Consider the following 115343-nt stretch of genomic DNA (forward strand, 5'->3'; position numbering starts at 1 on the left):
AGGTCAGATGATAAAAACCCTGATAACCATCGGTTTTTTCTGGCGTTTCATCCGGCGGCAACGACTCGTGGAAGCGAGTTGCCAGGGACAAGGCATTTACCATCACCCCTTTGGCGCTGCCAGGATGCACATTGTTGCCAACAATTTTGATTGTCGCCGACGCAGCGTTAAAGTTTTCAAACTCCAGTTCACCGACACCGCCGCCATCAACGGTGTAAGCCCACTGGGCAGCAAATGCCTTGATATCAAAACTCTGCGCACCCTTGCCAATTTCTTCATCCGGCGTAAATGCCAGACGAATTTCGCCGTGGGGAATATCACTGTTTCTTAGCCGCACCATCGCGGTAATGATTTCAGCAATGCCGGCTTTATCATCGGCACCAAGCAGCGTTTTACCGTCGGTGGTGATCAGCGTTTGACCAAGCAACTGATGTAAAACCGGAAACATCACCGGAGAAAGAATTTCTTCGCCATGACCCAGGGCAATATCTCCACCGCGATAGTTCTCAACGATCTGCGCATTAACGTGGCGGGCAGTAAAATCCGGGGCGGTATCAAGATGGGAAATAAAACCGATAACCGGCACTGGCCAGCTGGCCGTAGCCGGAATGCTGGCCATTACACAGCCTTTATTGCTGAGCGTAACCTGCTCAAATCCCAGAGCAACCAATTCATCGCGCAGTGATTGTGCAAGCTTAACCTGCCCTTCACTGCTCGGCGTAGATTTTACGTTGGCTTTTGATTGCGTATCAAAAGAGATATAGTGGAAAAAACGGTCAAGCAACTTGTCCATATTCAGGCATCCTCTGGCGACAGAGTTTTATTATGCGCAGCCTGAATATCTCAAATATTGCGTCAGGTCATTTTTACTTGGGTTACCTGTCCAGCAAAGTCATTGACCTGACCGCAATAAATTCCATTTTAATGCCAGTCGCCGTGCTTCTTGCTCAGAAAGGCATGGACAAATTCCGGCACCACTTCACTGGCTGGCCCGTAGATACGCTCGTCAAATTGACTCTCAACCTGGCTTGGTTCGAGATTCAGTTCAAAAGTATGCGCCCCCTGAACACTGGCCTCATGCACAAAACCCGCCGCCGGATAAACATGGCCCGAGGTACCAATGGCAATAAAGAAATCGGCCTTGGCCAGCGCACTATAAATTTCATCCATACGCACCGGCATTTCGCCAAACCACACCACATGCGGGCGCAACGGCGCCGGGAACTGACAGCAGTGACAACGATCGCTCGGTGACAGGTCACCGGTCCAGTCAAAAATATGCCCCGACTCGGTACAGCGAACCTTTAGCAGCTCGCCGTGCATATGCAGAACCCGCGAACTTCCCGCGCGCTCATGCAAATTATCGATATTCTGGGTAACCAGTAAAAAGTTATCCCCCAGCGCATCTTCCAGCTCGGCCAACGCCTGATGGGCGGCATTGGGTTTGATCTCGGCTTGCTGCAACTGACGGCGGCGTGCGTTGTAAAAATCCAGCACCAATTTGGGATCGCGACGGAAACCCTCTGGCGTGGCGACGTCCTCGACACGATGCTCTTCCCACAGACCGTCACCGGCACGGAAAGTACGAATACCTGACTCAGCCGAAATACCGGCACCGGTTAACACGACAACAAAAGGCTTTTTCAGTTGCGCAGCAGCCATACTGTCACGATGGAAAATATTCGACCGAAAACGCTGGTGACGTATGCGCTTGTTTTTGCGAAACCGACACACCCGATGACGTGTACGCATTATCCCCGCTCCTTATATTGATGCCTATTACAGGATAAACCGTCGCAGTGCCGACGTCCTGCCGTCAATGACTGTTAGTCAGTGCCGACAACGGCGCTCACTGTCTTGTTTTATGGTCAATCACTTGGCTATTACTGACCACCGCTCAATACGCGGGCGGGATCGATTCGACTGGCACGACGGGCGGGATACCAGCTCGCCAGCAGGCTCAGGATCAGGGCCGTGATCAGAACGCTGACAACGTCTAACCAATGGAGTTCTGATGGCAGAAAATCGATAAAATAGATATCCCCTGACAACAGTTTATGCCCGAGCACATTTTGTATTGCATTGATGATATGGGTTAATTGCAGAGAAGCCAGTACACCGATCACCACACCACAAATACTGCCCACCAGCCCGGCCATCAGACCATACCAGATAAATATTGCACGGATCAGTCCATCTTTGGCGCCCAAAGTTCGCAACACCGCGATATCACTGCTTTTATCTTTTACCGCCATCACCAGGGTAGACACAATATTGAAACAGGCGACACCGATCACCAGCACCATGGCCAGATACATAATGGCGCGGATCATCTGGATATCTCGATACATATAACCGTAAGTGCCTATCCAACTGCTAATGTAGACGTAAGATTTTGTGACTTCTCCCGCATCGCGCACCAACTTGTTGGCGGCAAAAACGTCATTCACTTTGATATCAATACCGGTAACGCTGCTGCCCATATCCTGATATTGCTGCGCATCGGCCAGCGGGATCATCGCCAGACTATGATCGAGCTGGCCGCTAAGTGCCAAAATACCGGTTACATGCAGACGAATACGTTTGGGCTGTAACAGCTTCATTTCAGGGTCGCTGTTGGGGATCATCACCGTCACCCAATCGCCCTGTTTGACGTTAAGGGCATCGGCAACCCCTTTACCCAAGATCATCTGCTGCTCACCGGCCTTGAAATTTTGCCAGGCATCACCCTGGACAAATTTCGGCACGGCGCTAATGCGCCCCTCCTGCTGCGGATCGACACCTTTAACCTGTAAAGCCCGCAGTTTGGCACCGTTCTCGACCAGACCGCTAAACTGCACATAGGGCGCGGCTGCCACAATACCCGGCACCTGTTCAACGCGCTGGATCACGGCTTGCCAGTCATTAAAGGGCTGATTAACCGGGCGGATCTCGCCGTGAGGTACTACCGCCAGTACGCGCTCTTTTAACTCGCGTTCAAAACCGTTCATCGCGCTCAGCCCGACAATCAACACCGCCACGCCCAGGGCGATACCCAGTGTCGAAATCACCGAAATCAGCGACACCATACCGCCACGACGGCGGCCACGGCTAAAACGCAGGCCGATAAGCAGGGAAAAAGGCATGGCTGACATCAACGCGCTCCCAGCAAGGTAAGATCCTGCTGTAATTGGCCGTCGCGCATTTCCAGCTGGCGGCTAAGGCGATTGGCCAATTGCAAATCATGGGTGACCACCAGAAATGCCGTGCCCTGACGCATATTCAACTCGCCAAGCAGGTCAAAAATACTATCGGCATTTTTCTGGTCAAGGTTACCGGTAGGTTCATCTGCCAGCACCAGCGATGGATTATTGACCAGTGCACGGGCAATGGCGACGCGCTGCCGCTCACCGCCAGACAACTCGGAAGGGCGATGCTTGCTACGATGTTCGAGACCGACGGCGGCCAGCATCTCTCTGGCTTTGTCCTGTACTTCGGCACTTTTGACTTTGCCAATCAACAGCGGCATGGCGACATTTTCCAGCGCGGTAAAATCTGGCAGCAAATGGTGAAACTGATAAATAAAGCCTAGCTTGCGGTTGCGCAGTTCAGCCTTGGCCGACGATGACATGCTGTTCAGGGACTTGCCCTGAAAGATCACCTCGCCGGAGGTGGGAGAATCCAGACCGCCAAGCAAGTGTAACAGCGTACTTTTGCCCGAGCCGGAACTGCCGACGATCGCCATCATTTCGCCCGGTTCAATGGCAAAGGTCACATCACGCAGCACGTCGGTGTTCAGTTTGCCTTCATGGTAGGTCTTGCAGAGGTTTTTGCACTGCAATAGCATATTTTCCGGTAAAGGAAGCGAGTTACTCATAACGTAAAGCCTCTGCGGGTTGTGCGGCGGCGGCGCGCCATGAAGGGTAGAACGTTGATAACAGCGCAATCGCCATCGCCACCAGCGCAATAATAGTTACTTGTAGTGGCTCAATGGCCACCGGCAAGGATGCGCCGTCAAGCATGACACCCACGGCCGGCATAATGGTGTTGAGCTGGGTAGCCAGCAAGACACCGAATAATGCCCCCAGCAATGCGCCGATAATGCCGGCACTGGCACCCTGAACCATAAAAATCATCATAATCTGCCGACGCGTCAGGCCCTGGGTTTTCAGGATGGCCACTTCGCCCTGTTTCTCCATCACCAGCAGACCCAGCGAGGTGATGATATTAAATGCGGCAACCGCAACGATCAGACTAAGCAACAGCCCCATCATATTCTTTTCCATGCGTACGGCCTGGAACAGCTCACCGCGGCGTTCACGCCAGTCTTTCCACTGGGTGCCCGCAGGCAGGGTCTGGGTACTCAGCGTATCCACATCCAGCGGTTTATTAAGATATAGACGCCAGCCGGTTACATTGCCCTGCGGATAGAGCATCATGCGCGAAGCATCCTGAATATTGACCAGCATCTGATAGCCATCCACCTCGCTGTTGGCCGCAAAAGTGCCTGCCACGGTAAACAGACGTTGGCTGGGAATGCGGCCCATAGGAGTGAACTGGCTGACGCTGGTGACCATCAGGCGCAGACTGTCACCGCGCTTGACCTTCAACTGTTGGGCAAGCTGATCACCAAGAATGACTTTATATTGACCCGGCTGTAACTCCTGCTGGCTGACGCCAACCAGGTATTTCGACAGCGTGTCTTTCTCTTGCGGGTCAACGCCCAACATCACGCCCACGGCAACGCTGCCTGGGCTTTGCAGCACCACGTCACCGGTAGTCAGGGGCACGGCACGCGTCACGCCCTGCAAGCTGGCAGCAGCATCGTGGGTGATTTGTTGAGGATTAAGCGATCCCTGCGCGGTGGTGATTAACGCTTGAGGCATCAGACCCAGAATATTGCTTTCGAGATCTTTCTCAAATCCGTTCATTACCGACAGCACAGTGACCAACGCCATGACCCCAAGGGTGATGCCGATGGTCGATAGCCAGGAGACAAACCGCCCAAAGCGGTCTGAGGCACGTCCGCGCATATAGCGCAGACCTATAAATAACGCGACAGGTTGATACATGAAATCCGTTAAGTGCAGTAGCTCATTGCAAAGTGATCAAGGATAATAAAGGCTACCCGCGCTTTATGGAACCATTAACGGCTGTTGTGTGTGGCTTTTATTTATAAAAAGTCCTGTACAAATCGGATTGACCTGATATTAACCTATCCGCAAGATAGGATGTGTAAATGTGGGCCACCCCCGCCGCCAAACGAGATTGCGAAACTGCTTATGCTTCAAAATATGCCTCAAGATCAGCGTTATTCACTGCCAGAACGTCCCGGCGATACCCGTCAGCTGGGGCAACTTACCGGTTCCGCCTGTGCACTGGAATGCGCGCAAATCAGCGAACGCCATGCCGGTCCCGTGATGCTTATCGCCCCCGATATGCAAAATGCTCTGCGGTTACGTGATGAGATCCAGCAGTTTACCGAACATAAAGTGATCAGCCTTTCCGACTGGGAAACGCTGCCCTATGACAGTTTCTCTCCGCATCAGGAAATTATTTCCGCCCGTCTGTCGAGCCTTTACCAACTCCCGACGCTTGAGCGTGGCATTATTATTCTGCCGGTCAACACGCTGATGCAGCGCGTTTGCCCCCATGACTTTTTGCACGGTCATGCCCTGGTGATGAAAAAAGGCCAGCGTTTGTCGCGGGATAAACTGCGCGCGCAGCTGGAACAAGCGGGTTATCGCAGCGTCGATCAGGTGATGGAGCACGGCGAGTTTGCCACCCGTGGCGCATTGCTCGATCTCTATCCAATGGGCAGCGACGAGCCTTATCGTATCGACTTTTTCGACGATGAAATCGACAGCTTGCGATTGTTTGACGTTGATACCCAGCGCACGCTCAGTGAAGTTGATTTTATCAACCTGCTGCCGGCCCATGAGTTTCCCACCGATAAAAACGCCATTGAGCTGTTTCGCAGTCAGTTTCGTGAAAAATTTGAAGTACGACGTGACGCCGAGCATATCTATCAGCAGGTCACCAAGGGTACCTTCCCTGCCGGGATTGAATACTGGCAACCGCTGTTTTTCAGCCAGCCGTTAACCAGCCTGTTTAGCTATCTGCCCAAAAATACCCTGCTGCTCAATACCGGCGATCTGCAGCAGGCGGCTGACCGTTTCTGGCTGGATGTTGCACAGCGCTACGAAAGTCGTCGCATTGACCCCATGCGCCCGCTGCTGGAACCCGAACAGCTGTGGCTAAAAGTCGACACCCTGTTTGCCGAACTGAAAGACTGGCCACGGGTGCAGTTGAAAACCGAGGTCCTGCCCGAAAAAAGCGCCAACAGCAATCTCGACTACCAGCCGTTGCCTGACTTGTCGGTGGTGCCGCAGAACAAGTCGCCAATGGACAATCTGCGCCGCTTTAACGACAGCTTTAGCGGTAGCCTGGTCTTCTCGGTCGAAAGCGAAGGCCGTCGCGAAACGCTGCAGGATCTCCTTGGACGAGTCAAACTGAACCCGACGCTGATCACCCGTATTGAGCAGGCAAGCAAGCCGGGTCGCTATATTATGATCGGCGCCTGCGAGCGCGGCTTTCTCGATAATTACCGCCAGTTGGCGCTGATTTGTGAAAGCGATATGCTTGGCGAACGCGTGGCTCGCCGTCGGCAGGATACTCGCCGGGCAATCAATACCGATACGCTGATCCGCAATCTCGCCGAGTTGCGCACAGGACAGCCAGTGGTTCACCTGGAGCATGGCGTGGGTCGTTATCTTGGGCTGACTACGCTGGAAGCGGGCGGCATCAAAGCGGAGTATCTGATCCTGACCTATGCCGGTGAAGACAAACTCTACGTACCGGTCTCGTCGCTGCATTTGATCAGCCGCTATGCGGGGGGTGCCGATGAAACCGCACCGCTGCACAAACTGGGCGGTGAAGCCTGGTCGAAAGCGCGGCAAAAAGCGGCAGAAAAAGTACGCGACGTCGCCGCTGAACTGCTGGATATTTACGCCCAGCGTGAAGCCAAAGCGGGTTATGCCTTTAAGCATAATCGCGAACAGTATCAGTTGTTCTGTCAGACTTTCCCCTTTGAAACCACGCCGGACCAGGAGCAGGCCATCAATGCGGTACTGACCGATATGACCCAGCCGCTGGCGATGGATCGTCTGGTCTGCGGCGATGTTGGTTTTGGTAAAACCGAAGTGGCCATGCGCGCCGCGTTTCTGGCCGTCTCCAATAATAAACAGGTGGCGGTGCTGGTGCCGACCACGCTGCTGGCTCAACAGCACTTTGACAACTTCCGCGACCGTTTCGCCAGTTGGCCTGTGCGCATTGAGATGATGTCACGTTTTCGCAGTGCCAAGGAACAGCAGACGGTGCTGGAGCAAGCCATCGACGGTAAGGTCGATATTATTATCGGCACCCATAAACTGCTGCAAAGTGATTTGCATTGGAAAGATCTCGGCCTGTTGATTGTGGACGAAGAGCACCGCTTTGGCGTGCGCCATAAAGAACGCATCAAGGCGATGCGCGCCGATGTCGATATTCTCACCCTGACCGCTACGCCGATCCCGCGCACCCTGAATATGGCGATGAGCGGTATGCGCGATCTGTCTATTATTGCCACGCCGCCAGCGCGTCGTTTGGCGGTCAAAACCTTTGTCCGGGAATATGACAGCCTGGTGGTGCGCGAAGCGATCCTGCGTGAGATCCTGCGCGGCGGCCAGGTCTATTATCTGTATAACGACGTTGCCAATATTGATAAGGCCGCGGAACGTCTGGCGGAACTGGTGCCGGAGGCGCGCATTGCCATCGGCCATGGCCAGATGCGTGAGCGCGATCTGGAACGGGTGATGAATGATTTCCATCATCAGCGTTTTAACGTGCTGGTCTGTACCACCATTATCGAAACCGGTATCGACATTCCCAGCGCCAATACCATTGTCATTGAGCGCGCCGATCATCTGGGTCTGGCCCAGCTCCACCAGCTACGCGGACGTGTGGGCCGTTCCCATCATCAGGCCTACGCCTATTTGCTGACGCCGAATCCCAAGGCGATGTCTACCGATGCCCAAAAACGTCTGGAAGCCATTGCCTCGTTGGAAGATCTCGGTGCCGGTTTTGCGCTGGCAACCCATGACCTGGAAATACGCGGTGCCGGGGAACTGCTTGGCGAAGACCAGAGCGGACAAATGACCACCATTGGCTTCTCACTGTATATGGAGCTGCTGGAAAACGCCGTCAATGCGCTAAAAGAGGGCCGTGAACCTTCCCTCGAGGATCTGACCACCAGCCAGACTGACGTAGAAATGCGTATGCCGGCACTGCTACCCGAGGAGTTTATTCCCGACGTCAATACCCGGCTTTCGCTCTACAAACGTATTGCCAGCGCGCGCAATCAGCAGGAAGTGGATGAACTGCGGGTAGAGTTGATCGACCGTTTCGGTTCGTTACCGGACGCGGCGCGTAATCTACTGAATATCGCCATACTGCGGCTAAAAGCCAAGGCTTTGGGCATCAAGCGTATCGAGGGCAATGAGCGTGGTGGTTATATCGAGTTCAGCGATAAAAACCGCGTGGATCCGGGTTATCTGATTGGTTTGCTACAGAAACAGCCGCAGGTTTATCGCCTCGATGGGCCAAGCAAGCTGAAGTTTATGCTCGATCTGACCGATCGGCCCAAGCGTCTGAAGTTTATCGACGAGATGCTGGAAGCATTTGCTGTTCATCTGCTGGCGGCCTGAATCGCAGATATTAAAAAGCCTGAGCGAAAATGCTCAGGCTTTGATGACTGGGCTGATGCTATGACTATCTCACCGTCGTTATTCCTCTGAACGATCACTCACTCCAACCAGTTTACGATAGCGCTCAAATTCACTTTCAAAGAAGGCGGCTTTTCTGGGAAGTTCATTGCGGTAGAACTGCGCTGGTATGTGGTCATAATCATCAACTGACTGGTTAAGCTCGGCCACCAGGTGAACCAGAATCACATACAAAGGAATGTTGTACTCAACCAGGAAGTAGCGGAATTGGCGCTGCCATATCACTTCGTAGAAATAATCCACGTAAACTCTCGCTTCGCGAAATGGGAGCCTTTGCAGTTTATCGACCAGGAAGTTATAAGCCGGGAGTGCCATTATTTTAAGCCGCTCTGATTCAGAGCGCTTATCTTTGCCCATCGGCACCGTGGCGTTTGATAAACGTGAGCGTATTGTTGCTATAGGATTTAGTACACGGACAAAATCATGACTCATCTCTGCCCCGTGTTGATCGGGCATAACCAGGAATGGTTCAGTATTGAGCAGCAATTTTTCCCCCATGAAATCACTGGCGTCAAAACCGGTGGGGCGATCAATAATGTCCACCAAGTTCGGATCATTGAAACTTTCGCCAGAGAACACCCCCTTGGCAATTTCTTTGATTTTACCCGTGTCTTTATCGATAAGCGTCAGCACTGCAATTGATGGCGGGTTAAACACCTCCTGAACTTTGCCTTCAACGTTAAATATATTGGCTATGATTTCCACATTTTCTTTTTTTGCAACGTAGTCTACATCCTGAGAAGTGATGTAGGTCATTTCAGGCCGTTCAGGGTATGAATCTATGTAGGCTGTCAGCCAGTACACCACAGCCTGACCGCCAACAGTGATAACCGGAGAAGGAAGTTGGTTAGCGTTATCAATCAGGTAGCGATTAAGGTGAATGATCTGCTCTTCAGGAAGGAGTGCATTTTTGGTCATAAAAAAAGCCCATCTGAGTTGATGAGCTTATTATATCATCACCTGTATGGGCGAGATAAGCAGCAGATACGGCTGTCAGTACAGAGAGAAACTGCGAGCATTCTTGGCTGCTACTGCACCTTCAGGACGCTTAAGCATAACCCGTCCAGGCTGCTGGCCGCTACGAACGGCGTCCACGCGCTGCTGGTACTCATGCTGTTGTCTTTTTTTCTCTTCTTGGGCTGACATGGGATTCACCAGTAATTTTTTTAGAACTAATACTTGATAGCTCAAATATACGCCGGTCGCCTGCAACTGGCAAATGATCCTGCCTTACACTGTCCGCAAGTTGCCGATTATGAACTGAATAAGCATTCTCTGGCTATACCAGAGAATGCTTATTTTATCAGGACATACAGCTTAACTGCGGGTTAACTGCAGCTGGCCGCTCTTATCCAGCGGGATTTGCGTGCCGGGATCGTGGTCCATTCTGACTTTGCCTTGCTGATCGCCAATTTTATACGTGACATCGTAGCCAAGCATTTTCTCGTCTTTATCATACACCGTGGTACAGCGTTGTTTCTGCGAGGTGTAGGTATCATTTTCCTGCATGCTGCTTTGTACGCGGTTACCGGCATAGCCACCACCCAGCGCGCCCGCTACGGTAGCCAGGTCGCGTCCGCGTCCATTGCCGAGCTGATGCCCCAGCACACCACCGGCGACGGCACCCAGCACCGAACCGGTGATCTGATGTTCATCCTGCACCGGGCGACGATGAGTCACCGTAATATTCCGGCATTCTTGTCGTGGAGTCTTGATAGTTTCTTTAATCGGTGTAGCGCTGACGACCTGGGCATACTGTGGGCCGGAAGAAAAAACATTCATACTTGCCACGGTAGCGACACCCAGTGCCGCTGCAACGCCGATCCCTACACCCGCTAACATTGACTTGTTCACAGGACATCCTCCTGAAAGTGTTACCACGCATTTTGATCCCTGCTCACCCGGTGCTACAGGATGGTCCCTCATCTCACCTGGAGGGAACGGCGTGCGTGAATCGCCTAATGTAAAGGGTTCGCTTGAACCTGTGTCAAAGTGTGCGTACTAACCGCAGCGGGAACAATAAGACAATTGGAAGGAAATCGATAAATCGACTGCTACAGAGGATGTTTAGGAGAATTCTTAGCGAATATTGCCGATCAGGAAAGATTTTATGCTGTCCAAGCCGCTGCCATCGGTCTGTAATGGGCAATGCGGTGAGTAAGAGAATCGATTCAGCCTCCGGTGAAAAAAAACCGGAGGCCAGTGCCTGGAATTAGTGCAGCTTAAGGCGAGGACGAATAACGCGGTTAATCCCACCGACCAACATCATCAATCCGGTCTTGGTATAACCATGCAATGCAATCTGATGCATACGGTATAAAGAAATATACACAATACGCGCCAGGCGACCTTCAACCATCATGGAGCCCTTGGTCAGGTTACCCATCAGGCTACCCACGGTACTAAAGCGCGAGAGCGAAACCAGCGAACCATGATCGTGATAAACGTAGGCTTTCAGACTATGCCCTTTACGCTGCGCCATAATATTGGCAAAACAGCGCGAGGCCATCTGGTGTGCCGACTGCGCACGCGGTGGCACAAAACCCCCGGCAGGCAACGGACAGGAAGCACAGTCGCCAATGGCGTAGATATTCTCGTCACGGGTAGTTTGCAAGGTCGGCTCAACCACCAACTGATTGATACGGTTGGTTTCTAATCCGGCGATCTCTTTCATAAAGTCGGGGGCTTTGATGCCCGCCGCCCAAACCATCAGATCGGCGTGGATAAACTCGCCCTCTTTGGTATTGAGACCGTTTTTCTCGGCGCTGGTCACCATGGTTTTGGTCAGCACTCGCACGCCAATTTTGGTCAGTTCCTGATGTGCCGCCGCAGAGATACGCGGTGGCAGAGCAGGAAGAATACGCTCGCCCGCCTCAACCAGGGTGACATTCAACGCCTGATTATTCAGCCCTTCAAAACCATAGCTGTGCAGCTCCTTGACGGCGTTATGCAGTTCGGCCGACAGCTCAACGCCGGTTGCGCCAGCGCCGACGATGGCAATATTTACCGTGCCCTTTTTATCCGCGTTGGCAGAATATTTCAGGAACAGGTTTAACATTTCATTATGGAAACGGTGCGCCTGCTGCGGGTTATCCAGGAAGATACAGTGGTCTTTGACCCCCGGGGTACCAAAATCATTGGAGGTGCTGCCCAGTGCCATCACCAGTTGGTCATAAGCCAGATCGCGTTCTGCCACCAACAGTTCACCGTTGGTATCGCGGATCTCGGCAAGCTTAATGGTTTTCGCATCGCGATCGATGGCCGTCAGTGATCCAATCTGAAAATTAAATCCATGATTGCGGGCGTGAGCCAGATAGCTGATGGCATCAACACCATCATCAAGGCTGCCGGTGGCCACTTCATGCAGTAGCGGCTTCCACAGATGACTGTGGTTACGGTCTACCAGAATGATCTCGGCTTTCTTGCTACGCCCCAGTTTGTGACCCAGGCTGGTTGCCAGCTCCAGTCCCCCGGCACCACCGCCGATAATTACAATTTTTTTCTTTGCTTCAGTCACCTCTGACCCCCTCAAATGTGAACCAATTGTTATCTAAGAGTAAATATTTTTATCCTTAGTAAACATAGGGTTGCTTAAGTTAATTCATTATCTGCGGTGAGGATAACATGCGAAGGTAATTTGGTTATACCAAAATTGATGTACATCAATTTTTTTTGATTGCCGTGCAAATACGAGTTTTTATAGCCCGTTGCTATTCAAACAGTTAGCGTGACAAGTGCCGTTCGACAGCGGCTCAATCAGTCAGAAAAGATGCACGGCTTTTATCTTTAGGCGCATAAAAAAACGGCAAGGCGCTAGCGCCCTGCCGTTTTTGTGCCATAAAATCGTTAACAAATGGCGGTTAATCGAGATTTTGAAAAGCTTTGATCCGTTGCAGATGTGAAGAGATACTTTTGAACTTGTGGCCCTGCTCTTCATCCCAAACAATCGGGTAGTAAGGGTCCAGTTGACTGGCCGTTTCGCTACTGTCCAGAATGCCGTCTTTACGAGAAAGGATCACCAGGCAGCGATCGCGGTTTTTCTCTCTGAAATCGTGCACACACTTGGTGGCGATATCAACATACTCTTCTGGCCGATCGATTTTACCGGCCATATTGTTCTGCGGAAACAGATTGGGGTTAAACATCACCTGCCGCAGCTGGCAAAGAAAACCAATACGCTCCGCCCAGTAGCCGCCCAGGCCCACGCCGCAAATCAGGGGACGTTTACCTTCGGCCTGTGGCAGCACCTTGTTGACCTCGTTGAGCAGATGCTGCATATCGTGTCGCGGATGAAGCGTGCTATAGCTGATAAAGCGAACATCAGAATCGATAAACTGCAGCTGCAGCACTTTTTCATAATTACCGGGACTGGTTGAGTCAAAGCCATGCAAATAAATAATCATATCTTTCCTCATAGGGCCTGGGTATCACGGCAACGGTGAAATACCCCTAAGCTTGTTTATGCGCCTGCCAGCGCAAATCCAACGCGGTTAATTCCTGGTGCGAACGTTGCCAGCGACTGGAATCCCTTAACATCTGGCGGCTCGATCTTCCCTGATAACCGCCTCCATGGTACAAGCCGGCAACCTGTTCCGCTTTGATCGGTGACAGGTTATCCAACACACTCACTGCGCCCTGGCGGTTGTTGCATACCAGGATCATATCGCATCCGGCATCGAGAGAGGCCTGGCCACGCTCGGCATAACTGCCCATTACCGCCGCACCTTCCATCGACAGATCGTCAGAGAAAATAACGCCGCCAAACCCCAGTTCCTGGCGCAAAATCTGTTTTAGCCAGTAAGGTGATCCACTGGCAGGCAGCGGATCTGCCTGAGTATAAATCACGTGGGCGGGCATTACCGCGTCCAGCATCTGCCGTTCGATTAACAAGCGGAAGATGGCCATATCATGCTGACGGATCATCTCCAGCGGACGATCGTCGCGTGGAGTCTCCTTGTGGGAATCGGCGCTGACAGCACCGTGTCCGGGAAAATGCTTGCCGGTCACTTTCATCCCGGCGCTATGCATACCGCGAATATAACGCTCGGCGATTGCCAGCGCGATATGGGGATCGGCATGGAATGAACGCTCACCAATGGCGGCGCTGATATGGCCGATATCGAGAACCGGAGCAAAACTGATATCAATATCCATGGCGATCATCTCTGACGCCATCAACCAGCCAGCTTCCTCCGCCAGTCGCCCCGCTTCATGCTCATTATTTAGAGCAGCAAATGACTGGGCGGCGGGAATGCGCGTAAAGCCTTCACGAAAACGCTGTACCCGTCCCCCTTCCTGATCAACGGCCAATACCAGACGTTGCCGCGACGCCGCACGGATCTGACGGATAAGCTCCTGTAACTGATCGACATCGTGATAGTTACGGGTAAACAGAATCAATCCGCCAACCAGGGGATGTTGCAAAATCTCGCGCTCTTCGGCATCCAGCTCATAGCTGGCAACGTCTAACATTACTGGGCCCACTAGCCAATACTCCTGTCTACTATGTCTGTCAGGTGAACCGACCCCACCCGCCTTAGCGGCGTGCGATCTCACCAAATAATTGCTCACGCAGCGGTTGCGCCCACTGCACATAACGTAATTCGCCGGTTTGCTGCCAGCGGACCTCAAACCACAGCAACATCAGATAATCCAGCCACGGTTGCCAGCGGCGGATCTGCTGCTCAAGGCGGGGAATATCGCGGTAGCCGCCGCATAAGGCATAGTATTGCAGCAATTGCCTTTGTTGCCGGGGCGCGTAGGCATTGCCGCGAAACAGGGCAGCAAACTCCAGTGCAATATCGGTGGCAGCAGCATATTCCCAATCAATCAACCTTTCCCCTCGCGGACTCGTTACCCAATTATCAGGATGGATATCCATATGGGCAATGGCCAGTTTCAGGGTCTGCGGCAGCGGACGCTTAATCAGTCGTTGATGCCAGCGCAGCCAGGCGGGGGTCAGGCGACGAACGTCAACCGCCTGCCAGTATGCCTGTAACCGCCGTTTGATATCCAGGGCATTACCAATGGGTTGGACACCATGCAATGTCGCCAGCATAGTGGCCAACTGTTGTTGCGTGGGCTGACTGAAAAACAGCGCCGGACTCTGCGTCTCGCCCTCCACCCAGTCAAGCAGCAACCAGGGTTTGGCCCATAATCGAACCGACGGTGCCAACGCAGCGGCCGACAGATGCCGCAACAGCCGTTGCTCACGCTGCCGGTCAATACCCAGCAGCCGTTTGTCGCGGCTACCCAGACGCGCCAGCGAGCGACGCTGTGGGCTATCAATCCGCCAGCTTTCGCTACTCAGTCCGGCTACGGGAATAAAACGACAACCGGCGGAATAATCCGCCGGAAGGTGTTTTTTGACCAGCGCGTCAAGACTGGCATTAATTTTGGACGGCACCGCTGCCCGACCAGACAATTTCACCGGTTTGCACCGTCATTAACTGCATATCCAACGTCGGTGATTTCACGTTCCCGCTGGCATCACTGTACAGCACATACTGGGCATTGACCTGACGCGCCAGGGCAATGGCTTTACTGCGCGATACCAGATTATCGTCCGCCGACAGTCCCATTGCCTGTTTGGCACTTTCCAGCTGTGAGGCAGGCACGATAGTAAAGGTATTATTGGACGCCAGCGCCGTATGCATTGCTGCGGTGATCTTGCCGGTTTGCAGTGAGCCGTTGGTGCTGTTTTTCACATTATCGAGCAGCAACACACTACCGACCTGCACACCGTCGGCTTTCAGCATTTTGGCCACTAACGGTTGTACCGTCGCACTCCAGTCAATCGACTGTACTTTTGGTGCCTGCGGTATCGTTGTTTCTACTGGCGGTTGGCCCGAGGTTTCCGGCGCGCCGATATTTGGCACGATATCCACCGGCGCAGATGGCTGCGGTTGGGTTTGCGGCGTCGTCGGTGTTTGTGGTTGTTGTTGCTGCTGCTGTTCCGTGGTTTGCGGAAGCATGATACATCCGCTTAGCGCCAACGTTGCCAATGCCACGATTAAATACTTTTTCATCAACCCTCTCCGTACGGGATGTTAAAGATAAAGGTGGACACGCACACTGTACGCATCGAGATTGCCATTTAGTGAAGAGATATCGATCGTTGCATTTGCCGGCACGGTAACCGTTCTCGGCTCGGCAAACGGCAGCAGGTCTAATCCCTGCTTATCATACCAATAGAAAACAAAGTTTATCTTGATTGGCTTGGGCTGATTGTTACTTAAAGACAGGGTGGCTTTTTTGCGGCCCTGATCGACAGAAAGTGCAGGTGAACCCGGAATAATGCCGGCGGTCAATACCGGCGATTCCATAATTACGGTTTGTCGGTTGTTCAGCGCAATTCCTGATTTGTTGCTGCAACCCGCAAGGCAGAGCAAGACAGCGCATGCCATCATAAATCGCATAACCTTCCCTCTATAAACAGCACGGTACCCGAAAGTTCGCGTATCGAAATGACACTATGCCCACACATGGTGGTATTGCAGCAACAGTGCTGCCACAAGGTTGCCGGTTTTTATGCCAGCAGAGGCCCCAGATGACGCCCGCCCACCAGATGCATATGAATATGATACACCACCTGGCCCGCATCTTTGTTGCAGTTGACAATTAAACGATAACCGCCCTCGGCAATCCCTTCCTGTTCGGCAATTTTGGCGGCGACGGTCATCATGCGGCCCAGCGCGGCTTCGTGCTCCGCAGTGACATCGTTCATGGTAGGGATCACTATATTGGGAATAATCAGGATATGGCTTGGTGCCTGTGGGGCGATATCGCGAAAGGCGGTAACCAACTCATCCTGATAAACCACATCTGCCGGAATTTCGCGGCGGATAATTTTACTGAAAATCGTTTCTTCGGCCATGCTAACTCTCCATTACAAAAAGCTGTGTTCGCAGTATGAGTGAGCCATTCCGCTATTTTCAAGCTTATTAGTAGCTTTCATTGTTAAATGCTGGCTTGCTGAGCGCTATCGCTGCTGAAAAAGGCAAAAAAAAAGGAGGCCGAAGCCCCCTCTGGATAACGCTGAACCATCAACAAACTCAATGGTTACGAATATAGTCGTCCATATCCGTTTTCAGGTTATCGGATTTGGTGCCGAAAATTGCCTGCACACCAGAACCTGCGACCACAACACCGGCTGCGCCTAACTTCTTCAGGCCTGCCTGGTCCACTTTGGACACATCGGCAACGCTGACACGCAAACGGGTAATACAAGCGTCGAGGTTGGTAATGTTTTCTTTACCGCCAAACGCCTGCACCAGTGATGCTGACATTTCGCTACCGCCCTGAGTGGATTGCTCAGTGGTGGTATCTTCACGGCCTGGGGTTTTCAGGTTCAATTTCACGATCAGCACACGGAAGATGGTGTAATAGATCAGACCATAAATCACGCCAACTACCGGGAACAACCAGATACGGCTGCTGTTGCCGCTCAGCACGATAAAGTCGATCAGACCGTGTGAGAAGCTGGTACCGTCACGCATGCCCAACAGAATACAGATTGGGAAAGCCAGGCCGGCAAGCAGGATATGGATGCCGTACAGCACAGGGGCAACAAACATGAAAGCAAATTCGATCGGTTCAGTAATACCGGTCAGGAATGCAGTCAACGCACCTGAAATCATGATACCGCCCACTTTGGCACGATTTTCTGGTTTGGCTGAGTGCCAAATCGCGATCGCTGCTGCTGGCAGACCATACATTTTAAACAGGAAGCCACCGGAAAGTTTACCCGCAGTCGGGTCACCTGCCATATAACGTGGGATATCACCGTGGAACACCTGACCGGCAGCGTTAACATATTCGCCAACCTGCATCTGGAAAGGTACGTTCCAGATATGGTGTAAACCAAATGGCACCAGTGAACGCTCTACCAGACCGTAGATACCAAAGGCGACAACCGGGTTCTGGTATGCTGCCCACTGGGAGAAAGTCTGAATTGCGCTGCCGATTGGAGGCCAGATAAAGGACAGAACGACGCCCAGGAAAATCGCTGCCAGGCCTGAAATGATCGGCACAAAGCGTTTACCGGCAAAAAAGCCCAGATACTCAGGCAGTTTGATGCGATAGAAGCGATTAAACATATAGGCAGCGACGGAGCCGGAGATAATCCCGCCCAATACGCCAGTATCCGCCAGGTGCTTGCTGATAATTTCTTCAGCAGGCAGATGCAAAACCATAGGGGCAACAACGGCCATGGTTTTCACCATAATGCCATACGCCACAACCGCCGCCAGCGCAGAAACGCCGTCGTTATTGGTAAAGCCTAATGCAACACCGATGGCAAAAATCAACGGCATATTAGCAAAGACTGAACCACCAGCCTCAGCCATAACTTGTGAAACAACGGCGGGAAGCCAGCTAAAGTTTGCGGAACCGACACCCAACAGGATACCTGCGATAGGGAGGACGGAAACGGGTAGCATTAGCGATTTACCGACCTTTTGAAGGTTTGCAAACGCGTTCTTAAACATATTGAGAGTGCTCCTGAGTAATGGTGCTTTATGTACTTCTCAGAGTGTTGAACCTATGCCAACAACCCTGTTGCAAGGCCTTTAAAAGCCTTTGCGGGCGAGGCATGTTTCTGCCCCTTTTAATTTTTACGAAGGGTAAAATAAATCCCTTTAATAATGTTTGATAGCAGTCACGTTTTTCTGAAAAACCCCTAATAATTAGCGTAAAAAGTTTACTGCCGTCGATTTTTTACGCGGAATATAGCAGGAGCAAACGGTAAAACCGCCGCAAAACGGGCAAGCACATTACCCGTTCGGGGGATTAATTACGAGATGGAAAATAAAAGAAAAAAGTTAACCGGTACCAGGGTCAGGACAGGAGGGAATTTTCGATGTGAAATAATCGTGAAAAGTTGGCGGTAGTGGCGGCTGCCAATGTCTCCAGGCTAACCCCTTTAAGTACCGCTAAATACTCCGCCACATCACGCACATAAGCCGGTTGATTCTCTTTGCCACGATGGGGAACCGGCGCCAGATAGGGTGAGTCGGTCTCAATCAGCAGACGGTCCAGCGGTACATAGCGCGCGGCTTCACGCAGTTGCTCGGCATTGCGGAAAGTGACTATCCCGGAAAAAGAGATATAGAACCCCAGGTCCAGCAACACTTCTGCAGCAGCTTTATCTTCAGTAAAACAGTGCAAAACTCCGCCACAGTCACCGGCCTGTTCTTCACGCAAGATATCCAGCGTATCCTGGCGCGCATCGCGGGTATGCACGATCACCGGTTTATTAAGCTCACGGCCTACGCGGATATGATGACGAAAAGAGTCCTGTTGCAGTTTAAGCTGTTCAGATTCTTTCTGATAAAAGTAATCAAGTCCGGTTTCCCCCATCGCCACCACCCGAGGGTCGGCCGCCAAACGGCGCAGCTCCTCAAAATCGTAGCCATCGTCGATATTTAACGGGTGAACACCACAAGAAAATGCCACCTGTGGGCGTGAGCCGATCAGGTCGGTCATGGCGCGATATCCTGGCAGCGTGGTGGCCACGGCGAGCATAAACTTCACATCGCGGGCCTCGGCTTTGGCCAGAACATCATCAATATCGCGGTGCAGATCCTGGTAATCAAGACCGTCGAGGTGGCAGTGAGAATCGACTAAAAACATAACGTTAACTCTTAAAGTTTGTCCCTGATGCCGGGTTGGCAAGCTAATACAATATGCCTGCGCAGCAATAAGGGGTTGGCTGGTTTACAGGGAATGTTCCCATGCAAGTAATTGTTCGGTCAGCAACAGCTCTCGGTTAACCCCTACCACACTGAGCAATTGCTGACGACACTGCATCCAGCGTTGCAGGGTTTGCTGTAACGCCGCATTGCCAAGGCTGTTGGCCAACTGGCTGAGCAAAACTGGCTGATCGAGGTTAATCACGTAGTCTGCGGCGCCCTGCTGATATTTGAGGGCGTCCAGCAACAGCGAGGATAACCAGTGCAAACGATCCACCACATCATCATGATTAAGCTGTGGCAGCAAAGACAGCAGATCGCCCTGTTGCACACTGGCCGCCAGTTGCTGACAAAGTTGTTCGCGCTGTTTCCAGCGATCCACTTGCAGTAACTCCAGGGCAGCTAGCGGCGTTCCACCGCCAAGACGCAACGCGGTCTGGATCGCCAGCGGTTGCTGCGGCAGTTGACGAGCGATCCACTGCGCCGCCAACGAGGTTTCCGGGGCGGCGAGATGCCAGTAAAAACAGCGACTGCGCAACGTAGGTAGCAATCTTGATGGTTCGCGGCAACCGAGGATAAAGTAGGTACGCGACGGTGGTTCTTCAAGGGTTTTTAACAAGGCGTTGGCGGCGGCTTCGGTAAGCAGTTCAGCCTGTGCTAACCACACCACTTTCGCCCCACCCTGCTGCGAATAGTTATACAACGTTTCAATCAACTGGCGAATAGGCTCAATGCCGAGGGCATTTTTGCCCTTTTCCGGTGCCAGCAGATGCCAGTCGGGATGATTACCGGCGATCATCAAATGACAACTGTGGCATTTGCCGCAGCTCTTGTCCCCTTGCGGATGTTGGCACAGTAACCAGCGACTCAGGCCATAGACCAGGGCGTCATCCCCCAGACCTTTGCTGGCATGCAGCAGCAAGGCATGGTGACCACGCTCCCCCTGATACTGTGACAGCAACTGCCGATAAGGGCCATTAAGCCAGGGATACCAATTCATCCCTGCGCGTCCTGCTGTTCCAGCCAGGCAATCAGTGTTTGACGAATAGACTCTGTCACCGCTTCCAGGCTTTGCGAGGCATCGATGGTTTTAATGCGCGCATCTGCCGCCGCCAGGCTGAGATAACGTTGGCGCGTGCGTTCAAAAAAGGCCATCGACTCTTGCTCAATGCGATCCAGCTCACCGCGCGCACGGGCACGCTGCAGGCCAATAACCGGTGAGAGATCGAGATACAAGGTCAAGTCAGGGCGAAAATCACCCAACACCGTATCCCGTAGCGAAGTCATCAACCGACTGTCAATACCGCGACCGCCGCCCTGATAGGCCTGAGAAGAGAGATCATGACGATCGCCCACCACCCAGGTACCACGCGCCAGCGCCGGTTTGATGACGTTTTCCACCAATTGCACCCGTGCTGCATACAGCATCAGCACTTCAGCCTTATCGGTCAGTTTTTCGCCTTCGATACCCTGTTTGATCAGATCGCGCAATTTCTCTGCCAGCGGAGTACCGCCAGGCTCGCGGGTAAACAGGATATCTTCAATCCCTCGTTCCCGCAGCGTATTGACCACCACTTCGCGTGCCGTGGTTTTCCCGGCGCCTTCCAGGCCTTCGATGACAATGAAGTTACTTTTCATTCTTGTTTTTTATCAGATCGCGATAAACGCGCACTGCCTTGTTATGGCTGTCGAGGTTAGTGGAAAAAGTATGCCCACCCTTGCCGTCGGCAACAAAATAAAGAAAATCGCTCTTCGCTGGATGCGCCGCGGCCTCAATGGAGGCTTCGCTGGGCATGGCTATCGGTGACGGCGGTAATCCTTCGATGACATAAGTATTATACGGGGTTGGCGTCTCGAGATCTTTCTTGCTGATCGTCCCTTTGTAGTTGTCACCCATGCCGTAAATCACCGTCGGATCGGTTTGCAGGCGCATGCCGATACGCAAGCGATTGATAAATACCGAAGCAACCTCTTTACGCTCATCTTTGATGGCTGTCTCTTTTTCGATAATCGAGGCCATGGTCAGCATCTCGCCCGGCGTTTTATAAGGCAGCGAGCTATCGCGGCCCTGCCAGATCTGATCGACGGTTTTCACCATGCGCTGATGTGCCCGCTTGAACAGCGACAGGTCGGTGGTTCCGGCCGTATAAGAATAGGTATCGGGATAGAGCCAGCCTTCGGCATTTTTGGCATCTTTCATTCCCAGTGCGACGGCAATTTCGTCATCACTTTTACCGACTAATTCGTGTTTGAGATAGTCGCTATTTTGCAACACTTTCATCCAGTCTTGCAGACGAAAGCCTTCCACAAAGCGCACCGTAAACTGCGCCTCTTTGCCGCTTTTTAACAGCTCAAGCATTTGCCGCACGGTCATACCTGCCGGGAAGCGATAGGTACCGGCTTTGAACTCGCTTAATTTCGGCTCAACGCGCAACAGCCAGGCGAACCAAAAGTGCGACTTGATCAGATGCTGCTCTACCAGCAGGTCTTCCAACCCCACACGCCCGGTACCGGCGGGCAAGGTAAAAATTTTCTCGGTGACAATGTTCAGTTTACGGTCGGCAAAACGCTCAACCTTGATATATCCCATGGCCAGCACCGCCAACAGGATCACAAACAGGGTACCTGTAATTTTAGTTTTTTTATAATTCATAACTTCTTCACTTTAAAAATTTTATTAAACCCTCAGTTGATGCAATGAGGGTGTAAAAAATCGAATAATTGCGATGCGTTATAATGCCAGTTCTCACTCTTTTTGACCGGAAGAATGGGCATCAGGGCATTACAAACGATGACTTCTTCCGCATCGGCCAGAGCCGCAGGGGGTAGGCTCACTATTTCCAGGCTGAATTCGCGACTATGCAGTAATTGCGCGATAATATGTTGGCGCATAATGCCGTCAACGCCGGCATAAGACAGCGCAGGGGTAAACACCTGCCGCCCTGTGCGCCAAAAAATATTGGCCGCGCAACACTCAACCAGCATACCGGCGGTATCCACCACCAGCGCTTCCTGTGCCTGGCTATTATCCAGGTGTGTGCGGATTAGCACCTGTTCGAGACGATTTAAATGCTTAAGCCCGGCCAGTAGCGGGTTTCGCGACAGCGCCACCGGACTTAATGCCAGTTCAATGCCCTGCTGTCGCCAGAGGTGATAATGCTGGGGGTAGCCACTTAACGACATCACCCGCGTAGGACCGACGGCACCCTGCGCGCTGTAGCCGCGTCCTCCCTCGCCGCGCGACAGTATCACTTTAAGCACCCCTTCAGCGCAGCCCAGAGCCGCTTCACGCATCTCGGCAGCCAGAGTGTGCCAGTTACATACCGGCATCATTAATCGCGCCACAGCGTCTTGCAGGCGAGCAATATGCGCACTTAACCGCTGCACCTCACCATTTTTGACCCAGGCGGTGGTAAAACAGCCATCGCCAAATTGTACAGCGCGATCGCCTAGGGAAATTGTCTGTTGCTGAACACCATTAACCCAAAACATGTTGTCTCTCTCCGTTCAGCGCGCAGCCTGGCCTGTTGCAATACGGCGATAGGTGCCGATATCAGTGGCGGCGATCGGCGACGACCATGCCATACCCCGCTTATGGATACCACGAGAGCATTCTGACTTTCAAGGCCTGACCGGTGGCATACAGACAGCAAAAAGGCCCGAAAATCGGGCCTTTCCTCGTTTTGCCAACCGAGCTTAGATTTTGCGGAACACCAGTGAACCATTGGTGCCGCCAAAGCCAAAGGAGTTGCACAAGCTATACTCCAAATCTTTGACCTGTCGCGCAACGTGCGGGACAAAATCAAGATCGCAACCTTCATCAGGATTATCCAGATTGATGGTTGGAGGTACCGCCTGATCGCGCAACGCCAGCAGCGTAAAGATTGACTCTACGGCGCCTGCGGCACCCAACAGGTGACCGGTCATAGATTTGGTCGAGCTGACCAGCACTTTGTGCGCATCGGCGCCAAAGACCGTTTTTACCGCCTGTGCCTCGGCTTTATCGCCTGCCGCCGTCGAAGTACCGTGGGCATTGATATAACCGATTTTCGCAGCGGTAATACCGGCATCACGCAAAGCATTTTGCATCGCCAGTGCGGCACCTGCGCCGTCTGCCGGTGGCGACGTCATATGGTAGGCATCGCTGCTCATCCCAAAACCGACAATCTCTGCATAAATTTTTGCGCCACGTTTTTTGGCATGCTCATACTCTTCGAGCACCATAATCCCGGCACCGTCACCCAGCACGAAACCATCGCGATCTCTATCCCACGGACGACTGGCGGCCTGAGGATTGTCATTACGCGTGGAAAGCGCACGGGCAGCGCCAAAACCACCAACGCCCAGCGGCGTACTGGCTTTTTCTGCGCCACCGGCCAACATCACATCGGCATCATCAAACGCGATGATACGCGCCGCATGACCGATATTATGCACACCCGACGTACAGGCAGTGGCAATGGAGATGCTTGGGCCACGTAAACCAAACATGATGCTCAAATGACCGGCGATCATGTTAACGATGGTTGACGGTACAAAGAATGGACTGATTTTACGTGGTCCACCGTTAACCAATGAACTATGGTTTTCTTCGATAAGACCCAAACCGCCAATCCCGGAGCCAATTGCAGCACCGAAACGCGGGGCATTTTCTTCAGTGACTTCCAGTCCGCTATCCTGCATGGCTTGAATACCGGCGGCAACACCATACTGAATAAAGGCATCCATCTTGCGTGCATCTTTGCGCGCGATGAAATCTTCACAGTTGAAATCTTTTACTAAGCCAGCAAAACGTGTTGCATAGGCACTAGTATCAAAATGGTCGATTAGGCTAATGCCACTCTGACCGGCAAGGAGAGCATTCCAGGTAGACTCTACTGTATTGCCGACAGGAGACAGCATGCCAAGTCCAGTCACAACAACTCGACGTTTAGACACGTGTGTCCTCCAGGGAGGGAAAAAAAATACCGTGGGACGAAAAAAACTTAGGCGGTCGAGCGACCGCCTAACTATCTAAACCTAAAACGAAAACAGGTTCGATTACACCTGATTGTTGTTGATAAAATCAATAGCTGCTTGAACAGTAGTGATTTTTTCAGCTTCTTCGTCAGGGATCTCGGTATCAAACTCTTCTTCCAGAGCCATAACCAGCTCAACGGTGTCGAGAGAATCAGCGCCAAGGTCGTCTACGAAAGAGGCGGAATTAACCACTTCTTCCTGTTTAACACCCAGCTGTTCAACGATGATTTTCTTAACGCGTTCTTCGATAGTGCTCATACTCTTAAATTTCCTATCAAAACTCGCTTTCGCGATGGTTTTCGTAGTGTATAAAATGTTGGAAAAGATGCAACTAAATCCCGGCTGATCAAACCACGAATTTGCTCTATTTTGCGGTTCTTACCGCAAAAAAGGCAAATAGTTTCGTAATTTTTAGATCATATACATGCCGCCATTGACATGTAACGTCTCACCAGTGATATAGCTGGCCTCGTCAGAGGCTAAAAATGCAACAGCGCTGGCAATTTCTTTTGCATCCCCCAACCGGTTGGCTGGAACTGATGACAAAATGCCTGCACGTTGATCATCTGTCAACGCCCTTGTCATGTCCGTCTCAATAAAGCCAGGAGCCACGACGTTGACAGTAATGCCGCGTGAAGCAACTTCCCGCGCCAAAGACTTGCTAAAACCGATTAAACCGGCTTTAGCCGCCGCGTAGTTCGCCTGTCCTGCGTTACCCATGGTACCAACAACGGAACCAATAGTAATGATCCGGCCAAACCGCTTTTTCATCATAGCCCGCATAACCGCTTTTGACAGCCGAAACACTGATGTCAAATTCGTATCCAGGATATCCTGCCACTCATCTTCTTTCATGCGCATCAGCAGGTTATCACGGGTAATGCCTGCATTATTAACTAAAATATCGATTTCGCCAAATTCAGCACGAATCGTGGTCAATACTTGCTCAATCGACGAGGAATCGATCACATTGAGCATAAAGCCTTTACCATTTTCGCCCAAATAAGCGCTGATAGCTTCAGCACCTTTTTCACTGGTCGCCGTACCAATGACGCGCGCGCCACCGGCCACCAGTTTCTCTGCTATAGCCCGGCCAATACCCCGGCTGGCGCCGGTAACCAAAGCAATTTTTCCGTCGAAGCTCATCATTTTCCTCTTCTTATTGTGCAAGCGCCGCTGACAGGCTGGCTGTATCGTTTACGGCCACCGCAGTCAGGGTGTCGACAATGCGTTTGGTCAGCCCGGTCAACACTTTGCCCGGACCTACCTCAACTAACTGCTCTACGCCTTGCTGAGCCATATATTCGACGCTTTCTGTCCAGCGTACCGGATTGTAGAGCTGGCGAATCAAGGCGCTGCGAATTTCTTGTGCCGAGGTCTCAACTTTGACATCAACATTGTTGACCACCGGATATTGCGGTTGGCTGAAGCTGACATTTTCCAGGGCCACAGCCATTTTATCAGCAGCAGGTTTCATTAATGCGCAATGTGAAGGCACGCTGACCGGCAATGGCAGTGCACGTTTGGCACCGGCGGCCTTACAGGCAGCACCGGCACGCTCTACCGCTTCTTTGTTACCGGCAATCACTACCTGACCAGGCGAGTTAAAGTTTACCGGGGCGACAACCTGACCCTCGGCAGACTCTTCACAGGCTTTGGCAATGGAAGCATTATCCAGGCCAATAATGGCATACATGGCACCAGTACCGGCAGGTACTGCTTCCTGCATCAGTTTGCCGCGCAGTTCAACCAGGCTGATCGCCTGTTTGAAATCCAGGACACCGGCACAAACCAACGCGGAGTATTCACCCAGGCTATGACCCGCCATCAGGACCGGCTCAGTGCCTTTTTCCTGCTGCCAGACGCGCCAGATAGCCACAGAGGCCGCCAGCAACGCAGGCTGTGTCTGCCAGGTCTTGTTTAACTCTTCTACCGGTCCTTGCTGGACCAGTTGCCATAAATCGTAGCCCAGTACGGAAGAAGCCTCGGCAAAAGTGGCTTCCACAACCGGATGCGTGGCCGCCAGGTCAGCAAGCATACCCAGCGCTTGCGAACCCTGCCCAGGAAAAACAACTGCAATCTTGGTCATTTTACTTATCCTGTTAAATCAAAAATGTCCGGAACAATCAAAAACGGACCAGCGCCGAGCCCCAGGTAAAGCCGCCGCCAAATGCTTCGAGCAATACCAACTGCCCGCGCTGAATGCGGCCATCGCGCACGGCCTCGTCAAAGGCTGCCGGAACGGAAGCTGCCGAGGTGTTACCGTGGCGGTCGAGGGTTACCACGACTTTATCCATTCCCATGCCCAATTTCTTGGCGGTAGCGCTGATAATGCGCAGGTTGGCCTGATGCGGAACCAGCCAGTCCAACTGTTCACGGTCCAGATTATTGGCTTGCAGGGTTTCGTCGACAATGTGGGCCAATTCGGTCACTGCTACCTTGAATACTTCATTACCTGCCATCGTCAGGTAAGTCGGTTTTTCAGGGTGCTTTTGATCCGGATAAGGCAGGGTCAACAAATTGCCGTAACGTCCGTCAGCATGCATATGGGTGGAGATAATCCCCTGCTCTTCGGAAGCCCCGAGCACAACTGCACCGGCACCGTCACCAAACAGGATAACCGTACCGCGATCTTCAGGATCGAGCTTGCGTGACAGCACGTCGGAGCCAATCACCAGGGCATAACGCACTGCGCCGCTTTTGACGTATTGATCCGCCACGCTTAGCGCGTAGGTGAAACCGGCGCAGGCAGCAGCCAGATCAAACGCTGCCGAATCCTTGATACCCAGCAGGTTTTGGATCTGACAGGCCGAGCTTGGAAACGCATGTGAAGACGAGGTTGTGGCAACAATGATCAATCCAATGTCGTTTCTATCGACGCCAGCCATTTCCAGTGCTTTTTCAGCAGCGCTCAGGCCCATTGTGGCTACAGTCTCATCCGGTGCTGCAATGCGACGCTCACGGATACCGGTACGACTGACAATCCACTCGTCAGAGGTTTCGACTATTTTTTCTAAGTCGGCATTAGTCCGAACTTGTACGGGTAAATAACTCCCCGTACCGAGAATCTTTGTATACATGTCCGATCAGTCACTCTTGGGTAATACCGCCTCAAGGCGCGCGGCGATCCGAGAAGGAACCTGCCGCTGCACCGCCTGCACAGCCTGTTCGATAGCAACAGCAAACGCCCGCTGATTTGCCCCGCCGTGACTTTTTATCACGATGCCGCGTAATCCTAACAAACTTGCGCCATTATACTGGTCGGGATTTAAATGACTGAAACGCTTTGCCAGTTTCTTTTGTACTATTTTTTGCAAAGTCGGTCCAAACCATCTCATCCACCAGGATTTTTTGCCACCTTCTCCAGAGGATTTAAGTAATGACAAAAACATCCTGATCACACCTTCCATTGTTTTCAGTGTGACATTACCGACAAAACCATCGCACACCATGACATCCGTTTTACCGGTCAATAACTCATTGCCTTCAAGATAGCCGATATAATTGATGGCGGGTGTGTTTTTTAGAATCGCCGCGGCTTCACGGATATTATCCAGCCCCTTTGACTCTTCTTCGCCGATATTAAGCAGAGCGACACGCGGGTTGGTGATCCCTACCACTTCTTCTGCCATAACAGAACCCATTACCGCAAACTGCACCAGCATGCGGCTGTCGCACTCAACGTTAGCCCCCAGATCGAGCACCACGGTTTTCGTGCGCTGCTGATTGGGTAAAACCGTCATCAGCGCCGGGCGCTCTATCCCTTCCAGCGGCTTTATTACCCGTTTCGCCAATCCCATCAACGCCCCGGTATTACCGGCGCTGACGCACGCCTGCGCGTCACCGCTTTTGATCAGTTCCAACGCCACACGCATTGAGCTTCCACGACTGGCGCGAATAGCTTGCGATACTCTGGCATCATTCGCTATCACAGACTCGGCAGGAATAATCCGAATTCGTTCCGACAGGGAAGGATCGGTATTAGCCAGGTAAGGTGTGATGGCGTCGGGATCGCCGACCAGAAGAAGATTGAGTTCAGGATTAGAGGTCAGTGCCTGCAATGAAGCAGGCACTGTGACGGAAGGACCGAAGTCCCCGCCCATAACATCTAACGCGATGGTTAGAGGTTTCAAGGTATCGCCTTGCTATTACTTAACAAGTTTGACGTTATCAAGTAAATAGTTAGCAAGTAAGAAATCAGCCGATAACCTTGCGACCGCGGTAGAAACCGTCGGCAGTGATATGGTGACGCAGGTGAGTCTCGCCAGAAGTTTTGTCCACAGACAAAGTGGCGGTGGTCAGAGCATCGTGTGAACGACGCATGCCACGTTTAGAACGGGTTGGTTTATTCTGTTGTACGGCCATGGACCTTACTCCTCAATTACTTTTCTTTAAACTCGCTAATACGGAAAACGGATTAGGTTTATCTACCTCGGGAGGCAGTTTGCCAAATACCATGTCCGCGTCGGACACTTCACAGTGTTCAGATTCATGTACCGGAACGACAGGCAGTGAAAGAATAATTTCGTCTTCAATCATAGCCAGCAGATCGACTTCGCCAAACTCGTCGACTTCGATCGGCTCGTACGCTTCCGGTAATGCCTCAGCCTGTTCAACATTGGCAACAGGACTAAAACAATATGTTGTGTGAACCTGGTGTTCAAACGTCTTGCCACATCTCTGACATTCCAGAGTAACAGCGACATCCGACTGACCTTTTATAACGGCCAGACGTTGATTGTCGATATCAAACGACAAAGAGGTTTGCACATCTGAGTCCACACTGACCACTGATGCTGCAACTCGTGTCACCTGCTCGGCATTGTAGACACCGATATAGTCTAAACGCTTCTGCGCTGTACGAACGGCATCAACAGCCAGGGGTAATTTTACTTTTTGCATAGGGCGCGCATATTAACTTTGTAACGACGTAGAGTCAAAGAAAAAGGGCATTTTACTGCGCCTTTCACCAATATTCGCTTCCTCAGCGGCGGACAGTTTAAAATGTGTGATTCAATAACGCTATGCTTTGTGAAAAAAATTATGCAAACAATGCCCAAGAAAAAGATCCTTTTAGCTTCTACCTCGGTTTACCGCCGCGCGCTGCTGGAAAAAACAGCGCTGACTTTCAGCTGTGCGGCCCCGGATATCGATGAGACCCCGCAGGTCGGGGAGTCAGCCGAAGATCTGGTCCTTCGTCTGGCCGAACAAAAAGCCCGCAATCTGGCTGACGTCTATCCCGGTCATCTGATTATTGGATCGGATCAGGTCTGCGTGATCGACCAAAGGATCCTTGGCAAACCCCACACCTTTGACAATGCCTGTCATCAGTTGCACCTGGCGCAAGGCAAACAGGTTCGCTTTTATACCGGGCTTTGCCTGCTCGACAGCGATAGCGGTCAGGCCGAGGTGTTATGCGAGCATTTTGATGTGCACTTTCGTGCGCTAAGCGACGAGGAAATCGCCGGCTACGTCACTCTGGAACAGCCTTACGATTGTGCCGGCAGTTTTAAATGCGAAGGTTTGGGTATCAGTCTGTTTGAAAAGCTTTCAGGTCGCGATCCCAATACGCTGATTGGTTTGCCGTTGATCGCCCTGCTCGCCTTGCTGCGTAAGCATGGCATTAACCCATTGCTGCAAGCATAAAAAAAGCGCCTGACGAGGGCGCTTGAGTTTGATGACCAAGTCGTCTTGATGATCGAGATACTCGGGCATAGCACACCCAGGGGCGCTTCTGGCTGGTTTTATTTTACCGCGTCACGCAATTTCTTTAAGGCGTTGCGCAGCTTTGGCTCCAGCGGGGCTTCAATACGCAGCGTTTCGCCGGTGCCCGGATGATCAAAGCGTAGCGCCGCTGCATGCAGGAACAGGCGGTTAATACCACTGCCGACCAGTTGGGCATCAAAGTCACGGTCGCCATAGCGGTCGTCAAAGGCAATGGGATGACCGGCATGCTGGGCATGCACACGGATCTGGTGCGTACGACCGGTCACCGGGCTGGCCTTAATCAAGGTGGCGAAGCCGTATTTCTCTTCGATTTTGAAACGCGTTTCTGAGGGTTTACCTTCGCTGTTAACCCGCACAATGCGCTCGCCGCTTTGCAAAATATTTTTCAACAAAGGTGCCTGCACCACTTTGCAGTGTGCCGGCCACTCGCCGCGAACCAGCGCCAGATAATCTTTTTGCATGCCTTTCAAACGCAGTTGCTCATGCAGTGAACGCAGCGCCGAGCGCTTTTTGGCAATCAGCAACACGCCCGAGGTATCGCGGTCCAAACGATGCACCAGCTCCAGGAAACGGGCATCCGGACGCAACGCGCGCAAACCTTCGATCACGCCAAAGCTCAGTCCGCTGCCGCCGTGTACCGCAGTGCCGGAAGGTTTGTTGAGGATCAGCAGATGGTCATCTTCGAACAGAATGCAATGTTCCAGCGCCGCGACCTTATCCAGCTTGGCGGACACCGGGGCATCGTCACGCTCGGCAACGCGTACCGGTGGAACGCGAACCTGATCACCGGACAGTAATTTATATTCTGGCTTGATTCGCTTTTTGTTAACGCGAACTTCGCCTTTACGCAAAATACGATAAATCATGCTTTTCGGCACACCTTTAAGGAAAGTGCGCAAAAAGTTATCAATTCGCTGACCAGCTTCGTCTTCGCTAATGGGGATTATTTGTACTACCGGATTCTCAGTTTTCATGGGCCATGATTCTAGATGATTCTAAATATTAAGTGCGGGGTTCGCGCCGCTGATTTTTCTGTGCTTAACTCTAAGTTTACCAGTAACTGTCGAGGAATACTTAAAGTAGGCGTTAATTCAGTGAATATTGGCAAGGGATTGACCTTCCTGGCGTGAGACTATCTTTAGCTAAGCGAAAAAGTCACCTTGCTATATCAGTGCCAGCAATGGAATAATGAGAACACTTCCGCGTTGATTCTCTTAAACTTTGGGAAAACGCTGGAAATTAGAGATTTGCCTGATCGCACAAAAACGCAGCAATGGCGTAAGACGTAATGTGAAATCAAGCAATTAGCGGGCTGCGGGTTGCAGCTTGGCCGGCAAACGGAATGAGATCTGTCTATCCGAATTCAGAGGCTATTCCCCTACTAAAAGTACTGCTTTCATCAAGCTGTGGTTCCTGATACGGCAAAAGCAGGCTTACCGAAATAATGCGCCCCTATGCAGGCGACAACCGGGAGGTTGACGACTATGCGAGAAGACTCGGGGCCAACGGTTTATCCGGCCATAGAGGTTATTTTGCCCGCAGTTCTGACAATAATGGAAAAATAACGAGTAAGTTACGATGAAAAGAATGTTGATTAACGCAACTCAGCAAGAAGAGTTGCGCGTTGCTCTTGTTGATGGACAGCGGCTCTACGATCTGGATATTGAAAGTCCCGGCCACGAGCAGAAAAAAGCGAATATTTACAAAGGTAAAATCACCCGCATAGAACCAAGTCTGGAAGCAGCATTTGTTGATTATGGTGCGGAACGACATGGTTTTCTCCCTCTAAAAGAAATCGCCCGCGAATACTTCCCTAATAATTACGCCTCTCATGGTCGTCCAAACATCAAAGATGTTCTGCGCGAAGGCCAGGAAGTGATTGTTCAGGTCGATAAAGAAGAACGTGGTAACAAAGGCGCAGCACTGACGACCTTTATCAGTCTGGCCGGTAGCTATTTAGTGTTAATGCCTAACAATCCGCGCGCTGGGGGTATTTCCCGCCGGATCGAAGGTGATGACCGTACCGAGTTAAAAGAAGCACTCTCCTCCTTGCAGCTTCCAGACGGCATGGGGCTTATCGTCCGCACCGCTGGCGTTGGCAAATCTGCAGAAGCTCTGCAGTGGGATTTAAGCTTCCGTTTAAAACACTGGGATGCCATCAAGAAAGCCGCAGAAGGCCGCCCGGCACCTTTCCTGATCCACCAGGAAAGCAACGTTATCGTTCGCGCCTTCCGTGATTATTTGCGTCCGGATATCGGCGAAATCCTTATCGATAACCCGAAAGTCCTCGAACTGGCCAAAGAGCACATCGCGGCTCTGGGTCGTCCTGATTTTAGCAGCAAGATCAAACCCTATATCGGTGAAATCCCGCTGTTTAGCCATTACCAGATTGAGTCGCAGATCGAATCCGCTTTCCAGCGTGAAGTTCGCCTGCCTTCTGGCGGCTCGATTGTTATCGACAGCACCGAAGCCTTGACCGCCATTGATATCAACTCGGCGCGCGCCACGCGTGGTAGTGATATCGAAGAAACCGCGTTCAATACCAACCTCGAAGCGGCAGACGAAATTGCCCGTCAATTGCGTTTGCGCGACCTCGGCGGCCTGATTGTTATCGACTATATCGATATGACGCCAGTGCGCCATCAGCGTGAAGTCGAAAACCGTCTGCGCGATGCGGTCCGCCAGGACCGTGCACGTATCCAGATTGGCCGCATTTCCCGCTTCGGCCTGCTGGAGATGTCACGCCAACGTTTGAGCCCTTCACTGGGAGAATCCACGCACCACGTCTGCCCTCGCTGCGACGGTACAGGTACCGTGCGTGATAACGAGTCGTTGTCGCTGTCGATTCTGCGTTTGATCGAAGAAGAAGCGCTGAAAGAAAACACCAAAGAAGTCCATGCTATCGTGCCGGTGCCGATTGCCTCTTACCTGCTCAATGAAAAACGCGAGTCGGTGAATGCTATCGAGAAACGTCAGGGTGGCGTTCGCGCGGTGATCGTACCAAGCGAGCAGATGCAGACCCCGCACTACCACGTTCTGCGTGTACGCAAAGGCGAAGAGTGCACGGCACTGAGCTATCTGCTGCCGCAAATCCATGAAGCGGAAATGCTGCAACCTTCTGAAGAACTGCCTGCCGAGCGCAAACGTCCTGAGCAACCCGCTCTGGCAACCTTTGCTCTGCCAGCAGAAGTTCCTCCCTCTTACGAACAGCCTGATGCCAGCGTACAGCCGGAACAAACCCGCACCACAACGGTTAATACCGCGCCTGCTGCCGAAAAATCCGGTTTTATCAGCAAGCTGTTTAGTGGCCTGAAAAGCCTTTTTGCTTCCGAACCGCAGCCAGAAGTTAAACCGGCTGTCGTCGAAGAAGAAGCCAAGGTCGAAACAGAAACCACCGAAGGCGAAAATCGTCGTAACAGTGAACGTCGCAATCAGCGTCGCCAAAATGGTCGTCGCGATCGCAACGGTGAGCGCGGAGAACGTGGCGAACGCAATAACCGTGATAACCGTGGCGAAGGCCGCAGCGAATCTCGCGAAAACACCCGTGAGCCGCGTGAAGATCAACGTCGCAACCGTCGTAATCCTGAAGTGGTCGCCGATGCTGAAGTCCTGGTTCAGGATGCCGAGAATGCGGTGGCAAGCGAAGAGCAAGTCCAGCAGCAGCCTCGCCGTGAACGTGGCGATCGCTCACGCCGTCGTCAGGGTCAGGAAGACAAACGTAAAGCGCCGCAGGAAGACAAGGTTGCTGAAGCTCCATTAGTGGAAGAAGTTGTCGCTGCCCCGGTAATCAGTGAAGATCTCGACGATCGTCCACAGGTACCAAGCCAACGTCGCCAGCGCCGTCAATTAACGCAGAAGGTTCGCTTTGAATCTGAAGTGGATCAGGATGTTGAAGATGCAGCTCAAATGCTGATCACTGGCGTTAAACCTGCTGAACGCAGTGTTGAACCAGAATCAGCGCCAGTAGCAGCAACGCCAGTTACCGAGATAAGCAACGACACTGACGCTGAGGAAACTCAGGGTGAAAACAACCGTGAAAACGGTATGCCTCGCCGCTCACGTCGCTCACCGCGTCATCTGCGCGTTAGCGGTCAACGTCGTCGCCGTTATCGCGATGAGCGTTATCCGTCACAGTCGCCAATGCCGTTGGCCGGTGCCTTTGTGTCACCAGAAATGGCATCAGGTAAAGTGTGGATCACCTATCCGGTGGCGCAACCGGTTGAGCAGGTTCAGCCTCAGTTTGAAGCACAACAGCCGCAGAGTGAAGAACCGGTCGCAGAAGCTGCCGCCGTGTTAACCACTCAGGTTGAAATTGCCAAGGGAAACACACCGGTTACCACCGATGTCACGCCGGTAACGCCTGCGGCACCAAGCGTGCAACCGTCTGAGCATTCGCATTCCGTCGCCTCGGCGCCAGTTTCCGAACAGCAGACCGAAGCCGTGAAAGCACCTGAGCCTGCAGCCGAAGTCGAAGCACCGACAGCCGTTGCTGAACCAGAGATTGTTGAGCCTGTCACTCTTGACAGCGTAGAAACGGTCAGCGAAGCGCCAGTACCAACGGAACCGCAAGTGGTTGAGCCAGAAGTTCTGGCACCCGTGGTTAGTGAGCCTGAAGTTGTAGAACCTGTTGCTGAAGTTGAAGTTGAAGTTACCGAGGTTGATCAGCCGATCGCCGAAGTGGCCGAGCCGCAAACTGCTGAAGCCCAGACCGCAACGGCTGACATTCCGGCTGTGCCAGAAGTAACGCCAACTGCTGTCGAAATCCCGCAAGTGACCCCTGCCGCAGTGGTTAGCGAAGTGCAGAAAGCACCAGCCATCGACAAAGATGCCGTCACTGCAGCGCAGATGCGTCAGGAAAAACATGCTACTGCGCCGATGACCAAAGCACCGGCACCAGCCTACGTTGCAGAAGCTCCGCGCTTAAGCGATTGGGTTCGTCCCGAGTTTGACTTTACCGGCAAAGGTTCTGCCGGTGGCCATGCCGCAGCAAGCGCAGCGACAGCACCGGCAACCAAGCCGGAAATGCCGCAGTAAACTGAAAGTCATTGCCGGTTGCGATTGACCGGTAGTAAAAACCCGCCATTGAGCAGTAGGTCAATTGGCGGGTTTTTTTATGATTAGCGCAGTAGGGAACAAGAGCAGAGGGTCAGGCCAGTACTTTCATTTTTTTGATTTCAATTTTTTCCAGTTTACCCTCAAGCTGACTGACAAAATGCTTAAAATGTTCGGTGTCTTCGTGCTGGGCAACAGCTTCTTCTGAACGCCAGCGTTCATAAAATATAAAACTGTTACTGCTGCCAATTTCTCGATGTAAATCATATTGCAGGCAGCCTAACTCTTCGCGGCTGGCGGCAACGATGGTCAGCAATGTCTGGGTCACTTCTTCAACAAATTCAGGTTTTACGGTCAGTGGGGCAACGATTCTAACTTCCATAATTTTAACTCCTGTATAATGAATTTGATTATTTTACAGCCGGTATTACTTAGCCACTGCTAATCATTAACCTCTACTATGACCCCGCAACGGTATTGATTTCAACGTTAACTTAACAAAGTAATGCATCCGTTTGAGTTTACGCTTATCCTTATACCCCGCCGTTAATGCTCCCATTACTGCACCTGATCCGAACGTCTTGTCTCTCAATGCCGGAGTTTTGTCCCATGACCGCAATACCGCAAGTTTTAAAAATACGCCGTCCCGATGACTGGCATATCCACCTTCGCGACGACGCCGTGCTGAGTACAGTATTGCCGTTTACCAGTGAGATTTTTGGTCGCGCGATTGTCATGCCCAATCTGACACCGCCGATCACCAGCGTTGATGCCGCCATTGCCTACCGTGCCCGCATTACCGCCGCCATTCCTGCCGAACATCAATTTACGCCACTGCTGACTTGCTACCTGACCGACACGCTGGATCCTGCCGAGCTATCGCGCGGTTTTGAACAAGGGGTATTTACGGCTGCGAAGCTTTATCCGGCCAACGCCACCACCAACTCCAGTCACGGCGTCACCAATATTCAGGCTATTTATCCGCTGCTGGCGTGCATGCAAAAAATTGGCATGCCTTTATTGGTCCACGGCGAAGTCACCCATGCCGATGTGGATATTTTTGATCGCGAAGCGCGTTTTATCGATGAAGTGATGGAACCACTACGCCGCCAGTTCCCGGAACTGAAAGTGGTGTTTGAGCATATTACGACCAAAGAAGCTGCGCAGTATGTACAAAACGGCAACCGCTATCTGGCGGCCACCATCACGCCGCAGCATTTAATGTTTAACCGCAATCATATGTTGGTCGGTGGTGTACGCCCGCATCTGTTTTGCCTGCCCATTCTCAAACGTAATATCCACCAGCAGGCGCTGCGTGAAATTATCGCCAGCGGCAACGATCGTTTCTTCCTCGGTACTGACTCGGCCCCGCACTCCAGGCATCTGAAAGAGTCGAGCTGTGGTTGTGCGGGTTGCTTCAATGCTCCGCTGGCGCTGTCAGCCTATGCGACGGTATTTGAAGAAATGAACGCTCTCGACCATTTTGAAGCCTTCTGCTCCGAAAATGGCCCGCGCTTCTATGGCCTGCCGCTGAATGAAGGCAGCGTCGAGCTCACGCGCACGCCGGTGACGCAGCCCGAGTCCATCCCACTGGGCAAAGATTCCATTGTCCCTTTCCTGGCGGGACAAACCCTGAACTGGAAAGTCACTGCCTGCTAACTTACTGTCGTAAAATAAACCGGAAGCGATGTTTGCTTTCGGTTTATTTTACGCAGCGCTTGCTCTTACAAAAATAACTGTATATATTCACAGTATAAATTATACGGAGGAGCAATTATGCGTATTGAAGTCTGTATCGATAAGAAAAAACCGTTGCCGGTTGGCGCACTGGAAGCCCTGTCAGGGGAACTGAGCAACCGTATCAACAAAAAATTTTCCGACAGCAATAATAGCGTGCAGGTACGTTATGCCGGTGCCAACAGTTTGTCGGTACTGGGTGGTGCCAAAACAGATAAAGATATTATTGAAGAAATTTTGCAGGAAACCTGGGAAAGCGCCGACGACTGGTTCTCGGCCGATACGCAGTAACACTGCCGGTTTTCAAGCTGCAACAGCGTCGCTATGGGTGTTTACTGGCACGCTGCAAGGTGAAAATTAATAATAATCAGGCCTCAATGGCCATTAGTCTCTTCGCCGGGCGTCGCTGTCCGGCTTTTTTATCTGCTCAAAATTTCCGCAAAAATGCCATAAATGGTAGCCAAAAAACTTTTTTACAACTAAATAGGGGATTTTTGTCCCAAAAAACCAAAAAATGCTTATACTTACGTAGCTCACTTGATAATGGGCCGCATTGATCCTCGTTAGTCACTCATGCTAGTCACTACAACATAAGGGGTCTATATGGACAGAAATGACGAAGTTATTCAGACACACCCGCTTGTTGGCTGGGATATCAGTACCGTAGATTCCTACGACGCAATGATGATACGTCTTCATTACCTGTCTTCAAAAGACCAAACGCCAGAAGATGCTCAGGTAGATAGAACGCTATGGTTAACTACCGACGTAGCAAGACAACTTATCAATATTCTTGAAGCTGGCATAGAAAAGATCGAATCACACGAGTTCCATTACATTGACCAAAGAAAACACTAAACAAAATCAGCAAATCCAGGGCACCTGACAACTCGCTGGCAGGTGCCTTTTTAATCCCCCCCTTCTCTATTGCCATTCCCCCTGTAAAGTCTCTATCATGCGCTAACCCGTTTATTATAATTTTGTTAAGGACTCTTATCGCATGGATTATGACCTGATTGTGGTTGGCAGCGGTTCCGTGGGTGCTGCTGCGGGGTTTTATGCCACACGCGCCGGACTAAAAGTATTAATGATCGATAGCGCCATGCCGCCGCATCAGGCAGGCAGTCATCATGGCGAAACCCGATTGATACGCCATGCCTACGGTGAAGGTGCACGCTATGTGCCACTGGTTTTGCGCGCCCAGGCGCTGTGGAATGAGTTGGCGCTATTGACCGAGGAAGAGATTTTCCGCTCATGCGGGGTGGTGAATATCGGTCCGCAAGGTTCGGAATTCATTGCCAATGTAAAAGCCAGTGCCACGGAATTCAACCTTAATACGCAACCCCTCACTGCCGAGCAAATCCGCCACAAATGGCCATTGCTGAATGTTCCTGATGGTTATAGCGGGGTTTTTGAACCGGATTCAGGTTATCTGCATTGCGAAAAAGCCATTAGCGGTTATATCAAACTGGCCAGAGAAGCGGGTTGTGCCCAGTTGTTTAACTGCCCGGTCGAGAGCATCCGCTATGAAGATGACTTCGCCGTGGTTAGCACCAAAGATGGCGAATACCGCGGCCGCAAACTGGCATTAACCGCCGGTACCTGGGTAAAAAAACTGCTGCCTTCCCTCCCGATCACCCCGATGCGAAAAGTCTTTGCCTGGCATCAGGCCGATGGTCGTTATAGCGAAGAAAACCATTTCCCGGCCTTTACCGTCGAAACCCTGGCTGGCGATCAGTTTTATGGTTTTCCTGCGGTAAAAGATAGCCTGAAACTGGGTAAGCATAATGGCGGCCAGCCGATTGACTCTGCTGAGCAGCGCGTACCCTTTGGTAGTGTGGCAGAAGATGGCCGCGAGGTTTTTGGCTTTCTGCGTCAATTCCTGCCCGGCGTAGGCGTTTGCCTGCACGGTGCTGCTTGCACTTATGACCTCACCGCCGATGAAGATTTTATTATTGACCGCTTACCCGAGCACGGCAACACACTGGTCATTACCGGCTTAAGCGGTCATGGTTTCAAGTTTGCCAGCGCACTTGGTGAAATTGTCTCGCTATTTGCCAGCGATCGACCGTACAAAACCGATTTATCCCCTTTCTCACTGGCTCGTTTTAAATAAGCGCAACCAGTAATAATCAATTTCTCGCCACCAGTCGGTTGGCGGGAAATTGATTTGCGAAGTGTTTTTATTTCACTTTCTTGATACCACTATTTGACATCCGCCATTATAAAAACATATCCTTCATTTGTAAGATCACAGGAGTGATCGCAGCCCTCTCCCTCGTAAAAATGAAACAAGGAAGTTATTTATGAAAATACTTATCGTTGAACCCTGTGGTTTCATGCGCTTGGGCATGTTTTCCCTGCTAATCGATCACCCCCAAATTGATGTAATGGATGTTGAGGATCTCGCGCAATCAATAGATTTGGCCTCTGATTTCAACCCAGATATAATATTCGTGAATATGACAAGCCACTGTCATTACACTGACGTCGATCCTGTGATCAATAGTTTTTTAAATTTAAGACACACCAGCACCATTTATTGTTATCTGGATACCAGTTACCCGGAAAGTGATGAACCTGTTATGGTGGCCGATAACTTTTTTATCTTTAAAAAACAGAATATTAGCAGCATATTACAGCAAGCCATCGATCTCTCTGGCACACCGTTACCGGTCAAATATAGCCCGGTGCCTTTTTCGCTGTTCAGCGATCAGGAAATATTGGTCATGAACTACTGGATGGCGGAAATGCCCAACTATCGTATCGCCAGAAAACTCAACATCAGTGACAGAACCGTCTATGTCCATAAAAGGCATATTACACAAAAGATTAAAGTGCGAAATCGCCTGGAGTTTTGTTTTATATATAATCTGATTAAATACTTTTATTGGCCGATCAATCCGTTAGCGATACGACCACTGAGTCGACAAACCAAAAGTGATATTTTGACCTTAATTCGTTAAATTATAATTATAAAGTTTATTTTAAAATGGCTATTCAAATGAATAGCCATTTTCTACTGACGTTAATTATTAATGCGACGAAGTATTATCACTGACATTAATTTTAGCTGCTTCGGCTTTTTTTCTGCGCAAATGTAATTTGTTTAATAATTTTTTAGCTTCTTCTTTGGTTGCCACTGCAGGAGCCGAACCAATTAACGGTTTTTGCGCTGTCTCCTTTAAAGAAAATACAGTAATGGCACCAATCAGCGCCGCCGCCATAAGATAGTAGGCAGGAACCAATACATTACCGGTGACTGATACCAGCCAGGACGTCACCAGTGGCGTGGTGCCGCCAAACAGGGAAACCGAAATATTAAAGCCGATGGCCAACGCACTGTACCGCGTATTGGTGGTAAAGAGTGCCGGAAGCGCCGCCGGCATGGTGCCACTAAAGAAAGTATGCAAGATCCCAAGCAACATCAGGCCGCAAAATACGCCGATCATGCCGCCCTGCCCAATCAGCAACAGCGCAGGGATCGCCAATATGATAAGGCCGATGGCACCGGCAAGCAGTACCGGTTTTCGACCCAGGCGGTCATTCCAGAAACCCAGCACCAGGGTCAGGGGCATCATGATAAACATCACCACCACAATCAGCATCAGACCACTTAGCTCACTCAGTCCCAGCACGCTGGTCAGATAGCTTGGCATATATGAGGTGAGCATATAGTTCGATACGTTAAACAGCAGCACCAGGCCAATACACTGCATCATCGGACGCCAGTATTGACGCAACATTTCAAACAGCGTCTGGCGCGGCTTACTCTCTTCAATTTGTTCCTGCTTTTCCATATGCTTTTGGAAGGCTGGGGTTTCTTCCAGCTTAAGTCGGATATACAAACCAAACAGGCCTAAAGGTGCAGCAATAAAGAACGGGATACGCCAGCCCCAAGACAGTAACTGTTCGGCAGACATAAAGGCGGTCAATGCCGTCACCAGACCCGCCCCCAGCAAGTAGCCGCCAAAAGTACCAAACTCCAGCCAACTCCCCATAAATCCCCGGCGCTTATCGGTGGAGTATTCGGCAATAAAGGTGGCCGCACCGCCATATTCACCACCAGTGGAGAATCCCTGCACCAGACGCGCAATTAGCAACAGGATCGGCGCGGCAATACCAATGCTGGCATAGCTCGGGATCAGACCGATAGAAAATGTCCCTACGGCCATCATAATCATGGTAAAGGCCAGCACTTTCTGACGGCCTATTTTGTCGCCTAATGGACCAAAAACCAGCCCACCGAGCGGACGTACCAAAAAGGCGGCCGCGAAGGTGGCAAAAGTGGCGATCAGCTGCGCGGAAGCACTGCCGCTGGGGAAGAAAACGTGGCCGATGGTCACCGCTAAAAAACTGTAGACGCCAAAATCGAACCACTCCATGGCATTACCCAGAGCGGCAGCCCCGACGGCACGGTTAAGCATTTTTCGGTCGACAATGGTGATGTCGTCAAGCGTCAGCTCGGGCTTGCTACGCTTACGCCAAAATTTGATGTGTGAAGTATGAGATTCCGTTGAATCCTTCATAAAATGACCTCTGATGTTGCAAACATTATGATCAATGCAGCACCATAGCTTTCGCTTCCCTGGTAATTGGTTGACTCGATGGCTGATGAGAAAGATGAAGCGACAGCTATGCAGCAGCGTTTATTATTCACTAAATTTAATCGTTAACATGGTATAAAAAACCATGCCACAATTATTTTTACGATGCATATTTACATAGATTTAACCTATACAAAAACCTAATCCTGGTCAAGTTTGCTGTATATATTGACATATCACCCTCTGTAAACCCGGAGGGGCCATACTGGCAAAATGATAGCTAACCATATGATTATAAAAATTTATTTTTATAAAACCCTTAAGATAGCATCGGATTAACAACCTGTTTTACTTAAGTATAGTCAGCGCCATGCTGGGTTGATAATTAATTTATTTTGATAAAATGTCATATTTCGCAGCAACAATTCACAGCGCAAAATGCCACAAATTCTCGCTGACCACGCCCAGATATGCTTTGTCTTGACGCCAGGTGATGGTGTAAAAGACGGGCAAAATTTTGAGTACGGAATGGGGTTCGACGCTGGCAACGCAGCCGCCTGGGGTAAGTGCCAAATTTTAAGCAGCCTGCACCGAAAAGTGCAGGCTTGAACATCGCATAAAAGGAATTAAGACTGCGGATCGGCGGGTTTTGGGGCAGGAATATGCATTGTCGTCTGTAATAATCCTTTTGATTTATTAAAGATTTTCATGCCATTTTCCCGACCGGCGCGTAAAGCTCGCTGCTGTTCCGCGGGCAATTTAAGTTCAGTCTGGCAGATTTCACTACAGCAACCGTCAAACTTGGCGGCACATGCCGGACACTGAATAAATAGCAAATGACAGCCGTCATTAAGACAGTTGGTGTGATTATCGCATTCAGCACCGCACTGATGACAATGGGCTATCACATCGTCGGAGATCCTTTCCCCCATGCGTTCGTCAAAGACAAAGTTTTTGCCTTTAAACTTAACCGGCAAACCCTGCTCTTTGGCGCGACGGGCATACTCGATAATGCCACCTTCAACGTGATACACATTTTTAAAACCGTTATGCAGCATATAGGCACTGGCCTTTTCGCAGCGGATACCGCCGGTGCAGTACATAACAATCTTCTTATCTTTATTTTCCTTGAGCATATCAACGGCCATCGGCAGTTGGTCGCGGAAGGTATCGGAAGGCACTTCAATCGCCTGGTCGAAATGCCCCACTTCATATTCGTAGTGATTGCGCATATCGACAAATAACGCATCGGGATCGTCAATCATCGCATTGACCTGTTCCGCCTTGAGGTATTCACCAACATTGGCAGGGTCAAAGGTATCATCGTCAATACCGTCGGCGACAATACGGTCGCGAACTTTCAACCGCAGTACCCAAAAGGATTTACCATCGTCCTCAAGGGCAATATTCAGGCGCACCTGGTCCAGTGCCGGATGGCTGGCAAAAAGCTGCTGTTTAAACGCGGCAAACTGACTTTGCGGCACACTGATTTGCGCATTGATGCCTTCTTTCGCCACATAAATGCGGCCAAATACGTTTAACTTAATCAGTTCGATATAAAGACTGTCACGAAACCCTTGCGGATCGTCGAGATGAAAATATTTGTAAAAAGAAACTGTGGTGCGTGGCTCGGTTTCGGCCAACATGCGCGCTTTCAGTTCCTCGTTAGAAATTCGGTTATGTAACACTGGCATGGTGTACTTTCCTGTCTTTCGCTGAGGTGATCAAAAATAAAAACGGCGCCATCATACATGAAACCACGGTGACGATTAAAGTAGCGATGGCGACATCTCTGGTTGCAAATTACAACGTCGAATTTTCGGCCCATACTCAACAATGGCGTAATCTGCCTGTAGGCATTGATTTATCTCTCTTCTTTGTATGGCCGCCATCGCAGATGGACGAGCCGGCAGAAGACTTACTGATTGAGGGCACTATGAGCAAGCTATTTGAAGGCATTCAACTCGGTTCTTTAACCTTAGCCAACCGCATAGTTATCGCACCTATGTGTCAATACTCGGCTGACGAAGGTAAAGCCACCTCCTGGCATCACGCACATTTGGGTCAGCTATCGTTTTCCGGTGCCGGCCTGTTGATCCTCGAAGCCACCGCAGTTGAAAAAGTGGGCCGCATCTCGCCACAGGATCTGGGATTGTGGAATGATGAAACCCAAAGCGCATTAGCCGGTCTGATGACCTCGTTGCGCGCCAACAGTGAGATGCCCATTGGCATTCAGTTAGGTCATGCCGGGCGTAAAGCCTCCTGCTACGCGCCGTGGCAAGGAGGAACACATATCAGCAGCCAACAGGGTGGCTGGCAGACCATTGCCCCCTCAGCCCTGGCTTTTGCCGACGGTGACCAGGCTCCTGAAGCCATGACCCTGGAAAGGATCGCACAGCTAAAACAGGCCTTTGTCGACAGCGCCAAACGTGCCGATCAGCTCGGCTTTGATTTGATTGAGTTGCACGGTGCCCACGGCTACCTGCTGCATCAGTTCCTTTCACCGCTCGCCAATCAGCGTGACGATCAGTACGGTGGCTCGCTGGAAAATCGTATGCGTCTGCTACTGGAGATTTTCCAGGAAGTACGTCAGGTATTTGCCGATCATAAACCGGTTGGCGTGCGCATTTCCGCCAGCGACTGGGTTGCCGGGGGCTGGGATCTTGAACAGTCCGTCGTACTGGCAAAAGCGCTGGAAAAACTGGGCTGTAGCTTTATTCACGTCTCCAGCGGCGGCTTGTCGCCACAACAAAAGATTGCCGTTGGACCGAATTATCAGGTCCCCTTTGCACAAGGCATCAAACAGGCGGTAGCGATGCCGGTTATTGCCGTCGGTTTGATCACTGAAGCGGAACAGGCCGAAGCCATTATTGGTACCGGCCAGGCGGATATGGTCGCCCTGGCACGCGGCATACTGTATGACCCACGCTGGCCATGGCACGCGGCGGCAAAATTGGGGGCAAAAGTTGCGGCACCAAAACAATACTGGCGCAGTGAACCTCATAATGTAAAAGGTCTGTTTAACGTGAAATAAGCCTCGCGCGATAACTTCCCCACTCTGCGATGACTATTTAATCAGGCTGCCAGCATCAGGCAGCCTGATTTTTCGCTGCCAGCAAAAGTAGCGATATGTGCGCATATTGCATTTTTATTGCATCCTGCGCCGCAGCCCGATTGACAAAACTCACTTCTTTTACAATATTCAAATCGTTGATGACGCTTGCCACTTAGCCTGCGGTGACAAAAAAGTCTGTCACACCGCAAACAGCGGCTAACGCCTAAACTTTAAACGTATCTGAGGGATTTATGGGCTGAAAACCTTAAAAATGAGGTTTTAATGCCTTCCTTTTTCACCTTGATAAAAAAAAGTGCCAAAATATATGACTTTGCTTTGGGAAATCGCGGCTGCAAAAATCAATTTACTGAGCGCGGAACATTCCCACGGCGGGCTACGAGTAGGCGGTAAGCCAATGAGCAAACACCGTCTAGACAGAGCTTATATTTTCCTACTTCAAACTATGACGCAGAGATTTTATGACTCAGGTTCCAACCTTTAACCGTTCATTACTGCACCCTCGTTACTGGCCGACCTGGATTGGTCTGGGATTGTTGTATCTGCTTGTGCAATTGCCTTACCCGCTGATCTATCGCTTAGGCTGCGGTATAGGGCGTTTCTCCATGCGTTTCTTAAAGCGCCGTTTCAACATCGCCCAACGCAATCTTGAATTATGCTTTCCCGATATGCCGCAGCAGCAGCGCGATCAGTTAGTGATAAAAAACTTTGAATCCGTCGGCATGGGCCTGTTTGAAACCGGTATGGCCTGGTTCTGGCCTGACTGGCGTATTGAGCGCTGGTTTAAAGTCAGCGGACTCGAGCATATCCAACGGGCTCGCGATAATCAGCAAGGTGTGTTGTTGATTGGTGTGCATTTTCTGACGCTGGAGCTGGGAGCGCGCATCTTTGGCATCCATAATCCTGGTGTCGGGGTCTATCGCCCACATGACAACAAACTGATGGACTGGATACAAACCAAGGGACGGATGCGCTCCAATAAGGCGATGCTTGACCGCAAAGACCTGAAAGGCATGATCCGCAGCCTGAAACAGGGGGATATCATCTGGTATGCGCCGGATCATGATTATGGCCCGCGCAGCAGCGTGTTTGTGCCGTTTTTTGCCGTGGATAAAGCTGCCACCACCACCGGGACCTATCTGCTGGCGCGAATGGGTAAACCGGCGATTATGCCTTTTACGCCACGTCGTCTGCCGGGCGGCAAAGGCTACGAACTGCTGATCCATCCGGCGGTAGAAAACTTCCCGCTGGATAATGAAGTGGTGGCTGCGGCCCATATGAATAAAGTGGTGGAGGATGAGATCAAACTCGCGCCCGAACAATATATGTGGCTACATCGCCGCTTTAAAACCCGTCCCAAAGGTGAACCTTCGCTTTACTGATGCGGCTAATGTTTCTGGCAAAACCGGATTGTGGGGATGCCAGAAGCTATCTGGTTCAAGCTGTTTGATTTGTTTAAACAGTTTTTTTGAAAGACTCCATCAAAGTTATCTGATTTCCACAGCCGCCTTTGCGGAGAATACTAGCCCTAATTTCTTAGCGTGATCTGTCTGCAATGTTGCAAGACACAAGTTTCACGCTATGTCGCTGCACGTATTCTCACAAAGGACATCACCATGTTGGCTAAATTGAACACCAGTTTTACACGCATTACCGATCATCCGGATTTTGGTAAACTATTGCTGCGGTTAACTTTTGGTATTCTGATTTTATTCCACGGCGTTGCCAAAATGGAAAACGGCGTCGGTTGGGTTGTTAAAATGCTCGAGGGGCACGGCTTGCCTGGCTTTATTGCCTACGGTGCCTATATTGGTGAAGTCGTCGCGCCATTGCTGATTATCCTGGGTATCTTTACTCGCCCGGCAGCGGCGGTGATCTCTTTCAACCTGATTGTGGCTGTTTTGCTGGTGGTCGGCGGTAAATTCTTTACCCTGACCGAAGTCGGCGCATGGGGATTAGAAAGCGAAGCCCTGTACTTCTTTGGCGGACTGGTGATTATGCTGCTCGGTAGCGGTCGTTATTCTGTGGTCAGCAACCCGGCGCTGCGTTAAACATTAACGCCGCTGTAACCAGCCAAAGCAGGTGAGGATAGCCATTCACCTGCTTGTTCTTTCCCGTCTTTTGTCTGTTTTTATCGCTTTATCCTGCTTTGAACCGCGATTTTATTTTCTGTAATAGATCAGTCACAATATTGAATTGGGTGATAATTGGGCGCATAATTACTCTGCTAACTTTTTATTTCTCGGCTCTGTCCCCTCAGTGGCACGGAGTAAATGGACCTCACTTATCGGTATTTTATGACTTCGGTTTCGGCATCGGATACGGCCCCCACTCCAATAAACTGGAAACGTAATCTTTTTATTGCCTGGATTGGTTGTTTTCTGACCGGCGCAGCCTTTAGCCTGATTATGCCTTTCCTGCCGCTGTATGTTGAAACCCTTGGCGTTACCGGCCATGAGTCACTGAATATGTGGTCAGGCCTGGTCTTCAGTATTACCTTCCTGTTTTCTGCCATTGCTTCCCCCTTCTGGGGTGGATTAGCCGATCGCAAAGGCAGAAAAATCATGTTATTGCGATCCGCTCTCGGCATGGCCATTGTGATGGCACTGATGGGGATGGCGCACAATATCTGGCAGTTTCTGGTGTTACGCGCCCTGCTGGGCCTGCTGGGCGGTTTTGTACCCAATGCCAATGCGCTGATCGCCACCCAAATCCCGCGTAACAAAAGTGGTTGGGCGCTGGGTACCTTATCCACCGGGGCGGTGAGCGGCGCGCTGATTGGCCCGCTGGTCGGCGGGATCCTCGCCGACAATTATGGGCTGCGACCGGTATTCTTTATTACCGCCAGCGTACTCTTTATCTGTTTTCTGATGACCCTCTACTTTATCCGTGAACAGTTTGTGCCGGTGAATAAAAAAGACGTGCTTAGCAGAAAGCAGGTTTTTGCTTCGCTCAAAGATCCCAAATTGGTGCTTTGTCTGTTTGTCAGTACCCTGATTATCCAGGTCGCCACCGGCTCCATTGCCCCTATTTTGACGCTCTATGTCCGCGAGCTGGCAGGTAACACGCAAAATCTGGCCTTTATCAGCGGCATGATTGCCTCGGTACCAGGGGTGGCGGCGCTGATGAGCGCGCCAAAACTGGGGAAACTGGGCGACAGAATCGGGCCAGAACGTATTTTGGTGGCGATGATGGGCGTATCGGTCCTGTTGCTGGTGCCGATGGCCTTTGTGCAAAACCCGCTACAGTTGGGGATACTGCGATTTTTGTTGGGTGCCGCCGACGGCGCTTTGCTACCCGCGGTACAAACTCTGCTGATTTATAACTGTACCAATCAGGTCGCTGGCCGAGTATTTAGCTATAACCAGTCGTTTCGTGATGTCGGCAATGTCACAGGTCCGCTACTGGGAGCCACGGTATCAGCCAGCTACGGCTTTCGTGCCGTATTTTGCGTTACCGCCTGCGTGGTGTTATTTAATGCTTTCTATTCCTACTGGTGTTTACAACGCCGCCCCAGCCAGTCGCTGGTAGAGTAACCTGCGCGTTATTCTGCTCGAACGACGTTAAGTCAAAAACGGTTACTTTTTGCCAGCCGCTTGCGGACCCTGCTCGGCCGCATCAGATACTTCCACGACAGAGACACGCACCTCATAATGCTTGCCCGCACTGGCTACCGGGATCACGGTGTTAAGTTTTTGCAGGGTATCGGTCGGATTATCACTGGCAACCGACGCACAGAACAGCTCACCTCCGTGGCAGAAACCGTGCATTGGCGGTGGCATCATTCCCATAGGCGGCATCGGTGGATGATGCGGCATATCTTCATCATCATGAAACGGCATATCTTGCTGGGAATGACTCATTGCCACCGGGTTGGAGGGCGCTTTCTGGCTGGAGTCTGCCGCCTGGCTGGCGACGCTGATTAATACCGCCATTGCGCACAGCGGTAAGCAGATACTACGGGTGGAAATTTTCATAACTACGGCCTTTTCAATAGAGTTCATCGCTACTTTGAGCCAGTAAAATCAGCGACGAAACCGCGTTTGCTAAACTTTTACCCTAATGATTCACCCCCTTTGCAAAGCTGTATATCTGCTGACACTTATGGCGGGGAATAGCGGCTACCAGTGCACAAAAATCATTGGCAATAACATAACCAACCTATAGGCTAAAAGCAGGTTAATCACAGGAAAACCGCTATTATGTCTAATCAGTATTGGCTTCAACCCACACGACTTGAGGGCGAAACAGTCAGCCTGCTCCCATTGCAGCCAGAACACGCAGAGGCTCTGCTGCATGCAGCTTCTGATGGCAAGCTTTGGCAACTGTGGTACACCTCGGTACCCAATCAGGATAACATCGACAATTACATCACTCAGGCGTTGGCCGATCAACAAGCAGGTCTGGCCTTACCCTTCGTCGTGGTGCATAACGCCACAAAACAGATCATTGGCACCACCCGTTTTTGTCATGCCGATAGTCAACAGCACCGCGTTGAAATTGGCTTCACCTGGTATGCCAAAAGTTTTCACAAGACAAAGGTCAATACCGAGTGCAAATATTTGCTACTGCGCCATGCATTTGAACAACTTGCCGCGATAGCTGTCGAGTTGCGAACACACTGGCATAACCATACTTCCCGGGCAGCAATTGCGCGTCTAGGAGCCAAACAAGACGGCGTGTTACGCAACCATCAAAAAAATAACGATGGGAGCTACCGTGATACCGTCGTTTTCTCCATCATTGACAGCGAATGGTTGATAGTAAAAAAAAGTCTACATTTTAAATTGCAACAGGCCTACCGCTAAAAAATCCGCAGGCTATCCCTGGATCTTATGGATAGCCTTGTTATTTTGCCCAACAGTCAGCGCTCTGATGTCTCTATATCTCGCCGTATCGCCTCCAGATACACAGACTTCCAGATGGCTAATATCCTTTCGGATTAACTTATGCTTTTTCGGTAATTGCCATTTAGTCCAACCTCGTGAAAAATCAGCTAATCAATTCATTTTGTGAATAAAAGCCTCACCAAAGGCATTCCGGAATTGTAATCCCGTAACCCTGTCTCAGACCAAATCCAGCCAGGCATCCCCTTCTACTCCCCGGACGCACGTTCCGTGACTGAGGAGGAAAGAGATGCCGCCGCGATCGGAAGAGATTAAGGGGGACAACCATGATGACTGCACAGGGTACTGATAATGAAACTCCTTTCCACCTCGTTACTGGCATTAAGCCTGTTCTCTGCTTCAGCCACCTTCGCCGCTACGTTGGCACCGGTGCCGCAAAGTATTGCTGACCATAAAGGTCCTATCCGCATTGCAGTGATCCGTAATCTCGGCTCCGACGATAACACCACGCAATTTGTCTCTGGGGTGGTTCAGGAAGGTCGCAAACTCGGCTTTCAGGTCAGCACCTTTCTAAGTAACGGTGACGATGCCAAATTCCAGGATTTCGTTAATCAGGCCATCAGCCAAAAATATGACGGTATTATTCTGTCTCAGGGACGGGATCCCTACTCCACCGACTTGCTGAAACGCATTAGCGCCAGCGGCATTGCAGTTTCAGTGTTTGATACTGCGGTGAACGGTACTATCCCTGGCGTCACCGTTAGCCAGCAGGATGATGCTTCGCTGACCGATCTCTCCTTTGGTCAGTTGGTAAAAGATCACAACGGTAAAGCCAATATCGTCAAGCTGTGGGTGGCTGGTTTCCCGCCGATGGAACGTCGCCAAACCGAATATAAAAAGTTGCTGCAATCGCAGCCAGGAATTCATGAGCTGGAATCCATTGGCGCCGTCTCTTCTGACGTGCAAGGGGATACAGCCAATAAAGTGGGCGCCATCCTCGCCAAATACCCGAAAGGCAAAATTGATGCGATCTGGGGCACCTGGGATGCTTTTAGCCAGGGTGCCTACAAGGCTCTGCAGGAGAATGGCCGTACAGAGATCAAACTCTACAGCATCGATATCTCCAATCAGGATTTAGCCTTGATGCGCGCAGCCAACAGCCCATGGAAGGTCAGCGTCGCGGTAGATCCCAAGCTGATTGGTGCCATCAACCTGCGTCTGGTTGCCAACAAGATTGCCGGTGAAAAAACCCCAGCCACCTATGAGTTTAAAGCGGCTTCTATTCCGCAGGCGCTGCTGGCAAGCAACCCGGATGCAGTCAACGTCGCCTCGCTAAGTAAAATCATCCCGGGCTGGGGTAAGTCAGATGACTTTATCGCCCCCTGGTTTGCCACCCTTGAAGCGCAGCACAGCAAAAAATAGGGCCACTGATGAGCGCAATCTCACTTCCTCAGCCGGAGTACAGCCGCAATATGCGGCTGATTGGTCATAGCGACCAGGGGGGTAAACCCGATGGCGTACAGGTTATGGTGCATCGCGGCTATGCCTATATTGGCCATATGGTGTCTCAGGGTTTTTCGATTGTTGATGTGCGCGATGCGAAAAACCCGCGCCCTGCCGGGTTTGTTGCTGCCCCACCGGGAACCTGGAACGTCCATTTACAGGCCCATGACGACCTGCTGTTGGTGATCAATGCCCGCGACCTGTTTGCCGATGTACGTTTTGCCGATGAAAAAGTCTATTACACCCGTTCCGTCAGCGACACAGTGCAAGGCAGCGCGCAGCGTGGCTGGAGCGCTGGCATGCGGGTATTTGATATCTCGACGCCGGATCGCCCCACCGAGATCGGTTTTCTGGCACTGGAAGGCATCGGCGTGCATCGAATTTGGTATGTCGGCGGACGCTGGGCCTATGTTTCAGCGCTGATTGATGGCTACAGCGATTATATTTTCCTCACCATCGATCTGGCCGATCCGCGGCATCCGCAGGTTGCCGGAAAATGGTGGCTGCCGGGAATGCACACGGTCGCAGGAGAAACGCCGAGCTGGCCAGAAGGCAAACGCTATGCGTTGCATCACGCCATTATCAGCGGTGATACCGCCTATGCCAGCTGGCGCGATGGCGGCCTGACGCTGTTGGATATTAAAGATCGCCATGCGCCGCAACTGATCTCGCACCGCAACTGGAGTCCTCCTTTTGGCGGCGGGACCCATACGGCGCTGCCGTTGCCGGACCGTGATTTGCTGGTAGTGCTGGATGAAGCGGTGCTCGATAACCAGGAGGATGGTGAAAAGCTGATCTGGCTGTTTGACGTGCGTGAACCTGCCAACCCAGTGAGTATTGCCACCTTCCCGCAGCCCGCAGAGCGCGACTATGTCAGCAAGGGTGCGCATTTTGGCCCGCATAACCTGCATGAAAACCGCCCGGGAAGTTTTGTTAGCTCGACGCTGATTTTTGCCACTTACCAAAATGCCGGGGTGCGAGCCTACGATATCAGCAACCCCTATCAGCCTAAAGAAACCGGTGCACTGGTTCCGGCGGCACCGGCACAAATGATCGATAAACGCCCGGGGCGCCCGCAAGTGATCCAGTCTTGCGACGTATTTGTTGATGCACAAGGCATTATCTACAGCACCGACTATAACGGCGGTCTGTCGATTATCGAATATCTCGGTTAGGTTTTTCCGATCTGAACCTCTGCACTGGCAACAGTGCAGACTTCAATCTCCCCCCTTCTGAAATCACAAACTATTTTTACACCGCTTAACCTTGCCTTCGCCAATCTTCGTCTATTATTTGCTAAAAACACCGCAACCCGAGTTTAAGGAGGAAATATGTCAATGTATGCCACGCTGGAAGAGGCGGTAGATGCCGCACGGGAGGAGTTCCTGGAAAAAGTTGCCGAGACGTCGGACGACGATGCGCCTTCAGTCACCCAGTTCAATCTGCAAAAATATATCATGCAGGATGGTGACATTATGTGGGAGGCCGAATTTACTGCCGAAGAAGGCGAACACAGCGAAGGACTGAGTTTTTTAAGCGGTGAAGCAGCGCAGGCCGTGTTTGAGGATGATTTTGACAAACAGGAACTGCTTGAAGAGTGGCTGGATGAAAATACGCTTTACGAGTGGGATGAAGGCGACTATCAGTTGGAACCGCCACTCAATAGCGAAGAAGGTGCAGCCGCGGCTGAAGAGTGGGATGACGAGGACGATTATCCCGGGCGAGATGACTAAATGACGTTTTGCGCTTATCAGTAGCAGAAATCAGTCATAAGGTCCGTGGCGGGCATCAATAGGCAACATAAAGGTATCGACAATCATCGACAATGGTACATCGATAACCGTTACATACCGCCACGGGCCGTCACGCAGATCCCAGCGCACGCCAGGATAATATTGATTACCATGGCCCTGTCCGGGAACAGTACGACTAATAATGCTGCCACAGCCGGATAACGTCATCAACGCCACACCGAGCAGTGCTACCCGCAAAATAAACCCCTTGTTCACACCCACCAACCCATAAATTAATTACCTCGCAATACAGGGAGTTTAACACAGTCAGCCATAGGGCCGTCGTTAAGCTAACGTAAACCTTTCGGCCCCTTATCTTGGCTTTACCAAAACTTACACAACAAAACACTGGCAATGCCTGCCGTTTATGAATTATTGACTGTAGCGGGAATATAATGCCGATGAGGGACTTATTGAATAACAATCATTGCCAATTCAATATAACTATCATTATCAACCAGTTATTAATAGTGACTGCATCCTGACCTTAAAGGAAACGGCATGGCACCAGAAATTTTCTCCGTTTGTCTGTTTATTGCCTCCGTAGCCCTGTGTAGCTGGAAGGCTGAGCGGCACTCTTTTTGGAATACGCTAATCCTGCTGCTTTCCACACTGTTTTTACTGCTCAGTGCCATCTGGGTAGCCAGCAATTATTTCACCGGTGAAGGCGTCAATGATGAAGTCCTGTTTACCATAACCAACAGTTTACGCGGCGCAGGCATCAGGAAATATATGGTGCCCGCCCTTGCCTTGCTCGGGCTGCTGCTGCTGATTTTCGGCATCTTGTTCTGGCTGATTTTCCATAATAAGCACAGCAATCGCAAAGTGGTCTATAACTATGTGGCCCTGGTCCTGTCGCTGCTGGCCATCGGCACCGCCCCGGCCACCACCCAGCTTTATCGCCTGACCACCACCCAGTATGCCGATGATAAATCGGATTTTAATACCAACTATAAAGATGCCGTCAAAACCATCAGCGGCAAGAAACTCAATCTGGTTTATATTTTTGGCGAAAGCCTGGAGCGTACCTATTTTGATCAGGAGGTGTTCCCGGATCTGGCACCAGAACTTAATGCCATCAAGCAAGAATCCATCGATTTTAGTAATACCATCCAGATCCCCGGTGCTGAAAACACCATTTCCGGTATGGTATCGGCACTATGCGGAATTCCGCTGTTTGCTCCCTTTGACAATAACGCCTCCAGCTCACTCTCAACCTTTTACCCGCGTAGCATCTGCCTTGGCGATGTATTAAAAGCCTCGGGCTATAGCAACTATTTCTTCCAGGGTGCCAAACTGGCCTTTGCCGGCAAAGAGCTGCTGCTGAAATCTCACGGTATCGACAACCTCTACGGTTATGATGAACTCAAACCGCTGGTCAAGGATCCGAAGTATAAAAATGAGTGGGGTTGGTATGACGACACCACGCTGGACTTTGTTTATAACAAGTTTGAACAGTTGTCGAAAGCCGGTGCCCCCTTCTCGATATTTGCCTTGACCGTAGATACCCATCATCCCGATGGCTATATCGACGCCACCTGCAACAGAAAGTCCTATCTCTATGATAATAAAGCTAATCAGTCTCTAAGCGCGGTCGCCTGTAGCCAAGAGCAGGTGGCGAAATTGATCAACAAAATCAAAGCCTCACCCTATTTTAAAAATACGGTGATCGTCGTCTCTTCAGACCATCTGGCGATGAATAATAGTGCTTACTCGATACTGACCAGGCAAGATCGGCGGGATCTGTTCTTTGTGCTGCGCGGTGACGGCGAAAACAATCAGGTTATTGATCAAAAAAGAACCACCATGGACAACGGCGCTACCGTGCTGGATATACTGGGTGGCGATAACTTTATTGGCCTCGGCCGTAGCAGCCTGTCGAGTGAATCGCTGGCCAATAATTATCGCGATATCCGTCGCCATACGCTGCGCTGGAAACCGGCAATTATCAAGATGTGGGATTTTCCCAATACTATCTCGGATTACGTTTTGCATACCGACAGTAAAATGCTCACCTTCTCCGGCACGTCCTTCAAGTACCCGCTAATTTTACGTCTCAACGACGGCAGAATTGACCCGATGTTTGATGTCTACTTATCAGATTCTTTGGAAAAACAACTCTCTACGTTGGATGCAAATGAAAAGTTTGTCTGGATCGATAGCTGTAGCAAAATGGGTAATATCTGGGATGCGGCGTTGAAAACCGTCAATAATACCTGCGTCGCCAGCGGCAGTCTGGCTACCCGGCCGCATATTGTTGAAGCCGATCGCGACCTCTATCGCAACAAGGTGGTGTTTGATGGCTTGCCCAAGGTAGATGACGACACCTATCAGGCAACGGTAAAAAAACTGGGTGCCGTAGTCGATGCCCCGGCCACTGAATAGGGGCCAATAAAAAACGGGCAGTTTGCCTTATGCAAGCTGCCCGTTTGTTTTATTTACCCTTAATCACCTACGGCAATTAAGCGTGTTTCACTTCCAGTGTTTGCGTATCAGGAAAAGCCTGCACATTGCGTGGCAACTCTGAGTAGTAGGTTCTCCACTCATGTTGGTCTGGTTGAGTCCAGACCGCCGAGTGCAGTCGGGCCATCACCACCGGGTCGCTCAGCAGGATCAGACGATCGGCTTTACCGAGGCTTTTTGGTCCACTCTGCAAGGCTTTGGCCAGCAATACCTGACGTCCATTCTCAATACCCTGGCGTAGCAGGTGACGTGAGGTCGCCATACCCGTTGCCAGCGCATTAAAGGTCGGATCAACCACCGCGTGCATAAAGCCGTTTTTCAACGCACGTTGGCGGTTAAGTGCCAGATACTCTTCGGTTGCCACCAGTTCACGCGGCGGCTCGTACTCTTCCGGTATCAGGAACAGTTTAGCCGCTTTGCTCTTGATCCCCAGCGTTGCACGGCTGGAAAGCACCGATACAATCGGCGACAGGATCAGTGAGAAGACAATGGGTGCCAGCCACCACAGGAAACGCAGATCCAGCCAGGCCATACCACCGGCCCACACCAGACCAAGCAGCATTTGTGAACCATGACGGCGGATAGATTCGCTCCATGGCGTATCGTCATCATCACGCTGCGGTGAATTCCAGACCACTTCCCAGCCAAGGAATGCACTGACGACGAAGACGGTATGGAACAGCATACGCACCGGGGCCAGCAACACTGAGAACAGCATTTCCAGCAGCATCGATGCCAGCAGACGTAATGCCCCACCATACTGTTTTGCGCCTTTGGCCCAAATTAGCACCACGCTCAACAGTTTAGGCAAGAACAGCAGTACCATGGTCGTCGAGAACAACGCAATCGCCAGCTCAGGTCGCCACTGCGGCCATACTGGAAACAGCTGTCTTGGCTGCAGGAAGTATTGCGGTTCCATCAGCGTATGCACAACTTGCAGTGCCGTTGACAGGGCCAGGAACATAAACCACAGCGGTGCCGACAAATAGGACATCACACCGGTGAGGAACACCGCACGGTGAACCGGATGCATGCCTTTAACCAGGAACAGACGGAAGTTCATCAGGTTACCATGGCACCAGCGGCGGTCACGTTTCAGCTCATCAAGCAGGTTTGGGGGCAATTCTTCGTAGCTGCCCGGAAGATCATAGGCAATCCACACACCCCAACCTGCGCGGCGCATCAATGCAGCTTCAACAAAGTCGTGAGACAGAATCGAACCGGCAAAAGAACCTTCGCCCGGCAAAGGAGCCAATGCACAGTGTTCAATAAAGGGCTTAACGCGGATGATGGCGTTATGACCCCAATAATGCGACTCACCTAGCTGCCAATAGTGCAAACCGGCAGTAAACAGCGGTCCATAAACGCGGGTAGCAAATTGCTGACAACGGGCATACAGCGTGTCCATTCCCGACGCTTTGGGTGCTGACTGGATAATACCGGCGTTAGGATTGGCATCCATCAAACGTGCCAGACCGGTGAGACATTCACCGCTCATTACGCTGTCGGCGTCGAGGATCACCATATAGGCATATTCCCCGCCCCAGCGACGGCACCAGTCATCAATGTTACCACTCTTGCGTTTCACGCGACGACGGCGGCGGCGATAGAAGATGCGACCATGTCCTTCTACGTCACGGCAGACTTCCATCCAGGCTTTCTGCTCGGCGACACAGATATCGGGATCGTAGCTGTCACTCAGCACATAGATATCAAACTGATCGAGATCGCCGGTAGCTTTTACCGATTCATAGGTTGCACGCAGACCGGCAAATACCCGTTCAACGTCTTCATTACAAATCGGCATTATCAGCGCCGTACGATTGGCCGGATTGAGCGGTTCATTACCGGTAGTCGAGGCGGTGATGCTGTACTTGTCGCGACCAATCAGTAATTGCAAAAAGCCCATCAGCGCCGTCCAGAAGCCGGCGGATACCCAACAGAACAGAATGGCAAACAGCACCAGGATCCCGGTCTGCAGCACATAAGGCAGCAGTTGCAGTACTGATTGCAGCAAATCCTGGTTGAGCATATCGCCGGTATCGATCAACGACCAGCCCTGATAAGGCAGGATGGTTTTCATATACCAGGTGGCGATGGCAGTTTGCACCAACATCAATGCCAGCAAAATATAACGACGTATCGAACCCGCAGCACGCCATCTTTTCTCGGACTCAGGCATCTGAGAAGAGGTATAGCGACGGGAGATGGTCGCGCGACCCATCATTGAATCCCAAAAACGGCCTACCGGGTTGGTACGCCATACATCAGGAAACATACTGGAACGCTTGACCGGCGGCATTGCCTTAACCGTGCTGCGACCTTCGTTATCAACGGCAGACAAGCTGCCTTTCTCTTCGGCGTCTGGCCAACCCTGGGCAATACGCGCTTTGACAGAAAGCAGCGGTGCCTGAAGGTCGGCAACATCTACAGCCGCCGAAGTCTCACCGCCAAGGCGATGGTGGATAGAGGTAAAAGCCAGATCCTCAGCAGCCGGAAGCTGCTGAGAAAGTTCCCCTTTCTGAGTTTCAGTCAGGGGCAATGCCTCTACGTACTCTTGGAGAGAATGCGTTGTTTTATTCATTGGCAGGTAACTGATTGCTCCAGGTTTCGCTCAGTGTCTTGTCGCCATTGACCAAAGAAGCGCGCATTTCTACCGGCTTCTTGGGATCTTTTACTTTCAGACGCAGCGTTAAACGCCAGCCTTTGGTGACAGAATTATAGCGCACAGTGTTTTCAAGCAGGTCGGCGTTATCACCCATACTGACCTGAGAGGCTACCGGGGTATCAGACTTCAGTGACTTCAGCGCCGGGCCCACAAAATCGACCAGATAAGCGATGCTGCCATCTTGTTCACGCACCATATTCGACTGTTTCACATCGCCGGTAGAACGCATGGTCTGCGCAACCCATGAGGAGTCCGGTGAATGCAATTTGTCTTCATCGCGGGTGAAGTGCACACGATAATTGATATCGATCGGGGTTCCTGCCGCTGGCAACTGCTCAGGTGTCCAGAATGCCACGATATTATCGTTGGTTTCGTCAGCCGTTGGGATCTCGACCAGTTCTACCTTGCCTTTACCCCACTCGCCCTTAGGTTCTACCCAGGCGCTTGGACGCTGGTCATAGCGGTCATCAAGATCTTCGTATTCGGAGAAGTTGCGGCCACGCTGCAGCAAACCGAAGCCTTTCGGATTTTCCAGCGTAAAGGTGCTGACCGACAGATGTTTAGGATTATTCAGCGGACGCCAGATCCATTCACCATTACCGGCATGAATCGACAGACCGTCAGAGTCGTGCAGTGACGGACGATAGTTCATGACTGCCGACGGTTGGTTCTGACCAAACAGATACATACTGGTCAACGGTGCCAGACCCAGTTTGCCTACTTTATCGCGCAGATAAACTTTAGCCTGGATATCAACGGTAGCTTCGCGTCCCGGATAAACATCCAGACGGTAAGCACCGGTGGCACGCGGTGAATCGAGCAGTGCGTAGATCACCAGATGTTTTTCTTCCGGATTTGGTCGCTCAATCCAGAACTCGCGAAAACGAGGGAACTCTTCGCCAGAAGAGAGCGCGGTATCAATAGCCAAACCGCGTGCGGACAGACCATAAACCTGGCCTTTACCAATCAGACGAAAATAGCTGGCCCCGAGCACACTCATAATTTCATCATCTTTATCTGCTTTATTGATTGGATAAAGAACTTTGAAACCGGCGAAACCGAGGTTTTTGACGGCATCGGCATCGTGCTTGACGTTACCGAACTTGAAGTAATCAGGGTTGTACTTGATTTCCTGGACACCGTTGGCGGTCACTTCATTAATTTTGACCGGTGTGTCGAAATACATACCCTGATGATAGAACTCAAGCTTGAATGGAGTATTGAGATTATTCCAATACGCTTTCTCATGGTTGAATTGTATTTGTTGATAGTCCGCAAACTTCATGTCGCGGAATTGTGATGGCAAATTGCTTTTAGGCGCTTCGTAGCCTTTATCAGCGATAGCTTTAGCTTGCTTGGCAACGTCATCAATAGAAAAAGCCCAGGCAGATGAAGTGAACAAGGTCATCAACACTGCGGCACTCAGCAAACGGACTTTAGTCATATCTGGCCCTTTGGAAAAATTTTTACCCGGCACGTCCCCTCCTTTAAATGTGCTCAACTCATTTAGTCCATTTTAAGGAATAGTCGGAAATCCGACAACATGAGAGATGAATGGTCCATCCCGTTGATGAACCGTTTAAGCACATAGGAATACAAGGATATCAATTCGGAGTTAGTCCCGCTATGGAAACTTGTCTGAGTCTATAGTAGGGTTGCGACCCGCCGCAGCAAGGGGTTTACATAAGGCAAATTGCCATTAGGTAAATCGGCAGGCACACGTCAATGAATCGGTTGACGCGCAGTCAAGCGGCGGTGTCAGGATATTACTGCTAAACTGGATAAATATGAAACCACAAACTCAACCACGTGAGTTCTTTTTGGACTCAGTCCGAGCCTATTTGATGTTGCTCGGCATCCCATTTCATATCTCATTGATCTACTCAAGTCATATTTGGGCGGTGAACAGCGCCACGCCCTCAGAAGGCCTGACCATTTTCAATGACGTTATCCATGCCTTCCGGATGCAGGTTTTCTTTGTAATATCAGGCTACTTCTCGTATATGCTCTATGAGCGCTACGAGCGTCACCAGTGGCTGAAGGTGCGCCTGGAGCGGGTTGCCATCCCGCTGGCTACCGCCTTCCCGTTGATTACCTTGCCACAGCTGTTCTTTTTGGCCTATTTCACCGACAAGTTCTCCAACTGGAGTACGCTGGACTTTTATCAGAAGCTCAATATTACCGTTTGGGAGCTGGTATCCCATTTATGGTTCTTATTGACCCTGGTGATATTGACATCACTTTCCTTCTATTTATTCCGTGCGCTAAAAGAAAATAAGAATAGTCGGATTTTAAATGTTATTCGCGACGCCGATTCATTAGGAAAAATCTCAATATTATTTTTATTTTTCGGATTAATATACGCCGCCTTCAACCGCTCATTGTTTCTTTTTGCACCACAATTGTTAAGCAACGGTGCCTTTAACTTTATTGTCATGCAGACGCTGTTTTATCTGCCGTTCTTCTTTATCGGGGCCTGCACCTATAAGTTCGCCAGCCTGAAGAGCATGTTTCTCAAGCCCTCGGTTCCGGCTTGTGTGGTTTCTATCCTGTTATTTGCCGCCTATATGTTCAACCAGCACGTCAACACGCCGCAGCTCTACTCAATGGAGATTGATGCGATCATCACTTCGTTACTGGGGATTTTGATGGTCAACGTGGTGTTTTCATTCAGCCACTATGTGTTGAACTTCCAGTCGCCGATTATCACCTACCTGGTGAATGCGTCACTGTTTGTCTATCTGATCCACCATCCGTTAACGCTGATTTATGGTGCCTTTATTACTCCGCTGATCGCCAGCGACTGGGTGGGGTTCTGGTTGGGATTGGTATTTGTCTTCGGAATTGCGTTTGTGCTGTATGAAATCCATAAACACTTCCCGCTGCTGCGCTTCCTGTTTTCCGGCAAGTGGCAGTTTATGAAAAAAGAGAACGGCGACGGGCTTGCACAAGCCAATCGCCAGCAGACAGAGCGCTGAATAATCAGGTCTGTGCGGCAGAGAAAAGGTTGAGCCTGCCGCACAGGCCCGGTGATTAATGTGTTTCGATGGTCGGCACTGCCGACATCCCTACCTTTAACCGTGCGGCATCTTGCTGACCGGCATCCAGTATAATTTTCACCGCCAGTCGTTGAGTGACCTTGGTGTAGTTACCGGTAGCATTATCCGGTGTTATCGGTGAGAAGGTCACCCCGGTTGCTGGCGCGATACTGTCGACTTTACCTTTCAGCACCACACCCGGCAACGCATCCACTTTGATTGAGACGTTCTGCTGCGGTTGCACATGGCCTAACTGAGTTTCCAGATAGTTGGCCAGTACATACGCCTGGTCAATCGGCACCAGAGCCAGTACGCGCGTCCCTGCCGCCACATAAGCCCCTACCCGCAATGAACGCACGCCAACTACGCCATCAATCGGTGCCTTTATTTCAGTATAAGAGAGATTGAGCTCGGCCTGTTGCACCGCTGTCATCGCCGAGTCGATTGCTGCTTTGGCCTGCGCCTGCCCGGCCTTCAACACATCAAGTTGCTTTTCAGCGGCCTGCACAGCGGCGACATCACTTTGCTGCGTTGCCAATTTCTGGCGCAGGTTGGCATCGGAAACATCACGTTGATCGAGAGAACTGGATCCATTAAGCGCCAACTGCTTATAACGGTCGGCACTCTTGTGCGCATAAACCAGACCGGCGGCATCGGCGGCAACGACGGCGCGCGCCTGCTCAATTAGCGGCTGCTGTTTGGCTAACTGCGCCACCAGACTTTGCATTTGTGCCTGCGCGGTTTCGAGATTGGCCTGCGCAGTTTGCAGCGCATTGCGATAGTCACGGTCATCGATTTTGGCCAACAGTTGCCCGGATTTCACCCGCTGGTTATCCGCCACCAGCACTTGGGCAATGGTGCCGGAAATACGCGGGGCAACCAGGGTTGAATCGGCAGAAATTACCGCATCATCGGTGGTCGGCGAACGGTCACCGGTGAGCAAATAGCTGCCAAGCACCACCAGCAATACCATAATCACAGCCACGACCCACCAAACGGGGCGAAACAAGAATGTCTTGGACATAGTTTAGTTTTCTCTTGAGTTTTCTTATCAATAATTTGCAGTGAACAAACGGCCGATATTCTGGTTAATCGTTCTTTTTAATCAGGGTATGCGGCGGATAAGTGCGTTTCGGCAGCAATGCGGTAAGCAACATCAGAGCAATGGCCAGGCCGATGATCATCAAATAGCTGTCGGATAATCCCAGTACCGTCGCCTGCCTTCTTACCAGGCTGGAAAAAGCGGCGATCGCTTCGCTGGAGACCAGCGAACCGTCGGGATTAAGCGGTGCCAGATAGGTGCCGTCACCGTCATAAGGTTGGGAAAGTAACGCGCTAACGCTGCCGACGTGGTTTAGCAGTACGTGGGAGTGAAATTGCTCGCGCTGGCTGGAGAATTCGGTGAGCAATGTAGAACCGATCACACTGCCGAGGCCACGCACGGTATTAAACATTGCGGAAGCAAAAGGTCCCTCAGGCGGCATTACCACGCTGGTCGCCCCCATTAATATCGGCAATACCGACATAGGTTGCCCCAATGCCTGCATAATCTGCAGCCAGTAGAAATTCTCCCTCGCCCAGTCTTCGGTAAGATGACTCCCCAGATAACAGGAAATCCCCACCAGCGCCAACCCTGAAACCAGGATCCAGCGGCTGTCGATCCAGCGAAAATTAAGCACTGCCGCCACCAGCGGTGCCAATAAAAGTTGCGGTAAACCAATGGTCAGCGCCAAAGGTCCCACCTGCACGGCGCGAAAACCCTGAACGCTTTCCATATAGCTGGCCGGCAGCGCCGATCCGGAGAGAAACAGGGTCATTAGCCCGCCCAGAGTTAACAGACCGTGGGTTAAATTAGGCCTTTTAAGCATTTGCAATTTAAATAGCGGCAGCGGATGAGCCCATTCATTGACCACGAATATGGTCAGCAATCCGGTAGCCGCGAGCAGCATCACCACGATTAACGGCGAATTCAGCCAATCGAGTCGGTGGCCCTGCTGTAATGCCAGCACCAGCAGGGCAATACCGCTGCTGCCAGTGACCATGCCCAGGATATCCATCTGTTTAAAGCGTTCATAACGCAACGGATCCTGGGGAATACCATAACCAATCATTATTCCGGCCAATAAGCAGGGTGGGATCACCTGCCAGAAAACCCACTGCCAACCGATGGTGTCCGTCCAGAATGCTGCCAACGACATCGCCATATTCGGGCCAAACGTCGCCGTCAGTGCATAGCCGCTTAGCCCAAAGAGCTTATAGCTGGGTGGTAAAAAACGCAGTGCCGCCGTCATCAGCAATGGCGGTAGTGCACCGCCAAAAATCCCCTGCACCACCCGCAAGGCAAGCAAGACAGAAATATTGGCAGCAAAAGGCATCAGTACTGCCATCAGCGCAAAACCAAAGGTGACGGCAAGGGTAAAGCGGCGCAGTGAAAAGGTCATGGCAAACCACGGCGCCAGCATCATGGCCGCAACCTCCGCCGCCTGATAGGCACCAATAAGCCAACTGCCGGGATCGCTGCTGATATTCAGCGCACCACGCACGTCTTGCAGGGCAATATCGGTGACGCGATCGTTAAGCCCGGAACAGAGTGCTGCAATAAGAATACCGATCAAACCGATCACCAGGCGCAGGGTAAAAGGTTGCGGCGCAGGAGGTACCGGCGCTGCAGGACCGGGCAGCGAATGGGCTAATGTAATCTGCTGATTCATAAATAAACTCTTCTGCTCTACGGCGTTACAGAATGGATACTTTGATGCCGAATCGCCGTTAATCGTGGCGGTGCTGCTGTCGCAATGGAGATCTGGCCAATGTCTTCGTTGAAAATGATGCGGTGCATCACAATACGATACAGCGAAGAAATACTATAATACGATGCACTGTATTGCAATGTGATTAGATATTGTTTTTGGCGCAGGCAACTATTACATTTGATGGGTTTGAATCAGCAGAAGGCGCGACTTATGGATAAATCAACGCGATGAATACAGAACAATCAGTCGATGAAGAACGTAGCGGTGGAATACAGGTCATTGCGCGTGCGGCGGCGATTCTCAATGCGCTGGGTAGCCATCCCCAGGGCTTAAGCCTTGGCGCTATTGCCAACGAAGTGCAATTACCGCGATCAACAGTACAACGCATTGTTGCCGCGCTGGGTGAAGAAGGGATGGTACGCGCCGAGGGAGCAGGGGGCGTCAGGCTGGGTCCGATGTTGCTGCGTCTGGTTTCGACTATTCATAGCGATGTTATCGCCATCGCCTCACCTTATCTGCAACAGCTGTGTCATGAAACCGAAGAGACAGTGGCGCTCGGTCGGGCCAGTGGCCGACAAATTGCCAATATTCATCATATTGTTGCCGAACGTGAACTGCGCGTCGTGCCAAAATTCGGTCTGAATTTGCCGATTTATAGCACCTCCGCCGGCCGCGCCCTGCTCTCCTTGATCAGCGACCAGGAGATCCGGCAACTTGTTGGCGAAACGCTGGAACCGGCCACCACCAACACGGTAAAAGATATTAATGCCCTGCTGGCGAAGGTGGCACAGGTGCGCGCATCCGGTATTTCCATGGAAAACGGCGAAACTGTGCTGGGAATATCCTCGGTGGCTACGGCCATTGATACCATTCTCGGCCACTACTCGATTTCGGTATTAATGCCCACCGAGCGCCGGGATGCCAAATTGCAGATGGTGCAGCAGGCTATTACGCGCTGTAAAGAGTCGCTGATCGGCGAAATCGGCAAAATGAGCAGTCGCGAGTAACTTCCCTCCTCCTCTGGCAGAAAAGGAATAACCTATGTTTGATGTCATCCTGGTGGCAGTTGATGGATCACCCCAGACGTCGCAAGTTGTCACACTGGCGAGCCAAATTGCCCAGAACGGTACACCGGCGGTTTATGTGACCTGTTGTATTGATGAAGCCTATGCGCTGGCCAACGAACAAGAACATCCTGGCGATATTCTGGAATATCCGGCGGCGGCGGCAGAACAGGACAGCGCAACGGCAGTCGTTGAAAATGCCCTGCGTCAGTTGGCACAGGCGGGTATTAGTGCGCAGGGAAATCTGCTGGTCGGCGCCGCCGGAGAAAGCCTGGTAGCCGAGGCAAAAGCCAAAAAGGCCTCAGTGATTGTGATTGGCCACCGGCAGTTATCGGCGTTTGGCAGGATAGTAAAAGGTTCAGTCAGTGCAGAAGTGATTGCTAACGCGCCCTGCCCGGTACTGGTGGAAGTTCGCGGCAATTAGGTAGATTTGCTTAGCCGCGAGGATATCGCGCGGCAAACAAAAAAGTACAGAATTGACGTTGGAGATGCATCTGCATCGCCACCGCCAACCCTGTACTTTAAAACTCTTGTTTCTTGACGAAAATCCTGTGCTTACCAACGACCCGGAGGCGGACCTTCACGCCATCTTCCCGGAGGACCATCATGCCAGTGACGCGGTGGTGGCCCTTCGCGCCAGTACGGGTCATGGCGCCAATAACGCGGCGGCGGCGGTGGCGGTACCGGTTCATAATAAACCCAACGGCCACGATCGCGGCGATGATGACTCCACCAACCTGGTGGACGCCAGTCACCGCCGTCCCAATAATATCCGCGCGGATCGCGGTCACCAATGCGCATTGAGAAACCGGGGACATTAACCCCAACAGAAACATCCGCATGCGCTATTGCCGGCATTCCTGAAAAGGCGGATACCACCGCCAGCACTAATAATATTTTTTTCATCACGACACTCCAGGATCTGTCCGATCTGATGGCGCTACGTTAACCCCGCCTATCTTGCTGTTCTATAGGAATTTATCCCATTTACTTACGCCTCGCGATTTCCTTACAGTTATGTCAAAACAGTTACATTTGTTTTGAATTCGTAAGGCTATGGCGGGAAAGATAAAATTAATCCACGGTTAGCTTTTTCGCTTAAATAACATACCGTTCGCAGGAAAAGCGGCAGGAATAAAAAAGCTTGAGCTTTGATAAGGAGTACAGCCGGCAATAAAAAAACCGCCGAAGCGGTTCTCATTTTACTGATGTTTAACCGGTGAACGGGTGCTGATTCAGATTTTGCAACCTTCGCAGTCGCTCTCATCTGCCAGAATTTCCGGTACGGCAGCCGCTTTTTCCGCCGCTTTTTCTTCGGCAGTTTCCAGCGCAGCATCTATATCGAAATCAAAAATATCGTCACTCATTTCTCTCACCTTGTTTGCAAACACAGCCTGTTTTGGAAAATATCACTGCCCTAAACCGCTCGGCCAGTGTCCATGAGTATAAACGACAGCGGAGGGTCGATACCATTATTCTGTGCTGCGAGCGCAGGGTTTACGCCGATGGGCCACGGCATGGGCAAGCGTTCTGCGCTGAAATTTGCGTCTCCTGCTGACAGCAACCATAGTTAAAGGAAGCCAAAACAAAGGAGAATGACATGACAAGTTCCAATATCAAAGCCTGGGCCAACGTGCGTGAAACCTCACACGAAATCGCCGAAGCTATTTTCGAACTGGCTAAAAATGATGAAGTACTGGCACAAAAAATTTGGGAGGAAGGCAGTGACGAAGTGCTGCCCATCGCTTTCGCCAAAACCAATGAAGACGCTCTATATTGGGGCGAAGAGAAGATAGAACGTAAAAACGTTTAACCGGGTAATGACAACCAAAGGCCCTGGTCAAGCACCAGGGCTTAGCTGTCAAAGCCAAATCCCATCTGATGTGCCCAGTCAAATACCTGCTCTTTATAAAAAAAACGAGGTTCGCAGACACCTGGCTGGCCTGGGGTCTGGATCATCACGGCAATACAGGGGTAAGCCACGGGTCGGGCATCAAAGATAAAATCGTCTATTTCCTGTTCAGCAAATTCCGATTCCTCACCGACAGCGGTGGCCTGGAAGATTTCATGCATGATCCAGTTTCGGTATTCAAATTCATTATTGAGAAATTTCATCTTTCGCTCCTGAAAACACTCACTCGCGTTTTAAATACGGCAGATTTAACGCTTAAACGTGCAAACTCTCATCACCGCCGCAGCAAGGACAAACCTCAACGCGAGAAACGGTCATCTTCGCCAGCCCGTTGCACTCCCACTCTACCCTCAGCGGTTGGCCATTATCTTCTGTCGACTGCAGATAACGATCGTACCAGGCGGCCTGACCCTGCATGGTTTCAACCAGGATCAGCTTATCGCCGGCATATATGCGCGCAGTCGCCTGAGCGTCGTATTTTTCACCGTCGACCAGTTTGTGCAAGTGATGGATAGAAAGTTTGATACGTTCCACGGCGACTCCTGAGGCTGCAAAGTAAAATGTTAGCATTTCTTTGCGTGTAACTTCACCCTCAGTTTATCAGAGCCGCACGGGAAGAGTCAGAGCAGGTACAAAGGTTGTTGCACTTTTTCAGGCAATTTGCAGGTTTTGAGATTTTTGCGCATGCGGTTGATACTGACGCGCCAGATCGTAGACATCGTAGAAATCCACGGTCCCCTTATTGGCGATAATCGCCTGGATATGGGATTTGACCTGATTAGCGACTCTGTCGCTGGCAAGTAACTGCGCCACGGCTTCGGCAGATATTTCACGGCTAAAGTACCATTCGCCGTTATAACAAACCCGCAGATCCAGGACGTCGATATCTTCATAGCGATAGACAGGATTGATTTCCAGTAACAGCATCGCCGCCATAAACAGCAAGAATGCAGTAAAACCGGCAAACCAGCCAAGTCCCATGTAAGGCGAGGCATACATCACGATGCCCACGGCAATATAGCCCGCAAACATTGCAAGACACAGCCAGGGATGATGAATAAAGAACTCCCCGTTGATCCGCGGCTTGCCGTCACGACGTTCGCTGTGGTTCAGGCGCGCAATCTCTGCATCGAGAACATTTTTGATGATATCCATTTATAACCTCACTACATTCAGTGACTATAATGCAATTTGATAGCATAATTTTAACACGGCGGCTGTTATAGCAGATAGAGCAGTTAATCAATAATTGCGCGTTATCTGTTATAGTCTTTAGGGAAAGTGAGGCTGTTTTACATAGCATCACCAGGCAGACAGTCCAGCGTCATGGACGACGGATAGATGACTTAACTCACTCAAGATGAGGGACACATTGTGCCATTTATGATCCTGGAAAAACCGGCAAAAACTATTGCCAGCTACCGCGTTACCGGCCCTTATACCACCACCGTCAAGCAGGGATTCGAAGTGCTTATGCCCTGGGCCAAACAGCTTAACCTGCAAGACGCCGACTGGCTGACCCTGTTTTTAGACAATCCCAATACCACTGATCCCCAGGCCTGTCGCGCCGAGCCGTCGGTCAGCGTAAGCAAGGATTTTCAGTTACCTGACAACAGTGCCGGTATTCGCTTACAAACCTTGCCAGCCGGGACCTATGCCGCCTATCACATCACCATTGGCGACGGTAACTTTGCCAAAGCCTGGACAGATTTTTTCACCCTCCATCTGGCCAACAGTGGCTATCGTCCAGACGGTCGCGTCTGTTACGAGCACTATCTCAATGATGGCTCACTGACTGGCGTTTTTGAGGTGGTCCTCTATCAATCGGTGGAGAAAATCGCCGTCATTCGCTAACAGGCTTTAGTAGTGCACGGGCATCGCCGCCGCCTGGCAGTAATCGAGATAGCTTTGTGCTGGCATACGGTCAGTTACCAGCGAGGTAAATTCGGCCAGCGCGCCAATGGCCGCTGGCCGTATCTGGCCGAATTTAGTGTTATCCACCACCAAAATTTTCTCCCGACAACGTTGCATCGCCTGATGCTTCATCAGCAGCTCGTCAAAATTAAAGCAACTGACGCCGTATTGCAGGCTGACGCCCGCGGCTGAGATAAAAGCCTTATCTGGCAAGGCATGGCTTAATTCACTGCTTTGCGCAAAGGGAATAAAAATGCCGTTGCTGGCGCGGAACTTGCCGCCACACATAATTACTTCGCAGTTTGGTTTTTCCTGCAAAGCCAAAAAAGTATTCAACGAGTAGCAGATGGCGGTAAACACCCGTTCATCAGGAATTTGCTCAATGATATAAGGCGTGGTGGTGCCGCAATCAAAAAATACCAGATCATCATCTGCCACCAGCATAGCCGCCCGTCTGGCCAGTTGCTGTTTCTCGGCCACCTGTCGCATCTTTTGTTCGCTGACAAAATAGTGCGTGGCCGGATTATTTTTTGGATCGATAACAATATAGCCGCCCAACAGGATCAACGGAGAAGCGGATCCGCCGAGATCTCGACGCACAGTCATTTCGGAAACATCGAGCAATAACGCTGCTTCTTTCAGGTGGATCTTGTCCGTTTTTCTAAGAGCAAACAGCAGGCGTTGCAACCTGTCTTCGCGTTTGTTTTCCATGGTTGATTCTCTGGGAAAATTTGCGGGATTACCGCCTATCGGGCAACACGGATTGCAGATACTTGAATACTATCATTGAATTTGCAGCATCGTCAGCTTTCCACCAAAAACGGCACCGGTATCGATATAGTGTTGATTGGCATAATGCGCCACCTCGGCAAGCGGAGTATGACCAAAGAAAAAACGTTCGGCACCCGTAATAGGGCGAGACTCACCGGATACGGCATCATCAATGCGCCGTCGCTGCCACAGCACCTGTTCACTGTCGACCGGCTGGTTGAAATGATAATTATCCAGCGGGTAGTCAGCATGGGCAATCACTGTCAGCCGTTGACCGCAGGTGAGCTCGAGGATATGCGGCAAACTTTCTGCCTGGCGGAGCAACTGCCGTGCCCTGGCTTCGTCATTGGCTGACAGTTTATAAAACCATCCGCCGCCGTTGCCCAGCCAACGTTCAATATGCCGTCCATGCACGGCATCGATGGCCATTTGTTCATGATTGCCACGCACCGCAACGAACCACGGCTGGGTAATTAATGATAAACAGCCCAGACTGTCGGGTCCACGATCAATCAAGTCGCCAACGGAGAGCAGCAAGTCCTTCTCGTAGCAAAAAGCCTGCTGGCAGAGAAGATCCTCCAGTTGCTGCCGACATCCGTGGATATCACCCACCACAAAAATCCGGCGATAATCGGCCCCCTGAATACGTTGATACACCGCCAAATCCATCATAAATTTGCCAGCCTTCTATTTTCATACCACCGGGTTGCCGGGAAATTTTGACAACCCTTGTTTTAGTCGTTATCAATAATAAGATGAATACTGCAAACTGCTACTGCGCGCGAATTATTATCACTTTCATAAAGAAGGTGGGATAGCGCCTGCATTTTGCAGCCTTCACTCCACCCAACCGGTGGGGTGAAGTCCTTATCGGTTGGCTTCATAAGACTCGTACAGGAAGCCTCAACAGATGACAGTATCACTCCCCTCCGCGCAGCTGTTTATGGTATGTGGCAAAATTGGTAGCGGAAAATCTACGCTGGCACAACAACTGGCATCCCGCCATCAGGCTCTGCTGATCGCTGAAGACCAGTGGCTGGCGATACTCTACGCTGGCCGACAAAACAGTATTGCCGAGTACATTGAGAATGCACAACGACTGCGCCAGGCAATAGCGCCGCAGGTGATCAATCTACTCAAAATGGGAGTCAGCGTGGTGCTCGATTTTCCGCTAAACACCGTGAATCTCCGACTGTGGGGTAAAAATCTGGCGGACAGCAGCCATTGTCCGCATCAGCTTTATTATCTTAACCAACCTGATGAAGTTTGCCTGCAACGCCTCGCGCAGCGTAATGCCACGGGGCAGCATCCGTTCCAAACCTCTGAACAGCAGTATTTCGCCATCAGCGCCTACTTTGTGCCACCGAGCGAACAGGAAGATCTAAATTGTGTTGAGTACCGGGCAGATAAGGACAAATAAGGGCAAGAGATCGGCTTTTGATCAATTAGCGCTAAGGGCTTGACCGCTTTTTGCGCTATACTGGCCGCTGGCCCAAATAAAACCGGAGGTTTTATGAGTTCCACCGTTGTTAACACTCCCGATGAGTGTCCTTTATGTAAAAGCACCACCAATATCAAGACCTCACTTAACTACACCGAGAAAGTGGTTAATGTGACCTGTACTACTTGCGGACGTTACAGTATTTTCCGCAAAACCATGCAAGAGATCTCGATTGATCGAAACAAGCGCGTAGCTCTGCAAGCCTTCTTCTCAAGTCAGCCCAATTATCATTTGCCGCTGTCTCTTAAGGCGATCAGTAACCCAGAACCGGCTGGCGATTTCTAAGCTACCTCCCGCGATCAGTGATGGCTGCTTGCCAACGTATAATCGCGGGACAGTTTCTGATCATTAAAACGCCCCTCGGGGCTGTTTTTACCTCCTGCAGCCGGCTGGCAAATGTCTTCCCCCTTACCCTGATATTTTTTGCTCTGGCGACAACAGCCGCGGCCATCGCTCGCCTGAATAAAGCCACAGACGAATATTAAACAAATAAAAAAGTGGCATAAAAAGATCGCCATTGTGGCGACACTCTTTCTCCAGCTTAATCAATAGCAGGTTCAGCTCCGCCAGCAGCGATGCCGGGGGCGGGGTATAAATATTTTTAAGGCGTTTTTTTATAAAATTATTAATTTCAAACAGCAGTACATCCGCCGCTAGCTGATGACGGTTCAATACCTCTGCATGTCGCACATAAAAATCGTAAACACTCACCCCCAACCAGATTTCAGTAATAAGATTGCCGCCAAGGGCGACATTGGCTAGCGGGTCAACCTTGTTTCTTGGCAGGATAATATTGACCTTATCGAGCATATTGGCAACGTATTGCTGACGGCTTAACAACGAGGCCTTATTCATTTTGATCGCCAGCGTAAACTGCAACAGATCCTTGATCCCTGTGCGCAATACGCGCTTTGCCGTCCAGGAAGGTCGCTTATTACGCACGATGGCGGTGATCACCACTGCCAGGACAATGCCGACAATCGTCGAAATCGCCACATTGACCACAGCCAGCAAATCAGGCCGAAAATCATGACTCATCCCCATAAAGCTCGGGATCTGGGTGGCAATAATCAGGCCGATAAGGTTAGTGGCCGGATTGCTGATCACCAGTCCCAGCGCAATCAGACCGGGAGCCAGACAGATAATCAGCGATTCAAACGTGAGGGTCATCGGGATGAGGATCACGGTGTAGATCAGGCTGGCTGCGATGGCGATAATCACCGCTTTTAAAAACAGCCAGAGTGACGCTATGGGGCTGTCATGGGTGGCAAAAAAGGAACAGGCGATCGCCGCCATCATCGGCGCCGATGAACCATGTTTCCAGCCGGAACCGATCCAGAACAGGCAGCAGATCATCATCACCAGAAAAATAGTCACTGACGACAGTAGCATCAAGCCCTGATCGGCATGTTTTTTAATCAGCATGGCCTTGCCGCGTTGATCCTCGGGCGTTAATGCCTGCACTCGATCTCTGACGCCCAGATAAGCTTGTGCGATGCGGATAAAGTTTTGCAGACGCTCCACCAACCCGGTCAGGATCAATCCCTCTTCCGCGCTGATGTCACCCTGCATATAGCGGGTTTTTAGCATCTCTTGTGCGGCGATCAGCTCCTGTTGTAACGGTTCACTGGGATGATGGGGATCGGCATGATTTAGCCAGGATAAAAAATGGCTAAATGCCTGGGCGATAAAGTCAGGAAAGATCACCCCGTGCTCATTCAGTAACAGCAGACGCTTTTCTATCGCCGTCAGCGTCGGGATCAGGTAGGACAGATGCTGATACTGCGCGCTAACCATGCGAATAAGTTTACGCGCCGAATCTCCTTCGTAGACACAGTGGGTGATCAGGGCTTCGACATTGATCGGATAGTTGGCCATATCCACCAAAACATGCTCTCTGTCACCAGATTGCTCCTTTGCCTGCGCCACCAGCAGTTCACGACAGAGCTTTTTGGCACTGTCGAACCAGTTATGAACGCTATTCTCCAACAGGTTGCTCATATGCACCGGAAAAAAAATCATGTGCATTAATGTACTGCACACAATGGCGACAGTGATCTCTTCTATGCGAGAGATCACCGTATAGGTAATGGCCTGCGGCGTATCCACATCAGCAAATCCCATAATAGCCGCACTATAGCCGGCCAACATAAACACGTAGTTTTTCGGCGTACGATCATGGAGGGAGAGATACAGGCAGAACGCGACCCATAAGGAAACACAGCCGCTAAATAACAGCGGGTCCATTACGGTGAGGGGATAAATCAAAAAAATAAAAATGCCGCCAAGCACAGTGCCAAGAAAGCGGAAAACCGATTTTGACAGGGTCGACGCAGAATAAAGCTGGGAGATGACATAAACGGAAGTTAATGACCAGGCAGGTTTGTCCAGATTGAGTTCAAGGGCGATATATAAGGCCAAAAAAGCTGCGACACAGGTTTTAACCGAGAACAAAAAAGCATTTTTTGTTAACCACTTCATCGTAAAATCAATAAATCACATAATGTTAAAAAAATATTTTATACCTGACGCAATTTATCCTTATTGTTTTGTTTGTAACAAAAGTGTTCACTTTGATCGGCAAAATCATCGGTTTATATCGTCGGGATCAGCTTCTCGCTCTCCGGCCAGCGTTCGGTGGGATAGAGTGACAGGCGGATATTGAACAGATAAAACAGCGGTGAGAAAAGCGCGTTGTCCGCCTGACACAGAGCTTCCATTTTCAGCAGTAACCGGTTTAACTCCTGCAATAATGAGGCTGGCGGCGGGATGTAGATATTTTTAAGGCGTCTTTTTATATATTGGTTTATCTCATTCATCAGCGCATCGCTATCCAGCGCGTGTTCTTTTAAAACCTGCTGATGGCGGGCATAAAAATCATAGCAGTTGACCCCCAGCCAGATTTCAGTGATTAAATTGCCACCCAGTGCCACCCCTTCCAGCGGGTCGACTTTGTTACGCGCCAAAATGATATTGACTCTGTCCAGCTGCCCGGCCACATATTGCTGACGCGCCAGCAGTGACGAGGCATTGATCTTGATTTCATGGGTAAAGCGCAGCAATTCTTTTATGCCTTTGCGCAACGCGCGCTTGGCGGTCCAGGACGGTCTTTTGTTACGGATCAATGCCGTAGTCAGCAACGCAATAACAATGCCGATGATAGTGGCAATCGCCGCATTGACAATTGCTTGCAGGTTGGGTTGAAAATCATGGCTCATGCCGAGAAAACCCGGGATCTGCGTGGCAATAATCAGGCCGATAAAATTGGTGGAGGGATTGGCGATCACCAACCCCAACGCCAATAATCCCGGGGCCAGGCAAATAATCAGCGCTTCAAAGGTAACCGACATGGGAATAAAAACGGCGGCATAAATAATGCTGATCGCGATGGCAATCACTACGCCTTTTAAAAACACCTTAATAGACGCGATGGGGCTATCGAGAGAGGCAAAAAAGGAGCAGATCACCGCCGCCATCATCGGTGCCGTGGAGCCATCGTGCCAGCCGCTACCAATCCACAACAGGCAGCCAATCATGGTGGCGAAAAATGCAGTAAATGAGGACAGCAGGATCAGCCCCTCATCCGAATGTTTTTTGAGCAGCTTTATCTTGCCTGGCTTTTTCTCCTGGCTTAACAGGCTGACCCTTTCTTTGACACCGAAATAGGATTCGGCAATATAAATAAAATTCTGTAAACGCTCCAGCAGCCCAATTAACAGTAACCCCTCTTCGGCGTTCATCTCGCCGTTGGTGTAGCGGTTTTTAATCATCTCCTGGGTGGCGCGGATCTGCTGCTGTATTGGCAGCGCGTTGCCACTTTGCTCCGGGCTATTAAGCCACAGCAGAAACTGGCTGAAGGTCTCGGCAACAAAATCCGGAAAGGCTATCCCCTGCTCCGCCAGCAGGCTAAGACGTTTTTCGATGGCGGTCAGGGTCGGGATCAAATAAGAGAGATGCTGGTATTGCGCCGATACCAGCCGTATCAGTTTACGTGCCGAATCCCCTTCAAACACGCAGTGGGTGATCAACGCCTCTACGCTGGTAGGATAGCCCGCCATCTGTAGCAGGATATGCTGCCTTTCTGGTGACAGCTCTTTGGGGGTCACGGTCAGCAATTCGCTACAAAGCTGTTTGGCACTCTCGTACCAGTTACTGACGCTGTTCTCCAGTAAATTGCGCATCCGTACCGGGAAAACCAGCATATGGATCAGGCTGCTGCAAACAATGGCAACGGTGATCTCTTCTACGCGGGATATCACGGTATAACTGATCGCCAGCGGTGTGGTGACGTCAGCAAAGCCCATAATCGCCGCACTGTACCCCGCCAGCATAAAGACATAGCCTTTCGGGGTACGATCGTGCAACGACAGATAGAGGCAAAACGCCACCCACAGCGAAACGCAAAGGCTAAAAAGCAGCGGATGCGTCACGGTAACGGGATAAATCATAAAGATAAAAATCCCGCCCAGTACGGTACCAAAAAAGCGATAGACTGCTTTTGACAGCGTAGAGGCAGAATAGAGCTGGGAAATGACATAAACAGACACCATCGACCAGGCGGGTTTATCGAGGTTAAGCTTGAGCGCAATATATAATGCTAAAAATGCTGCCACACAGGTTTTAACAGAAAACAAAACAGCATTTTTGGTTAACCATTTCATAGTCAAATTAACGGCTCGCATTATTTTAAAACACTATTTTATACCTGAGAGACGGGACGCCGGCAGCTTAGTGTGTAACAAAAGCTACTTAATGACAGATGAGAAGAATTAAAGGCGCCCTTCAGGGTTTCAGCCCCAGTCTACAGACACTGAGCAAAATTAGGCGGAGAAAGTAATCAGGCCTTTCTCTGCAAGCGCTCTGCATCAACCATCGCCTTCCATTGCTGAACGGATGGTCTTGCCTGCATTCTGCTATACCACTCGCGCAACGCAGTGCACTCTGCCGGTACGGCAAGCTTCACTAATGCGGAAAAAATCATCCCACCGATTACTGCGATATCCGCCATTGAGAAAGCGTCACCGGCGATATAAGTCTGCGTTTGCAGAACGCGATTAAAATAATGCATTCCCCTGATTGCCTTATCGTGCATCCGGTTGCCCCATTCCGGATTCTGGTACAACTCAACCTCTGGTCCCAGCCCCGGTGTGGCATGATGGAAATACACGCTTACTGCATCGAGAAATTCAATTTCAGCACGCTTCGTCATCATATGAATGATGCCCTTCTCTGCCGGAGTTGTGCCGGTCAACGCGCCGGACGGATCCAGTGCATCCAGATACTGCGTGATGGCTGTACACTCCGCGATGAGCGTGCCGTCATCAAGCTCCAGGACAGGCAGCGTGCCTGAATAGTTGATGGCGAGAAATTCGTTTTTTTTATGCTCCCCCTTCCATAAGTTAATGGGGATAAACTCTGTCTTTAACAACCATCCTTTTTCGGCAAGGGCAATACGCACACGTGCAGGATATGGGCCGTCATACCAGTCATAGATTTTCATCGGAGAAAACGCCTTAATGCCAGTGAATGTAAGTTGATAGGTCGTAGTCACAGCCTACCTGTCAGTTGGTAGTTTAAAGGTTAACCTGTTTTTGATGTATGTCAACCCCTGCCTGTCAGTTGGCAGGTTGTGGCGACAGGCGTATAGTGATGACACGAACGTTTAAGAAAGAGGCGATGATGAGCGTAAATGCACGGGAAGCGATATTGGCTGAGGCGAAGTGCGCGGCCCAGAAGCACGGGTATAACGGGATAAACTTTCGCAATATTGCAGCGGAAATAGGCATCAAAAATGCCAGTATCTATTACCACTTTGCCAGCAAGGCAAGTCTTGGTGCGGCGGTGGCTAACCGATACTGGCAGGATACCGTTCAGTATCTTGAAACCATACGCAGTACGAGTGCCGATGCTGCCGAAGCCTTAACGCGTTATCCCACCATTTTCCGTAAGTCCCTTGAAGACGATAACAGACTATGTTTATCCAGTTTCATGGCCGCTGAATATGAAGACCTGCCTCTGGAAGTTAAGGTTGAGATACAGGCTTTTGTTGATGCCAATGTCGCATGGCTAAGCCACGTACTGAGTGAGAAAGGTACAGGCAGCTCTGAGGATTACAAAAAGCAGGCACTCGCTATTTATACTGCCGTTGCAGGCGCGCAACTGGTTGCACGTACCCGTCAGAACACTGAAATTTTTGACGAACTGATAGCGACTTATCAGCAGACAGGGCTGATCCCCATCAGCTAGAGCGTTCACTGCCATGTCTGCTGAAAATAGAACGCCAGGTGTTCAGTGTCAGGCTGCCAGTTCTGGCATCTGATCCATAACGAACTTTAAAACCTTCTCTGCGTCCATTGATGCGTAAGCTAGACTTTCAATAATCGCAATTGCACGAGAGTCTCCGACAATCTCTCTAACCTCTGGGAGTTTGTACTGAATGTGCGGTGCAATGAGAAAACCGTCAAAGACGGGAGCTACACTGGCGAAATTATCCAGACCCACAGCGCTAATGATTAGTGGGTAACCCTTCTTTTCTGTGAGTGACTGCATCTTTTGGGCCAGAGATTTTGCAGTATTCCCGAACAAACAACATATCAGAAGCTTTTTCATGGTTTTTCCCTCCTGAGAACTGTGCGTAGAGTAATACTGGCTACGGTTATAAAATGAGCGCCATCTCTTATTTGCATGACAAATCAGGTAGAGTGGACTGCCCGGCTTCGGAAGGCTAAACCTTTCCTGCTGATCAACCACCAGGGCTCATACAGATCTTCAGGGATATCAGCCATTGATATGCCCGCTCTCCACTCACTGCCGACGGTCGAACTTAAGGGGGGCGTACTACTTAAAATCTCGTCATGGCTAATACAATCTAGCGACTGCCGTGCGAAGCAACATGACCGTACCAGCGGCATCAGGTCGGTTTAGGGGGGCGGGATATCGAGCGCCTGGTCGCTCATTGACGCGGGATCTTCCAGTGGTTCTACGTGAGTGGTGATATGGATAAAAGGCAGGGCTGTACGAATATCATTCTCTATGCGTTCAGCCCAGTCGTGGCCATATTGCACGGTCCACTGTCCAGGGACCAGGATGTGCATTGTCATAAACGAGCGCCCGCCCGCCTGACGTGTGCGCAGCGCATGGAAATCGATCCCCTGCTCACGGTATCCCGCCAGTAATGTCTCGATTTTTTCGAGTTCTTTGGCGGGTAACGAGACGTCCATCAGACCTGCGGCCGAACGGCTCATAAGTTGATAACCGGTCCACACGATATTGGCCGCGACCAGCAATGCAACCACCGGATCGAGCCAGAACCAGCCTGTCAATGCAACCAGTCCGACACCCAAAATGACACCGACCGACGTCCAGACATCGGTCAGCAGGTGATGTGCATCTGCCTCCAGGGTGATCGAATTGTGTTGCTTGCCCGCCCTTAACAAGACGCGTGCCGTCACTAGATTCAGCACCGAAGCGACCGCTGAAACCAGTAGCCCGACCCCAATCGCATCAATCGGTTGCGGCGTCAATATACGCTCAACTGCGCTATAGGCGATACTGGCAGCCGCCAGCAGGATCAGAAACCCCTCAAAAGCGCTCGAGAAATATTCGGCTTTGCCGTGGCCGTATGCATGGTTATCGTCGGCTGGAAGCGCAGCCAGGGTCAGCATCCACAGCGCCATCAGGGCACCCGCGAGGTTGACCACGGATTCAATGGCATCAGATAGCAAACCGACCGAGCCGGTCATTTTCCACGCCACACCTTTGAGCCCGATGGTGGCAATAGCCGTGGCAATGGACAGCCAGGCGTAGCGCGTAAGCGACAACGCGTTGGTGTTAATCATTATTTGATGTCCTGTAACGGGGCTGCGAACTCACACTGTATGAGTAAAATAGAGACTAAGCTGGTCAATACTGGCTAAGGTTATTTTGCGCGCAGGGCAACAGCGCATTGAGTTGACAGTTTAGCCAGATAGGCAAGCGCATTGATGGCTTATGCTCACATTTATATCAACTATTTCAAATAACAACCGACGATGACTGTGGACTGGGACGGGGGCAAGATAGGGCAGGAAAATAGCGATTGTTCCCGCTTTAGGGGCGCGATAATTTTATCAACGGTAGAAATAAAAAAAACCACCCTAGGGTGGCTATAACGACATTACTACTTTATTGCTTTTGATTATTCTGTAATTTTCCCATGGTACCCGGGACGAGACTTGAACTCGTACAGCGCGAACGCCGAGGGATTTTAAATCCCTTGTGTCTACCGATTCCACCACCCGGGCTCCGGGAAAATTGGAGGCGCGTTCCGGAGTCGAACCGGACTAGGCGGATTTGCAATCCGCTACATAACCGCTTTGTTAACGCGCCATAAATCTACTAATTTCTTACGGTTAGGCAGAAAAACCTTCTGCATAACGAATCTGGAGCGGGAAACGAGACTCGAACTCGCGACCCCGACCTTGGCAAGGTCGTGCTCTACCAACTGAGCTATTCCCGCATTAATCAGAACCTGCTGATTTTTTTGATTATCTTCAGGCCGATTGCTCACTGCCTTCCGATGCGTTGCATTCTACTTACCTGACGCGATGAGTCAATAAAATTATCAACCCATCGTGACTGACTGCCGTTTTTTGAAGCACTTCGATCAAGGTTCCAGCAAATCATTGCGCGCCGCAAACAAATACTGAAACATCGACCAGAAAGTCAGTACGGCCGCAATGTACAGGGCAATCACCCCTACGCCAACCGCAATATCGTTGGGACGCCATAGCAAGGCAACCAACGACAGCATCTGCGCTGTGGTCTTCACTTTACCGATCCACGACACCGCCACGCTGCTGCGTTTGCCGATCTCGGCCATCCATTCTCTCAATGCCGAAATAATAATTTCTCGGGCGATCATGGTGGCGGCAGGCAGGGTTATCCACCAGGCGTGAAAATGTTCGGCCACCAGCACCAGCGCAATGGCCACCAATACCTTATCGGCTACCGGATCCAAAAAAGCGCCAAAGCGGGTAGTTTGTTTCCAACGGCGCGCCAGATAGCCATCAAACCAGTCGGTAATGGCAGCGATAACAAAGATGCCGGCGCAGGCGACAGCGGCCCAGTCATACGGCAGATAAAAAGCCAGTACGAAAAAAGGGATCATGGCCACGCGAAACAGGGTAAGGCACGTCGGTATATTAAATTGCATGGGCGTAGGTAACTATCTGTCCGATGTAGATATTATGAGTATGTTGCTACAATGGCCCTAGTGTTTCAACGCATTATGGATCTTTTCTGCCAATGCGTGTGAAATACCCGGCACTTTTGCAATTTCCTCTGCGCTGGCATTCAATAAAGGTTGAATACCTCCCATATATTTCAGTAAAACCTGTCGCCTTTTTGGTCCAACGCCTTCGATCTCCTCCAATGCGCTGGTATTTTTCACCTTGGCGCGTTTCTGGCGGTGACCGGTGATGGCATGATTATGCGAATCATCACGGATATGTTGTATCACATGCAGCGCTGGCGAGTCAGAGGGCAACGCAATCCCCTCGCCTTCCGCCTTAAAGAATAGCGTTTCAAGGCCCGCTTTGCGATCGGCACCTTTGGCAATGCCAATCAATAACGGCTTGCTTTTATCCCAGGTAACATCCAGCCCCTTAAAAACATCCAGCGCCATACCCAGTTGCCCTTTACCGCCGTCGATAAAAATCACGTCGGGAATTTTCGACTCTTCTATCGCCTTGCCGTAACGTCGGTTCAATACCTGAGTCATGGCCGCATAGTCATCTCCCGGCGTAATGCCGGCAATATTATAGCGACGATATTCGGCGCGTAACGGACCATTGGCATCAAAGACCACGCAGGAAGCCACGGTCTGCTCCCCCATGGTATGGCTGATATCAAAACACTCCATGCGATTGATTTCGGCCAGATTAAGGGTCTTGGCCAACTCGGCCAGACGCTGATGGATAGTCGAGCGCTCGGATAAGCGAGTGGTCAGCGCGGTAGTGGCATTAGTACGGGCCAGTTTTAGATAGCGGGCGCGATCGCCCCGTGGCTTGCTTTGAATATGCACTTTACGCCCGGCCATTTCGCTGAGCGACTCCGCCAGCAGATCTTTTTCGGGCAGGCTAAAGTCGAGCAGAATTTCGCCGGGTAAGGTCCGCGCCTGGCTGCCCTGCAAATAAAACTGTCCCACAAAGGTCTGCACCACCTCTGACAGCTCGGTTCCTCCCGGCACTTTCGGGTAGTAGCTACGACTGCCCAGTACTTTCCCCTGGCGAATAAACAGCACGTGCAGACAGGCCATGCCCGACTCAAAAGCCACGCCGATAACATCGAGGTCTTCGCTGTTGCCGCTGACAAACTGTCGTTCGGTGACACGTCGCACGGCCTGGATCTGGTCGCGATAACGTCCAGCATCTTCAAAACGCAGGGTTTTGCTGGCCTGTTCCATGCGCTCAATCAGTTGAGTCAGCACCTGCTGATCCTTGCCTGCCAGGAACAGCCGCACAAACTCGACCTGCTGTTGATACTCCTCTTCGCTCACCAGCCCAGTGACGCAAGGCCCAAGGCAGCGCCCAATCTGATATTGCAGGCAGGGGCGCGAACGGTTGCGATAGACACTGTTTTCGCACTGGCGAATAGGAAACAGCTTTTGCAATAGCGCCAGCGTCTCTCTGACCGCATAAGAGTTGGGGAAAGGCCCAAAATACTCACCTTTGGCATGCTTGGCACCACGGTGAATAGTCAGACGGGCATGGGTATCGGCACTGAGGAAAATCAGCGGGTAGGATTTATCATCACGCAATAACACGTTATAGCGCGGCTGATAAAGCTTGATGTAGTTATGTTCAAGCAGTAAGGCTTCTGTCTCGGTATGGGTTACCGTAACATCAATCTGCTCGATATTCTTGACCAGGGTCTCCGTCTTGCGGCTTGACACCTGGGTACGAAAATAACTGGAAAGCCGTTTTTTAAGATCTTTGGCTTTACCGACATAAATCACCGTCCCGCTTGCATCATACATTCTGTAGACGCCGGGTTGGCTGGTGACCGTTTTTAAAAAGGCCTGGGGATCAAAACGCTCATTACTCACTGCCAGACAACGTCTCCGAGTTGAAAAGACCATGGCGAATTGCCAGATGCGTTAATTCTACATCACCACTGATATTTAGTTTACTAAACATTCTATAGCGATAGCTGTTAACCGTCTTCGGGCTCAGATTGAGCTGTTCTGAGATTTCATTAACCTTTTGCCCTTTGGTGATCATCAGCATGATTTGCAGCTCACGTTCAGACAAACTGTCAAACGGGGTGTCTGACTGCGGTTCAAGCTGACTAAGTGCCATCTGCTGGGCAATATCAGAAGCAATATATCGCTGACCAGATGAAACCAGGCGGATTGCATTCACCACTTCCTGTGGCGCTGCACCCTTGCTGAGGTATCCCGATGCTCCTGCCTGCATCACCTTGGCAGGTAACGGATTTTCCGTATAAATCGTCAGCATGATAATCTTGATGTCAGGACAGAAACGCACAATTTTCTTGGTCGCTTCCAACCCGCCGATACCCGGCATATTCATATCCATCAAGACAATATCGACATGGTTGCTGCGACACCATTTTACGGCATCTTCACCGCACTGGACTTCGTCAACAACTTTAATGCCTTTGATATCCTCAAGAATGCGTCGAATCCCTGCGCGCACCAGTTCGTGGTCATCTACAAGAAGAACGCTAATCAAAGAGAATTCTCCAAAAGTAAGGGCGTCACACGGTCGTATTTTTCATTATCTTGCTAAGTGAGTTGCAATTTTTTGCAAAAAGACACAGAACAATACATAAGCAAAAAAGAGTAAGCAGCATCAGGTCAAACGTCTGGCAGCTAAAACCCGAAACTAACAAACATGACTGCGGAGATAAAAAACAAAAACTAAACTTTATTAAATACACTGGTACATTTTACTGCATCCAGTGGAAATTAACCAAGCTTTGATTGTAAAAACCTTCGCCAGAAAAATGTAAAACTTAAATTCCACGAAGGCAAGTGAAGTCAATCAATCAGATAGTAAAATCCTATAAAAATCATAAAATAGCGCCTATACTTAAGAAAAAAAAGCCTTGTCAATTAAGAAAAGTCCGGCTTTCCACCAGCAGGTTATATTAGCGAACAAAATAACAGCAGTAGCTTGTGAGGATATATCGCTGATTTCAGCTAAGATTATTTAATTACTTAGCGTTAACCTTAAAATATTTAATATGAAAAAAATTCAGACGCATATTGAAGCATTCTCATTCTTAAAGATATGTTTAGTATTCTTTACGCATCTGCTTATTTTTCTTTCTTTTTTTAAGGTTTTAGCGGCATTCCCCCTCTCCGCTACTACGCCCCGCTCCCAGCAACAATGAGGAGTGTGCTAGTATGACGCCACTTTTTCGGCAGCCTGGCCAGTATAGGCTGCAAAGTCATGAACATGTTACCTGACAGCCCCGCCGTCTGTCGGTTTTTAAGGAGATAAAATGAGCGCATGTGATTTTACCACCCAGGCTAATGTTGAAACCCTGGCTATCGAGGTGGCTTGCCTCAAGGCTACCTTGACACTGATGCTTAAAGCTATCGGCCAGGCTGATGCGGGTAAGGTAGTTCTGAATCTGGAAAAATTTATTAGCCAGATCGAAGATCCTCAGCAGGCTGAAGTGTTTAATGCCACCCTGCAACAAATCAAGTTTGGCTACCGCCAGTAAGTTCACAGGCGCGGGGCTGCCTCGCGCAGACTTGATGTAAAAGAGAGCCACCGCGGTTCTCTTTTTTTTCATCCGCTCCCCCCGTCCAGGGCCTGTTAATTGCCAATGCCCCCCACCTGGTTAAAACCTGCTAAAATAAAGAACCATTAATAAGTTAAAGGCATAGCAATGAACGACAAAGATGAAGAGAACAAAACAAAAGCCGACGAAGTACATATCAGCGACGGTTTTGCCAAAATGCATAAAGTGGCAGAGAAACTGACCGAGGAAGAGCTCAACCAAATTGCTGAAGACGCCAAAAAAGCAGCAGAAGACGCACAGAAATTACGTCGCCACTAAGTTTTAACCGGCATTACCTCGCCGTTTGCGGAACTCCACAGCACCATGCATGAGAATTTTTTAGCAGAAAACCAGTCGATTGCCGCCGTGGCAATTGATTACCAACATGGCGATTGCGAACCCGTACATAGTCATCGTTGCTCTCAGCTGATCCATGCACTTTCCGGCGTCGTCCAGGTTTCCACCCCGCTTGGGGTCTGGATGGTGCCCTCGGGACGCGGGGTGTGGTTACCGGCCCATGTCAGCCACAGTCTGCGTTTTATTGGCGGCGTTCAGGCCCGTACTTTGTTTGTCGATCCCCTGGCCCGCGCCGATCTGCCCTCACAGTGTCAGGTAGTCCAAGTCTCCCCGCTGCTGCGTGAGTTAATCCTCGCCTCTTTTCACCTCCCCGTGCAGTACACGCCGGGCGGTCGCGACGAAAGGATCACCGAACTGATCCTCGATGAACTGCGACTGCTGCCCATTTTACCGCTACATTTGCCGCAGGCGACAGATCCGCAGTTAGTTGCCCTCTGTCAACAAATCTGCAGCAATTTATCGGCGACCTGGGAACTTGAAGAGATTGCCGGCACACTGGGGATCAGCGCCCGAACGCTGTCACGACGTTTTCAGCGCGAAACCGGGCTGCGATTTAGCGACTGGCTACGACGTGCCAAAATTCTGGCGGCAATGAATGCGCTGGCGATGGGGCAAACGGTGCTGGAAGTGGCGCTGGAACTGGGTTACGACAGTCCAAGCGCGTTTAGTGCCATGTTTCGTAGAACGCTGGGCGTTTCTCCCAGCGAATATATTAATCCGGCCATTCGCCCGATGCTGACGACCCGTTAACGCAGCAACTGTGCGCAGGCGTTAAACAAGGCCTGGAGCGAGGCGCTGGAGACATCGTTGTCAATCCCGACGCCATACACTCGTTCCCCCTGAGGACGCTGGCAACTAACATAGGCCACGGCGCGACTGTGACTCTGATGTCCCAGAGTGTGCTCATGGTAATCACCAATTTCCAGCATAAGATCAAAACTGCGTTGCAGTGCGTTTACCGCCGCTGACAACAGGCCATTGCCACGCCCCACCAGCGTCAATGTATTGCCCTGATAATTGACTGTGGCATTGAAATCACGCAGCTGACTTTCATTAGTACGGATATCGTAGCTCAACAGTTGCATTTCCGGCTGTTCAACCAACCCATAGCGTTGACGGAATAAGTGCCAGACATCACGGGTCCCCATCTCCTTGCCGCTGCTATCGGTGGCATTTTGCACGGCTTTGCTGAACTCAATCTGCAAACCACGCGGCAACTGCAAACCATGATTTTGCTCGAGCAACCAGGCAGCCCCGCTTTTTCCCGACTGACTGTTGACGCGGATCACCGCTTCATAACTGCAGCCGACATCGGCCGGATCCAATGGCAGATAGGGGACTTGCCAACGCGGCTCATTACGTTGTTTCTGCGCAGCGAAACCTTTTTTGATCGCATCCTGGTGCGAACCGGAAAAGGCGGTAAAGACCAGTTCACCGGCATAAGGATGGCGCGGGTGTACCGGTAACTGGTTACACTGCTCCACGGTTTCAACAATGTGCTTCAAATCGCTGAAATCCAGCCCGGGTGAGATCCCCTGGGTATAGAAATTCAATGCCAGCGTCACCAAATCGACATTGCCGGTGCGTTCACCATTACCAAACAGACATCCCTCTACCCGGTCGGCACCGGCTAACATTGCCAATTCGGCACAGGCCACGCCGGTCCCGCGGTCATTATGCGGATGCACGCTGATAGAAACGCGATCGCGGCGGCTAAAGTGGCGGCAGAACCACTCAATCTGGTCGGCATAGATATTCGGCGTACTGACTTCAACCGTTGCTGGCAGATTAAGGATCATCGGTCGTTCGGCACAAGGCTCCCAGACAGCAGCGACGGCCTCGCAGACTTCCAGCGAGAAATCCAGCTCGGTAAAACAGAAGGTTTCCGGTGAATATTCAAATACCCATTGGGTTTGTGGATAGCGTTCGCAAAGCTGGCGGATCTGCCGGGCACCGCGCACCGCCAACTCCAGAGTGGCCGCCTTATCCTGATTAAACACCACCTCGCGAAAGATCGGCGAAGTGGCATTATATAAATGCACAATTGCGCGGGGAACATCGATCAATGACTCAAAGGTGCGCTCGATGAGATCGCTGCGCGACGGCGTCAATACCTGGATATAGACATCCTCCGGGATAGCGTTATCGGCGATCAATCCACGCACAAAATCAAAATCCGTTTGTGAAGCCGAAGGGAAAGCCACTTCAATCTGCTTAAAACCACAGTGCAACAACAGATCAAAAAATAGTCTCTTGCGCTCATTATCCATAGGTTCGGCAAGCGACTGGTTACCGTCGCGGAGATCGCTGGAGCACCATTGCGGCACTTTATCCAGGGTTCTTCCCGGCCATTGGCGATCGGTCAAATTTACCGGTGGGAAAGCAACATATTTTTGCGACGGGTCGGCTAACATACTTTTTCTCCATTATTCACTGCGGACCATATTCCGCTGCCAAAAAGAGTATGGCGCAATGCACTCGGTGATGCGCCTCGCTAAATGACAGCCACCCACGCAGAACGGACAAAAAGAAACTGAAAAAGATTATGAACTAAGGATATAGTGCTAATCTCAAAAATGACGCTGACTGCACGCTGAGGCTGCACGCATGAAAAGGGTTCTGAATCCAAACGAGAGTAAAAGGCTTTCTGCTCTGCAAGAGCTTAAGGCCCTGGAAACGTCTAATGACGACGTGCTGGATCTGATCACCAAACTGACCCGTGAAATTTTTGACGTTCCCATTTGCCTGATTACCCTGCTGGATGAACACCAACAGTGGTTTAAGTCCAAAATCGGCACCACTCTCGAGCGTGCCGACCGAACAACGGCATTTTGTGACCACACCATCCGCTCGGAAGCAGTGTTTATCGTTGAAGATGCGCGATTAGATGATCGTTTCAAAAATAGTCCGCTGGTCGCCGGACCACCCAATATCCGTTTTTACGCCGGTGCTCCGTTGATCACTCGTGAAGGCTTTGCCCTCGGCAGCCTGTGCCTGCTTGCAGATACGCCCCTGCAATTTAGCCATCGTCAAAAAGATATGCTGACCGACCTGGCTGCTATCGTCATTGATATCATTGAAACACGCCACGCCGTTGCCTTGACCGATATTGTTACCCGCCTGCCCAATCGGCAGCGACTGATTGCCGATCTCGACCTGTTACAACAACAGGATAGCGAAACCAGCTACCTGCTGATTTTGGTCGATACCCTGGATACCCTTTACGCCTACGATATTGGCCGCGCGATGGGGATCCCGCTGGTAGAAGATATTCTGGCCAATATCGGTACCTTCCTGCGCAGTGAGCTTAACGAGAACGAAAAAGTCTACAGCCTGGTGCTGGGACGTTTTGCGATTATCAAAAAACTGGAAGACCAGGCGACTATTTTTAACGATCTGCAGTTGGCAGCCGATAAAATTCAGCAAAATATCACCGCTGACATTCCCATTAAGGTTCATCTGCACGCCGGATATACCCAATTTTCGAATCCATTTAAACTGCCGCAGGAGATTGTCCGCGAAGCCATGTCGGCATTGCATGAGGCGATCATTGAAAAGCAGTTATTGATGCCGTATCAGTTGGATAAGGATCACCACCAGCTGCGTGCCTTTAGCTTGCTTAATGACTTGATTAGCAGCGTGCATTCGGGAGAAGGTCTGGAGTTGCTGTATCAACCTAAAATTCGGCTTAATGATAAAAAGCTGAATGGTGTTGAAGCCCTGCTGCGTTGGCAGCACCCGACGCTGGGATTAATCTCCCCTTCCGAGTTTATCCCGCTGGCGGAAAAAACCCCGTTAATTACCCCATTGACCGACTGGGTGATCACCCAGGCGATCAAGCAGATTGCCAGTTGGCAAAAATCAGGCATGGATATTAATGTCTCCATTAATATTACTGCCAATAACCTGCTGGAACGGGACCTGGTAAAAAGAATTCATGCGGCGCTGATTACCCATCAAGTCTCCCCGGCCATGCTGGAGATTGAGTGTCTTGAAACGCAGCAAATGGTCGATAGCCCTTTCGCCGTAGCGTCGCTAAATGCCCTGAAACAACTGGGGATTAAAATTGCCCTCGATGATTTTGGCTCCGGCTATAGCAATCTCAATTATCTGCAGAATATCCCCGCCGAAGTGCTGAAACTTGATCAGTCACTGGTGCAGGCGATTTGTAGTGATTACAAAAGCAAAGTGATTGTGAAATCGATGATCGATATGGCACACGCCCTGAGCTATTCAGTGATCGCCGAAGGCGTGGAAGATGAAGCGACGCTGCTGTGTCTTGAAGAGTTTAACTGCGATACGGTGCAGGGCTTTTATTACTCGCAGCCGATGGCGCAGGATAAAATCATCGACTGGTCAAAAGCCTATTCATGATGCGCGGCAGTGGTCAGCCACGCATTTTGCGCCAATATCAGGCTATTTGCTCGGGACCGGCCAGTAAGAAACTGGCCACCGCGCGTTCCAGCTGTTGCGAGTGTTGTAACAGTTGTACCGAGCCGCTGGCAGTAAGTCCGGCAAGTTGGCTATTTTGCTCAGTCACCCGATGCAGAGCAGAGATACGTTCTGACACCTCGTCCAGGCTTTCGCGCTGAGTATGTGAGGCCTGGGAAATTTCAGTGACCAGCGAGCTTAAGCCGCTAAACAGGCTGATAATTTCGCGCAGACAGCGGCTTAATATCTGCACCGAACCCGATCCGGCAGATACCTGCTCCATCGACTTGTTAATCAATTGATGGATGCCCTGGGTAGAATGACTGCTTTTTTGTGCCAGCAGGCCAATCTCCTTCGCCACCACCGCAAATCCACGCCCGCTCTGTCCGGCATGGGCCGCCTCTATCGCCGCATTCAGGGCCAGAATATTGGTCTGGAAGGCAACGCTATCGATTAATGCAACGATACTGCTCATCTCAGATGATTGGTCGACAATCACTTTCATCGATAATTCAACCTGTTGCATTATATCACCGCCGTTAACCGCCACTTCCTTAGCCTGCGCGGCGCGGGAGCTGGCCAGTTCGGCATGCTCGGTATTATCTTTAACTTTCTGGTTTAGCTCATTAATATGCGTCGCCGCGTGCTGTAACTCTTCGTTTTGTGTCTCTGCCTGCTGCGAAAGGGTTTCATTGCGCTGGGCAATCTGATTCACTCCCTGATAAATCTGCTCAGAGGCACTACGCACTTCACTAACCAGTTGGCGCAATCCTTGCTGCATATTTTGCAGACTGTAACTTAATTGCTGTACTTCGATAACAGGGGAATGACTGACTGTCAGCGTTTGTGAAAGATCGCCATTAGCCAAAATATTAATATTGGCAATCAGCTGCTTTAAGGGATTAATAATTTTTCGCCGGGCGACAAGCCAAACGGCCAGAGAAATAAAGGCAACCACCGCCAATGCGGCAATAAATAGCTTTGTGGTTAAAGATAACGAGCGCAATAGTTGCTCACTGCCCAGGCGAGTGATCTCATCGTTAACCTTTAGGTAGGCATAATACTTGTCGCTGAAATCGCTTTCAAAGGCCTGGATCGGCACTTCAAAAAATACATCAATACTATTTTTGCTTTGTAAACCTGCGGCCTGTTCCTGTAAACCCTGATAGAAACTCTGATAGGCGTCTTTCAGTTCCTGTTGCGCTTGTCCCATCTCCGGGGATGTCGCGACGCTCAGTTGGCTAAACTGCAGAAATGCCTGATGAGAGGCTTCCAGCGCGCTCAGCGACTCTTGCATCAGGCTGTGCCAGCTGCCGTCAGACCCGGTTTCCTTATCTTGCATAAAGTAAATCCCGGCGCGGTTAAGCTTATCGCTGGCAATCAGCAACTCCATTCTGGCTTTATCCATGATCGCCTGCTGATTATGCAGACTGTCGTTGGCCACAACACTTTGGGTGGCGTGCTGTAAAATATTGGATAACACCAGCGTAGAAAAAAGTTGTACAGATGAAAATAAGGCAATAATCCAAATTAAATAAAACATAATGCTTTTAGTTTTTCTGAGAAAATGCGTATTGCCCTTTAAAAATAACAACATCAAACCAGGAAGCCTGCTAAAAAAAGATCGCATGATAGGCCTTCATAAAATCAATAGATAGGCCATTCTACGCAGCAAAAATGACAGAAATATTTCAGTGGTATTTACAGGGTAATAGAGGAGGGTGTTACTTGTTACTTAAGGTAAATCACCTGATAAAATTATATCAAAAAAGCAAGGTAAAATATTTCAAGTAAAATATTAATTGATGATTATTAAATCATACAGAGAGAAAAAACTTACGAGAAGCTATTTGATTGAGCAGATAATAATAGGTGGTTAATAATTACTTTAATACAGCGGGGAATAATGAATTGATATTATTGATACTGTTTAGCGAGGTAAGAAAAAAACCTAACTCACTGAAATTGTTGGTGGGTCGTGGCGGGTTCGAACCGCCGACCAATTGATTAAGAGTCAACTGCTCTACCAACTGAGCTAACGACCCAACGGCACGGATTATTCGCTTCTGGGCGTCAGATGTCAATTACTTAATAGATTTTTTTCTCTTGGCCGGAGCATAACCATGATGTTGATAGTCATCAGGTAATAATCAGGTATTATTCAGCCCCCTCTGCGAGAATATTTTGTCTAATAAACACTCACTGAGGTGGTATGTAAAAATAATGATACATTTATTATTAGATTATTTTTCATCGAGGTTATAATTGGCCGGAATTTAACATTATCATGACCCGCTTCTGCCAGTGAGCCGTTAATCCTCGATAGGTAGACAACCATAAATAGCAATAAAAAGAGCCAGATAGAGCTTATACTTCATATACGACAGGAATAAACACGATATGTCACAAGATTCAAAAATCCTCACGCAGTCGGCGGAAGACACGCCAGAGCATCTGCGTCGCAACCTGAGTAACCGCCATATCCAGTTAATCGCCATCGGCGGTGCTATCGGCACCGGGCTGTTTATGGGCTCGGGTAAAACCATCAGCCTGGCTGGCCCCTCGATCATATTTGTCTATATGATTATCGGTTTTATGCTGTTCTTTGTGATGCGGGCCATGGGCGAGCTGCTGCTGTCCAATCTGGAGTATAAATCCTTTAGCGATTTTGCCGCTGACCTGCTCGGTCCCTGGGCGGGCTATTTCACTGGCTGGACCTATTGGTTCTGCTGGGTGGTCACCGGCATTGCCGATGTGGTCGCCGTCACTTCTTACGCGCAGTTCTGGTTTCCGGGGCTGTCACAGTGGGTCGCCTCGCTGATTTTTGTGTTGGTACTGTTTAGTCTCAACCTGGCCACCGTAAAAATGTTCGGCGAGACAGAGTTCTGGTTTGCGATGATCAAAATTGTCGCTATCGTTGGCCTGATCATTACCGGACTGGTGATGGTATTGCTGCACTACCATACTCCGGGCGGCTCCGTGGCCTCGGTAAACAATTTGTGGAATAACGGCGGCTTCTTCCCGAAAGGCATTAGCGGATTTTTTGCCGGTTTCCAGATAGCCATTTTTGCCTTTGTCGGCATTGAACTGGTGGGTACCACTGCGGCAGAAACCAAAGATCCGAAAAAATCTCTGCCTCGGGCGATTAACGCCATTCCAGTGCGCATCATTATGTTTTACGTCTTCGCGCTGGTGAGCATTATGTGCGTCACCCCCTGGGGTGAGGTTGCGGCTGACAAAAGCCCGTTTGTTGAACTCTTTGTCCTTGCCGGCTTACCTGCCGCGGCCAGTATTATCAACTTTGTGGTGCTGACCTCTGCTGCCTCTTCGGCCAATAGCGGGATTTTCTCCACCAGCCGCATGCTGTTTGGGCTGGGACAAGAGGGTATGGCGCCAAAAAGCTTTGCCAAACTCTCCTCGCGGGCAGTACCGTCAAACGGGTTGATTTTCTCCTGTATCTGCCTGCTGGGTGGTGTGGTGCTGATTTATCTGATCCCCAATGTCATCACGGTCTTTACCCTGGTGACCACGGTGTCGGCGATCCTGTTTATGTTTGTCTGGACGATTATTCTTTGCTCTTATCTGGTCTATCGTCGCAAGCGTCCGCAACTGCATGCCGCTTCAGACTATAAAATGCCGCTGGGCATCCCGATGTGCTGGGTGGCAATGGCCTTCTTTGCCTTTGTCCTGGTACTGCTGACCCTGCAAAGTGACACCCGTCAGGCACTGATGGTCACCCCGCTGTGGTTTGTGATTTTGGGTATCGGCTACTGGCTGCGCGGCAGAAAACTCGCCGCCTGATTTTTGACGCTGTTGATATCAACATCCGGCGCGCCCTGCGCCGGATGCAAATAACCCCGCTGACGCTCACAGTGTCAGCATAATCCCGCCGTCAATCGCCAACTCCTGTCCGGTAATAAAACCGTTTTGCAGCAAAAACAGATAACCGCTGGCCAGTTCGTCCAGGGTGGCTACCCGTTTGAGCGGGATCAACTCGCAGAAACGCTGCTCAATCTCCAGCCGTTGTGCCGTGGGCAAATCGCGCCAGAACGGCGTGGGCGTCCAGGTCGGTGCCACTGCATTAACGCGAATACGCGGTGCCAGCTCCACCGCCAGGCTTTCGGTCAGGGCTTTCAAAGCCATATTGCCAACATAGGCACCGGAGGCCGTATGCGGCCGTCCTCCACTCCCCGAGGTAAAGACCATGCTACCGTTGGTATTGAGTTTCGAACTGATAATACGCGCCACCTGTAAATTGGCCTGAAACTTGGCGTCAATATTTTTGCTGATTTCACCCAAATCGGCACTGAGTAATCCGCCGCCCATGGCGCCACCCAGCATCGACACCATATGGTCGATCGGCGGTAGATCCGCTACAAATTCACTAAATGCCCGGATATCGGTGGCATCAAGTTTTACCGCCTCTACGCGGCCGGTCAATGCTGCCAGCGTCGCCTGTGCGTGGTCTAATCGTTTAGCGTCACGACCGAGAATAAGCAGATCTGCCCCCTGCTCTGCCGCCAGTTCGGCAACACGCAGGCCAATACCCGAACTGCCGCCGATAATCAAAATACGTTTGTTTTTTAGCGTCATCATCTTGCTCTGCTTTAGGTTGAGATTAATTACAATGCGTTGGCGATACTTCGGGCAACCTGCAAGTCGTTTTCGCCGGAGGAACCGCTGACGCCAACGGCGCCGATAATCTGCCCCTCGAAGAGTAAAGGCAGGCCGCCTTTTAAGGGCAGCAGATCGGGAACCGTCAGCATGGCGGTCTGCCCCTGATTAATCATCTGTTCAAAGCGTTCGCTGCTGTCTTCAATGCTGGCAGCGGTGCGCGCTTTACCTTGGGCGACATTGATCGACACAATGGCCGCCTGATCCATACGAGCAAATGCCACCAGCAAACCAGCGCGGTCAACGATGGCAATACTGACCGCCATATCCTGTTGACGCGCGGCGGCCAAGCCGATGTTGAGCAACTCATTTGCTGCCGCAATGGTGATATGACTTACGTGATAAGACGGAGACAGCATATTTTTTTACCTTTAATTATCCGATAGTAGCCGGACCCGCAGCAGGTCAACTTCCCTTTAACTTAACATTTGGCTTAAGGTGGCAGTACTGCCAGACTGGTCAACACTGTATTGACGAAAAAGGAATATTCATGCCGGTATTAATGGATATCAAAAGCTTTGTCAGCGTCGCTGAAGCCGGTGGTTTCAGCCGCGCAGCGCGCCAATCGGGGGTCTCCACCTCGGTGATTAGTCGACGGGTTGACCGGCTGGAAGGGGAACTGGGGGTTTGTCTGCTGCTGCGTAATACCCGCCATATCACCTTGACTGCCGCCGGCGACGAGTTTTATCGTCGGGGAAAACAGATCCTCGCCGAGTTGGAAGATGCCTATCAGGCGGTGGCCGAGCCGGTTGAAGCCATCGGCGGACCGCTGCGCATCACGGCACCCTACTCATTCGGTATTCGCTATCTGGAACCGGTGCTCGATCAGTTGGCGCTGCACTACCCCCAGTTGGAGTTAGATATCTCCTATAGCGATCACTATGCCGATCTGCAAAATGAACCTTATGACGTGGCGGTGCGCATCGGTAGAATTAATGAGCTGAGCTTTGCTGCTCGCAAAATTAGTTCACTGCGCACGGTGGTGGTCGCCAGCCAGGACTATCTTCGGCAATATGGTCGCCCGGACTCGTTGGCAGAGCTAAGCTCGCGCGACTGCCTGATCTATTCGGGCCGCACACTGGCAGAATGGGTTTTCGAAAAACAGGGCGTCACCACTCGGGTTCTGCCCGGGGGACGCTATCGTTCAGACTCCGGCGAAGTGTTATTACGCTGGCTGCTTGCCGGGCGCGGCATCGCCAATTTACCGGCGTATATGGTCAGCGAGGCGCTGGCAGCGGGCCAGGTCGAGATTCTGTTTACCGACTATCGCCTGCCAGAGTATGATTTGTATATTTTACGACCACCGGGTGTTCGCGTTGCCGGCAAGGTGCGCGTATTTATTGATCGCCTAACCGCCTATTGTCAGCAATGCGCCATCAGCAACCTTTAAGCTCGCTGTTTTGCAGCGTCTGCCAGATTTCGTTCATCGCCGGATTACCTGATGCATGAGCCAGTCTGACGACCACAGGCATAAACAGCGAAGACGGATAATCGACATCGATAACATGATAGTTATCGAGATCCTGGGCATTGACCTCGGAAACCGGCAGCAGGGTAGCGGCCTCAACGCCCAGATTAAACAGCTCGAGGATAAAGCGCGGTTCAGATACCTGCATAATGATATTAATATCCAGCGAGTATTTATGCAGAATATCCATGATCACTTCGAAGGTGCCGTTGCCTCCCACCCGGTGCAAGAGAATTAACGGGAAAGAGATCATGCTTTCCAGGGTAATGGTTGGCCCGGGCGGGGTCGGCATTAAACTTTTGGCGATCACCGCCACCAATTTCATTGCCCCCATATCGATAAACTCAAAGGCTTTACTGGTTTTCGGTTTTTGGATCAGCGCAATATCGATAATGCGCTGGACCAGCAAAAATTCCAAATGGCTGGAATCTGCGACCGAAATATTAATTTCAATATCAGGATGGCGCTTAGTCAACTCATGAATAAACTGACTAAAATAAGTCAAGAACAGATAGGAAATACCAATGCGAATAGTTTTTTTATTTCTGCTGGCAATCAGTAAGGTTTGCAGACGAATATTATCAATATTATTGAGTATTTCTTTTGAGTTCTGATAGAGATAGACACCGGCTTCGGTAGGCACCATAGCCCGATTAGAGCGATCAAACAGCGGTGCGCCCACTTCGGCTTCCAGCTCCTGTAACCGCTTGCTCAGCGGCGGCTGCGCCATATTGAGCACCCGGGCGGCATGGCTGATCGAGCCTTGCTCAACGATAGTGCAGAAATACCGCATTCTTTTAAGATCCATTTGTGACCCCGATCTCAGACTTCTTGCCAAGTAACACTTTTATATTATTGATGACAGCGCACAGGCTCATATCATCACCGAAAACCCTTTATTAGCCGCTATAATAAATTAAGAATATATTTATAGTCAATTTGTTAAAATATAATTAATTGCAATACAGTCTTAATAGTTACGTAACATATGCCATCAGCATGTTAACAAAGCGTTACAGGCAAACGAAAAAATAACTATTTTATAAGCTCAACCTTTCTGATCTACCTGCATACTTAAACGGTATTTTTTATTTTATGGGCATAAGAGTAATTTTAATTTGCACCACGGTTATTTTTAACTTAACTGAGCAAATAAAATGAAAAAGAACACCCAGAGAAATAAAGAAACGCCAATTCACGATCTTCGTTCGGCCATCGAATTTCTGCAAACCCTACCCAATGAAATCGTCTCCACGGATGTAGAAGTCGATCCCAACGCTGAACTGTCCGGGATCTATCGCTACGTAGGTGCTGGCGGTACCTGCGAACGCCCAACGCGTAAAGGTCCGGCCATGATGTTTAACAACGTCAAAGGTTATCCGGACGTGCGCGTGGTCACCGGTATTCTTTCTACCCGCGAACGTACCGGCCATCTGCTGGGCTGCGCGCCAGAGAAATTGGGTTTCCTGCTAAAGGACTCGGTGCAAAACCCGATCCCGCCGGTAACCATTGAGCGTGGACAGGCTGCCTGCCAGGAAGTGATCCATCTGGCCAGTTCTCCCGAATTTGATATCCGTACGCTATTACCGGCACCGACCAATACCGAAGAAGATGCGGGTCCCTACTTCACCATGGGCCTGTGCTACGCCTCCGACCCGGAAACCGGTGAGTCTGACGTCACCATTCACCGTCTATGTGTGCAAAGCCGTGATGAACTGACGATGTGGCTGACACCAGGACGCCATATCGACGCCTTCCGCCAAAAAGCCGAAGCTGCCGGTAAACCGCTGCCAATCTCCATCAGCATTGGTGTCGATCCGGCAATTAATATTGCTGCCTGCTTTGAGCCACCCACTACGCCACTGGGTTATGACGAACTGAACGTCGCCGGTGCACTGCGCGGTTATCCGGTTGAGCTGGTTAACTGTATCAGCATCAACGAACGGGCCATCGCCCACTCGGAGATCGTTATCGAAGGCGAATTATTGCCTAACGTACGAATTCGTGAAGACCAAAATACCGATACCGGCAAGGCGATGCCTGAATTCCCGGGTTATACCGGCGATGCCAAAGAAGCTTTACCGGTAATCAAAATCAAAGCTGTCACCCATCGTAAAAACCCGATCCTGCAAACCACCCTGGGTCCAAGCGGTGAACACGTTAATATGGCCGGTATCCCGACCGAAGCCAGTATTCTCGATATGGTGGAACGTGCCATGCCTGGCCGTTTGCTGAATGTTTATGCCCATACTGCCGGTGGCGGCAAACTGTTGGCTGTTCTGCAATTCAAGAAAGCCTCAGCCACCGATGAAGGTCGTCAGCGCCAGGCGGCCCTGTTGGCATTCTCGGCCTTCCCGGAACTGAAACACGTCATTCTGGTGGACGAAGATGTCGATCTCTTTGACAGTGATGACGTACTGTGGGCGATGCAAACGCGCTATCAAGGGGATGTCAGCACCGTCATGATCCCGGGCGTACGTTGCCATCCGCTGGATCCGTCACAAACGCCTGAATTTAGTCCTTTCCTGCCACAGGTGGGTACTTCATGCAAAGTGATCTTTGACTGTACGGTGCCTTTCCATCTGAAGCATCACTTTGAACGCTCTAAATTCAAAAAAGTAGACGTCACACGTTTTCTTCCAGACTTTAAATAACCAGGTAAGCAGGTCATGACAACACGGCGTATTATCATCGGCATCAGTGGTGCCTCAGGTTTCCAATATGGTGTCAAAGCCCTTGAATTGCTGAAACCCATGGATATTGAGGTGCATCTGGTGATGTCCAAAGGTGCAGAGGTAACCCGGGCAATGGAGACGGACTACACACGTCAGCAGGTTATTGCGCTGGCGGACCAGGTCCACGCCATTGGTAATCTCGGTGCCACCCTTTCCAGCGGTTCGTTTAAGACGATGGGCATGCTGATTGCGCCGTGTTCCATGAACAGCCTGGGTTGCATTGCACACAGCCTGACCAGCAATCTGTTAACCCGCGCCGCCGACGTGGTGTTAAAAGAGCGTAGACGGCTGGTATTGATGGTACGTGAAACACCGTTGAATCTTTCACATATCAACAATATGCGCACTGTTACTGAAATGGGCGGGATTATTTTCCCGCCGGTTCCCGCCTTCTATCAGCGACCAAAAAGTCTGGATGATATTGTGACACACAGTGTTGGCCGCGCACTGGACCTGTTTGATTTACCGGTACCCGACTTGCCAAGATGGGGCGACCGGGAAATAACCGATCAGGAACAGATCAGTTAATTCAAATAATAGAAATAACACTTATAGGTGATTGTATGTTGATTGGGCCTTTCGCCAATGGCTCCGCCGTGATTATCGGTGGGCTGGTTGGCGCTTTCCTGGGAACACGTTTACCAGAGAGATTACGTACTGCGCTTCCCATGACCTTTGGACTGTCGTCAATTGGTCTGGGGATCGTATTGATTGTCAAAATAAAATCGCTACCGGCGGTGATACTGGCGTTGATCCTCGGTGCCGCCATCGGCGAATTGATTTACCTGGAAAAAAAGATTGGCCTGTTTGGCAGTGCCTCCAAAAAACTGGTGGAACGCATTGCACCAGCTAAAGAAGGTATGACTGCCGAGGCATTTCAGGAAACCTTTGTGGCAATTTTGGTGCTCTTTTGTGCCAGCGGCACCGGGATTATTGGTGCCATGACCGAAGGGATGACCGGAAACCCGTCGATCCTGCTGGTCAAAACCATTATGGACCTGTTTACCGCCGCCATTTTCGCGACAGCGCTGGGCTATGCGGTGGCGGTGATCGCCATTCCGCAATTGATTATTCAGCTCTGTCTGGCGGCGGCCGCCGGGCTGATTATGCCGCTGACCACTCCTGCCATGATGGGTGATTTCACCGCCGCAGGGGGATTTATTATGCTGGCAGCAGGCTTTCGTATCAGCGGTATCAAGCTGTTTCCGGTGGCCAATATGCTGCCCACCCTGATATTGGTGATGCCGATTTCCTGGCTATGGTCAACCTACGTGCCGTTTTGACCGGCCAATAGTGCTCATCGCCGTAGCGGGATGAGCATTTTTTTGCCTGTCAGATCTTGCACCTCACAGCTCAGGCCGTATTCCACGAGTAATAATTTGCTGAATATTGGCCACCGTCTGCGCAAAAAAAGCCTCATCACTTAATGTCTTACCGCTAATTGCTTCAATCTGCACACTGAAATCCGCATAGTGCTGGGTGGTGGCCCAGAGGGTAAAGATCAAATGCAGAGGCTCAATGGGAGCTATCTGCCCTGCCTGCACCCAGGCGCGAATAATCGCCGATTTTTCATCCACCAGCGCTTTAAGATGGGTGCCCAACTCCTGTTTCAGCAGCGGTGCCCCTTGGACCATCTCCAGGCAGAATAACCGCGAGGCCTGCGGATGGTCGCGGGAGACGCATAGCTTGAGATAGATATACTCGTTAATCGCCGCCATCGGTTGCTGATCGGCAGTCAGCGCCTTGAGCGGTGCCAGCCAGACTTCCAGCAGCCCCTTAAGCACGGCAACGTAGAGCTCTTCTTTAGACGGAAAGTAATAAAGCAGGTTGGTTTTGGAGACATCCGCACGATCGGCCACCTGATCAAGGCTGGTGCCATGAATGCCATATAAAGAAAAAAACTCCAGCGCGGCGGCCATAATGGTGCTGCGTTTAGCCGCCACGGCTCGCGAACGCCGGGTCGCCGGTTTTTTTTGTTCGGTGATGCCCTCTGTTGCCAATTCTTTCACCCTCTCGTCCCGTAGCCTTGCGTGAGCAAAGCATAACAAATCGCACCCATGGCGACTACGCCAGCCCAGGTTTTAGCGCGGCTGATTTAGCCAAAAATTAACAAATGCGCACCATTATTGTTCAATCATGCCTGATTTATGTGCAGTTATTTTTTACCAAATGGTCCACTTTTGACCGTCTGCTCCACTCAAATTTAAAACATTTTTTTAACACACTGATAATAAAGCCGATTTAAAAACTGGCATTGCCTTTGCAAACAGTCTCACTGCGTAGCGCAATTTGGAACCCGCAGGATGCACTCAAGCCGCGCACAGTGAAAGTCCCCAGACAACTGTTCCACAGGTCAGTATCGACCTTGAGCAACGAATGAGGTGTGTTATGAAAATCGGTGTCTTTATTCCTATCGGTAACAACGGCTGGTTGATCTCGGAAACCGCGCCGCAATATCAGCCCACCTTTGAGCTGAACAAAACTATCGTGCAGAAAGCCGAGCATTATCATTTTGACTTTGCGCTGTCGATGATCAAATTGCGCGGATTCGGTGGCAAAACCGAATTCTGGGAACACAATATGGAGTCGTTTACGCTGATGGCCGGACTGGCCGCGGTCACCAGTAAAATAAAACTCTACGCCACCGCAGCGACCCTGGTGATGCCACCCGCTATCGTTGCGCGGATGGCGGCCACCATCGACTCGATTTCCAATGGTCGTTTCGGCGTCAACGTGGTCACCGGCTGGCAGAAACCGGAATATGAGCAGATGGGCATGTGGCCGGGAGATGACTATTTTAGCCGCCGTTATGACTATCTGACCGAATACGTCCAGGTGCTGCGCGACCTGTGGGGTACCGGCCATTGCACCATGCAGGGCGAGTTTTTCACCATGGATGACTGCCGCGTCAGCCCGCGACCACAGGCAGAAATGAAGGTAATCTGCGCCGGACAAAGCGATGCCGGTATGGCCTTCTCCGCCAAATATGCCGATTTTAATTTCTGTTTTGGTAAAGGCGTCAATACTCCTACCGCCTTTGCCCCTACCGCCGCCCGTATGAAAACCGCTGCCGAAGCGGAACAGCGCCAGGTAGCTTCCTACGTGCTGTTTATGATTATCGCCGACGATACCGACGCCGCCGCCCGCGCCAAATGGGAATCCTATAAAGCCGGGGCCGACAGTGAAGCCCTTGCCTGGCTTACCGATCAGAGCAGCAAAGACACCAAATCGGGTGCCGATACCAATGTGCGACAAATGGCCGATCCCACCTCGGCAGTGAATATCAATATGGGTACCCTGGTGGGCTCCTATGCCAACGTCGCCCGCATGCTCGATGAGATTGCCACTGTCCCTGGCACCGAAGGTATCCTGCTGACCTTTGATGATTTTGTTTCCGGCATTGAGAACTTTGGTCAATTTATCCAGCCGCTGATGACCACTCGCCAACATCTGTTGACCAATACTCCCGTCGCAAAAGAGGTAGCCTGATGAACAGGGTAGAAACTGCCGTTGTGCGCCGTAATCCCGGCGCGGTAGAAGATGAAGTGATTTTACCGGCGCGTCCCGAATCGCTGGCGTTTTCGCCACAGCAAACCGCGCTAATCGTTATTGATATGCAAAACGCCTACGCTTCGGCAGGGGGCTATCTCGATTTGGCCGGGTTTGATGTCTCCCATACCGCGCCGGTGATCGCCAATATCAAGCGGGCGATCGCCGCCGCACGCTCTGCCGGTATCAAGGTCATTTTTTTCCAGAACGGCTGGGACAATCAATATGTCGAAGCCGGCGGTGAGGGATCGCCAAACTTCCATAAGTCCAATGCGCTAAAAACCATGCGCAAGCGCCCTGAGCTGATGGGCAAACTGCTGGCCAAAGGCGACTGGGATTACGATCTGGTCGACGAGTTGCAGCCACAGCCCGGTGATATTGTGCTGCCCAAACCGCGCTACAGCGGCTTCTTTAATACCCAGCTCGACAGCCTGCTGCGCAGCTACGGCATTCATCATCTGGTGTTTACCGGCATTGCCACCAATGTCTGCGTCGAATCGACGCTGCGCGACGGCTTCTTTCTCGAGTATTTCAGCGTGGTGCTGGAAGACGCCACCCATCAGGCGGGTCCAGAGTTTGCGCAGAAAGCAGCCATCTACAATATCGAAACCTTTTTTGGCTGGGTTTCCAATGTTGACAGCTTCTGCAATACGGTAGCAAAAACCCGCGCCGTGCTGAGCAAAAGCGCCTGACACCCCCTAACGTTGAGAGAAGGAAAAGCAGCATGCCAAAAAGTATCATTATCCCTGAAGGGACCGGCGTTCCTATTGCCCCTTTCGTACCCGGTACTCTGGCCGACGGTGTGGTGTATGTCTCGGGCACCCTGCCGTTCGACAAACAGAATAATGTGGTGTTTCCGGGTGATGCCGCCGCCCAGACTCGCCATGTGTTGGATACCATTAAAAAGGTGATTGAAACCGCAGGTGGCACTATGGATGACGTCACATTTAATTCGATTTTTATTACCGACTGGAATAACTATGCGGCAATCAATCAGGTCTATGCCGAATACTTTCCGGGGGAAAAACCGGCGCGTTTTTGCATTCAGTGTGGTCTGGTAAAACCCGAGGCGCTGATAGAGATTGCCTCCATTGCCCATATCGGCAAGTAGCAAGGCGCACTTTCTTCTAATCCGTTGAGAGCAGCAATGAGCAAAACATCGATGTTTTACAAAATCTCGGGCAGTACCTCGCCCGATGCGCAAACCCTGGTGCTCTCCTCCGGCCTGGGGGGCGTTCATGGCTTCTGGCAACCACAGTTGGCCCTGCTGGAAGAACATTTCCGCGTAGTGGTCTACGACCAGTTTGGCACCGGTGCCAGCCAGGGGGCGATCCCGGCGGGCTATCGTATGGAAGATATGGCCGATGAACTGGCGGCGCTGCTTAGCTCGCTCAATATTGATCGCTGCCATCTGGTGGGCCATGCGCTGGGCGGTATTCTCGGGCTGCATCTGGCGCAGCGTTATCCCGCCTTGTTGACCAGTCTGGTGGTGATCAACGGTTGGACGGTGCTCGATAGCCAGACTCGTCGCTGCTTTAAAGTCCGCCAGGATTTATTGCTTAATAGCGGTGTTAAAGCCTACGTCCATGCACAACCGCTGTTTTTATATCCTGCTGACTGGCTCTCGGCCCATGCCGACCTGGTGCAGCAGGAACAATTGCAACAGATTGCTCATTTTCAGGGAATGGAGAACCTGCTGCATCGTCTGCATGCCCTGATGGCTTCCGACCTTAGTGACAGTCTGGCCAATATTGTGACGCCGACGCTGGCGATAAGCTGCAAAGACGATCTGCTGGTGCCCTGGCACTGCTCGGTGACCCTGGCGGCAGGTCTAACCAACGGTGAGCATCAGCAAATGCTCTACGGCGGTCATGCCATGAGCGTGACCGACCCTGAAACCTTTAACCCTATTTTACTGGCGTGGTTGCAGGGTTTTACCTCCCCGTCCGTCACTACATCAAGCCAACCCTCGCCCACGGAGACACTATGGCCGAAGCATTAACCGCCAGTACCCTGGCTACGCTTTTTACCGAAGCACGTACTCACAACGCCTGGCAGGACCGGCCAGTCAGTGATGAACTGCTGCAACAGGCCTATGATCTGGCGCGCATGGGACCCACGTCCGCCAACTGTTGCCCGTTGCGGGTGGTGTTTATCCGCAGCCCGCAAGCTAAACAGCAGCTCGCACCGGCGCTGTCGAGTGGCAATCTGCAAAAAACCCTTAGCGCCCCGGTGACCGCTATTTTGGCCTATGATCCGGCCTTTTACGATCTATTGCCGGAGCTGTATCTCCACGGTGATGCCCGTTCCTGGTTTACCTCCAGCCCTGAACTGGCGCAGGAAACGGCATTTCGCAACGCCAGCTTACAAGCAGCCTATCTGATCCTGGCCCTGCGCTCGCTGGGGCTGGATACCGGACCGATGTCGGGATTTGATCAGCAGTTAGTCAATCAGACCTTTCTGGCGGAAAGCGGCTGGAAAGCCAACTTTTTGCTCAATATTGGCTATGGCGACAGCAGCAAGGTCTATCCGCGCTCGCCGCGTCTGGCCTTTGAACGCGTCTGCCAGATTATCTAATCCGGCAAGGTCAAAAAACTGGAGCTTAGTATGACAATGGCAACTCAACCTCTGGCCCCGGCGCACTGCGCTGGCGTAGAAAAACAGCTGTTTCGCGATGCCATGGCACAGCTGGGATCGGCGGTAAATATTATTACCACCGACGGCGAGGCCGGACGCGCCGGCTTTACCGCGTCGGCAGTGTGCAGCGTCACCGACTCACCGCCAACGCTGCTGGTCTGCCTTAACCGTTCGGCGTCGGTTTATCCGGTTTTTCAGCAAAATCAGGTGCTCTGTGTCAATACACTGTCAGATCGCCATGAGTCCCTTTCCAATTTATTTGGCGGCAAAACTGCCATGGAGCAACGCTTTGCCGCCGCAAGCTGGGCCCCGATGGCCAGCGGCTCCCCCGCCCTGCAAGGCGCTCTGACCTCTTTTGACTGCCGCGTCAGCCAGGTGGCCAGCGTGGGGACCCACGATATCTTTTTTTGCGAAGTAATCGATATTTTACGTAGTGATGACAGCCATGGATTGGTCTATTTTGACCGACGCTATCACCCGCTGATACGTCAAAAAACTCCGGCCTGATCTCTGGCCGATCCCCTGTGTGCTTTAGCTCGTGGAGAAGATGATGGCGAATACCTGGTTTCCTCAATGGCGTAAAAGATCGGGCAGTCTGGAAGGGGTGGTGATCGCACCGGATGAACGTCTGCCTTTCGGCCCCACTCTGGTGATGGGTTTACAACATACGGTCGCCATGTTTGGGGCCACGGTATTGATGCCGCTATTAATGGGCTTTGATGCCAATATGGCAATTTTAATGTCCGGGATTGGCACCCTGCTGTTTTTTATTGTCGTCGGCGGTCGGGTCCCCAGCTATCTCGGTTCCAGCGCCTCGTTCGTGGGTCTGGTGATTGCGGTCACCGGCTACAGCGGCCATGGACCCAATCCGAATATTGCGCTGGCGCTGGGTGGTATTATTGCCTGCGGTGCGCTCTACACGCTGATTGGTTTTCTGGTGATGGCCATCGGTACTCGCTGGATTGAGAAACTGATGCCACCGGTGGTTACCGGGGCGGTGGTAATGGCGATAGGGTTGAATTTGGCTCCCATTGCCGTTGGCAGCGTGGCGGCTTCGATGTTCGACAGCTGGATGGCGGTGATGACGGTGCTGTGTATTGGCGCCGTGGCAGTATTCACCCGAGGGCTGGTGCAGCGGCTGATGTTGCTACTGGGCTTGATTGCCGCCTATCTGATCTATTTTGTTATTACCAATCTCCTTGGCTGGGGCAAAGCCATTGATTTTAGCGGCATCGCCAGCGCTGCCTGGTTAGGGATGCCGGGTTTTACCTCGCCGGTTTTTGACAGTCACGCCATGTTATTGATTGCGCCGGTGGCGGTGATCCTGATCGCCGAGAATCTGGGTCATATTAAAGCGGTAGCCGGAATGACCGGTAAAAACCTCGATCCTTACTTGGGCCGGGCTTTTGTCGGCGATGGTTTGGCTACCATGTTATCTGCCTGCGCCGGGGGCACCGGGGTGACCACTTATGCCGAGAACATTGGCGTAATGGCGGTCACCAAGATTTACTCGACGCTGGTATTTGTTGTCGCGGCACTTGTTGCAATATTGTTGGGCTTCTCTCCCAAATTTGGTGCATTGATCCACACCATTCCCGGACCGGTATTAGGGGGGGCCTCGATTGTAGTCTTTGGTTTGATTGCCGTAGCGGGGGCGCGTATCTGGTTGCAAAACAAGGTTGATTTAAACCAGAACGGCAATCTGATTATGGTGGCAGTGACGCTGGTACTGGGGGCTGGCAACTTTTCGCTGACTTTTGGTGGCTTTACCATTGGGGGGATTGGCACCGCCACCTTTGGGGCGATTTTGTTGAATGCACTGTTAAAAAACAGAAAGCTGGATGTAGTTGGCACAGATGCTGCATTAAAAGATCACTGACGACCTCAGTTTCTCCTTAGCTCATCAAGTTTGATGATCGCCAGCGGTTATTCGGTCCACCCGTCCGATTTAACCGCTGGTTTTTTTCTTTTTAATTCGCAAAAATTTCTTTTTTAAAATCAATTCGCTGCGGAGAAAGAGATTCAGTTTGGGCTTAAATGGCAATTTCTTGGCTTAAAAGACAATTGGCTATGAGGAGCTGTATCGGGTTGGGCTTAAATGACAATTTTCTATTTTAAAGTCAATTAACTCCGAGGAGCTGTTTCGGTTTTATAATAGCGGTGGCCACTTAACCCGCTGTGCCGAACCGAGTTAAGGAGCGCTGGCCCGCTCCTTAACAATCCTGGGCCTTTTGGTGTTATTGATGCGTCTGCTGCCTATTACCGGCTATGTTCCAGCGACTCCGAGCGTGGCACGAGCCGCGCTGCTGCGCAGTCCCCTTGCTCGGTCGGGAGCCAAAAACGTCTCCCTCCGCTTCGCGCGGCGCCGTCTCTGAATGTGCCAGCAAGCATGTCTTAAATGGCAATTTTGGTTTTTAAAGGCTATTGGCTTTAGCAGAATTGTTTCAGTTTGGGCTTAAATGGCAATTGGTGTCTTAAAATCAATTGGCTTTAGAGGAGCTGTTTCGGTTTTATAATTGCAGTGGCCACTTAACCCACTGCGCCGAACCGAGTTAAGGAGCGCTGGCCCGCTCCTTAACAATCCTGGGCCTTTTGGTGTTGTTGATGCGTCTGCTGCCTATTACCGGCTATGTTTCAGCAACTCCGAGCGTGGCACGAGCCGCGCTGCTGCGCAGTCCCCTTGCTCGGTCGGGAGCCAAAAGCGTCTCCCTCCGCTTCGCTCGGCGCCGTCTCTGAATGTGCCAGCCAACTATGTACACCATACGGTTTCAGAAACTACTGTTTTGTCTTTTTGTCTTTTTGTCTTTTTGTCTTTGCAGTTGACCTTTAATGTTGCCGGTTTTGCTTTAAATGTTTCCTGGCCGATTCAAAACCTACGCTGAGCGACGTGGAGCGAGACGCTTTTGGCTCGCGACCGAGTGAAGGGACCGCGAAGCGGCGTGGTTTAGGCCACACACAGAAGTCACTGGAAAGAACTACAACCGAGGGCACGACACTGTTCAATTTGGACAAGGCGCAGGATTCCAAAGGAGGCGCGCCTTCGCCTCCTTTGGGCGGTCTGGGCCGCCGCCCAGTGAGCGCAGCGAATGCCCTTGACCTTGACCTTGAAGTTGAAGTTGACCTTGAAGTTGATCTTAACCGTAACCTTAACCTTGAAGTTAAAAACAAAACTTCCAACTTTCTAAAACTGCCCCCTGCCCCTTTGACAAATTCCTGTTAAATTATGATTATAGTAATTGGCACAGTTACTGCATTATGTCCGTTGAACATACAGGAGAAAGACACATTGGATGCGAGCACTATCAACACACTTTTTTTTATTGGCGCCCTGTTGGTAGCAGCAAGTATCCTGCTCAGCTCGCTTTCTTCCCGCCTTGGTATTCCTATTCTGGTTATTTTCCTCGCCATTGGTATGTTAGCTGGCGTTGACGGCATTGGCGGCATCGCTTTTGATAATTATCCCGCAGCCTATCTGGTCAGCAACCTGGCATTGGCGGTGATTTTACTCGATGGCGGTATGCGTACCCGCGCCTCCTCATTTCGCGTTGCCCTGTGGCCCGCGCTCTCCCTGGCCACCGTTGGCGTATTGATCACCGCCGGGCTTACCGGTCTGGCCGCTGCCTGGCTGTTTCATATTGATCTGATGCAAGGCTTGCTGATTGGGGCGATCATTGGCTCTACTGATGCGGCAGCGGTATTCTCGCTGATCGGCGGCAAAGGGCTCAACGAGCGCGTCAGCGCTACGCTGGAGATTGAATCAGGCAGTAACGATCCCATGGCGGTGTTTCTAACCATTACCCTGATCGAGATGATCGCCAAAGGGGAACATGGCCTGAGCTGGATGTTTATTATCGACGTTATCCGTCAGTTTGGCCTCGGTATTGCTTTTGGGCTGGGCGGCGGCTGGCTGCTGCAACAACTAATTAATCGCGTTACCTTGCCAACCGGTCTCTACCCCCTGCTGGCATTTAGCTGTGGCCTGTTAGTCTATGCCATTACTGTTGCCCTCGACGGCAGCGGCATTTTGGCGGTCTATCTCTGTGGCCTGATGTTAGGCAACCTGCCAGTACGCAATAAGCACGGCATTATGCAAACCTTCGACGGACTGGCCTGGCTCAGCCAAATAGCCATGTTCCTGGTATTAGGCCTGCTGCTGACCCCCAGCGATCTGCTGCCTATTGCTGCATCCGCGCTGGCGTTATCCTTGTGGATGATCCTTTTTGCCCGCCCGCTGTCGGTGTTTGTCGGCCTACTCCCTTTCCGTAATTTTACCCTGCGTGAACGCTTCTTTATCTCCTGGGTCGGCTTACGCGGTGCCGTGCCGATCATCCTGGCAGTATTCCCGATGATGGCAGGTATTCCTCAGGCTCATCTCTATTTTAACGTAGCCTTCTTTATTGTGCTGGTATCGCTGCTGTTACAGGGAACCTCACTCGGCTTTGCAGCCAAAAAAGCCAAGGTGATTATCCCGCCACATCCCTCCCCGATTTCCCGCGTCGGTCTGGATATTGATATCTACACCCAGTGGGAACACTTTATTTACCAGCTCGGCTCGGAGAAATGGTGCGTCGGGGCTGCCCTGCGTGATTTGCAGATGCCGAAAGAAACTCGCATTGCCGCACTGTTTCGCGGCACAGTCATGCTCCATCCCACCGGCAGCACTCGCCTGAAAGAAGGAGATATTCTTTGCGTCATTGGCCAGGAAAAAGATCTGCCCGAGCTAGGAAAACTGTTTAGTGATAGCAATGCGGTGGTGATTGACGACCGCTTCTTTGGTGACTTTATTCTTGAAGCCGACGCTCCGCTGGAGGCCATTTCGCAGCTCTACGGCCTCAATCTGGACGATAGCATCGACAAGTCACTGTCACTGGGACACTTTGTTATCCAGCTATTGGGCGGTGAACCGGTTATCGGGGACCATATAGAATGGGATGGGCTGACCTGGACAATAGCGGAAATGGAAGGCAATCGCGTGAGCAAGGTCGGTGTACGCATTGTGACGCAACAGGCCTAGTCACCTGCTGTCAACGCCAACAAAAACGCCTGCACAATGGCAGGCGTTACCAGAACTTTAAGTTCCTTTTTATACTACACAGGCTCAGCCAGGCTGATTATTTTGATGCCTGCGGATCTTTGTCATAGTCTGAACAGGTCTGATAGCCTTTGTTCATCACATGACCGGTGGCGTTATAACTTACAAAGTAAGTCTGGGCCTTGCCATCACGCGGGGCAACTGCATAAGTCTGGCAAGTACCCTTGGCATGGATCAGCGTTGCTTCGGTTGATGGCGGACCAGCAATAGCACGCACCTGCGCTCTACTCATACCCACTTTTACATCACTGACAACCGGCTCTTTGACATAGCTTGCTGCACGATCATAAGTCTGGCAGCCAGCAAGTACAGAAACTGCGGTCGCAACTATAATCAACATTTTATTATTCATGACTTCTCCTCCAGAAGTGCTTTATGTTCCTTAAGACTAGATGAGAATGGTCGTATTACAAATTTATATGACTTTTATTTATTAATTCTGCTTTAAATTCAGTTTTTTCTGATAAATCGGCTCCATTCCTCCCCTCACTTCAGCAGATTAAAAACGCCATCTTTTTGCACCTTTATTTCGTGATATTCCGCTGATTTTGTTCTATACCTGAGAAGGTAAGCTATTGAGATGTATGCTGGCTAAAGAGATCTCATTCGCCAAATAGGGCGATCATCAAGGACAAGGAGCAGTGCCAATGCCGCTGGACCGTCGTCGCTTCTGTACTCTTCTCGGGTGTTGGCCATTACTGGCGCTGCCACGCTGGAGTTTTGCCGAACCAAGAGAGGTGGCAATGCAGATTTTATCTATCAACAAACCGGACGGCGGCGTGCCAAACAACAGTTTGCCTGTAGTCATCTATCATCATGTTATTCCGCCGGACGTGGTAGATAACGCCGACTACCTGGAACATCTGTTTACCAGCAATGGCTGGCCGCCGCAGTGGCGCTACGGGGTCTATAGCTTTACCCATTTTCACAGCAACACCCACGAAGCACTGGGGGTGTTCGCCGGTTCGGCAAAGCTACAACTTGGTGGCGAAAAAGGCGTGGTGATTGATGTGCAGGTGGGTGATGTGCTGCTGATCCCGGCGGGCGTCGGGCATAAGCAGATTTCAGCTGATGACAGTTTTATGCTGGTGGGCGCGTATCCTCCCAATATTAGCGCCGATTTATGCCACGATGAGCCAGCAAAACTGACAGCACGCAGCAAAGCCGTGGCTAACGTGCCTTTACCGGCAAGCGATCCGGTTACCGGACACTCTGAAGGCAGTATGCTGCTATGGCATAGCGCTGCTACGCCGAGCAAATAACCGCAGTTGATTGACGTTATGACGATATGTTTAACCGCGCCATAATAGCTGACGTCAGATATACGTCCTGCCGCGATAAAATGCAGACGAAAAAAAAGCCGCTAATTGCTTAGCAGCTTTTCTTTGTTGTTTATGGCGGAGGAGGAGAGATTCGAACTCTCGAATGGTTTCCCATCGCCGGTTTTCAAGACCGGTGCCTTCAGCCGCTCGGCCACCCCTCCGCAACGGAACGCACTATAAACATAGCCGATGACGATGTAAAGCCTGTCGCCGTTCATTCGCTTGAAAAACAGACATAAATTCCATTTTTTTCTGCAAATATTGCCTCGTGTCGCATACTGCCGATTTTGCCAACACTATTTGTCCGCAAAATATACGACCCCGGTCAATAACAGGATAAGGACTTATTTGCGGCAACGAATATCGTCAGTCTTTGGCGAACAGCAAGGGTAAATAAAAGGTTGTGCATTTAGCGCGCAGCGCGACGGGTCATAACGGTGAGATGGCAGGGGATGCTGAATTTTGGATACAAAAAAAGCCGCTAATTGCTTAGCAGCTTTCTTGTGTTGTTTATGGCGGAGGAGGAGAGATTCGAACTCTCGAATGGTTTCCCATCGCCGGTTTTCAAGACCGGTGCCTTCAGCCGCTCGGCCACCCCTCCGCAACGGAACGCACTATAAACAGAGCCGAGGTCATTGTAAAGTCTGATTTCAGGCATTTAGCGTAAAAACCCGCTTTCTGCGTTCAAGTGGTGATTAAACCGCCATTGACGGGTATTTTATCAACAAAATATCAGTCCACCTCCACTATCGACTAGCAAGCCACCCGCATAACTGCTGTCTCTTCTCCCCATCGTTATCTCTGCCTGCAGTACCTGGCTCACTATCGGCAGCTGCGTGTAACGCTGGCGACTAACGATTTCTCTACCGTTATTAATATTAACGGCTGACGGCTATTTCCTGACTTGTCAGGAAGACTAATCAAAAAAATCTAAATATACTCCTCCGCATATTAAGTCTTAATTAAAAAACATTTATCGCATCCTGTCAGTAATGAGGAAAACGTCATCATGAAATTAATATGCTCACCGGTTATTATTTTATGTTCCATTACATTACTTTCTGCCTGCCACAGCATAAATAAAACCCGGTGTCCCGACACTGACGCTCATGCCTGTCAGCAGATGAACCCGGGTACGACAGCGCACCGCGGCGGTATGGCTACAGCGGACAGTTTCCACCGCCAGGCGCATCAGGTTTCCAATTACAGTAAACGTAAATATACACAACAATATAAAAATGGGCAGGTAATAAGTGATAACAGTCTATCTGGAAATGAATTTACCTATCCCGGTATTAATTTTGGCGACATGCTGCGCCAATAAAAGCAAATAGCCATGAAGCATTGAATATTTTCAATTTTACTAACCACGATTTTTAATTACTCGCAAATACTGGAAGACATCATGAAAGCATTAAAAAACAAATCGCTGAAAAAAGTGACGGGCACCCTTGTGGCTCTGAGTGTTGTAATGAGTTTATCTGGCTGCTCAACTATGTTTGGCAGTGCGCAGGATCGCATCTCTATTCTCTCACAGGATCCTGAGGCTAAAATTTTGGTCAATGGCACCTATGTGGGTAAAGGTAATGCCGACTATGCGCTGGCCAAAGGCAAAACGGCGACCATTACCGCCGAAAAATCCGGCTGTTCAAGTCAGTCCATCGAGACCACCAAAAAAGTTGCCGGCCTGACCTGGCTCAATCTGTTCTTCTGGCCTGGATTTATTGTCGATGCCGCAACCGGCTCTATTCAACAAGCCAGCCCAACCAACTATTCAGTAACGCCGGTGTGCCAGCGTTAAATTAGGCGGTGACCTGCGGCGGCGTTTTTTGCTAGACTTGCCCTCCATTTTTGCAATGTCAGAGGTTGTATGCTGGAGTTTAACGGCAAGACGATTGAAACCGACGCCAAAGGTTACCTGAAAAACAGCGCTGACTGGCAAGTCGCACTGGCTCCCCTGCTGGCCGAGCAAGAAGGTATTATCCTGACCGATGCCCACTGGGAAGTGGTGAACTTTGTGCGCAGCTTTTATCTCGAGTTCAATACCTCTCCGGCCATTCGCATGCTGGTTAAAGCCATGGCGCAAAAATTCGGTGAAGAGAAAGGCAACAGCCGTTATCTGTATCGTCTGTTTCCAGAAGGCCCGGCCAAACAGGCAACCAAAATTGCCGGTCTGCCCAAGCCGGTAAAATGCATCTAACCATGCCAGTGTTGATACCTTCAGGCTCAGCCTGACATGGATTAATAGCGAATAGTAAAGCCCTGGTAGTCCGCCACTGGCCGAGGTTCGGTCAATACGCGCTCTACCCTGGCGTATTTCGGGCCTCCCTGCTGCAACCAGTCAACTAATTGCTCCACTCGCTGCTGTTCACCACAGGCAATCACCTCGACGCTGCCATCATCCAGGTTTTTAGCGTAGCCGCAAAGCCCCAGGTCAATCGCCTGCTGCTGGGTATGAAAGCGAAATCCCACGCCCTGTACCCGCCCATAGACATAAGCCGCTATACTGGTTTTTGCCATAATAATCTCCTCATCGCGCTATGGTTCGTTGCAATTTCACTCTCTTGCCCGGACAATGTCGCTCTTTTTTGTCTCCAGGCTGACCGAAGCTAATTATATGACTGCAAGAATGTATCTGGCCAAAGGCCGTGAAAAATCCCTTATTCGCCGTCACCCGTGGGTGTTTTCCGGGGCGGTGACACGCATCGAAGGCAAGGCGCTTTCCGGCGATACTATAGATATTGTAGACAACCAGGGTAAATGGCTGGCACGCGGGGCTTATTCCCCCGAATCGCAGATCCGCGCTCGCGTCTGGAGTTTCAACCAGGAAGAAGCCATTGATATCGACTTTTTTATTCGTCGTCTGCAACAAGCGCAGACCTGGCGTGACTGGCTGGCAAAACGCGACGGCCTTGACGGTTATCGCCTGATTGCCGGTGAATCCGATGGTTTACCCGGTATCACTATCGATCGCTTCCAGAATTTTCTGGTGCTGCAATTGCTGTCGGCGGGTGCCGAATATCAGCGTGCCGCCCTGCTGGGTGCCCTACAACACTGCTATCCTGACTGTTCCATTTATGACCGTTCCGATGTCGCGGTACGTAAAAAAGAAGGGTTGGCATTGACCCAGGGCCTGGTATTGGGTGAAACCCCGCCCGATCTGTTGCCGATCCAAGAACATGGCATGAGCTTGCTGGTCGATATCAAGCAGGGCCATAAAACCGGTTTCTATCTTGATCAGCGCGATAGCCGCCTGGCTGCCCGCCGATACGCTACCGGCCGCAAGGTATTAAACTGCTTCTCCTATACCGGGGCTTTTGCGGTTTCCGCCCTGATGGGGGGCTGTGAAAAGGTGGTTAACGTCGATACGTCCCAGGATGCCCTGGATATCGCCCGCCAGAACGTTGAACTTAACCAGCTCGATCTGTCGAAAGCAGAATTTGTGCGTGAGGATGTTTTCCAACTGCTACGCAAATACCGCACTGAGGGCGAACAGTTCGATATGATTGTGATGGACCCGCCAAAGTTTGTTGAAAATAAAAACCAGCTGGCTAGCGCCTGCCGGGGATATAAAGATATCAATATGCTTGCCCTGCAGTTACTGCGTCCGGGAGGCATTTTGCTCAGTTTCTCCTGCTCCGGTTTACTGCCAACTGATCTGTTCCAGAAAATCCTGGCGGATGCTGCCCTGGATGCCCATCGCGAAATTCAGTTTGTTGAGCAATTCCGCCAGGCAGCCGATCACCCGGTGATTGGTTCTTATCCTGAAGGCTTGTATTTGAAAGGCTTTGCCTGTCTGGTGATGTCCTGAGCCTGCTGCTGGCAGCATAACGAGTGATGCACACAGGCGTGCCAATAATGGGCGCCTGCTTGAAAAAACGTGATCCACCCTCATATCTTTAGCAGGACCAGATTTTGAGGAGATGACGATGATTGCCAGCAAATATGCAGTGACCAGTAAGTTTGGCATTGGACAACAGGTGCGCCACCGCCTTTTGGGTTATCTTGGCGTAGTCATTGATGTCGATGCCGAATATTCGCTGGTGAAACCTGATGCCAGCGAAATTGATGCCGATGACAGTATGCGCACGGCCCCCTGGTATCATGTAGTGATGGAAGATGACCAGGGTAAACCAATCCATACTTATCTGGCTGAAATTCAAATTGATCACGAAGCACGAGTCCCGCATCCGGAACAAAGTTCACTGGATGAGTTGGCGGCGTCGGTACGCAGTCAGTTGCAGGCCCCGCGCCTGCGCAACTAGTCTTCTTTGAGCATTAAAACCGGTCGCTGTTGACCGGTTTGAGTTTGATGACAAAGTCGTCTTGATGATCGAGATACCCGGGCATAGCACACCTAGGGGCGCTCCGGCGGGCAAGCCCGCTACGACCCCAACGGTGCACTCTCCCTAATAACGGACTTTGTCAGCAGTCTGAAACCGGTCACCGTGACCGGTTTTTTTGTGTTTGCAAATTCACGCGACACTGCCCTATCCTCGCGCCCGGCATTCATCTGGCGGAAGTTCAGCGCTCTAATCCCAGACGGGGAATTTCGATTTTCGGACAACGGTCCATCACCACCTGCAAGCCGGCATCCTTGGCCAGCACCGCAGCCTGTTCATTAATAACGCCCAACTGTAGCCACAGCACTTTGGCACCCACGGCAATCGCCTCTTGCGCCACCTCGTAAGCCGCATCAGCGTTGCGAAAAACATCGACCATATCGATCGGATGCTTGATATCCGCCAGGCTGGCCACCACTTGTTGCCCCAGCAGGCTTTGCCCTGCCAGTTTCGGACTGACCGGTGTGACCTGGTATCCCTGAGCCAGCAGGTAAGCCATCACCCCGTAGCTGGGTCTGGACGGATTATCACTGGCCCCTACCAGGGCTATTGTTTTGATTTTTTGCAGTATTTGCGAGATTTCACTGTCTTGCACGATGGTTTCTCCTTCTCTGAGTAATGCACTAAGTGTAATTCAGTCGCCCGCTTTTGATCGAAATCATTCAGATGACTTGTTTCAGCAAGGTAAAATAAAATACATTTTGTAAAACTTTGACACACAATCGGCAATACTGAATAATGCGAGGAGCAGTTAATAGAAGTTGGAGAGAAAGATGAATCTTGGTTTTATGGTTGCCGGATGTTTGGCGGCAAGCCTGATAGCGCCCGCTTACGCGATAAGCCTTAAGCTATCACCAGAGGTCGATCTCCTGGTTGTAGACGGCAGGCAGGTTTCCGGCCCCATTCTGAAAGGCGCAGACAGCCTGCAATTAAATGCAGGAGAGCATCAAATCCTCTTTCAAGTGAGTAAGCATTTACGCACCGACCCCAGCAACGACATGTTCTACCATTCTGTGCCAATGATCGTGGCGTTTAATGCCATCAATGTCCATGCCATCAGCATCAG

Annotated in this window: 113 protein-coding genes and 6 tRNA genes (2 of these 119 cut by a window edge); 48 read left to right on the plus strand and 71 right to left on the minus strand. The window is 51.0% G+C overall.

The genetic code is table 11. The features are described 5' to 3' along the window. From pepT to lolC, 5 genes are all read right to left on the minus strand, one after another. Positions 1-793, minus strand: partial view of a peptidase T gene (gene pepT / locus GW590_RS08755; protein ID WP_169402648.1) — the 5' portion only. Its footprint begins 443 nt before the window's first position; only the first 793 of its 1236 coding nucleotides appear in the window; the start codon lies at positions 791-793; its stop codon lies off the left edge, out of view. A gap of 128 nt (positions 794-921) precedes the next feature. After that, entirely contained in the window at positions 922-1752 is an 831-nt protein-coding gene (gene cobB, locus GW590_RS08760) for a Sir2 family NAD+-dependent deacetylase (protein WP_169402649.1), read from the minus strand. A 131-nt stretch (positions 1753-1883) separates the two neighbouring features. Then, on the minus strand, positions 1884-3125 hold the full coding sequence (gene lolE, locus GW590_RS08765) for a lipoprotein-releasing ABC transporter permease subunit LolE (protein WP_169402932.1): 1242 nt from the start codon (positions 3123-3125) through the stop codon (positions 1884-1886). Positions 3126-3133: 8 nt separating this feature from the next. Beyond that, entirely contained in the window at positions 3134-3856 is a 723-nt protein-coding gene (lolD, locus tag GW590_RS08770) for a lipoprotein-releasing ABC transporter ATP-binding protein LolD (RefSeq protein WP_169402650.1), read from the minus strand. After that, complete coding sequence (lolC, locus tag GW590_RS08775; protein ID WP_169402651.1) at positions 3849-5051, minus strand: lipoprotein-releasing ABC transporter permease subunit LolC; 1203 nt, start codon at positions 5049-5051, stop codon at positions 3849-3851. The genes lolD and lolC overlap by 8 nt, the downstream gene beginning before the upstream one ends. Positions 5052-5273: 222 nt before the next feature. On the opposite strand from lolC, the gene mfd reads away from it, so the two are divergent. Next, a complete protein-coding gene (mfd, locus tag GW590_RS08780) occupies positions 5274-8723 on the plus strand; it encodes a transcription-repair coupling factor (protein WP_169402933.1) in 3450 nt (1149 codons plus the stop codon). A gap of 78 nt (positions 8724-8801) precedes the next feature. Here mfd and GW590_RS08785 read toward each other — a convergent pair whose 3' ends face one another. The 24 genes from GW590_RS08785 to yceD form a co-directional block, all read right to left on the minus strand. Next, positions 8802-9719 (minus strand): hypothetical protein, encoded by a 918-nt coding sequence (locus tag GW590_RS08785; RefSeq protein ID WP_169402652.1) that lies wholly within the window; start codon positions 9717-9719, stop codon positions 8802-8804. A 75-nt stretch (positions 9720-9794) separates the two neighbouring features. Further along, on the minus strand, positions 9795-9947 hold the full coding sequence (locus GW590_RS08790) for a hypothetical protein (RefSeq protein ID WP_169402653.1): 153 nt from the start codon (positions 9945-9947) through the stop codon (positions 9795-9797). A gap of 171 nt (positions 9948-10118) precedes the next feature. Next, the gene (locus GW590_RS08795; RefSeq protein WP_169402654.1) at positions 10119-10655 is read right to left on the minus strand and encodes a glycine zipper 2TM domain-containing protein; all 537 of its coding nucleotides are present in this window, start codon (positions 10653-10655) and stop codon (positions 10119-10121) included. Between the two features lie 358 nt (positions 10656-11013). Next, positions 11014-12318: an NAD(P)/FAD-dependent oxidoreductase gene (locus tag GW590_RS08800; RefSeq protein WP_169402655.1), complete on the minus strand. Its 1305-nt coding sequence runs from the start codon at positions 12316-12318 to the stop codon at positions 11014-11016. Between the two features lie 343 nt (positions 12319-12661). Continuing rightward, positions 12662-13204, minus strand: coding sequence for an alpha/beta hydrolase YcfP (gene ycfP / locus GW590_RS08805; RefSeq protein WP_169402656.1), 543 nt, complete (start codon positions 13202-13204; stop codon positions 12662-12664). A 46-nt stretch (positions 13205-13250) separates the two neighbouring features. Next, positions 13251-14273, minus strand: coding sequence for a beta-N-acetylhexosaminidase (gene nagZ, locus GW590_RS08810; protein WP_169402657.1), 1023 nt, complete (start codon positions 14271-14273; stop codon positions 13251-13253). A 64-nt stretch (positions 14274-14337) separates the two neighbouring features. Next, positions 14338-15231: a phosphotransferase gene (locus GW590_RS08815; protein WP_328803060.1), complete on the minus strand. Its 894-nt coding sequence runs from the start codon at positions 15229-15231 to the stop codon at positions 14338-14340. Continuing rightward, positions 15191-15829: a penicillin-binding protein activator LpoB gene (gene lpoB / locus GW590_RS08820; RefSeq protein ID WP_169402658.1), complete on the minus strand. Its 639-nt coding sequence runs from the start codon at positions 15827-15829 to the stop codon at positions 15191-15193. The genes GW590_RS08815 and lpoB overlap by 41 nt, the downstream gene beginning before the upstream one ends. Before the next feature lie 21 nt (positions 15830-15850). After that, entirely contained in the window at positions 15851-16219 is a 369-nt protein-coding gene (locus GW590_RS08825; protein WP_169402659.1) for a YcfL family protein, read from the minus strand. Between the two features lie 110 nt (positions 16220-16329). Then, on the minus strand, positions 16330-16677 hold the full coding sequence (gene hinT / locus GW590_RS08830; protein WP_169402660.1) for a purine nucleoside phosphoramidase: 348 nt from the start codon (positions 16675-16677) through the stop codon (positions 16330-16332). A 178-nt stretch (positions 16678-16855) separates the two neighbouring features. Beyond that, entirely contained in the window at positions 16856-18289 is a 1434-nt protein-coding gene (gene ptsG / locus GW590_RS08835) for a PTS glucose transporter subunit IIBC (RefSeq protein WP_169402661.1), read from the minus strand. 349 nt (positions 18290-18638) lie between these two features. After that, positions 18639-19433, minus strand: coding sequence for a metal-dependent hydrolase (locus GW590_RS08840; RefSeq protein ID WP_169402662.1), 795 nt, complete (start codon positions 19431-19433; stop codon positions 18639-18641). 84 nt (positions 19434-19517) lie between these two features. Continuing rightward, the gene (gene holB, locus GW590_RS08845; RefSeq protein WP_169402663.1) at positions 19518-20492 is read right to left on the minus strand and encodes a DNA polymerase III subunit delta'; all 975 of its coding nucleotides are present in this window, start codon (positions 20490-20492) and stop codon (positions 19518-19520) included. Then, positions 20489-21130: a dTMP kinase gene (gene tmk / locus GW590_RS08850; protein ID WP_169402664.1), complete on the minus strand. Its 642-nt coding sequence runs from the start codon at positions 21128-21130 to the stop codon at positions 20489-20491. Before tmk ends, holB begins: the two co-directional genes overlap by 4 nt. Continuing rightward, positions 21120-22145 carry an endolytic transglycosylase MltG gene (mltG, locus tag GW590_RS08855; protein WP_169402665.1) on the minus strand — a complete coding sequence of 342 codons (1026 nt, stop codon included), beginning with the start codon at positions 22143-22145 and terminating at the stop codon, positions 21120-21122. Before mltG ends, tmk begins: the two co-directional genes overlap by 11 nt. Before the next feature lie 32 nt (positions 22146-22177). Continuing rightward, positions 22178-22984 carry an aminodeoxychorismate lyase gene (gene pabC, locus GW590_RS08860; protein ID WP_169402666.1) on the minus strand — a complete coding sequence of 269 codons (807 nt, stop codon included), beginning with the start codon at positions 22982-22984 and terminating at the stop codon, positions 22178-22180. Positions 22985-23188: 204 nt separating this feature from the next. Beyond that, complete coding sequence (gene fabF, locus GW590_RS08865) at positions 23189-24430, minus strand: beta-ketoacyl-ACP synthase II (RefSeq protein ID WP_169402667.1); 1242 nt, start codon at positions 24428-24430, stop codon at positions 23189-23191. 102 nt (positions 24431-24532) lie between these two features. Continuing rightward, entirely contained in the window at positions 24533-24769 is a 237-nt protein-coding gene (acpP, locus tag GW590_RS08870) for an acyl carrier protein (RefSeq protein WP_169402668.1), read from the minus strand. A gap of 153 nt (positions 24770-24922) precedes the next feature. After that, positions 24923-25657 carry a 3-oxoacyl-ACP reductase FabG gene (gene fabG, locus GW590_RS08875; RefSeq protein WP_169402935.1) on the minus strand — a complete coding sequence of 245 codons (735 nt, stop codon included), beginning with the start codon at positions 25655-25657 and terminating at the stop codon, positions 24923-24925. A gap of 13 nt (positions 25658-25670) precedes the next feature. Beyond that, complete coding sequence (gene fabD, locus GW590_RS08880; protein WP_169402669.1) at positions 25671-26600, minus strand: ACP S-malonyltransferase; 930 nt, start codon at positions 26598-26600, stop codon at positions 25671-25673. Between the two features lie 37 nt (positions 26601-26637). Continuing rightward, a complete protein-coding gene (locus GW590_RS08885; protein ID WP_169402670.1) occupies positions 26638-27591 on the minus strand; it encodes a beta-ketoacyl-ACP synthase III in 954 nt (317 codons plus the stop codon). A 6-nt stretch (positions 27592-27597) separates the two neighbouring features. Continuing rightward, entirely contained in the window at positions 27598-28644 is a 1047-nt protein-coding gene (gene plsX / locus GW590_RS08890; RefSeq protein ID WP_169402671.1) for a phosphate acyltransferase PlsX, read from the minus strand. Between the two features lie 64 nt (positions 28645-28708). Further along, positions 28709-28876, minus strand: coding sequence for a 50S ribosomal protein L32 (rpmF, locus tag GW590_RS08895; RefSeq protein ID WP_002210931.1), 168 nt, complete (start codon positions 28874-28876; stop codon positions 28709-28711). Between the two features lie 12 nt (positions 28877-28888). Further along, a complete protein-coding gene (yceD, locus tag GW590_RS08900; protein ID WP_169402672.1) occupies positions 28889-29413 on the minus strand; it encodes a 23S rRNA accumulation protein YceD in 525 nt (174 codons plus the stop codon). A gap of 141 nt (positions 29414-29554) precedes the next feature. On the opposite strand from yceD, the gene GW590_RS08905 reads away from it, so the two are divergent. Further along, positions 29555-30157: a Maf family protein gene (locus GW590_RS08905; RefSeq protein WP_328803062.1), complete on the plus strand. Its 603-nt coding sequence runs from the start codon at positions 29555-29557 to the stop codon at positions 30155-30157. 98 nt (positions 30158-30255) lie between these two features. Here the strand turns inward: GW590_RS08905 and rluC are convergent, their stop codons facing one another. Continuing rightward, positions 30256-31212 (minus strand): 23S rRNA pseudouridine(955/2504/2580) synthase RluC, encoded by a 957-nt coding sequence (gene rluC, locus GW590_RS08910; protein ID WP_169402673.1) that lies wholly within the window; start codon positions 31210-31212, stop codon positions 30256-30258. 604 nt (positions 31213-31816) lie between these two features. On the opposite strand from rluC, the gene rne reads away from it, so the two are divergent. After that, positions 31817-35272 (plus strand): ribonuclease E, encoded by a 3456-nt coding sequence (gene rne, locus GW590_RS08915; protein WP_169402674.1) that lies wholly within the window; start codon positions 31817-31819, stop codon positions 35270-35272. A gap of 112 nt (positions 35273-35384) precedes the next feature. On the opposite strand, the gene GW590_RS08920 is transcribed toward rne, so the two are convergent. Continuing rightward, entirely contained in the window at positions 35385-35672 is a 288-nt protein-coding gene (locus tag GW590_RS08920; protein WP_169402675.1) for a putative quinol monooxygenase, read from the minus strand. A 227-nt stretch (positions 35673-35899) separates the two neighbouring features. Between GW590_RS08920 and pyrC the strand changes: the two genes are divergently transcribed. The 5 genes from pyrC (at position 35900) to GW590_RS08945 (ending at position 39993) form a co-directional block, all read left to right on the plus strand. After that, entirely contained in the window at positions 35900-36949 is a 1050-nt protein-coding gene (gene pyrC / locus GW590_RS08925; protein ID WP_169402676.1) for a dihydroorotase, read from the plus strand. 117 nt (positions 36950-37066) lie between these two features. After that, positions 37067-37318 (plus strand): DNA damage-inducible protein I, encoded by a 252-nt coding sequence (gene dinI, locus GW590_RS08930; protein ID WP_169402677.1) that lies wholly within the window; start codon positions 37067-37069, stop codon positions 37316-37318. A gap of 312 nt (positions 37319-37630) precedes the next feature. Further along, a complete protein-coding gene (gene bssS, locus GW590_RS08935) occupies positions 37631-37885 on the plus strand; it encodes a biofilm formation regulator BssS (RefSeq protein WP_169402678.1) in 255 nt (84 codons plus the stop codon). Positions 37886-38027: 142 nt separating this feature from the next. Further along, positions 38028-39143: an N-methyl-L-tryptophan oxidase gene (solA, locus tag GW590_RS08940; protein ID WP_169402679.1), complete on the plus strand. Its 1116-nt coding sequence runs from the start codon at positions 38028-38030 to the stop codon at positions 39141-39143. A 190-nt stretch (positions 39144-39333) separates the two neighbouring features. Continuing rightward, complete coding sequence (locus GW590_RS08945; RefSeq protein ID WP_169402680.1) at positions 39334-39993, plus strand: response regulator transcription factor; 660 nt, start codon at positions 39334-39336, stop codon at positions 39991-39993. 69 nt (positions 39994-40062) lie between these two features. Here the strand turns inward: GW590_RS08945 and proP are convergent, their stop codons facing one another. Together proP and trhO are read right to left on the minus strand one after the other, a co-directional pair. Next, positions 40063-41556, minus strand: a complete 1494-nt coding sequence (gene proP / locus GW590_RS08950) for a glycine betaine/L-proline transporter ProP (RefSeq protein ID WP_169402681.1) — start codon at positions 41554-41556, stop codon at positions 40063-40065. Between the two features lie 644 nt (positions 41557-42200). After that, positions 42201-43268, minus strand: a complete 1068-nt coding sequence (gene trhO / locus GW590_RS08955) for an oxygen-dependent tRNA uridine(34) hydroxylase TrhO (RefSeq protein WP_169402682.1) — start codon at positions 43266-43268, stop codon at positions 42201-42203. Positions 43269-43510: 242 nt separating this feature from the next. On the opposite strand from trhO, the gene GW590_RS08960 reads away from it, so the two are divergent. Then, the gene (locus GW590_RS08960) at positions 43511-44608 is read left to right on the plus strand and encodes an NADH:flavin oxidoreductase/NADH oxidase (protein ID WP_169402937.1); all 1098 of its coding nucleotides are present in this window, start codon (positions 43511-43513) and stop codon (positions 44606-44608) included. A 55-nt stretch (positions 44609-44663) separates the two neighbouring features. Here GW590_RS08960 and GW590_RS08965 read toward each other — a convergent pair whose 3' ends face one another. Continuing rightward, positions 44664-44801: a hypothetical protein gene (locus GW590_RS08965; RefSeq protein ID WP_169402683.1), complete on the minus strand. Its 138-nt coding sequence runs from the start codon at positions 44799-44801 to the stop codon at positions 44664-44666. 307 nt (positions 44802-45108) lie between these two features. Here GW590_RS08965 and GW590_RS08970 point away from each other — a divergent pair, with 307 nt between their 5' ends. The 3 genes from GW590_RS08970 (at position 45109) to mdtG (ending at position 48183) form a co-directional block, all read left to right on the plus strand. Then, on the plus strand, positions 45109-46029 hold the full coding sequence (locus tag GW590_RS08970) for a Kdo(2)-lipid IV(A) acyltransferase (RefSeq protein ID WP_169402684.1): 921 nt from the start codon (positions 45109-45111) through the stop codon (positions 46027-46029). Between the two features lie 234 nt (positions 46030-46263). Continuing rightward, entirely contained in the window at positions 46264-46698 is a 435-nt protein-coding gene (locus tag GW590_RS08975) for a DoxX family protein (RefSeq protein ID WP_169402685.1), read from the plus strand. Between the two features lie 246 nt (positions 46699-46944). Further along, a complete protein-coding gene (mdtG, locus tag GW590_RS08980; protein WP_169402938.1) occupies positions 46945-48183 on the plus strand; it encodes a multidrug efflux MFS transporter MdtG in 1239 nt (412 codons plus the stop codon). Between the two features lie 42 nt (positions 48184-48225). Here the strand turns inward: mdtG and GW590_RS08985 are convergent, their stop codons facing one another. Beyond that, positions 48226-48624: a hypothetical protein gene (locus tag GW590_RS08985; protein WP_169402686.1), complete on the minus strand. Its 399-nt coding sequence runs from the start codon at positions 48622-48624 to the stop codon at positions 48226-48228. A 225-nt stretch (positions 48625-48849) separates the two neighbouring features. On the opposite strand from GW590_RS08985, the gene GW590_RS08990 reads away from it, so the two are divergent. The 4 genes from GW590_RS08990 (at position 48850) to GW590_RS09005 (ending at position 52730) form a co-directional block, all read left to right on the plus strand. Beyond that, positions 48850-49455 (plus strand): GNAT family N-acetyltransferase, encoded by a 606-nt coding sequence (locus tag GW590_RS08990; RefSeq protein ID WP_169402687.1) that lies wholly within the window; start codon positions 48850-48852, stop codon positions 49453-49455. 390 nt (positions 49456-49845) lie between these two features. After that, on the plus strand, positions 49846-50916 hold the full coding sequence (locus GW590_RS08995) for a sugar ABC transporter substrate-binding protein (protein ID WP_169402688.1): 1071 nt from the start codon (positions 49846-49848) through the stop codon (positions 50914-50916). An 8-nt stretch (positions 50917-50924) separates the two neighbouring features. Further along, positions 50925-52172, plus strand: coding sequence for an LVIVD repeat-containing protein (locus GW590_RS09000; protein WP_169402689.1), 1248 nt, complete (start codon positions 50925-50927; stop codon positions 52170-52172). A gap of 156 nt (positions 52173-52328) precedes the next feature. Next, the gene (locus tag GW590_RS09005; protein WP_169402690.1) at positions 52329-52730 is read left to right on the plus strand and encodes a MysB family protein; all 402 of its coding nucleotides are present in this window, start codon (positions 52329-52331) and stop codon (positions 52728-52730) included. Positions 52731-52760: 30 nt separating this feature from the next. Here the strand turns inward: GW590_RS09005 and GW590_RS09010 are convergent, their stop codons facing one another. Then, positions 52761-53006 carry a YceK/YidQ family lipoprotein gene (locus tag GW590_RS09010; protein WP_169402691.1) on the minus strand — a complete coding sequence of 82 codons (246 nt, stop codon included), beginning with the start codon at positions 53004-53006 and terminating at the stop codon, positions 52761-52763. A gap of 285 nt (positions 53007-53291) precedes the next feature. Between GW590_RS09010 and opgB the strand changes: the two genes are divergently transcribed. Further along, a complete protein-coding gene (opgB, locus tag GW590_RS09015; RefSeq protein WP_169402692.1) occupies positions 53292-55175 on the plus strand; it encodes a phosphatidylglycerol--membrane-oligosaccharide glycerophosphotransferase in 1884 nt (627 codons plus the stop codon). Positions 55176-55251: 76 nt separating this feature from the next. Here opgB and mdoH read toward each other — a convergent pair whose 3' ends face one another. Next, complete coding sequence (gene mdoH, locus GW590_RS09020; RefSeq protein WP_169402693.1) at positions 55252-57837, minus strand: glucans biosynthesis glucosyltransferase MdoH; 2586 nt, start codon at positions 57835-57837, stop codon at positions 55252-55254. Then, a complete protein-coding gene (locus GW590_RS09025) occupies positions 57830-59365 on the minus strand; it encodes a glucan biosynthesis protein G (RefSeq protein ID WP_169402694.1) in 1536 nt (511 codons plus the stop codon). Before GW590_RS09025 ends, mdoH begins: the two co-directional genes overlap by 8 nt. A 343-nt stretch (positions 59366-59708) precedes the next feature. Between GW590_RS09025 and mdoC the strand changes: the two genes are divergently transcribed. Next, positions 59709-60899 carry a glucans biosynthesis protein MdoC gene (mdoC, locus tag GW590_RS09030; RefSeq protein WP_169402695.1) on the plus strand — a complete coding sequence of 397 codons (1191 nt, stop codon included), beginning with the start codon at positions 59709-59711 and terminating at the stop codon, positions 60897-60899. A gap of 55 nt (positions 60900-60954) precedes the next feature. Here mdoC and GW590_RS09035 read toward each other — a convergent pair whose 3' ends face one another. Both GW590_RS09035 and GW590_RS09040 read right to left on the minus strand, forming a co-directional pair. After that, the gene (locus GW590_RS09035) at positions 60955-61983 is read right to left on the minus strand and encodes an HlyD family secretion protein (RefSeq protein WP_169402696.1); all 1029 of its coding nucleotides are present in this window, start codon (positions 61981-61983) and stop codon (positions 60955-60957) included. 64 nt (positions 61984-62047) lie between these two features. After that, positions 62048-63670 carry an MFS transporter gene (locus GW590_RS09040; protein ID WP_169402697.1) on the minus strand — a complete coding sequence of 541 codons (1623 nt, stop codon included), beginning with the start codon at positions 63668-63670 and terminating at the stop codon, positions 62048-62050. Between the two features lie 269 nt (positions 63671-63939). Here GW590_RS09040 and GW590_RS09045 point away from each other — a divergent pair, with 269 nt between their 5' ends. Next, positions 63940-64719 (plus strand): IclR family transcriptional regulator, encoded by a 780-nt coding sequence (locus tag GW590_RS09045; RefSeq protein WP_169402698.1) that lies wholly within the window; start codon positions 63940-63942, stop codon positions 64717-64719. A 34-nt stretch (positions 64720-64753) separates the two neighbouring features. After that, positions 64754-65200: a universal stress protein gene (locus tag GW590_RS09050; protein WP_169402699.1), complete on the plus strand. Its 447-nt coding sequence runs from the start codon at positions 64754-64756 to the stop codon at positions 65198-65200. 131 nt (positions 65201-65331) lie between these two features. On the opposite strand, the gene GW590_RS09055 is transcribed toward GW590_RS09050, so the two are convergent. Together GW590_RS09055 and GW590_RS24460 are read right to left on the minus strand one after the other, a co-directional pair. After that, positions 65332-65682: a DUF2502 domain-containing protein gene (locus tag GW590_RS09055; RefSeq protein ID WP_169402700.1), complete on the minus strand. Its 351-nt coding sequence runs from the start codon at positions 65680-65682 to the stop codon at positions 65332-65334. Positions 65683-66011: 329 nt separating this feature from the next. After that, positions 66012-66143: a hypothetical protein gene (locus GW590_RS24460; RefSeq protein WP_268952805.1), complete on the minus strand. Its 132-nt coding sequence runs from the start codon at positions 66141-66143 to the stop codon at positions 66012-66014. Positions 66144-66376: 233 nt separating this feature from the next. Here GW590_RS24460 and GW590_RS09060 point away from each other — a divergent pair, with 233 nt between their 5' ends. Continuing rightward, positions 66377-66589 carry a YccJ family protein gene (locus GW590_RS09060; protein ID WP_169402701.1) on the plus strand — a complete coding sequence of 71 codons (213 nt, stop codon included), beginning with the start codon at positions 66377-66379 and terminating at the stop codon, positions 66587-66589. A gap of 41 nt (positions 66590-66630) precedes the next feature. Here GW590_RS09060 and GW590_RS09065 read toward each other — a convergent pair whose 3' ends face one another. The 3 genes from GW590_RS09065 to GW590_RS09075 form a co-directional block, all read right to left on the minus strand. Further along, the gene (locus GW590_RS09065; RefSeq protein ID WP_169402702.1) at positions 66631-66891 is read right to left on the minus strand and encodes a hypothetical protein; all 261 of its coding nucleotides are present in this window, start codon (positions 66889-66891) and stop codon (positions 66631-66633) included. Between the two features lie 52 nt (positions 66892-66943). Beyond that, entirely contained in the window at positions 66944-67222 is a 279-nt protein-coding gene (locus GW590_RS09070) for a hypothetical protein (protein ID WP_169402703.1), read from the minus strand. 117 nt (positions 67223-67339) lie between these two features. Beyond that, on the minus strand, positions 67340-67843 hold the full coding sequence (locus GW590_RS09075; protein ID WP_169402704.1) for a YlaC family protein: 504 nt from the start codon (positions 67841-67843) through the stop codon (positions 67340-67342). Between the two features lie 228 nt (positions 67844-68071). On the opposite strand from GW590_RS09075, the gene GW590_RS09080 reads away from it, so the two are divergent. Continuing rightward, on the plus strand, positions 68072-68542 hold the full coding sequence (locus GW590_RS09080; RefSeq protein ID WP_211186708.1) for a GyrI-like domain-containing protein: 471 nt from the start codon (positions 68072-68074) through the stop codon (positions 68540-68542). Positions 68543-68548: 6 nt separating this feature from the next. Here GW590_RS09080 and deoR read toward each other — a convergent pair whose 3' ends face one another. Together deoR and GW590_RS09090 are read right to left on the minus strand one after the other, a co-directional pair. Beyond that, the gene (gene deoR, locus GW590_RS09085) at positions 68549-69313 is read right to left on the minus strand and encodes a DNA-binding transcriptional repressor DeoR (protein ID WP_169402706.1); all 765 of its coding nucleotides are present in this window, start codon (positions 69311-69313) and stop codon (positions 68549-68551) included. Between the two features lie 72 nt (positions 69314-69385). Further along, positions 69386-70042: a metallophosphoesterase gene (locus GW590_RS09090; RefSeq protein ID WP_211186709.1), complete on the minus strand. Its 657-nt coding sequence runs from the start codon at positions 70040-70042 to the stop codon at positions 69386-69388. A 241-nt stretch (positions 70043-70283) separates the two neighbouring features. On the opposite strand from GW590_RS09090, the gene GW590_RS09095 reads away from it, so the two are divergent. Beyond that, on the plus strand, positions 70284-70793 hold the full coding sequence (locus GW590_RS09095; protein ID WP_169402707.1) for an AAA family ATPase: 510 nt from the start codon (positions 70284-70286) through the stop codon (positions 70791-70793). A gap of 93 nt (positions 70794-70886) precedes the next feature. Next, on the plus strand, positions 70887-71159 hold the full coding sequence (locus tag GW590_RS09100) for a hypothetical protein (protein ID WP_169402708.1): 273 nt from the start codon (positions 70887-70889) through the stop codon (positions 71157-71159). Positions 71160-71282: 123 nt separating this feature from the next. Here GW590_RS09100 and GW590_RS09105 read toward each other — a convergent pair whose 3' ends face one another. The 3 genes from GW590_RS09105 to GW590_RS09115 form a co-directional block, all read right to left on the minus strand. After that, positions 71283-73355, minus strand: a complete 2073-nt coding sequence (locus GW590_RS09105) for an FUSC family protein (RefSeq protein WP_169402709.1) — start codon at positions 73353-73355, stop codon at positions 71283-71285. Between the two features lie 113 nt (positions 73356-73468). Continuing rightward, entirely contained in the window at positions 73469-75535 is a 2067-nt protein-coding gene (locus tag GW590_RS09110) for an FUSC family protein (protein WP_169402710.1), read from the minus strand. 176 nt (positions 75536-75711) lie between these two features. Then, a complete protein-coding gene (locus GW590_RS09115; protein ID WP_169402711.1) occupies positions 75712-76374 on the minus strand; it encodes a glutathione S-transferase in 663 nt (220 codons plus the stop codon). A gap of 179 nt (positions 76375-76553) precedes the next feature. Here GW590_RS09115 and GW590_RS09120 point away from each other — a divergent pair, with 179 nt between their 5' ends. Continuing rightward, the gene (locus GW590_RS09120) at positions 76554-77120 is read left to right on the plus strand and encodes a TetR/AcrR family transcriptional regulator (RefSeq protein ID WP_169402940.1); all 567 of its coding nucleotides are present in this window, start codon (positions 76554-76556) and stop codon (positions 77118-77120) included. Positions 77121-77168: 48 nt separating this feature from the next. On the opposite strand, the gene GW590_RS09125 is transcribed toward GW590_RS09120, so the two are convergent. The 8 genes from GW590_RS09125 to uvrY form a co-directional block, all read right to left on the minus strand. Then, a complete protein-coding gene (locus GW590_RS09125) occupies positions 77169-77483 on the minus strand; it encodes a PTS sugar transporter subunit IIB (RefSeq protein WP_169402712.1) in 315 nt (104 codons plus the stop codon). Positions 77484-77794: 311 nt separating this feature from the next. Continuing rightward, positions 77795-78712, minus strand: coding sequence for a cation diffusion facilitator family transporter (locus GW590_RS09130; protein WP_169402713.1), 918 nt, complete (start codon positions 78710-78712; stop codon positions 77795-77797). A 357-nt stretch (positions 78713-79069) separates the two neighbouring features. Continuing rightward, positions 79070-79156 (minus strand) — tRNA-Leu (locus GW590_RS09135). 11 nt (positions 79157-79167) lie between these two features. After that, positions 79168-79241: transfer RNA gene (locus GW590_RS09140), tRNA-Cys, on the minus strand. 54 nt (positions 79242-79295) lie between these two features. Beyond that, a tRNA-Gly gene (locus GW590_RS09145) sits at positions 79296-79371 on the minus strand. Between the two features lie 147 nt (positions 79372-79518). After that, the gene (gene pgsA, locus GW590_RS09150; RefSeq protein ID WP_169402714.1) at positions 79519-80067 is read right to left on the minus strand and encodes a CDP-diacylglycerol--glycerol-3-phosphate 3-phosphatidyltransferase; all 549 of its coding nucleotides are present in this window, start codon (positions 80065-80067) and stop codon (positions 79519-79521) included. Positions 80068-80124: 57 nt separating this feature from the next. Next, positions 80125-81993: an excinuclease ABC subunit UvrC gene (gene uvrC / locus GW590_RS09155; RefSeq protein WP_169402715.1), complete on the minus strand. Its 1869-nt coding sequence runs from the start codon at positions 81991-81993 to the stop codon at positions 80125-80127. Continuing rightward, positions 81953-82609 (minus strand): UvrY/SirA/GacA family response regulator transcription factor, encoded by a 657-nt coding sequence (gene uvrY, locus GW590_RS09160; protein ID WP_169402716.1) that lies wholly within the window; start codon positions 82607-82609, stop codon positions 81953-81955. Before uvrY ends, uvrC begins: the two co-directional genes overlap by 41 nt. 775 nt (positions 82610-83384) lie before the next feature. Here uvrY and GW590_RS09165 point away from each other — a divergent pair. From GW590_RS09165 to GW590_RS09175, 3 genes are all read left to right on the plus strand, one after another. Further along, positions 83385-83609, plus strand: a complete 225-nt coding sequence (locus GW590_RS09165; RefSeq protein WP_169402717.1) for a DUF2594 family protein — start codon at positions 83385-83387, stop codon at positions 83607-83609. Between the two features lie 168 nt (positions 83610-83777). Continuing rightward, on the plus strand, positions 83778-83948 hold the full coding sequence (locus GW590_RS09170) for a hypothetical protein (protein ID WP_169402718.1): 171 nt from the start codon (positions 83778-83780) through the stop codon (positions 83946-83948). 45 nt (positions 83949-83993) lie between these two features. Next, positions 83994-84776 carry an AraC family transcriptional regulator gene (locus GW590_RS09175; protein ID WP_169402719.1) on the plus strand — a complete coding sequence of 261 codons (783 nt, stop codon included), beginning with the start codon at positions 83994-83996 and terminating at the stop codon, positions 84774-84776. Here GW590_RS09175 and leuA read toward each other — a convergent pair. After that, positions 84773-86440: a 2-isopropylmalate synthase gene (leuA, locus tag GW590_RS09180; protein WP_169402720.1), complete on the minus strand. Its 1668-nt coding sequence runs from the start codon at positions 86438-86440 to the stop codon at positions 84773-84775. The genes GW590_RS09175 and leuA overlap by 4 nt on opposite strands. Before the next feature lie 193 nt (positions 86441-86633). Here leuA and GW590_RS09185 point away from each other — a divergent pair, with 193 nt between their 5' ends. Then, positions 86634-88400, plus strand: coding sequence for a putative bifunctional diguanylate cyclase/phosphodiesterase (locus GW590_RS09185; protein ID WP_169402721.1), 1767 nt, complete (start codon positions 86634-86636; stop codon positions 88398-88400). Between the two features lie 37 nt (positions 88401-88437). Here GW590_RS09185 and GW590_RS09190 read toward each other — a convergent pair whose 3' ends face one another. Together GW590_RS09190 and GW590_RS09195 are read right to left on the minus strand one after the other, a co-directional pair. Further along, entirely contained in the window at positions 88438-90000 is a 1563-nt protein-coding gene (locus GW590_RS09190; protein WP_235955900.1) for a methyl-accepting chemotaxis protein, read from the minus strand. 426 nt (positions 90001-90426) lie between these two features. Beyond that, a tRNA-Lys gene (locus tag GW590_RS09195) sits at positions 90427-90502 on the minus strand. A gap of 355 nt (positions 90503-90857) precedes the next feature. On the opposite strand from GW590_RS09195, the gene cycA reads away from it, so the two are divergent. Further along, positions 90858-92258, plus strand: a complete 1401-nt coding sequence (gene cycA, locus GW590_RS09200; RefSeq protein WP_169402723.1) for a D-serine/D-alanine/glycine transporter — start codon at positions 90858-90860, stop codon at positions 92256-92258. A 66-nt stretch (positions 92259-92324) separates the two neighbouring features. Here cycA and GW590_RS09205 read toward each other — a convergent pair whose 3' ends face one another. Both GW590_RS09205 and GW590_RS09210 read right to left on the minus strand, forming a co-directional pair. Further along, positions 92325-93053: an SDR family NAD(P)-dependent oxidoreductase gene (locus GW590_RS09205; RefSeq protein WP_169402724.1), complete on the minus strand. Its 729-nt coding sequence runs from the start codon at positions 93051-93053 to the stop codon at positions 92325-92327. 26 nt (positions 93054-93079) lie between these two features. After that, positions 93080-93490 (minus strand): GlcG/HbpS family heme-binding protein, encoded by a 411-nt coding sequence (locus GW590_RS09210; RefSeq protein WP_169402725.1) that lies wholly within the window; start codon positions 93488-93490, stop codon positions 93080-93082. Positions 93491-93621: 131 nt separating this feature from the next. On the opposite strand from GW590_RS09210, the gene GW590_RS09215 reads away from it, so the two are divergent. Further along, positions 93622-94521, plus strand: coding sequence for a LysR family transcriptional regulator (locus GW590_RS09215; RefSeq protein WP_169402726.1), 900 nt, complete (start codon positions 93622-93624; stop codon positions 94519-94521). Here GW590_RS09215 and GW590_RS09220 read toward each other — a convergent pair. Next, on the minus strand, positions 94508-95407 hold the full coding sequence (locus tag GW590_RS09220) for a LysR family transcriptional regulator (RefSeq protein ID WP_169402727.1): 900 nt from the start codon (positions 95405-95407) through the stop codon (positions 94508-94510). The two genes, GW590_RS09215 and GW590_RS09220, sit on opposite strands and share 14 nt — an antisense overlap. 349 nt (positions 95408-95756) lie before the next feature. On the opposite strand from GW590_RS09220, the gene GW590_RS09225 reads away from it, so the two are divergent. The 3 genes from GW590_RS09225 to GW590_RS09235 are packed head-to-tail and all read left to right on the plus strand — an operon-like array spanning position 95757 to position 98617. After that, positions 95757-97253: a UbiD family decarboxylase gene (locus tag GW590_RS09225; RefSeq protein WP_169402728.1), complete on the plus strand. Its 1497-nt coding sequence runs from the start codon at positions 95757-95759 to the stop codon at positions 97251-97253. Between the two features lie 15 nt (positions 97254-97268). Continuing rightward, positions 97269-97862 (plus strand): UbiX family flavin prenyltransferase, encoded by a 594-nt coding sequence (locus GW590_RS09230; protein WP_169402729.1) that lies wholly within the window; start codon positions 97269-97271, stop codon positions 97860-97862. 35 nt (positions 97863-97897) lie between these two features. Then, positions 97898-98617, plus strand: a complete 720-nt coding sequence (locus GW590_RS09235) for a DUF554 domain-containing protein (RefSeq protein ID WP_169402730.1) — start codon at positions 97898-97900, stop codon at positions 98615-98617. A gap of 63 nt (positions 98618-98680) precedes the next feature. On the opposite strand, the gene rutR is transcribed toward GW590_RS09235, so the two are convergent. After that, entirely contained in the window at positions 98681-99343 is a 663-nt protein-coding gene (gene rutR, locus GW590_RS09240) for an HTH-type transcriptional regulator RutR (RefSeq protein WP_408014920.1), read from the minus strand. Between the two features lie 379 nt (positions 99344-99722). On the opposite strand from rutR, the gene rutA reads away from it, so the two are divergent. From rutA to GW590_RS09280, 8 genes are all read left to right on the plus strand, one after another. Beyond that, positions 99723-100823 (plus strand): pyrimidine utilization protein A, encoded by a 1101-nt coding sequence (gene rutA, locus GW590_RS09245; protein WP_169402731.1) that lies wholly within the window; start codon positions 99723-99725, stop codon positions 100821-100823. Next, entirely contained in the window at positions 100820-101575 is a 756-nt protein-coding gene (gene rutB, locus GW590_RS09250) for a pyrimidine utilization protein B (protein WP_211186711.1), read from the plus strand. The genes rutA and rutB overlap by 4 nt, the downstream gene beginning before the upstream one ends. Positions 101576-101607: 32 nt before the next feature. After that, entirely contained in the window at positions 101608-101994 is a 387-nt protein-coding gene (rutC, locus tag GW590_RS09255) for a pyrimidine utilization protein C (protein ID WP_169402733.1), read from the plus strand. A 51-nt stretch (positions 101995-102045) separates the two neighbouring features. Then, the gene (gene rutD, locus GW590_RS09260; protein ID WP_169402734.1) at positions 102046-102885 is read left to right on the plus strand and encodes a pyrimidine utilization protein D; all 840 of its coding nucleotides are present in this window, start codon (positions 102046-102048) and stop codon (positions 102883-102885) included. After that, positions 102870-103460 (plus strand): malonic semialdehyde reductase, encoded by a 591-nt coding sequence (locus GW590_RS09265; RefSeq protein WP_169402735.1) that lies wholly within the window; start codon positions 102870-102872, stop codon positions 103458-103460. The genes rutD and GW590_RS09265 overlap by 16 nt, the downstream gene beginning before the upstream one ends. Positions 103461-103490: 30 nt before the next feature. Continuing rightward, complete coding sequence (gene rutF / locus GW590_RS09270) at positions 103491-104027, plus strand: NADH-dependent FMN reductase RutF (protein ID WP_169402736.1); 537 nt, start codon at positions 103491-103493, stop codon at positions 104025-104027. Positions 104028-104070: 43 nt separating this feature from the next. Next, a complete protein-coding gene (gene rutG, locus GW590_RS09275; RefSeq protein WP_169402942.1) occupies positions 104071-105399 on the plus strand; it encodes a pyrimidine utilization transport protein G in 1329 nt (442 codons plus the stop codon). A gap of 1407 nt (positions 105400-106806) precedes the next feature. Next, positions 106807-108534 (plus strand): potassium/proton antiporter, encoded by a 1728-nt coding sequence (locus GW590_RS09280; RefSeq protein ID WP_169402737.1) that lies wholly within the window; start codon positions 106807-106809, stop codon positions 108532-108534. A 97-nt stretch (positions 108535-108631) separates the two neighbouring features. On the opposite strand, the gene osmE is transcribed toward GW590_RS09280, so the two are convergent. Next, positions 108632-108964, minus strand: a complete 333-nt coding sequence (gene osmE / locus GW590_RS09285) for an osmotically-inducible lipoprotein OsmE (protein WP_169402738.1) — start codon at positions 108962-108964, stop codon at positions 108632-108634. Positions 108965-109259: 295 nt separating this feature from the next. Between osmE and GW590_RS09290 the strand changes: the two genes are divergently transcribed. Further along, a complete protein-coding gene (locus GW590_RS09290) occupies positions 109260-109874 on the plus strand; it encodes a cupin (protein ID WP_169402739.1) in 615 nt (204 codons plus the stop codon). 133 nt (positions 109875-110007) lie between these two features. Here GW590_RS09290 and GW590_RS09295 read toward each other — a convergent pair. From GW590_RS09295 to GW590_RS24175, 3 genes are all read right to left on the minus strand, one after another. After that, a tRNA-Ser gene (locus GW590_RS09295) sits at positions 110008-110095 on the minus strand. Between the two features lie 352 nt (positions 110096-110447). Next, positions 110448-110535, minus strand: a tRNA-Ser gene (locus GW590_RS09300). Between the two features lie 453 nt (positions 110536-110988). After that, positions 110989-111126 carry a hypothetical protein gene (locus GW590_RS24175; RefSeq protein WP_211186693.1) on the minus strand — a complete coding sequence of 46 codons (138 nt, stop codon included), beginning with the start codon at positions 111124-111126 and terminating at the stop codon, positions 110989-110991. Positions 111127-111339: 213 nt separating this feature from the next. Here GW590_RS24175 and GW590_RS09305 point away from each other — a divergent pair, with 213 nt between their 5' ends. Both GW590_RS09305 and tusE read left to right on the plus strand, forming a co-directional pair. Next, complete coding sequence (locus GW590_RS09305) at positions 111340-111735, plus strand: hypothetical protein (RefSeq protein ID WP_169402740.1); 396 nt, start codon at positions 111340-111342, stop codon at positions 111733-111735. Between the two features lie 69 nt (positions 111736-111804). Continuing rightward, positions 111805-112134 (plus strand): sulfurtransferase TusE, encoded by a 330-nt coding sequence (tusE, locus tag GW590_RS09310; RefSeq protein WP_169402741.1) that lies wholly within the window; start codon positions 111805-111807, stop codon positions 112132-112134. A 41-nt stretch (positions 112135-112175) separates the two neighbouring features. On the opposite strand, the gene yccX is transcribed toward tusE, so the two are convergent. Further along, positions 112176-112454, minus strand: coding sequence for an acylphosphatase (gene yccX, locus GW590_RS09315; RefSeq protein WP_169402742.1), 279 nt, complete (start codon positions 112452-112454; stop codon positions 112176-112178). A 97-nt stretch (positions 112455-112551) separates the two neighbouring features. Between yccX and rlmI the strand changes: the two genes are divergently transcribed. Together rlmI and hspQ are read left to right on the plus strand one after the other, a co-directional pair. Further along, positions 112552-113745, plus strand: coding sequence for a 23S rRNA (cytosine(1962)-C(5))-methyltransferase RlmI (gene rlmI / locus GW590_RS09320; RefSeq protein WP_169402743.1), 1194 nt, complete (start codon positions 112552-112554; stop codon positions 113743-113745). Positions 113746-113863: 118 nt separating this feature from the next. After that, positions 113864-114199: a heat shock protein HspQ gene (gene hspQ, locus GW590_RS09325; protein WP_169402744.1), complete on the plus strand. Its 336-nt coding sequence runs from the start codon at positions 113864-113866 to the stop codon at positions 114197-114199. A 259-nt stretch (positions 114200-114458) separates the two neighbouring features. On the opposite strand, the gene GW590_RS09330 is transcribed toward hspQ, so the two are convergent. After that, entirely contained in the window at positions 114459-114872 is a 414-nt protein-coding gene (locus GW590_RS09330) for a CoA-binding protein (protein WP_169402745.1), read from the minus strand. A gap of 178 nt (positions 114873-115050) precedes the next feature. Here GW590_RS09330 and GW590_RS09335 point away from each other — a divergent pair, with 178 nt between their 5' ends. Next, positions 115051-115343, plus strand: partial view of a YccT family protein gene (locus GW590_RS09335; RefSeq protein ID WP_169402746.1) — the 5' portion only. 355 nt of this gene lie beyond the right edge of the window; only the first 293 of its 648 coding nucleotides appear in the window; the start codon lies at positions 115051-115053; its stop codon lies off the right edge, out of view.

It is taken from the genome of Rouxiella aceris (assembly GCF_012933545.1).
GTDB classification, from domain to species: Bacteria; Pseudomonadota; Gammaproteobacteria; order Enterobacterales; family Enterobacteriaceae; genus Rouxiella; species Rouxiella aceris.

Excerpts from the sequence above, each read along its gene's own strand:
- cobB (WP_169402649.1), bottom strand. The coding sequence starts at position 1,752 with ATGCGTACACGTCATCGGGTGTGTCGGTTTCGCAAAAACAAGCGCATA.
- lolE (WP_169402932.1), bottom strand. The coding sequence starts at position 3,125 with ATGCCTTTTTCCCTGCTTATCGGCCTGCGTTTTAGCCGTGGCCGCCGT.
- lolD (WP_169402650.1), bottom strand. The coding sequence starts at position 3,856 with ATGAGTAACTCGCTTCCTTTACCGGAAAATATGCTATTGCAGTGCAAA.
- lolC (WP_169402651.1), bottom strand. The coding sequence starts at position 5,051 with ATGTATCAACCTGTCGCGTTATTTATAGGTCTGCGCTATATGCGCGGA.
- mfd (WP_169402933.1), top strand. The coding sequence starts at position 5,274 with ATGCCTCAAGATCAGCGTTATTCACTGCCAGAACGTCCCGGCGATACC.
- GW590_RS08785 (WP_169402652.1), bottom strand. The coding sequence starts at position 9,719 with ATGACCAAAAATGCACTCCTTCCTGAAGAGCAGATCATTCACCTTAAT.
- GW590_RS08790 (WP_169402653.1), bottom strand. The coding sequence starts at position 9,947 with ATGTCAGCCCAAGAAGAGAAAAAAAGACAACAGCATGAGTACCAGCAG.
- ycfP (WP_169402656.1), bottom strand. The coding sequence starts at position 13,204 with ATGATTATTTATTTGCATGGCTTTGACTCAACCAGTCCCGGTAATTAT.
- nagZ (WP_169402657.1), bottom strand. The coding sequence starts at position 14,273 with ATGTTAGACGTTGCCAGCTATGAGCTGGATGCCGAAGAGCGCGAGATT.
- lpoB (WP_169402658.1), bottom strand. The coding sequence starts at position 15,829 with ATGAAAAAGTATTTAATCGTGGCATTGGCAACGTTGGCGCTAAGCGGA.
- GW590_RS08825 (WP_169402659.1), bottom strand. The coding sequence starts at position 16,219 with ATGCGATTTATGATGGCATGCGCTGTCTTGCTCTGCCTTGCGGGTTGC.
- hinT (WP_169402660.1), bottom strand. The coding sequence starts at position 16,677 with ATGGCCGAAGAAACGATTTTCAGTAAAATTATCCGCCGCGAAATTCCG.
- ptsG (WP_169402661.1), bottom strand. The coding sequence starts at position 18,289 with ATGTTTAAGAACGCGTTTGCAAACCTTCAAAAGGTCGGTAAATCGCTA.
- GW590_RS08840 (WP_169402662.1), bottom strand. The coding sequence starts at position 19,433 with ATGTTTTTAGTCGATTCTCACTGCCACCTCGACGGTCTTGATTACCAG.
- holB (WP_169402663.1), bottom strand. The coding sequence starts at position 20,492 with ATGAATTGGTATCCCTGGCTTAATGGCCCTTATCGGCAGTTGCTGTCA.
- tmk (WP_169402664.1), bottom strand. The coding sequence starts at position 21,130 with ATGAAAAGTAACTTCATTGTCATCGAAGGCCTGGAAGGCGCCGGGAAA.
- mltG (WP_169402665.1), bottom strand. The coding sequence starts at position 22,145 with ATGAATTATAAAAAAACTAAAATTACAGGTACCCTGTTTGTGATCCTG.
- pabC (WP_169402666.1), bottom strand. The coding sequence starts at position 22,984 with ATGTTTTGGGTTAATGGTGTTCAGCAACAGACAATTTCCCTAGGCGAT.
- acpP (WP_169402668.1), bottom strand. The coding sequence starts at position 24,769 with ATGAGCACTATCGAAGAACGCGTTAAGAAAATCATCGTTGAACAGCTG.
- fabG (WP_169402935.1), bottom strand. The coding sequence starts at position 25,657 with ATGAGCTTCGACGGAAAAATTGCTTTGGTTACCGGCGCCAGCCGGGGT.
- fabD (WP_169402669.1), bottom strand. The coding sequence starts at position 26,600 with ATGACCAAGATTGCAGTTGTTTTTCCTGGGCAGGGTTCGCAAGCGCTG.
- GW590_RS08885 (WP_169402670.1), bottom strand. The coding sequence starts at position 27,591 with ATGTATACAAAGATTCTCGGTACGGGGAGTTATTTACCCGTACAAGTT.
- rpmF (WP_002210931.1), bottom strand. The coding sequence starts at position 28,876 with ATGGCCGTACAACAGAATAAACCAACCCGTTCTAAACGTGGCATGCGT.
- yceD (WP_169402672.1), bottom strand. The coding sequence starts at position 29,413 with ATGCAAAAAGTAAAATTACCCCTGGCTGTTGATGCCGTTCGTACAGCG.
- GW590_RS08905 (WP_328803062.1), top strand. The coding sequence starts at position 29,555 with ATGCAAACAATGCCCAAGAAAAAGATCCTTTTAGCTTCTACCTCGGTT.
- rluC (WP_169402673.1), bottom strand. The coding sequence starts at position 31,212 with ATGAAAACTGAGAATCCGGTAGTACAAATAATCCCCATTAGCGAAGAC.
- rne (WP_169402674.1), top strand. The coding sequence starts at position 31,817 with ATGAAAAGAATGTTGATTAACGCAACTCAGCAAGAAGAGTTGCGCGTT.
- GW590_RS08920 (WP_169402675.1), bottom strand. The coding sequence starts at position 35,672 with ATGGAAGTTAGAATCGTTGCCCCACTGACCGTAAAACCTGAATTTGTT.
- pyrC (WP_169402676.1), top strand. The coding sequence starts at position 35,900 with ATGACCGCAATACCGCAAGTTTTAAAAATACGCCGTCCCGATGACTGG.
- dinI (WP_169402677.1), top strand. The coding sequence starts at position 37,067 with ATGCGTATTGAAGTCTGTATCGATAAGAAAAAACCGTTGCCGGTTGGC.
- bssS (WP_169402678.1), top strand. The coding sequence starts at position 37,631 with ATGGACAGAAATGACGAAGTTATTCAGACACACCCGCTTGTTGGCTGG.
- solA (WP_169402679.1), top strand. The coding sequence starts at position 38,028 with ATGGATTATGACCTGATTGTGGTTGGCAGCGGTTCCGTGGGTGCTGCT.
- GW590_RS08945 (WP_169402680.1), top strand. The coding sequence starts at position 39,334 with ATGAAAATACTTATCGTTGAACCCTGTGGTTTCATGCGCTTGGGCATG.
- proP (WP_169402681.1), bottom strand. The coding sequence starts at position 41,556 with ATGAAGGATTCAACGGAATCTCATACTTCACACATCAAATTTTGGCGT.
- trhO (WP_169402682.1), bottom strand. The coding sequence starts at position 43,268 with ATGCCAGTGTTACATAACCGAATTTCTAACGAGGAACTGAAAGCGCGC.
- GW590_RS08960 (WP_169402937.1), top strand. The coding sequence starts at position 43,511 with ATGAGCAAGCTATTTGAAGGCATTCAACTCGGTTCTTTAACCTTAGCC.
- GW590_RS08970 (WP_169402684.1), top strand. The coding sequence starts at position 45,109 with ATGACTCAGGTTCCAACCTTTAACCGTTCATTACTGCACCCTCGTTAC.
- GW590_RS08975 (WP_169402685.1), top strand. The coding sequence starts at position 46,264 with ATGTTGGCTAAATTGAACACCAGTTTTACACGCATTACCGATCATCCG.
- mdtG (WP_169402938.1), top strand. The coding sequence starts at position 46,945 with ATGACTTCGGTTTCGGCATCGGATACGGCCCCCACTCCAATAAACTGG.
- GW590_RS08985 (WP_169402686.1), bottom strand. The coding sequence starts at position 48,624 with ATGAAAATTTCCACCCGTAGTATCTGCTTACCGCTGTGCGCAATGGCG.
- GW590_RS08990 (WP_169402687.1), top strand. The coding sequence starts at position 48,850 with ATGTCTAATCAGTATTGGCTTCAACCCACACGACTTGAGGGCGAAACA.
- GW590_RS08995 (WP_169402688.1), top strand. The coding sequence starts at position 49,846 with ATGAAACTCCTTTCCACCTCGTTACTGGCATTAAGCCTGTTCTCTGCT.
- GW590_RS09000 (WP_169402689.1), top strand. The coding sequence starts at position 50,925 with ATGAGCGCAATCTCACTTCCTCAGCCGGAGTACAGCCGCAATATGCGG.
- GW590_RS09005 (WP_169402690.1), top strand. The coding sequence starts at position 52,329 with ATGTCAATGTATGCCACGCTGGAAGAGGCGGTAGATGCCGCACGGGAG.
- opgB (WP_169402692.1), top strand. The coding sequence starts at position 53,292 with ATGGCACCAGAAATTTTCTCCGTTTGTCTGTTTATTGCCTCCGTAGCC.
- mdoH (WP_169402693.1), bottom strand. The coding sequence starts at position 57,837 with ATGAATAAAACAACGCATTCTCTCCAAGAGTACGTAGAGGCATTGCCC.
- GW590_RS09025 (WP_169402694.1), bottom strand. The coding sequence starts at position 59,365 with ATGACTAAAGTCCGTTTGCTGAGTGCCGCAGTGTTGATGACCTTGTTC.
- mdoC (WP_169402695.1), top strand. The coding sequence starts at position 59,709 with ATGAAACCACAAACTCAACCACGTGAGTTCTTTTTGGACTCAGTCCGA.
- GW590_RS09035 (WP_169402696.1), bottom strand. The coding sequence starts at position 61,983 with ATGTCCAAGACATTCTTGTTTCGCCCCGTTTGGTGGGTCGTGGCTGTG.
- GW590_RS09040 (WP_169402697.1), bottom strand. The coding sequence starts at position 63,670 with ATGAATCAGCAGATTACATTAGCCCATTCGCTGCCCGGTCCTGCAGCG.
- GW590_RS09045 (WP_169402698.1), top strand. The coding sequence starts at position 63,940 with ATGAATACAGAACAATCAGTCGATGAAGAACGTAGCGGTGGAATACAG.
- GW590_RS09050 (WP_169402699.1), top strand. The coding sequence starts at position 64,754 with ATGTTTGATGTCATCCTGGTGGCAGTTGATGGATCACCCCAGACGTCG.
- GW590_RS09055 (WP_169402700.1), bottom strand. The coding sequence starts at position 65,682 with ATGAAAAAAATATTATTAGTGCTGGCGGTGGTATCCGCCTTTTCAGGA.
- GW590_RS24460 (WP_268952805.1), bottom strand. The coding sequence starts at position 66,143 with ATGAGTGACGATATTTTTGATTTCGATATAGATGCTGCGCTGGAAACT.
- GW590_RS09060 (WP_169402701.1), top strand. The coding sequence starts at position 66,377 with ATGACAAGTTCCAATATCAAAGCCTGGGCCAACGTGCGTGAAACCTCA.
- GW590_RS09065 (WP_169402702.1), bottom strand. The coding sequence starts at position 66,891 with ATGAAATTTCTCAATAATGAATTTGAATACCGAAACTGGATCATGCAT.
- GW590_RS09075 (WP_169402704.1), bottom strand. The coding sequence starts at position 67,843 with ATGGATATCATCAAAAATGTTCTCGATGCAGAGATTGCGCGCCTGAAC.
- GW590_RS09080 (WP_211186708.1), top strand. The coding sequence starts at position 68,072 with ATGATCCTGGAAAAACCGGCAAAAACTATTGCCAGCTACCGCGTTACC.
- deoR (WP_169402706.1), bottom strand. The coding sequence starts at position 69,313 with ATGGAAAACAAACGCGAAGACAGGTTGCAACGCCTGCTGTTTGCTCTT.
- GW590_RS09090 (WP_211186709.1), bottom strand. The coding sequence starts at position 70,042 with ATGGATTTGGCGGTGTATCAACGTATTCAGGGGGCCGATTATCGCCGG.
- GW590_RS09095 (WP_169402707.1), top strand. The coding sequence starts at position 70,284 with ATGACAGTATCACTCCCCTCCGCGCAGCTGTTTATGGTATGTGGCAAA.
- GW590_RS09100 (WP_169402708.1), top strand. The coding sequence starts at position 70,887 with ATGAGTTCCACCGTTGTTAACACTCCCGATGAGTGTCCTTTATGTAAA.
- GW590_RS09105 (WP_169402709.1), bottom strand. The coding sequence starts at position 73,355 with ATGAAGTGGTTAACAAAAAATGCTTTTTTGTTCTCGGTTAAAACCTGT.
- GW590_RS09110 (WP_169402710.1), bottom strand. The coding sequence starts at position 75,535 with ATGAAATGGTTAACCAAAAATGCTGTTTTGTTTTCTGTTAAAACCTGT.
- GW590_RS09115 (WP_169402711.1), bottom strand. The coding sequence starts at position 76,374 with ATGAAAATCTATGACTGGTATGACGGCCCATATCCTGCACGTGTGCGT.
- GW590_RS09120 (WP_169402940.1), top strand. The coding sequence starts at position 76,554 with ATGAGCGTAAATGCACGGGAAGCGATATTGGCTGAGGCGAAGTGCGCG.
- GW590_RS09125 (WP_169402712.1), bottom strand. The coding sequence starts at position 77,483 with ATGAAAAAGCTTCTGATATGTTGTTTGTTCGGGAATACTGCAAAATCT.
- GW590_RS09130 (WP_169402713.1), bottom strand. The coding sequence starts at position 78,712 with ATGATTAACACCAACGCGTTGTCGCTTACGCGCTACGCCTGGCTGTCC.
- pgsA (WP_169402714.1), bottom strand. The coding sequence starts at position 80,067 with ATGCAATTTAATATACCGACGTGCCTTACCCTGTTTCGCGTGGCCATG.
- uvrC (WP_169402715.1), bottom strand. The coding sequence starts at position 81,993 with ATGGTCTTTTCAACTCGGAGACGTTGTCTGGCAGTGAGTAATGAGCGT.
- GW590_RS09165 (WP_169402717.1), top strand. The coding sequence starts at position 83,385 with ATGAGCGCATGTGATTTTACCACCCAGGCTAATGTTGAAACCCTGGCT.
- GW590_RS09170 (WP_169402718.1), top strand. The coding sequence starts at position 83,778 with ATGAACGACAAAGATGAAGAGAACAAAACAAAAGCCGACGAAGTACAT.
- GW590_RS09175 (WP_169402719.1), top strand. The coding sequence starts at position 83,994 with ATGCATGAGAATTTTTTAGCAGAAAACCAGTCGATTGCCGCCGTGGCA.
- leuA (WP_169402720.1), bottom strand. The coding sequence starts at position 86,440 with ATGTTAGCCGACCCGTCGCAAAAATATGTTGCTTTCCCACCGGTAAAT.
- GW590_RS09185 (WP_169402721.1), top strand. The coding sequence starts at position 86,634 with ATGAAAAGGGTTCTGAATCCAAACGAGAGTAAAAGGCTTTCTGCTCTG.
- GW590_RS09190 (WP_235955900.1), bottom strand. The coding sequence starts at position 90,000 with ATGTTTTATTTAATTTGGATTATTGCCTTATTTTCATCTGTACAACTT.
- cycA (WP_169402723.1), top strand. The coding sequence starts at position 90,858 with ATGTCACAAGATTCAAAAATCCTCACGCAGTCGGCGGAAGACACGCCA.
- GW590_RS09205 (WP_169402724.1), bottom strand. The coding sequence starts at position 93,053 with ATGATGACGCTAAAAAACAAACGTATTTTGATTATCGGCGGCAGTTCG.
- GW590_RS09210 (WP_169402725.1), bottom strand. The coding sequence starts at position 93,490 with ATGCTGTCTCCGTCTTATCACGTAAGTCATATCACCATTGCGGCAGCA.
- GW590_RS09215 (WP_169402726.1), top strand. The coding sequence starts at position 93,622 with ATGCCGGTATTAATGGATATCAAAAGCTTTGTCAGCGTCGCTGAAGCC.
- GW590_RS09220 (WP_169402727.1), bottom strand. The coding sequence starts at position 95,407 with ATGGATCTTAAAAGAATGCGGTATTTCTGCACTATCGTTGAGCAAGGC.
- GW590_RS09225 (WP_169402728.1), top strand. The coding sequence starts at position 95,757 with ATGAAAAAGAACACCCAGAGAAATAAAGAAACGCCAATTCACGATCTT.
- GW590_RS09230 (WP_169402729.1), top strand. The coding sequence starts at position 97,269 with ATGACAACACGGCGTATTATCATCGGCATCAGTGGTGCCTCAGGTTTC.
- GW590_RS09235 (WP_169402730.1), top strand. The coding sequence starts at position 97,898 with ATGTTGATTGGGCCTTTCGCCAATGGCTCCGCCGTGATTATCGGTGGG.
- rutA (WP_169402731.1), top strand. The coding sequence starts at position 99,723 with ATGAAAATCGGTGTCTTTATTCCTATCGGTAACAACGGCTGGTTGATC.
- rutC (WP_169402733.1), top strand. The coding sequence starts at position 101,608 with ATGCCAAAAAGTATCATTATCCCTGAAGGGACCGGCGTTCCTATTGCC.
- rutD (WP_169402734.1), top strand. The coding sequence starts at position 102,046 with ATGTTTTACAAAATCTCGGGCAGTACCTCGCCCGATGCGCAAACCCTG.
- GW590_RS09265 (WP_169402735.1), top strand. The coding sequence starts at position 102,870 with ATGGCCGAAGCATTAACCGCCAGTACCCTGGCTACGCTTTTTACCGAA.
- rutF (WP_169402736.1), top strand. The coding sequence starts at position 103,491 with ATGACAATGGCAACTCAACCTCTGGCCCCGGCGCACTGCGCTGGCGTA.
- rutG (WP_169402942.1), top strand. The coding sequence starts at position 104,071 with ATGGCGAATACCTGGTTTCCTCAATGGCGTAAAAGATCGGGCAGTCTG.
- osmE (WP_169402738.1), bottom strand. The coding sequence starts at position 108,964 with ATGAATAATAAAATGTTGATTATAGTTGCGACCGCAGTTTCTGTACTT.
- GW590_RS09290 (WP_169402739.1), top strand. The coding sequence starts at position 109,260 with ATGCCGCTGGACCGTCGTCGCTTCTGTACTCTTCTCGGGTGTTGGCCA.
- GW590_RS24175 (WP_211186693.1), bottom strand. The coding sequence starts at position 111,126 with ATGCGCCTGGCGGTGGAAACTGTCCGCTGTAGCCATACCGCCGCGGTG.
- GW590_RS09305 (WP_169402740.1), top strand. The coding sequence starts at position 111,340 with ATGAAAGCATTAAAAAACAAATCGCTGAAAAAAGTGACGGGCACCCTT.
- tusE (WP_169402741.1), top strand. The coding sequence starts at position 111,805 with ATGCTGGAGTTTAACGGCAAGACGATTGAAACCGACGCCAAAGGTTAC.
- yccX (WP_169402742.1), bottom strand. The coding sequence starts at position 112,454 with ATGGCAAAAACCAGTATAGCGGCTTATGTCTATGGGCGGGTACAGGGC.
- rlmI (WP_169402743.1), top strand. The coding sequence starts at position 112,552 with ATGACTGCAAGAATGTATCTGGCCAAAGGCCGTGAAAAATCCCTTATT.
- hspQ (WP_169402744.1), top strand. The coding sequence starts at position 113,864 with ATGATTGCCAGCAAATATGCAGTGACCAGTAAGTTTGGCATTGGACAA.